This is a genomic window from Nitrosococcus watsonii C-113, assembly GCF_000143085.1.
GTDB lineage: Bacteria > Pseudomonadota > Gammaproteobacteria > Nitrosococcales > Nitrosococcaceae > Nitrosococcus > Nitrosococcus watsonii.
On sequence record NC_014315.1, the window covers coordinates 3,071,458 to 3,186,800 of the forward strand.

116 protein-coding genes, 2 tRNA genes, 2 pseudogenes and 1 CRISPR repeat array (2 of these 121 only partly in view) are annotated in these 115,343 nt (G+C 50.7%); of the genes and pseudogenes, 37 read left to right on the plus strand and 83 right to left on the minus strand.

Annotated elements, in window-relative coordinates; translation table 11 throughout:
- A protein-coding gene (gene csy3 / locus NWAT_RS14010) for a type I-F CRISPR-associated protein Csy3 (RefSeq protein ID WP_013221694.1) crosses the window boundary here: on the plus strand, positions 1–104 show its final stretch. 961 nt of this gene lie to the left of the window's left edge; only the last 104 of its 1,065 coding nucleotides appear in the window; its start codon lies off the left edge, out of view; its stop codon occupies positions 102–104.
- 14 nt (positions 105–118) lie between these two features.
- Positions 119–724 carry a type I-F CRISPR-associated endoribonuclease Cas6/Csy4 gene (gene cas6f, locus NWAT_RS14015; protein ID WP_013221695.1) on the plus strand — a complete coding sequence of 202 codons (606 nt, stop codon included), beginning with the start codon at positions 119–121 and terminating at the stop codon, positions 722–724.
- A 130-nt stretch (positions 725–854) separates the two neighbouring features.
- Positions 855–1,303: a CRISPR direct-repeat array (repeat unit 29 nt; unit sequence GGTTCACCGCCGCACAGGCGGTTTAGAAA).
- Between the two features lie 57 nt (positions 1,304–1,360).
- Here cas6f and lpxD read toward each other — a convergent pair.
- Positions 1,361–2,404: a UDP-3-O-(3-hydroxymyristoyl)glucosamine N-acyltransferase gene (lpxD, locus tag NWAT_RS14020; RefSeq protein ID WP_013221696.1), complete on the minus strand. Its 1,044-nt coding sequence runs from the start codon at positions 2,402–2,404 to the stop codon at positions 1,361–1,363.
- A gap of 105 nt (positions 2,405–2,509) precedes the next feature.
- On the opposite strand from lpxD, the gene tnpA reads away from it, so the two are divergent.
- Complete coding sequence (gene tnpA / locus NWAT_RS16395) at positions 2,510–2,905, plus strand: IS200/IS605 family transposase (RefSeq protein WP_013221697.1); 396 nt, start codon at positions 2,510–2,512, stop codon at positions 2,903–2,905.
- Positions 2,906–4,027, plus strand: a complete 1,122-nt coding sequence (locus tag NWAT_RS14030) for an RNA-guided endonuclease InsQ/TnpB family protein (RefSeq protein WP_013221698.1) — start codon at positions 2,906–2,908, stop codon at positions 4,025–4,027.
- Between the two features lie 102 nt (positions 4,028–4,129).
- Here NWAT_RS14030 and hemJ read toward each other — a convergent pair whose 3' ends face one another.
- Positions 4,130–4,549 (minus strand): protoporphyrinogen oxidase HemJ, encoded by a 420-nt coding sequence (gene hemJ / locus NWAT_RS14035; protein ID WP_013221699.1) that lies wholly within the window; start codon positions 4,547–4,549, stop codon positions 4,130–4,132.
- 347 nt (positions 4,550–4,896) lie between these two features.
- Here hemJ and NWAT_RS14040 point away from each other — a divergent pair, with 347 nt between their 5' ends.
- From NWAT_RS14040 to NWAT_RS16400, 3 genes are read left to right on the plus strand one after another with little or no spacing between them, the layout of a single operon-like run.
- On the plus strand, positions 4,897–5,577 hold the full coding sequence (locus NWAT_RS14040; RefSeq protein ID WP_041350793.1) for an RNA-guided endonuclease TnpB family protein: 681 nt from the start codon (positions 4,897–4,899) through the stop codon (positions 5,575–5,577).
- Positions 5,574–5,708, plus strand: coding sequence for a hypothetical protein (locus NWAT_RS17840; protein WP_013221700.1), 135 nt, complete (start codon positions 5,574–5,576; stop codon positions 5,706–5,708). Before NWAT_RS14040 ends, NWAT_RS17840 begins: the two co-directional genes overlap by 4 nt.
- Positions 5,698–8,691: an EAL domain-containing protein gene (locus NWAT_RS16400; RefSeq protein WP_013221701.1), complete on the plus strand. Its 2,994-nt coding sequence runs from the start codon at positions 5,698–5,700 to the stop codon at positions 8,689–8,691. Before NWAT_RS17840 ends, NWAT_RS16400 begins: the two co-directional genes overlap by 11 nt.
- Before the next feature lie 53 nt (positions 8,692–8,744).
- On the opposite strand, the gene radA is transcribed toward NWAT_RS16400, so the two are convergent.
- The 9 genes from radA to nfi form a co-directional block, all read right to left on the minus strand.
- Positions 8,745–10,115: a DNA repair protein RadA gene (gene radA, locus NWAT_RS14055; RefSeq protein WP_013221702.1), complete on the minus strand. Its 1,371-nt coding sequence runs from the start codon at positions 10,113–10,115 to the stop codon at positions 8,745–8,747.
- A gap of 5 nt (positions 10,116–10,120) precedes the next feature.
- A complete protein-coding gene (gene alr / locus NWAT_RS14060) occupies positions 10,121–11,191 on the minus strand; it encodes an alanine racemase (protein ID WP_013221703.1) in 1,071 nt (356 codons plus the stop codon).
- 29 nt (positions 11,192–11,220) lie between these two features.
- Positions 11,221–12,642, minus strand: a complete 1,422-nt coding sequence (dnaB, locus tag NWAT_RS14065) for a replicative DNA helicase (RefSeq protein ID WP_013221704.1) — start codon at positions 12,640–12,642, stop codon at positions 11,221–11,223.
- A gap of 80 nt (positions 12,643–12,722) precedes the next feature.
- Positions 12,723–13,178 (minus strand): 50S ribosomal protein L9, encoded by a 456-nt coding sequence (rplI, locus tag NWAT_RS14070; RefSeq protein ID WP_013221705.1) that lies wholly within the window; start codon positions 13,176–13,178, stop codon positions 12,723–12,725.
- A gap of 80 nt (positions 13,179–13,258) precedes the next feature.
- Complete coding sequence (gene rpsR / locus NWAT_RS14075; RefSeq protein ID WP_002813110.1) at positions 13,259–13,483, minus strand: 30S ribosomal protein S18; 225 nt, start codon at positions 13,481–13,483, stop codon at positions 13,259–13,261.
- Positions 13,484–13,615: 132 nt separating this feature from the next.
- Positions 13,616–14,086, minus strand: a complete 471-nt coding sequence (gene rpsF / locus NWAT_RS14080; protein WP_013221706.1) for a 30S ribosomal protein S6 — start codon at positions 14,084–14,086, stop codon at positions 13,616–13,618.
- 112 nt (positions 14,087–14,198) lie between these two features.
- A complete protein-coding gene (rlmB, locus tag NWAT_RS14085) occupies positions 14,199–15,053 on the minus strand; it encodes a 23S rRNA (guanosine(2251)-2'-O)-methyltransferase RlmB (protein ID WP_013221707.1) in 855 nt (284 codons plus the stop codon).
- 25 nt (positions 15,054–15,078) lie between these two features.
- Positions 15,079–17,031 (minus strand): alpha-amylase family glycosyl hydrolase, encoded by a 1,953-nt coding sequence (locus NWAT_RS14090; RefSeq protein ID WP_013221708.1) that lies wholly within the window; start codon positions 17,029–17,031, stop codon positions 15,079–15,081.
- A gap of 191 nt (positions 17,032–17,222) precedes the next feature.
- Positions 17,223–17,897 (minus strand): deoxyribonuclease V, encoded by a 675-nt coding sequence (nfi, locus tag NWAT_RS14095; RefSeq protein ID WP_013221709.1) that lies wholly within the window; start codon positions 17,895–17,897, stop codon positions 17,223–17,225.
- Positions 17,898–17,989: 92 nt separating this feature from the next.
- On the opposite strand from nfi, the gene NWAT_RS14100 reads away from it, so the two are divergent.
- Together NWAT_RS14100 and NWAT_RS14105 are read left to right on the plus strand one after the other, a co-directional pair.
- Positions 17,990–18,247, plus strand: a complete 258-nt coding sequence (locus NWAT_RS14100; protein ID WP_013221710.1) for a glutaredoxin family protein — start codon at positions 17,990–17,992, stop codon at positions 18,245–18,247.
- A gap of 56 nt (positions 18,248–18,303) precedes the next feature.
- Complete coding sequence (locus tag NWAT_RS14105) at positions 18,304–18,552, plus strand: hypothetical protein (RefSeq protein WP_013221711.1); 249 nt, start codon at positions 18,304–18,306, stop codon at positions 18,550–18,552.
- Positions 18,553–18,665: 113 nt separating this feature from the next.
- On the opposite strand, the gene NWAT_RS14110 is transcribed toward NWAT_RS14105, so the two are convergent.
- The 7 genes from NWAT_RS14110 to NWAT_RS14140 all read right to left on the minus strand — a co-directional run bounded on the left by NWAT_RS14110 (position 18,666) and on the right by NWAT_RS14140 (position 27,932).
- Positions 18,666–18,956, minus strand: coding sequence for a PilZ domain-containing protein (locus tag NWAT_RS14110; protein ID WP_013221712.1), 291 nt, complete (start codon positions 18,954–18,956; stop codon positions 18,666–18,668).
- Positions 18,957–19,165: 209 nt separating this feature from the next.
- On the minus strand, positions 19,166–19,759 hold the full coding sequence (locus tag NWAT_RS14115) for a CDP-alcohol phosphatidyltransferase family protein (protein ID WP_013221713.1): 594 nt from the start codon (positions 19,757–19,759) through the stop codon (positions 19,166–19,168).
- Positions 19,760–19,922: 163 nt separating this feature from the next.
- Positions 19,923–21,386, minus strand: coding sequence for a 4-hydroxy-3-polyprenylbenzoate decarboxylase (gene ubiD, locus NWAT_RS14120; protein ID WP_013221714.1), 1,464 nt, complete (start codon positions 21,384–21,386; stop codon positions 19,923–19,925).
- Positions 21,387–21,469: 83 nt separating this feature from the next.
- Complete coding sequence (locus NWAT_RS14125; RefSeq protein ID WP_013221715.1) at positions 21,470–22,951, minus strand: tetratricopeptide repeat protein; 1,482 nt, start codon at positions 22,949–22,951, stop codon at positions 21,470–21,472.
- A gap of 36 nt (positions 22,952–22,987) precedes the next feature.
- Positions 22,988–23,752: an exodeoxyribonuclease III gene (gene xth, locus NWAT_RS14130; RefSeq protein WP_013221716.1), complete on the minus strand. Its 765-nt coding sequence runs from the start codon at positions 23,750–23,752 to the stop codon at positions 22,988–22,990.
- Between the two features lie 9 nt (positions 23,753–23,761).
- Positions 23,762–25,801 (minus strand): oligopeptidase A, encoded by a 2,040-nt coding sequence (gene prlC, locus NWAT_RS14135; protein ID WP_013221717.1) that lies wholly within the window; start codon positions 25,799–25,801, stop codon positions 23,762–23,764.
- Positions 25,802–25,877: 76 nt separating this feature from the next.
- Complete coding sequence (locus NWAT_RS14140) at positions 25,878–27,932, minus strand: PAS domain S-box protein (protein ID WP_013221718.1); 2,055 nt, start codon at positions 27,930–27,932, stop codon at positions 25,878–25,880.
- 690 nt (positions 27,933–28,622) lie between these two features.
- Here NWAT_RS14140 and NWAT_RS14145 point away from each other — a divergent pair.
- The 4 genes from NWAT_RS14145 to cueR all read left to right on the plus strand — a co-directional run bounded on the left by NWAT_RS14145 (position 28,623) and on the right by cueR (position 33,390).
- A complete protein-coding gene (locus NWAT_RS14145) occupies positions 28,623–29,927 on the plus strand; it encodes a SpoIIE family protein phosphatase (protein WP_013221719.1) in 1,305 nt (434 codons plus the stop codon).
- A gap of 344 nt (positions 29,928–30,271) precedes the next feature.
- A complete protein-coding gene (locus tag NWAT_RS14150) occupies positions 30,272–32,725 on the plus strand; it encodes a heavy metal translocating P-type ATPase (RefSeq protein WP_013221720.1) in 2,454 nt (817 codons plus the stop codon).
- A gap of 32 nt (positions 32,726–32,757) precedes the next feature.
- On the plus strand, positions 32,758–32,964 hold the full coding sequence (locus tag NWAT_RS14155; protein WP_013221721.1) for a heavy-metal-associated domain-containing protein: 207 nt from the start codon (positions 32,758–32,760) through the stop codon (positions 32,962–32,964).
- Positions 32,965–32,988: 24 nt separating this feature from the next.
- Positions 32,989–33,390 carry a Cu(I)-responsive transcriptional regulator gene (gene cueR / locus NWAT_RS14160; protein ID WP_013221722.1) on the plus strand — a complete coding sequence of 134 codons (402 nt, stop codon included), beginning with the start codon at positions 32,989–32,991 and terminating at the stop codon, positions 33,388–33,390.
- A gap of 392 nt (positions 33,391–33,782) precedes the next feature.
- Here cueR and NWAT_RS14165 read toward each other — a convergent pair whose 3' ends face one another.
- The 4 genes from NWAT_RS14165 to NWAT_RS14180 form a co-directional block, all read right to left on the minus strand.
- Positions 33,783–35,912, minus strand: coding sequence for an amylo-alpha-1,6-glucosidase (locus NWAT_RS14165; RefSeq protein ID WP_013221723.1), 2,130 nt, complete (start codon positions 35,910–35,912; stop codon positions 33,783–33,785).
- 542 nt (positions 35,913–36,454) lie between these two features.
- Entirely contained in the window at positions 36,455–38,116 is a 1,662-nt protein-coding gene (gene groL, locus NWAT_RS14170; RefSeq protein ID WP_013221724.1) for a chaperonin GroEL, read from the minus strand.
- A 67-nt stretch (positions 38,117–38,183) separates the two neighbouring features.
- Entirely contained in the window at positions 38,184–38,474 is a 291-nt protein-coding gene (gene groES, locus NWAT_RS14175; RefSeq protein ID WP_011331096.1) for a co-chaperone GroES, read from the minus strand.
- Positions 38,475–38,729: 255 nt separating this feature from the next.
- A complete protein-coding gene (locus tag NWAT_RS14180; protein ID WP_013221725.1) occupies positions 38,730–39,194 on the minus strand; it encodes an FxsA family protein in 465 nt (154 codons plus the stop codon).
- A 126-nt stretch (positions 39,195–39,320) separates the two neighbouring features.
- Here NWAT_RS14180 and NWAT_RS14185 point away from each other — a divergent pair.
- A tRNA-Phe gene (locus tag NWAT_RS14185) sits at positions 39,321–39,396 on the plus strand.
- A 378-nt stretch (positions 39,397–39,774) separates the two neighbouring features.
- Here the strand turns inward: NWAT_RS14185 and NWAT_RS14190 are convergent.
- Both NWAT_RS14190 and NWAT_RS14195 read right to left on the minus strand, forming a co-directional pair.
- The gene (locus NWAT_RS14190; RefSeq protein WP_198342163.1) at positions 39,775–40,050 is read right to left on the minus strand and encodes a type II toxin-antitoxin system RelE family toxin; all 276 of its coding nucleotides are present in this window, start codon (positions 40,048–40,050) and stop codon (positions 39,775–39,777) included.
- Entirely contained in the window at positions 40,034–40,246 is a 213-nt protein-coding gene (locus NWAT_RS14195) for a hypothetical protein (RefSeq protein WP_013221727.1), read from the minus strand. The genes NWAT_RS14190 and NWAT_RS14195 overlap by 17 nt, the downstream gene beginning before the upstream one ends.
- Positions 40,247–40,582: 336 nt before the next feature.
- Between NWAT_RS14195 and NWAT_RS14200 the strand changes: the two genes are divergently transcribed.
- Positions 40,583–40,975 (plus strand): DUF1523 family protein, encoded by a 393-nt coding sequence (locus tag NWAT_RS14200; protein ID WP_013221728.1) that lies wholly within the window; start codon positions 40,583–40,585, stop codon positions 40,973–40,975.
- A 58-nt stretch (positions 40,976–41,033) separates the two neighbouring features.
- Here the strand turns inward: NWAT_RS14200 and NWAT_RS14205 are convergent, their stop codons facing one another.
- From NWAT_RS14205 to NWAT_RS14230, 8 genes are all read right to left on the minus strand, one after another.
- On the minus strand, positions 41,034–41,681 hold the full coding sequence (locus NWAT_RS14205; protein WP_013221729.1) for a class I SAM-dependent methyltransferase: 648 nt from the start codon (positions 41,679–41,681) through the stop codon (positions 41,034–41,036).
- A 41-nt stretch (positions 41,682–41,722) separates the two neighbouring features.
- Entirely contained in the window at positions 41,723–42,172 is a 450-nt protein-coding gene (locus tag NWAT_RS17670; protein WP_232420150.1) for a restriction endonuclease, read from the minus strand.
- Positions 42,118–44,715: a DEAD/DEAH box helicase family protein gene (locus NWAT_RS14210; RefSeq protein WP_232420151.1), complete on the minus strand. Its 2,598-nt coding sequence runs from the start codon at positions 44,713–44,715 to the stop codon at positions 42,118–42,120. The genes NWAT_RS17670 and NWAT_RS14210 overlap by 55 nt, the downstream gene beginning before the upstream one ends.
- Positions 44,712–45,647, minus strand: a complete 936-nt coding sequence (locus tag NWAT_RS14215) for an Abi family protein (RefSeq protein ID WP_013221730.1) — start codon at positions 45,645–45,647, stop codon at positions 44,712–44,714. Before NWAT_RS14215 ends, NWAT_RS14210 begins: the two co-directional genes overlap by 4 nt.
- Entirely contained in the window at positions 45,640–45,813 is a 174-nt protein-coding gene (locus NWAT_RS17160) for a hypothetical protein (RefSeq protein ID WP_013221731.1), read from the minus strand. The genes NWAT_RS14215 and NWAT_RS17160 overlap by 8 nt, the downstream gene beginning before the upstream one ends.
- Positions 45,814–45,872: 59 nt before the next feature.
- Positions 45,873–47,813: a site-specific DNA-methyltransferase gene (locus NWAT_RS14220; RefSeq protein ID WP_013221732.1), complete on the minus strand. Its 1,941-nt coding sequence runs from the start codon at positions 47,811–47,813 to the stop codon at positions 45,873–45,875.
- An 82-nt stretch (positions 47,814–47,895) separates the two neighbouring features.
- Positions 47,896–48,288, minus strand: a complete 393-nt coding sequence (locus tag NWAT_RS14225) for a GxxExxY protein (RefSeq protein ID WP_013221733.1) — start codon at positions 48,286–48,288, stop codon at positions 47,896–47,898.
- 348 nt (positions 48,289–48,636) lie between these two features.
- Positions 48,637–49,680 carry a hemin-degrading factor gene (locus NWAT_RS14230; RefSeq protein WP_013221734.1) on the minus strand — a complete coding sequence of 348 codons (1,044 nt, stop codon included), beginning with the start codon at positions 49,678–49,680 and terminating at the stop codon, positions 48,637–48,639.
- Between the two features lie 232 nt (positions 49,681–49,912).
- Between NWAT_RS14230 and NWAT_RS14235 the strand changes: the two genes are divergently transcribed.
- Positions 49,913–50,557 carry a hypothetical protein gene (locus NWAT_RS14235; RefSeq protein WP_013221735.1) on the plus strand — a complete coding sequence of 215 codons (645 nt, stop codon included), beginning with the start codon at positions 49,913–49,915 and terminating at the stop codon, positions 50,555–50,557.
- 191 nt (positions 50,558–50,748) lie between these two features.
- On the opposite strand, the gene prmB is transcribed toward NWAT_RS14235, so the two are convergent.
- The 20 genes from prmB to NWAT_RS14330 form a co-directional block, all read right to left on the minus strand.
- The gene (gene prmB, locus NWAT_RS14240) at positions 50,749–51,660 is read right to left on the minus strand and encodes a 50S ribosomal protein L3 N(5)-glutamine methyltransferase (protein WP_013221736.1); all 912 of its coding nucleotides are present in this window, start codon (positions 51,658–51,660) and stop codon (positions 50,749–50,751) included.
- A 12-nt stretch (positions 51,661–51,672) separates the two neighbouring features.
- Complete coding sequence (gene leuC, locus NWAT_RS14245; protein WP_013221737.1) at positions 51,673–53,082, minus strand: 3-isopropylmalate dehydratase large subunit; 1,410 nt, start codon at positions 53,080–53,082, stop codon at positions 51,673–51,675.
- Positions 53,083–53,222: 140 nt separating this feature from the next.
- A complete protein-coding gene (locus tag NWAT_RS14250) occupies positions 53,223–56,384 on the minus strand; it encodes an efflux RND transporter permease subunit (RefSeq protein ID WP_013221738.1) in 3,162 nt (1,053 codons plus the stop codon).
- Positions 56,385–56,410: 26 nt separating this feature from the next.
- The gene (locus NWAT_RS14255) at positions 56,411–57,667 is read right to left on the minus strand and encodes an efflux RND transporter periplasmic adaptor subunit (protein WP_013221739.1); all 1,257 of its coding nucleotides are present in this window, start codon (positions 57,665–57,667) and stop codon (positions 56,411–56,413) included.
- Between the two features lie 479 nt (positions 57,668–58,146).
- Positions 58,147–59,256, minus strand: a complete 1,110-nt coding sequence (aroC, locus tag NWAT_RS14265) for a chorismate synthase (RefSeq protein ID WP_013221740.1) — start codon at positions 59,254–59,256, stop codon at positions 58,147–58,149.
- 202 nt (positions 59,257–59,458) lie between these two features.
- On the minus strand, positions 59,459–59,674 hold the full coding sequence (locus NWAT_RS17675; protein ID WP_013221741.1) for a BrnA antitoxin family protein: 216 nt from the start codon (positions 59,672–59,674) through the stop codon (positions 59,459–59,461).
- A complete protein-coding gene (locus tag NWAT_RS17900; protein WP_332309896.1) occupies positions 59,671–59,811 on the minus strand; it encodes a BrnT family toxin in 141 nt (46 codons plus the stop codon). Before NWAT_RS17900 ends, NWAT_RS17675 begins: the two co-directional genes overlap by 4 nt.
- Complete coding sequence (locus NWAT_RS17905; RefSeq protein WP_332309883.1) at positions 59,802–59,957, minus strand: BrnT family toxin; 156 nt, start codon at positions 59,955–59,957, stop codon at positions 59,802–59,804. The genes NWAT_RS17900 and NWAT_RS17905 overlap by 10 nt, the downstream gene beginning before the upstream one ends.
- Positions 59,958–60,055: 98 nt before the next feature.
- Complete coding sequence (locus NWAT_RS14275; RefSeq protein WP_013221742.1) at positions 60,056–60,832, minus strand: ceramidase domain-containing protein; 777 nt, start codon at positions 60,830–60,832, stop codon at positions 60,056–60,058.
- Entirely contained in the window at positions 60,822–62,120 is a 1,299-nt protein-coding gene (locus NWAT_RS14280; RefSeq protein WP_013221743.1) for a hypothetical protein, read from the minus strand. Before NWAT_RS14280 ends, NWAT_RS14275 begins: the two co-directional genes overlap by 11 nt.
- A gap of 250 nt (positions 62,121–62,370) precedes the next feature.
- Positions 62,371–62,586, minus strand: a complete 216-nt coding sequence (locus tag NWAT_RS14285; protein ID WP_013221744.1) for a DUF2283 domain-containing protein — start codon at positions 62,584–62,586, stop codon at positions 62,371–62,373.
- The gene (locus NWAT_RS14290) at positions 62,571–62,885 is read right to left on the minus strand and encodes a hypothetical protein (protein WP_013221745.1); all 315 of its coding nucleotides are present in this window, start codon (positions 62,883–62,885) and stop codon (positions 62,571–62,573) included. The genes NWAT_RS14285 and NWAT_RS14290 overlap by 16 nt, the downstream gene beginning before the upstream one ends.
- Positions 62,886–62,942: 57 nt before the next feature.
- Entirely contained in the window at positions 62,943–63,308 is a 366-nt protein-coding gene (locus NWAT_RS14295) for an MliC family protein (protein ID WP_013221746.1), read from the minus strand.
- A 107-nt stretch (positions 63,309–63,415) separates the two neighbouring features.
- The gene (locus NWAT_RS14300; protein WP_013221747.1) at positions 63,416–63,643 is read right to left on the minus strand and encodes a hypothetical protein; all 228 of its coding nucleotides are present in this window, start codon (positions 63,641–63,643) and stop codon (positions 63,416–63,418) included.
- Positions 63,644–63,645: 2 nt separating this feature from the next.
- Positions 63,646–63,933: a type II toxin-antitoxin system HigB family toxin gene (locus NWAT_RS14305; protein WP_013221748.1), complete on the minus strand. Its 288-nt coding sequence runs from the start codon at positions 63,931–63,933 to the stop codon at positions 63,646–63,648.
- Positions 63,934–64,094: 161 nt separating this feature from the next.
- Positions 64,095–65,312, minus strand: coding sequence for a linear amide C-N hydrolase (locus NWAT_RS14310; RefSeq protein WP_232420153.1), 1,218 nt, complete (start codon positions 65,310–65,312; stop codon positions 64,095–64,097).
- Between the two features lie 20 nt (positions 65,313–65,332).
- Positions 65,333–65,512 (minus strand): hypothetical protein, encoded by a 180-nt coding sequence (locus tag NWAT_RS16860; RefSeq protein ID WP_157679948.1) that lies wholly within the window; start codon positions 65,510–65,512, stop codon positions 65,333–65,335.
- A gap of 128 nt (positions 65,513–65,640) precedes the next feature.
- Positions 65,641–66,090, minus strand: coding sequence for a helix-turn-helix domain-containing protein (locus tag NWAT_RS14320; RefSeq protein WP_013221751.1), 450 nt, complete (start codon positions 66,088–66,090; stop codon positions 65,641–65,643).
- Positions 66,090–66,332: a type II toxin-antitoxin system HigB family toxin gene (locus tag NWAT_RS14325; RefSeq protein ID WP_232420284.1), complete on the minus strand. Its 243-nt coding sequence runs from the start codon at positions 66,330–66,332 to the stop codon at positions 66,090–66,092. Before NWAT_RS14325 ends, NWAT_RS14320 begins: the two co-directional genes overlap by 1 nt.
- 250 nt (positions 66,333–66,582) lie before the next feature.
- Complete coding sequence (locus NWAT_RS14330; protein WP_013221753.1) at positions 66,583–67,797, minus strand: hypothetical protein; 1,215 nt, start codon at positions 67,795–67,797, stop codon at positions 66,583–66,585.
- A 754-nt stretch (positions 67,798–68,551) separates the two neighbouring features.
- Here NWAT_RS14330 and NWAT_RS14335 point away from each other — a divergent pair.
- Both NWAT_RS14335 and NWAT_RS14340 read left to right on the plus strand, forming a co-directional pair.
- A complete protein-coding gene (locus tag NWAT_RS14335) occupies positions 68,552–69,019 on the plus strand; it encodes a pyrimidine dimer DNA glycosylase/endonuclease V (protein ID WP_013221754.1) in 468 nt (155 codons plus the stop codon).
- A 247-nt stretch (positions 69,020–69,266) separates the two neighbouring features.
- Positions 69,267–71,036, plus strand: coding sequence for an ABC transporter transmembrane domain-containing protein (locus NWAT_RS14340; protein ID WP_013221755.1), 1,770 nt, complete (start codon positions 69,267–69,269; stop codon positions 71,034–71,036).
- Between the two features lie 69 nt (positions 71,037–71,105).
- On the opposite strand, the gene NWAT_RS14345 is transcribed toward NWAT_RS14340, so the two are convergent.
- The 8 genes and pseudogenes from NWAT_RS14345 to NWAT_RS14375 all read right to left on the minus strand — a co-directional run bounded on the left by NWAT_RS14345 (position 71,106) and on the right by NWAT_RS14375 (position 78,466).
- On the minus strand, positions 71,106–72,074 hold the full coding sequence (locus NWAT_RS14345; RefSeq protein WP_013221756.1) for a universal stress protein: 969 nt from the start codon (positions 72,072–72,074) through the stop codon (positions 71,106–71,108).
- Between the two features lie 69 nt (positions 72,075–72,143).
- Entirely contained in the window at positions 72,144–73,850 is a 1,707-nt protein-coding gene (locus NWAT_RS14350) for a cation:proton antiporter (RefSeq protein ID WP_013221757.1), read from the minus strand.
- A 529-nt stretch (positions 73,851–74,379) separates the two neighbouring features.
- The gene (locus tag NWAT_RS14355; RefSeq protein ID WP_157679950.1) at positions 74,380–74,637 is read right to left on the minus strand and encodes a hypothetical protein; all 258 of its coding nucleotides are present in this window, start codon (positions 74,635–74,637) and stop codon (positions 74,380–74,382) included.
- Between the two features lie 60 nt (positions 74,638–74,697).
- Positions 74,698–75,090, minus strand: coding sequence for a nuclear transport factor 2 family protein (locus tag NWAT_RS14360; protein WP_013221759.1), 393 nt, complete (start codon positions 75,088–75,090; stop codon positions 74,698–74,700).
- 101 nt (positions 75,091–75,191) lie between these two features.
- Positions 75,192–75,524: a YnfA family protein gene (locus NWAT_RS14365; protein WP_013221760.1), complete on the minus strand. Its 333-nt coding sequence runs from the start codon at positions 75,522–75,524 to the stop codon at positions 75,192–75,194.
- Positions 75,525–75,655: 131 nt separating this feature from the next.
- Entirely contained in the window at positions 75,656–77,188 is a 1,533-nt protein-coding gene (locus NWAT_RS14370; protein WP_041351063.1) for a glutamate synthase-related protein, read from the minus strand.
- Positions 77,189–77,291: 103 nt separating this feature from the next.
- Positions 77,292–77,399: pseudogene (locus tag NWAT_RS16410) on the minus strand (hydrolase); the annotation flags it as partial.
- A gap of 377 nt (positions 77,400–77,776) precedes the next feature.
- Positions 77,777–78,466, minus strand: coding sequence for an SAM-dependent methyltransferase (locus tag NWAT_RS14375; RefSeq protein ID WP_232420155.1), 690 nt, complete (start codon positions 78,464–78,466; stop codon positions 77,777–77,779).
- Between the two features lie 466 nt (positions 78,467–78,932).
- Here NWAT_RS14375 and NWAT_RS14380 point away from each other — a divergent pair, with 466 nt between their 5' ends.
- Positions 78,933–79,265, plus strand: coding sequence for a DUF768 domain-containing protein (locus NWAT_RS14380; RefSeq protein ID WP_013221763.1), 333 nt, complete (start codon positions 78,933–78,935; stop codon positions 79,263–79,265).
- Positions 79,266–79,742: 477 nt separating this feature from the next.
- Here NWAT_RS14380 and NWAT_RS14385 read toward each other — a convergent pair whose 3' ends face one another.
- The 4 genes from NWAT_RS14385 to NWAT_RS14400 all read right to left on the minus strand — a co-directional run bounded on the left by NWAT_RS14385 (position 79,743) and on the right by NWAT_RS14400 (position 81,617).
- Positions 79,743–79,961, minus strand: coding sequence for a hypothetical protein (locus tag NWAT_RS14385; protein ID WP_013221764.1), 219 nt, complete (start codon positions 79,959–79,961; stop codon positions 79,743–79,745).
- 2 nt (positions 79,962–79,963) lie between these two features.
- A complete protein-coding gene (locus NWAT_RS14390; RefSeq protein ID WP_013221765.1) occupies positions 79,964–80,212 on the minus strand; it encodes a hypothetical protein in 249 nt (82 codons plus the stop codon).
- On the minus strand, positions 80,205–81,119 hold the full coding sequence (locus tag NWAT_RS14395) for a hypothetical protein (protein WP_013221766.1): 915 nt from the start codon (positions 81,117–81,119) through the stop codon (positions 80,205–80,207). Before NWAT_RS14395 ends, NWAT_RS14390 begins: the two co-directional genes overlap by 8 nt.
- Before the next feature lie 99 nt (positions 81,120–81,218).
- Positions 81,219–81,617, minus strand: a complete 399-nt coding sequence (locus NWAT_RS14400; protein ID WP_198342164.1) for a VOC family protein — start codon at positions 81,615–81,617, stop codon at positions 81,219–81,221.
- A gap of 43 nt (positions 81,618–81,660) precedes the next feature.
- Here NWAT_RS14400 and NWAT_RS17165 point away from each other — a divergent pair, with 43 nt between their 5' ends.
- On the plus strand, positions 81,661–81,972 hold the full coding sequence (locus tag NWAT_RS17165) for an IS630 transposase-related protein (RefSeq protein WP_013220071.1): 312 nt from the start codon (positions 81,661–81,663) through the stop codon (positions 81,970–81,972).
- Between the two features lie 13 nt (positions 81,973–81,985).
- Positions 81,986–82,519 carry a transposase gene (locus tag NWAT_RS14410; RefSeq protein ID WP_013219491.1) on the plus strand — a complete coding sequence of 178 codons (534 nt, stop codon included), beginning with the start codon at positions 81,986–81,988 and terminating at the stop codon, positions 82,517–82,519.
- Between the two features lie 169 nt (positions 82,520–82,688).
- On the opposite strand, the gene NWAT_RS14415 is transcribed toward NWAT_RS14410, so the two are convergent.
- The 11 genes from NWAT_RS14415 to gspE form a co-directional block, all read right to left on the minus strand.
- Entirely contained in the window at positions 82,689–83,738 is a 1,050-nt protein-coding gene (locus NWAT_RS14415; protein WP_049773025.1) for a reverse transcriptase domain-containing protein, read from the minus strand.
- On the minus strand, positions 83,735–84,055 hold the full coding sequence (locus NWAT_RS17170) for a hypothetical protein (protein WP_198342165.1): 321 nt from the start codon (positions 84,053–84,055) through the stop codon (positions 83,735–83,737). Before NWAT_RS17170 ends, NWAT_RS14415 begins: the two co-directional genes overlap by 4 nt.
- 284 nt (positions 84,056–84,339) lie before the next feature.
- The gene (locus NWAT_RS14420; protein ID WP_013221767.1) at positions 84,340–84,615 is read right to left on the minus strand and encodes a hypothetical protein; all 276 of its coding nucleotides are present in this window, start codon (positions 84,613–84,615) and stop codon (positions 84,340–84,342) included.
- Positions 84,612–84,890: a BrnT family toxin gene (locus tag NWAT_RS14425; RefSeq protein WP_013221768.1), complete on the minus strand. Its 279-nt coding sequence runs from the start codon at positions 84,888–84,890 to the stop codon at positions 84,612–84,614. The genes NWAT_RS14420 and NWAT_RS14425 overlap by 4 nt, the downstream gene beginning before the upstream one ends.
- Positions 84,891–85,041: 151 nt before the next feature.
- On the minus strand, positions 85,042–86,250 hold the full coding sequence (locus NWAT_RS14430; RefSeq protein WP_013221769.1) for a glycosyltransferase: 1,209 nt from the start codon (positions 86,248–86,250) through the stop codon (positions 85,042–85,044).
- 33 nt (positions 86,251–86,283) lie between these two features.
- Positions 86,284–87,510: a hypothetical protein gene (locus NWAT_RS14435; RefSeq protein ID WP_013221770.1), complete on the minus strand. Its 1,227-nt coding sequence runs from the start codon at positions 87,508–87,510 to the stop codon at positions 86,284–86,286.
- A gap of 79 nt (positions 87,511–87,589) precedes the next feature.
- Positions 87,590–88,039, minus strand: a complete 450-nt coding sequence (locus tag NWAT_RS14440; protein WP_013221771.1) for a type IV pilus modification PilV family protein — start codon at positions 88,037–88,039, stop codon at positions 87,590–87,592.
- Entirely contained in the window at positions 88,032–88,541 is a 510-nt protein-coding gene (locus tag NWAT_RS14445) for a GspH/FimT family protein (RefSeq protein ID WP_013221772.1), read from the minus strand. Before NWAT_RS14445 ends, NWAT_RS14440 begins: the two co-directional genes overlap by 8 nt.
- 73 nt (positions 88,542–88,614) lie before the next feature.
- Complete coding sequence (gene gspG, locus NWAT_RS14450; protein ID WP_013221773.1) at positions 88,615–89,049, minus strand: type II secretion system major pseudopilin GspG; 435 nt, start codon at positions 89,047–89,049, stop codon at positions 88,615–88,617.
- A 16-nt stretch (positions 89,050–89,065) separates the two neighbouring features.
- On the minus strand, positions 89,066–90,298 hold the full coding sequence (locus NWAT_RS14455) for a type II secretion system F family protein (protein ID WP_013221774.1): 1,233 nt from the start codon (positions 90,296–90,298) through the stop codon (positions 89,066–89,068).
- Between the two features lie 2 nt (positions 90,299–90,300).
- Positions 90,301–92,043 carry a type II secretion system ATPase GspE gene (gene gspE, locus NWAT_RS14460; RefSeq protein WP_013221775.1) on the minus strand — a complete coding sequence of 581 codons (1,743 nt, stop codon included), beginning with the start codon at positions 92,041–92,043 and terminating at the stop codon, positions 90,301–90,303.
- Positions 92,044–92,296: 253 nt separating this feature from the next.
- Between gspE and asd the strand changes: the two genes are divergently transcribed.
- Together asd and NWAT_RS14470 are read left to right on the plus strand one after the other, a co-directional pair.
- Positions 92,297–93,217 (plus strand): archaetidylserine decarboxylase, encoded by a 921-nt coding sequence (gene asd, locus NWAT_RS14465; RefSeq protein WP_013221776.1) that lies wholly within the window; start codon positions 92,297–92,299, stop codon positions 93,215–93,217.
- A gap of 137 nt (positions 93,218–93,354) precedes the next feature.
- Positions 93,355–94,944 (plus strand): multicopper oxidase family protein, encoded by a 1,590-nt coding sequence (locus tag NWAT_RS14470; RefSeq protein WP_013221777.1) that lies wholly within the window; start codon positions 93,355–93,357, stop codon positions 94,942–94,944.
- Between the two features lie 23 nt (positions 94,945–94,967).
- On the opposite strand, the gene rnr is transcribed toward NWAT_RS14470, so the two are convergent.
- Positions 94,968–97,136, minus strand: coding sequence for a ribonuclease R (rnr, locus tag NWAT_RS14475; RefSeq protein ID WP_013221778.1), 2,169 nt, complete (start codon positions 97,134–97,136; stop codon positions 94,968–94,970).
- Between the two features lie 83 nt (positions 97,137–97,219).
- Here rnr and NWAT_RS14480 point away from each other — a divergent pair.
- The 11 genes from NWAT_RS14480 to NWAT_RS14520 all read left to right on the plus strand — a co-directional run bounded on the left by NWAT_RS14480 (position 97,220) and on the right by NWAT_RS14520 (position 105,042).
- Positions 97,220–97,306 (plus strand) — tRNA-Leu (locus NWAT_RS14480).
- Positions 97,307–98,096: 790 nt separating this feature from the next.
- Positions 98,097–99,416 (plus strand): YncE family protein, encoded by a 1,320-nt coding sequence (locus tag NWAT_RS14485; protein ID WP_013221779.1) that lies wholly within the window; start codon positions 98,097–98,099, stop codon positions 99,414–99,416.
- Positions 99,417–99,536: 120 nt separating this feature from the next.
- Positions 99,537–100,127, plus strand: a complete 591-nt coding sequence (locus NWAT_RS14490; protein ID WP_013221780.1) for an SCO family protein — start codon at positions 99,537–99,539, stop codon at positions 100,125–100,127.
- The gene (locus NWAT_RS14495; protein WP_013221781.1) at positions 100,120–100,767 is read left to right on the plus strand and encodes a hypothetical protein; all 648 of its coding nucleotides are present in this window, start codon (positions 100,120–100,122) and stop codon (positions 100,765–100,767) included. The genes NWAT_RS14490 and NWAT_RS14495 overlap by 8 nt, the downstream gene beginning before the upstream one ends.
- A 213-nt stretch (positions 100,768–100,980) precedes the next feature.
- Positions 100,981–101,175: a type I restriction-modification system subunit M N-terminal domain-containing protein gene (locus NWAT_RS17845; protein ID WP_269724258.1), complete on the plus strand. Its 195-nt coding sequence runs from the start codon at positions 100,981–100,983 to the stop codon at positions 101,173–101,175.
- A gap of 28 nt (positions 101,176–101,203) precedes the next feature.
- On the plus strand, positions 101,204–102,145 hold the full coding sequence (locus tag NWAT_RS17850) for a class I SAM-dependent DNA methyltransferase (RefSeq protein WP_269724259.1): 942 nt from the start codon (positions 101,204–101,206) through the stop codon (positions 102,143–102,145).
- A 38-nt stretch (positions 102,146–102,183) separates the two neighbouring features.
- The gene (locus NWAT_RS17855; protein ID WP_269724260.1) at positions 102,184–102,711 is read left to right on the plus strand and encodes an N-6 DNA methylase; all 528 of its coding nucleotides are present in this window, start codon (positions 102,184–102,186) and stop codon (positions 102,709–102,711) included.
- Between the two features lie 114 nt (positions 102,712–102,825).
- The gene (locus NWAT_RS17175; protein WP_232420285.1) at positions 102,826–103,671 is read left to right on the plus strand and encodes a restriction endonuclease subunit S; all 846 of its coding nucleotides are present in this window, start codon (positions 102,826–102,828) and stop codon (positions 103,669–103,671) included.
- Positions 103,583–104,101 (plus strand): DUF3800 domain-containing protein, encoded by a 519-nt coding sequence (locus tag NWAT_RS14510; protein ID WP_083781465.1) that lies wholly within the window; start codon positions 103,583–103,585, stop codon positions 104,099–104,101. Before NWAT_RS17175 ends, NWAT_RS14510 begins: the two co-directional genes overlap by 89 nt.
- A 168-nt stretch (positions 104,102–104,269) precedes the next feature.
- Complete coding sequence (locus NWAT_RS14515; RefSeq protein ID WP_013221782.1) at positions 104,270–104,689, plus strand: nucleotidyltransferase substrate binding protein; 420 nt, start codon at positions 104,270–104,272, stop codon at positions 104,687–104,689.
- Positions 104,686–105,042 carry a nucleotidyltransferase domain-containing protein gene (locus NWAT_RS14520; protein WP_013221783.1) on the plus strand — a complete coding sequence of 119 codons (357 nt, stop codon included), beginning with the start codon at positions 104,686–104,688 and terminating at the stop codon, positions 105,040–105,042. Before NWAT_RS14515 ends, NWAT_RS14520 begins: the two co-directional genes overlap by 4 nt.
- 75 nt (positions 105,043–105,117) lie before the next feature.
- Here NWAT_RS14520 and NWAT_RS17680 read toward each other — a convergent pair whose 3' ends face one another.
- A complete protein-coding gene (locus NWAT_RS17680; protein ID WP_013221784.1) occupies positions 105,118–105,417 on the minus strand; it encodes an MbcA/ParS/Xre antitoxin family protein in 300 nt (99 codons plus the stop codon).
- On the opposite strand from NWAT_RS17680, the gene NWAT_RS14525 reads away from it, so the two are divergent.
- Entirely contained in the window at positions 105,355–106,635 is a 1,281-nt protein-coding gene (locus tag NWAT_RS14525) for an RNA-guided endonuclease InsQ/TnpB family protein (protein ID WP_041350797.1), read from the plus strand. The two genes, NWAT_RS17680 and NWAT_RS14525, sit on opposite strands and share 63 nt — an antisense overlap.
- A gap of 72 nt (positions 106,636–106,707) precedes the next feature.
- Here the strand turns inward: NWAT_RS14525 and NWAT_RS17860 are convergent, their stop codons facing one another.
- Positions 106,708–106,839, minus strand: coding sequence for a hypothetical protein (locus tag NWAT_RS17860; RefSeq protein ID WP_269724261.1), 132 nt, complete (start codon positions 106,837–106,839; stop codon positions 106,708–106,710).
- Between the two features lie 147 nt (positions 106,840–106,986).
- Here NWAT_RS17860 and NWAT_RS14530 point away from each other — a divergent pair, with 147 nt between their 5' ends.
- Positions 106,987–110,046: a type I restriction endonuclease subunit R gene (locus NWAT_RS14530; protein ID WP_013221786.1), complete on the plus strand. Its 3,060-nt coding sequence runs from the start codon at positions 106,987–106,989 to the stop codon at positions 110,044–110,046.
- Positions 110,046–110,759, plus strand: a complete 714-nt coding sequence (locus NWAT_RS14535; RefSeq protein WP_013221787.1) for a M48 family metallopeptidase — start codon at positions 110,046–110,048, stop codon at positions 110,757–110,759. The genes NWAT_RS14530 and NWAT_RS14535 overlap by 1 nt, the downstream gene beginning before the upstream one ends.
- 73 nt (positions 110,760–110,832) lie before the next feature.
- Here the strand turns inward: NWAT_RS14535 and NWAT_RS14540 are convergent, their stop codons facing one another.
- The 5 genes and pseudogenes from NWAT_RS14540 to NWAT_RS14555 all read right to left on the minus strand — a co-directional run.
- Complete coding sequence (locus NWAT_RS14540) at positions 110,833–111,261, minus strand: hypothetical protein (protein ID WP_013221788.1); 429 nt, start codon at positions 111,259–111,261, stop codon at positions 110,833–110,835.
- A 14-nt stretch (positions 111,262–111,275) separates the two neighbouring features.
- Complete coding sequence (locus NWAT_RS14545; RefSeq protein ID WP_013221789.1) at positions 111,276–112,748, minus strand: hypothetical protein; 1,473 nt, start codon at positions 112,746–112,748, stop codon at positions 111,276–111,278.
- 94 nt (positions 112,749–112,842) lie between these two features.
- Positions 112,843–113,069 (minus strand): annotated as a pseudogene (locus NWAT_RS18140) (hypothetical protein); the annotation flags it as partial.
- Between the two features lie 323 nt (positions 113,070–113,392).
- Positions 113,393–113,782: a DUF779 domain-containing protein gene (locus NWAT_RS14550; protein WP_013221790.1), complete on the minus strand. Its 390-nt coding sequence runs from the start codon at positions 113,780–113,782 to the stop codon at positions 113,393–113,395.
- Between the two features lie 81 nt (positions 113,783–113,863).
- On the minus strand, positions 113,864–115,343 hold the 3' portion of the coding sequence (locus NWAT_RS14555; protein WP_013221791.1) for an aldehyde dehydrogenase family protein. The gene runs 80 nt beyond the window's last position; the window shows 1,480 of its 1,560 coding nt (coding positions 81–1,560); its start codon lies beyond the right edge, outside the window; it ends in the stop codon at positions 113,864–113,866.

A 115,343-nucleotide genomic window follows, 5' to 3' on the forward strand; every position in this document is an offset into this window, starting at 1 on the left:
TCGAGTGTGCTCCAGATGCCAAAGCCATACCGGGACATGCTCATTATTTTATGGCCGTGTTGATACGCGGGGGAGTGTTTAGCGGAGAGAAAAAAGCTAAGTAGAGGAAATATTACCCATGTTTTCAGATTATTTTGAAATCCAATCAATAGGACTGCCTGAAGACACGCATTTTATTCTAAGCAAGCTTTTTACCCGGATACATGGCGTGCTGAAATCCGAGTCGTTAAATATTGGCCTTGGATTTCCTGAGCTTAGCCGACATTCCCCTGGAAGCATTGTGCGGTGTTTTGGGGTATCTCGGGAATTGGAACAGTTGCAGCGCAATAACGGTATCACTCATCTTGAAGGGCGCGGAATGATTGCAATCAAACCAATAGCAACCGTGCCTCCCGATGCGATTGCAATTGCTTATCGACGCGATCGTAGCGCAGAGAAAGATTTAGCAGGGTTTAGGCAGCGGCAGATGCGCCGCCGAGTCCGGCGCGCCGAACATGCCCAAAACCAGCCGGAAACGAGCTTGAGAATAGAGGCAAAGAGCAGGCTGCAAGATAACGAGAAGGCGGAACGGCCACCTTATTTACTATTAGAACGGGAGGGCCGACGGCTGCCTATTCATATTAATACGGCAAGCCTTCAGATTAATACGAATATTTGTCAGTTCAGTAGCTATGGATTAGCCAGGAAGGTTGAAGATAAATATTCGGCCGTACCCATGTTCTGACCTTACTTTATTTTATGGAACAAAAAATCCAATAATAACAAATAATTAAATGAATTTTAAAAAAGGAAGGTTGTAGGCTAATATTCGACACAAGACTTTATCATTGCTACAGTTTTTAGCTTTAATTTACTGTTCACCGCCGCACAGGCGGTTTAGAAATTTGGGCGAGATGTTGTGGGCCGGTTGCCAAGGTTCACCGCCGCACAGGCGGTTTAGAAAAGTAAGCAGAAGTCGAACGGGTCATTGCACTGGTTCACCGCCGCACAGGCGGTTTAGAAACCTATCTTGACGTTAGAGAGTATGTCTGGACGGTTCACCGCCGCACAGGCGGTTTAGAAAACGATGGGCAGGTTACAAGCAATGCGGTTAAAGTTCACCGCCGCACAGGCAGCTTAGAAAAGTATGTTTAATTAACTGCTTTTACATTAGATGTTCACTGCCGCACAGGCAGCTTAGAAACTTAGGACAGCAGCGAATGGACGCAAAACAGAGTTCACTGCCGCACAGGCAGCTTAGAAACATCAGTTGCCGGAGTTATTTCATGTATTTCTGTTCACCGCCGCACAGGCGGTTTAGAAATAGATTTCTTTCCGTTGCAGCCATTTTACGGAGTTCACTGCCGCACAGGCAGTAAAGTTAACAGCTTTCGGCTTGCTCCAGCGTCGTGAGTCGCTGCTCCAACTCACGGACCTTTTTGCGCAAATCCGAAAGCCGGTTTAGCTCCGCCAGCGCCCTGCGGTTTTCCATCATAGGCTGGACGGGGCTACCAGTCATAATGGCCTTGGGTGGCACATCTTTAGCCACCCCGGATTGAGCAGTTATCACAGCCCCATCACCAATCCGAATATGACCCACTAACCCTACCTGGCCCGCCAGGGTCACCCAATTACCAATTTTGCTACTCCCGGAAATACCCACCTGGCTAACAATAATGCTGTGCTCGCCGATCTCTACATTATGGCCAACTTGAACCAGGTTATCGATTTTGGTGCCCCGACCGATTCGGGTCGGTCCCAACGCCCCCCGGTCAATGGCGGTATTGCACTGTACCTCTACATCATCGGCAATCTCCACCCATCCCACTTGAGGCACCTTAAAATAGCCGTGAGGAGGGTCCGGCGCAAAGCCAAAACCATCGCCGCCAATAATCACGCCAGAGTGAAGAATAACCCGGTGCCCAATCCTCACCCGCTCCAGCAGGGTAACGCGCGGATGGAGCAAGCAATGCTCACCGAGAATCGTCTTAGCGCCCACATAACAAAAGGGAAACAAGACAGTATGAGCTTTGATAATTACTCCGTCTTCAATCACGCAATAGGCGCCAATACTACAGTTTTCCGCAATTTGTACGCCTTCCCCCACAATAGCCGTGGGATGTACGCCTGGCGCCGGGCGGTAAGAGCGATTGAACCATCGAGTTACCACCCGCGCAAAATCACGGTAAGGGTTGTCTGAAATAAGCAGGCAACGGTCCGGGAATTGTTCCCGATGATCGGCCCCTACTATGAAAGCTCCCGCCTTTGATAACCGAGCCTGGGCCGCATACTTACGATTAGTATAAAAGCTTAAGTCACTCGCCTGGGCCTGATCGAGGGGCGCAATCCCCTGGATGAGGGTGTCTTCATCGCCCTCAATAGCACAACCCAAAAACTGGGCAATCTCCGAAAGACGAATTTCCATAAATTAATTGAGCGCGGGGAGTGCCTGCTTTAGCTGGCAGCGGAAGCGCTCACCTCCTCTAGTTAAGTTATTAAAGTAAGTTTCTAGCGAATCCATAATAGCCAGATGAGTAGATATGCCAAAAATGCCGGGGCGGTTTTTAGTCTTAAATTGCATCTTGTGTGGTGCCCCAAATATCGCCGCGGGGTTCTTGTGGGTGAGATTGCCGAACGCCTTTGTGCCTTGCTCCACAAGAAGGCAGATGAGCTGGAAATGACGCTTCATGCTTTGGAAGTTATGCCGGATCATGTCCACCTGTTCGTTGAGTTTGATCCTCGTTGGGGCGTGGCCGAAATCGTTAACAGGTTCAAGGGCTTCACGAGTAAGGAATTGCGAAAAGAATTCCCTATCCTCCGATCCAGGCTCCCCACGCTTTGGAGCCGAAGCTACTACGCCGTCACGGTCGGCCACGTATCCGAAAGCACTGTTCGCGCTTACATCGAAAACCAGAAAGGCAAATAGATGATCAAGGCATTCAAATACCGTCTTTATCCGAATGCCCATCAGGCGCGCGAACTGGAGATTGCGCTTGAAACGCACAGGCGGCTTTACAACGCCCGCCTTGAACAGCGAAAGGCGGCTTACGAGTTGGAGAAAAAGTCGGTCAAATACGCCGAGCAATCTTCGTGGTTCAAGCACGAGCGATCTACGAATCCCTACTTTGCGCGTCTTAACTTCTCCTCCGCTCAGGCCACCATGCGCCGCCTGGATAAAGCCTTCCAAGCGTTCTTCCGGCGCATTAAGGCAGGTGAAAAGCCCGGTTATCCACGCTTCAAGGCCCGTGGCCGATTCGATAGCTGGACCTATCCGGCGCACGGTGACGGCGCCCGGCTGCTCCATGACCAATTGCGCTTTCAGCATGTGGGCCTGGTCAAAGTACGCCAGCATCGTCCTGTGGAAGGCGCGGTCAAAATCGTGCAGGTTAAAAACGAAGCCGGGAGGTGGTTTGTCATCGCCAGTTGCGATATCGGCGATGGGCCAGCCCCCCGCGCCGAGGATACCTCGGTCGGCCTGGATGTTGGGTTGGAATATTTTCTGTCCACCGATCAAGGCGAGCGCGTCAATAATCCGCGCTACCAAAAAGAAGCATTGCGCCGATTGAGGATTGCTGGACGCGCGGTTTCGCGTAAGAGAAAGGGTGGCCGGAACCGAGCTAAAGCGGTTGCTAGATTGCGCGCGATACAGGCGCGCGTAGCCAACAAAAGACGGGACCACCACCACAAAGTAGCCCGCGATTTGGTGAGTCGATACGCCTTCATCGCGGCGGAGAGCCTGACTGTGCGCAATAGGGTCAGGAACCGTCGGTTGAGCCGGTCGATTTCGGATGCTGGCTGGCGCCAGTTTCTGAACATACTCCGCGCCAAGGCTGAAAGCGCCGGGTCGGTGTTGGTTGAAGTTCCTCCGCAGGGCATCTCGCAAGCGTGCTCCGGCTGCGGCGCGGTGGTACGTAAAGCGCTGTCCGTGCGTACGCATAAATGCCCGGCATGCAGCTTGCGCCTGCAAAGAGATGTCAACGCGGCCAGAAATATCTTGGCCCGTGGCCAGGCCCGGTTGGAGTCTGTGCGGCTTAACGTGGCGCAATAGCGCGTGCGTGCCGCAAGAAGCCGTCTGCTTTAGCTGACGGTGCATCACACCTTCTTCCCGCTCGATTGTCTTATTTTTTTGTTTTATAAGCACGCGCTATCTTTAAAAAGGCTTTACTACCACTAGAATCACCGCACCAATCAGGATTAACACCGGAAACTCATTAAACCAGCGATAATACACATGACTGTGGCGGTTACGTTCCTCGCGAAAGGCGATCAACAGCCAGCCGCAATAAAGATGATAGGCAATCAAAAGCAGAACCAAGGAAAGTTTGACATGGAGCCACCCCGCCTCCATCCAAGCCGGCGTTAAATAAATCAGCCACACACCTAATCCCACCGCCAAAATAGCACTAGGGTGCATAATACCGCGATAAAGCTTGCGTTCCATGACTTTGAAACGCTCCCGCCCTGGCTTATCCTGGCACTGGGCGTGATAGACGAATAGCCGTGGCAAATAAAACAGGCCAGCGAACCAGGTCACCACAAAGATAATATGGAAGGCTTTGATCCAAAGCATGCTATTTTGATTACTCCAAGCTAAAAGTATTATTTATGAGCCCTAGCGCCTGCTAGATTAGCAAATCTTTAGCACAGCTCCTACTGTCATCAACTCTCAGAATCCGCTAAAAGCTGCAGCCAAGATTGTTTTTTATCTGCTATTTGTAACTACTGGGCGCCAAAAACGGCTAAGATAAGGGAAACAAAGCTAACCGATTGACCGAGCGTCTTGCTGGCATAGAAGGAATACAGGGATGTATGACGACCCCCTAGCGAGCGTGCGAAACGAAGTGGCGCATCGAGCGCGACCTGCCTGCAGCAGGCAGGGGGCAGCATTAAAATTTTGGCGGCGGCGATTTTCCGAAGATGAAAGCCTATCAATTAAGACTCTACCCCACACTCAAACAGCGGCGGCAGCTAGAGAAAGAATTTAGCGCCTGCCGGTATGTGTGGAATTGGGCGTTAGATAGACGCACCAGGGCCTACAAGGAAAAAGGAGAGTCCCTGAACGCCATTGCGCTTTCTCGGGAACTGACGGCGCTCAAATTAGCCAAAGCGGCCAGAGGTGGCCACAACCGTCGTAAGCAAAGGAGCCGCGTAGCTCGACTCCACCAAAGAATAGCCAGCAAGAGGGCGAACTTTCTGCACGGGCTGAGTACTTCGATCGTACGCGAAAACCAAGCCATAGCGATTGAGGACCTGAACGTGCGTGGCATGATGGCCAACGGAAAGCTAGCTCGATCAGTTGGGGACTGCGGTTGGTACGAGCTACGACGGCAGCTCACCTACAAAGCGAAGTGGTACGGACGGCAGTTGAATGTCGTCCCGAGGTTTCAGCGTACCACGGGCGTTTGTCCCGATTGCGGGACGGTAGGGGAAAAGCTGCCGCTGAGGGTGCGGTCCTGGACATGCGGGCATTGTGGAAGCGCGCATGACCGGGATATTGCCGCCGCCCGGGTGATTGATTTAATGGGCAATACCGCGAGGAGCGTGGGAATAGATGCCTGTGGACTGGCACACAAACCGGAGGAGGCTGTCACTCCATGACGAACTACCCAAGGGCCGGATCGAAGCAGGAAAAGCGCAGTGAGCGAGAGCGCAGGGATGCGCTCATGGGGCGATTAGCCCCGGTCGCGAACGTTAGCCGCCAACTCCAATTACAGAGAAATGGGGGGTAAACCCTTAACAAGAGCACAGGGAATCCGTTTTCTGGCAGTCGGCCTAGCTTATTTTCTGACTGCCTTGCTCGAAATTACGCTGACCAGCCAAGGCGATAATATCGCTGTGCTTTGGCCACCAAACGCCATCCTCATCGGCGTATTATTGCGGGCTAAGTCCTGCTATCGGCCAGTTTACTTCGGAATCTGCCTGCTAGCTGATCTAGTGGCAAGCAAAGTGATGGGCGAGGCGACCAGCATCGCACTAGGGTTTATGCTGGCCAATGGTTTAGCGGTTGCCGTGACAGTCGCTTTTATGCAGCGGCTAATACCCCTGCCGGTTACACTCCACGAACCCTGGCAATTACTGGCGTTGGTAGGTGCGGGCCTGCTTGGCACTGCTGTGGGCGCAGCTTTCATTGGCGTGACCTATGGTACATTTTACTGGGCCGCGTGGCCGACTTGGTGGCTTGCCGATGTGGTCAGTATCGCTCTCATCACACCGGTCCTGCTAAGCGCCTCCTGGCCGGTGGCGAAAACGCTACTGACGAAGCGCACTGCTGAAACGGCAGCGGCCTTGCTGATCGCTGCGGCGGTTACAGTCGGCGTGTTCCACAGTTCATCTTACGCCCTCGTGTACTTAACGGCCCCCGTGATGCTCTGGTTCAGCTTCCGTCTCGGGCTATTTGCGTGTGGGGTGCTGGGACTCGTTATCACTATCATTGTGGTTGCGCTCACGCTGCAAGGCGTGGGTCCCATCGCCAGTCAAGTCGGCGGCATTTCCCTAACCACCATTCAAACCCTGCAAATTTATCTAAGTCTAGTCATCCTGCCAGCGCTGATGATCAGCATCGAGCGTGAAAACCGGCTCCGTGCGGAGGCAGAGATAATACAAAGTCAGGCGCGCTATCGCTCTCTTTACCATGATACCCCAGCCATGCTGCACTCAATTGATCGTCAAGGACGGCTACTCAGTGTCAGCGCTTACTGGCTCACCATCATGGGCTATGAACGCGATGAGGTTATTGGGCGGCGCTCCACGGATTTTATGACCGATGCCTCGCGCCGCTATGCGATCGAGGTTGTACTACCGGCATTTATGCGTAGCGGCGTTTGCCGCGACATTCCTTACCAAATGGTAAAGAAAAATGGCGAAGTGTTTGATGTCCTGCTATCGGCCACAGCCGAGCACAACCCTGACGGCAGCGTGGCTCACTCGCTCACAGTCATGCACGATGTCACTGCCCGTAAACGAGCCGAGACCGCGCTGGTTGCCGAGAAAGAGCGGGCTCAGGTGACCCTGGAATCCATCGGTGACGGGGTGATTACCACTGATGCTAATGGTCGTATCAACTACCTTAATCCAATTGCCGAGGCGATGACCGGCTGGTTGCTGGCGGCTGCCCAGGACAAAGCATTACAGGAGGTATTTCAGATTATCAACGAGTCCACCTGCGAGCCAGCAGCTGATCCTCTCGCCCCTTGCTTGACCGGAAACCCCATCGTGAGATCGACCCACTCTACCGTACTTATCAATCGCCACGGCACTGAATATTCAATTGAAATCTCCGCTGCCCCTATTCGCGACAGCAACCGCCAGGTGTTGGGCGCGGTGCTGGTATTTCACGATGTTAGCGAGCAGCGCCGGTTGCAGCGGGAGATTGCCCATCAGGCGCAACATGATGCCCTCACGGGGTTAGTGAATCGCCGCGAGTTTGAGCAGCGTTTGCAAAGAGTGATCGAGGCCGCTCAGACGCAAAACAGCGAGCACGCCCTATGCTATCTTGACCTCGACCAGTTTAAAGTCGTCAATGACACCTGCGGGCATACCGCGGGTGATTCCCTGCTACAACAACTAGCGACGCTGTTCGAGAAAAATATCCGCCGACACGATACGCTGGCGCGGCTGGGAGGGGATGAATTTGGGCTGCTATTAGAACACTGTCCGTTGGACAGCGCGCTACGAATAGTCAATACCTTACGACAAACGGTTGAGGATTTCCGTTTTTGCTGGAATGGGCAATATTTTCGGATCGGCGTCAGTATTGGCCTGGTGCCCATCAACAGTGCTAATTCAAGCGTCGCCAGTGTCTTACGAGCGGCTGACAGCGCCTGTTACGTTGCTAAGGACAGCGGCCGTAATCGAATTCACATTTACCGCGAGCACGATGTAGATCTAGCCCGCCGCCACGGTGAAATGCAATGGGTGGCGCGTATTCAGCAGGCCTTGGAAGAGGATCGTTTTCAGTTGTATGCGCAACCGATAGTGCCGTTTAAGAAGCTGCCATCCGGTGGCATACACTGCGAATTGTTGCTACGGCTAGTAGAAAACGACGGTAAAATATCGCCGCCAGGCGCATTTATGCCTGCCGCCGAACGCTATAACCTGGCCGTTGCGATTGACCGCTGGGTCGTCAGCCAGGCATTACGCTGGCTGGCCACCCATCCGGCGCTGCTTGACCGGATCATGTTATGCACTATAAATCTGTCGGGACGCTCTATCGGTGATCGCTTTTTCCACGCTTACGTGCTGCGGCAATTTGACGATACCGGCCTGTCGGCTAAAAAAATCTGCTTCGAGATTACGGAAACAGCCGCCGTGGCTAATCTTGCTGACGCCACCCGATTCATGCAGGCGCTGAAAAAACGCGGCTGTCGTTTCTCTCTCGATGATTTTGGCAGTGGTCTGTCTTCATTTGCCTACCTTAAGGCCCTACCCGTTGATTTTCTCAAAATTGATGGCCTGTTTGTTAAAGACATTGTCCATGATCCCATTGATCTGGCTATGGTTCGTTCAATCAATGAAATCGGCCACCTGTTAGGGAAAAAAACCGTTGCTGAATACGTCGAAAACAACGCTATCTTGGATAAACTACGCAACCTCGGTATAGATTATGGACAAGGCTATGGTCTTGGTCGTCCACAGCCCTTGTCCGCACTGCTTAAAATAAACCCTAGGTCGGCTAATTCCATAAAAACGGGAGCGGATGCCCATTTCATATAATGCCGAACCGACTCATCCACGAGCCTGCCATTTACCCGTTCAAAACAAGAAGTTTATTCCTTAAGGGCCTCCAGCACTTCAGCGAGACGGGTCACCGGAACAATAGCAATATGCTCGATTGGCCGTCTCGGAGTATTTCCTCGAGGCAGAATCGCCTTTTTAAAACCATGTTTAGCGGCAGCAGCCAGGCGTTCTTCCCCCCCCGGCACTGGACGGATTTCTCCTGTCAACCCTACTTCTCCAAACAGCACTAATTCCTGATCTAACGGGCGATCCCGCAAGCTGGAAACAATGGCAGCGAGAACCGCCAGATCAGCGCCCGTTTCGTTTACCCGCACTCCCCCTACTACATTTATAAAAACATCCTGGGCCCCTGGCATGACTGCGCCATGGCGGTGAAGAATGGCGAGCAACATGGCTAACCGGTTGGGCTCCAGGCCCACCGTAACCCGCCGGGGATTGGCAAGATGGCTGTCATCCACCAGGGCCTGAACTTCTACCAGCAAAGGACGGCTCCCTTCCCGGATTACGGTGACGGCGCTCCCGGGAACCGCTTCTTTCCCTCGAGACAAAAAGATAGCAGAAGGATTGGTGACACCCCGTAGTCCTTGCTCGGTCATGGCAAAAACCCCCAGCTCATTCACCGCGCCAAAGCGATTCTTAGCTGCCCGCAACACCCGTAGCCGCTCGCCCCCATCGCCCTCGAAGTAAAGCACCGTATCCACCATATGTTCCAGGACTCGGGGGCCAGCCAAGGCGCCCTCCTTAGTCACGTGGCCCACAAGAATGACCCCGGTCCCGCTTTGCTTGGCAAAACGCAGCAATTGCCCGGCGCTTTCCCGCACTTGAGTCACCGTGCCTGGCGCTGATTGCAGCTGTTCCGTATATAAAGTCTGGATAGAGTCCACCACCATCACCTGGGGCCGTTCTTGCCGGGCAACAGCTAAGGCCCGTTCCACCAAGGTGTCCGCTAATAGCCGCACCGGCGCTGTTCCCAAACCCAGACGCTGGGCCCTGAGACTGATTTGCGCCAGGGATTCCTCTCCGGTTAAATACAACACTTTACCTTCCTGGAGCGCCCCCATGTTAGCCAGGGCCTGCAATAATAGAGTGGATTTACCAATCCCCGGCGCACCGCCAATCAGCACCACCGAACCTGTTACTAACCCTCCGCCTAAGACCCGATCCAATTCGGATAGACCCGTTGACAAGCGCACCTCACCGGTTACCTGCACCTCCGCCAAGGGCTGCACCGTGCTCAATGCACCGGCGTAGTGGGCATAACGTCCAGTCCGTTTCGGCAGCTCGACGCTTAGCTGCTCCTCCAGGCTATTCCAGGCGCCGCAGCCAGCACATTGGCCGGCCCAACGAACTGATTCAGCGCCGCACTGAGTGCATTGGTAAACAGTCTTAGGTTTTCCCACCCCGCTTACTCCATAGTTCGTGGCACCCGGGCGGTGACCTGGCATAGCAATTCATAGGGGATGGTCGTGGCATGGCGGGCTACCTCCTCTACCGGCAAATCGGGCCCCCAGGCAATCACTGGATCGCCTACCTTCGCTTCTGGCTGAGTACGCAGATCAAGGGTAATCATATCCATGGAAACCCGCCCCACCAGGGAAACCGGCCGGCCGTTCACTAACACTGGCGTCCCTGACCTAGCATGACGGGGATAACCATCACCGTAGCCAAGGGCCGCCACCCCAACCATCATCGCCTCGGGGCATACCCAAGTCGCCCCATAACCAATACTATCGCCAGGGCGCAGGTGATGGGTGGCGATAAGGCGGGTTTTCAGGGTCATAACGGATTTAAGCCCCACGGCAGCGCCGGTACCATGGGCAAAAGGGGACGCGCCATAAAGCATCAGGCCCGGACGTACCCAATCAAAATGGACGTGAGGGTAAATTATCACAGCCGCGGAATTAGCCATGCTGCGCAACAATCCCGGCGCTGCTATTTCTTCGAAAACTTGCAACTGAATAGGCGTCAGGGAGTCCTCACTTTCATCCGCGCTGGCAAGATGAGTCATCACTCCAACCACAGAGGCCACCGCCGGACAACCACGCAGGCGGGCAACTGCCTCGGCCGCTACCTCGGGGGAAAAACCGAGGCGGTGCATCCCGGTATCCGCCTTGAGCCAAACCGGTAGGGGGGAGATTATCGGAACCCGTTCTAGCAACTCTAATTGGGCAAATTCATGGACCACCAGGGTCAGGCGATGGGCGGCGGCAAGTTGCAACTGTTCCTTATCAGCAATACCACCCAGCAAAACGACGGGGCAACGATGACCGGCTTGGCGCAACGCCATAGCCTCCTCTAACCGTGCCACGGCAAAAGCATCGGCTGCGACCAACGCGCCAGCTACGCTTGTTAATCCATGGCCATAACCATCGGCCTTAACGACCGCCATGATTCGGCTGCGGGGTGCCAGTTCGCGGACTCGTTGCAGATTATGACGTAATGCGCTGGCATCAATAATAGCTTGAGGAAAATTCAAGGAAACCGCAAGCCCATGGATACTGCTTGTTAATTCATCTTATTACCCGCGGCCGGGAACCCAGAACCTGCTCCATAGGCATCCTGCACATAATTTTCAAAACGGGTATATTGGCCACGGAAAGTGAGGCGCACGGTTCCAATGGGACCATTACGCTGCTTGCCAACAATGATTTCCGCCGTTCCCCGATCAGGACTTTCTTCATTATAAACTTCATCGCGATAGATAAATACTATCACGTCCGCATCCTGCTCAATAGCACCGGATTCACGTAAATCCGACATTACCGGCCGCTTATTAGGCCGTTGTTCCAGGCTCCGGTTAAGCTGGGAGAGGGCCAGCACGGGAACTTTGAGCTCCTTGGCTACCGCCTTGAGATTACGTGAAATTTCAGAGATTTCAGTCGCCCGGTTTTCCCGATGTCCCGGCACCTGCATTAGCTGCAAATAATCAATGAGGATCAAACCCAGGCCATCTTGCTCCCGCATCAGCCGCCGAGCCCGCGCCCGCAGTTCGGTCGGGGAAAGAGCTGGCGTATCGTCAATAAAAAGCGGCGCCTCGGTCAATAGGCTGATCGCCGAGGTGAGGCGCGGCCAATCGTCATCCTCCAGGCGGCCTGTCCGGACGCGATGTTGATCAATATGTCCCAGAGAAGACATCATGCGCATGGCTAGCTGCTCTCCTGGCATTTCCATGCTAAATACCGCCACGGGAACCCGGCGCTTAATCGCCACATGCTCAGCAATATTCATGGCAAAGGTGGTTTTTCCCATGGAGGGCCTACCCGCGGCAATAATCAAATCCGATGGCTGAAGACCAGAAGTCAGCAGGTCGAAATCCGCAAAGCCAGAGGATAGTCCCGTAATGGGACTATCCTGCTCGAACAGGTGATCAATCCGATCCACCACCTTACCAAGCAGATTTTTTATGTTGACAAAACTCCGCTGGCCGCGGGCGCCTTGCTCGGCAATTTCAAAGACCCGCTTCTCGGCTTCATCTAACAATTCCCCGCTCTCTCGCCCTTCCGGCTGATAGGCACTGCCAGCAATATCAGTGCCCACCCGGATAAGCTGGCGCAACACCGAACGCTCCCGGACGACCTCGGCATAGGCCTTGATATTAGCGGCAGTAGGGGTATTGCGGGCCAGATTCGTGAGATAGGCTAAACCGCCTGTTTCTTCCAGTAACCGTTTATTTTTAAGCCACTCGGAGAGGGTCACCACATCGCAAGGCCGGGATTGTTCAAGCATCTCACCGATAGAAAGAAATAAGAGACGGTGGTCCTGGCGGTAGAAATCCTTCGAATCCAGAATGTCGGCGATCTGCTCCCACGCTTGATTATCGAGTAATAACCCTCCTAATACCGATTGCTCGGCCTCCATCGAATGGGGAGGAATTTTTAGCCCTTCGACGAATTGATCTTTCTTTTCCTGGTAGGCGAGTTCCGGCATCCTTCCCCTCCTGATGAGTTACCGCCAAGCCTCATACCCGGCAAACAGACCCGTTTCAGATGAGCACATGGAGAAAAAAGCTACCCCTCCTCTCCCGTCACCACTACCTTGATAGGAGCCTCTACCGTAGGATGTAAATGAATCGCTAGCTCATATTCGCCTACCTGGCGTAGCGCGCCTTCAGGCAGCCGCACTTCCTTTTTATTTACCTCTACCCCGGCGTTGGTTAAAGCCTCGGCAATATCGGCAACCCCCACCGATCCAAATAACTTGCCTTCGGTACCGACCTTGGCTGCAATGGTAACGCTGCCAAGATCCGCTAATGCTTGCTTACGCCGCTCTGCTACCGCAACCTTATCACCAGCAGCTTTTTCCAACTCGGCCTTCCGGGATTCAAAATAAGCCTCATTCTCCTTCGTCGCGCTCACCGCCCTTCCTTGGGGTATCAAGTAATTGCGGGCGTAACCGGATTTTACCGTTACCTTATCCCCAAGTTTGCCTAAATTCACCACCTGTTCCAGCAATATCACTTCCATTTTCTATCCTTCACTCTTTTCCACCGCGCCAAACTAGCCCTATTTTCCCGTATTCCATCATTAACTATTCCAAAATTGGATTAGTGGCGATCGCAATAAGGAAGTAATGCTAGGTAACGGGCCCGCTTGACCGCCCGGGATAATTGCCGCTGATATTTAGCCTTAGTACCAGTAATCCGGCTCGGTACGATTTTACCGGTTTCCGTAATATAGTCTTTAAGGGTAGCTAGATCTTTGTAATCAATCTCTTTCACTCCCTCGGCTGTAAAGCGGCAAAACTTTCTGCGTCGAAAAAAACGTGCCATGATTCCACCTTCAATGAATTGATTTCTTTCAACCCGGCCAACACGACCGGGCTATCCTCATTTATAAAAATGTACTGTCAGAAGCGACCGCAAAATCATTCCAATCTTAGCATTGGCTAGAAAACATCTGGTTTATTCTGAGTCCTCGCTCTGCTCATCCTCATCCGTGTTCTCTGTAGCTTCATCCTGATCCCTGTCAGAGTGTGCATCGCCATAACCACGGCCACTGGATTCACCCCGATCCCTGCCAGGACGCGTGCCGTCATAACTGCGGCCACTGGACTCCTCTCCTTTCGCCAAGGGCGAAGTCTCGGTGATAGCTTCCTCTCGCTGAATGACCATATCCCGTAACACTGCGTCATTGAACCGAAAAGCGCTAGTGAGTTCTTCAATCGCCCGAGGGGTACACTCAATATTCATCAATACATAGTGGGCCTTGTAAAGCTTTTGGATGGGATAGGCGAGCTGGCGCCGACCCCAATCTTCCAAACGATGAATCCGTCCTCCGTCAACCTCAATCATCTGGCGGTAGCGATCCATCATAGCAGAGAGCTGCTCACTCTGGTCTGGGTGAACTAAAAATACAACTTCATAATGCCGCATCGATTTGACTCCTTACGGTCTAGACAGCCATCCTATTTAAAGAATGGCAAGGAGGTTAGTAAAAGGGTGGAGAATTATACGCCAGCTACTTGCAGATCACAAAAATCGGGATCTAACCCCCCTCAAGAGGCGTTTTGCTCTTCAAACTAGGCGCCAACCCACGCTGGCGTTGCGCCTCAAAAAGGCACACTCCCGCTGCAACCGAAACATTGAGGCTACCTACCGCTCCTTGCATGGGAATTTGCACCAGGCAGTCACAATGCTCTTGAGTTAGACGCCGCAGGCCACGGTCTTCAGCGCCAAGCACTAACCCAAGGGGACCCTGAAGATCGGTCTCATAAAGAGTAGCATGAGTTCCACCGACTACGGCACCCACTAGCCAGAGTCCGCGCTCACGCAGCGCGCGCATTACCCGGGCCAGGTTAGTCACACGCACTAAGGGAACCCGTTCTGCCGCGCCGCTTGCCACTTTACGCGCCACAGCCGTTAAACCTGCCGCACGATCCTTAGGCACCACGACCCCATGGACCCCAGCAGCCTCCGCGGTACGCAAACAGGCCCCAAGATTATGGGGATCTTGAACGCCGTCCAGGAGCAACAATAAAGGTGGCGTCCCTAGTTGATCCAAAAAAGCTAATAAGCCTTCCTCCGTCAGCGCCGACTGCACGGAGCAACGGGCTACGACTCCTTGGTGACGCGCTCCAGGAACTAACTCATCAAGCTCCTCCCGCTTCACCGGTTGGGCCTTTAGACCCCGATCAAAAGCAAGCTTTGCCAACTTTTGAAGGGATTGATCCATCCGGGTTTGATCCAGCCATAGGGCCATGACTTGAAGGGCAGGCTGTTCCAGCGCCGCACGGACGGCATGTAACCCATACCGCAATCCACTACTCGAACGGCTATCATCCCTGGACTTCTCCAAACCCGGGGAAGGATGAAGGCGCTCAAATCTGCGTTTCCTGCTCACAACCGTTTATCCTAAAACTATTTGTTTATCTGCCAGGCCGGGCCAGCACCATAAAAGCGTAGGGCTCCAGGCTCAATTCACGGGTGGCAGTAACGGTTTTGCCTGCAAAAAGGTCCACCTCGGTTTTGCGCAACCCCAACATCCGTAGCCGCCGAGCTTCCAGATGCTGGGTGGAGTCGCTGAAATTAGCCAGTATCAGTACCGTGTATTCATCGTGGTTGCGGAAATAGCCAAACACATGATCATTACCCGTATCGACAATTTCCGTTTCAGCCCGGGTAAAGGCCATATTTTGCTGGCGGATTTGAATCAGCCGTAACAAACCTTGGTAGATTCGGCCAGGAACAGTTGTAAAATCCCAACGCTGTTCAGCCCGCGCCTCATCAAAGGGCAATCGGTGCAACCAGCGGGTATCGCCAATTTTAGCCAAATCTTTTTCGTAGTCATAATTATTTAAAACGCCAATTTCATCACCCAGATAAATGAGAGGTATGCCACCAATAGTCAAAATCACACCATGGAGCAACAAGATTTTGCGGATCGCATACTCGATCTCTGTTTCATCGTTATGATAAAGGCCCTTTTCCAAGCCTGCCAAAGAAGCGCAAGTGCCTGACACCCGGGCATCCCCAGTAGCCAAATTTTCCTGGAAAGGCATTCCCCGGGCGAAACTGCCTTCAAACCGTGCGGTATAAAACTGGCTAAGAAACTGGCGATGAGCCTGGGGATCGAGATCCAGAACACGTGCATCATCATCAGAAAAGGTCCACCCAATATCGTCGTGGCAACGAACATAATTCACCCAGGCGCAACCGGACGGGAGGGCAAAACGCCGCTGCAACCCATAACGCAGAAGACGGATGTCCCGGCTTGCCAAGGCGTCCCATAATAAGGCCATGAGCTGGGGATTATAGGAAAGCTGGCATTCCTCCTCGCTAATGTACTTTCTCACATCGTCTGGATGCACAATGGCCTCGGACTTAAATACCATAGCCGGCGCAGCGATACGCACCAAGGCATTGAAAGCCTGGATAATGATGTGCGCTTCAGGCAAATTTTGACAACTGGTACCTAGCTCCTTCCAGACAAAAGCCACTGCATCGAGACGCAGAATCTCCACACCCTGATTGGCAAGAAAAAGCATTTCTTCCAGCATCCGGTTGAAAACTACCGGATTTTCATAATTTAAGTCCCATTGGTAATTGTGGAAACTGGTCCAGATCCACTTGCGGATGCGATTACGGTAAGTAAACGATCCTGGATGTTCATCGGGAAAAATAGGATTGAGGCTACGCTCATAAGCATCTGGCAATTCCCGATCAGGGAACATGCGATAATACTCCTGATACTCTGGATCACCAGCCTGGGCCCGGCGGGCCCAGTCATGCTCATCGGCGGTATGATTAAATACAAAGTCCAGGCAGAGAGAAATACCTCGATAGCGCAGCTCATCGGCCAGCCGGGCCAGATCTTCCATCGTTCCCAGATTAGGGTTGACCTCACGATAGCTACTTACGGCATAACCCCCATCACTATCTCCTTCGGGCACCTTAAATACTGGCATGAGATGTAAATAATTAATCCCCAGCTCAGTTAAATAGGGAATACGCTCGCGCAGACCCACCAAATCGCCAGCAAACAGATCCGCATAGCACATAGCGCCCACCAAACGGTGGGATTGGTACCAATAGGGGTCGGCAGTCCGTAGCGCATCCAACGCCTTGAGTTCGGCGGGGCGCACCCACCACATTTCCGTGGCCGACGCCAGAATGCTTTCTAGGTGGAAGAAAAAGTCATATTGCCGACCATAGAGGCGGTATAGGCAACCAAACAGTCTTGGAAAATGGGTCTCCAAGCGCTGCACGTAACCCTGCCACTCGTCAGGATCGACCTGGGCCTTGAAACGCGCCTCCAGACGAGGCATCAGGCGCCTGAGTGAAGCAGTACTGTGCCGCTCTATCCAGCGGGCATCATTCATAATACGCCCACCCTCTTTTTAAGGGCTGCCCGCAGAAATCAAGGAAACAAAGCATAAACCGGAATAGAGTTTGGCTTTCCCTAGCATGGAACGTAGTTGTATACATAGCCACTTTAAATTTGATCTTAAGCTATTAAAAATAAAAATTTTACAAAAACAGGATCTTTAGAACGGAACAATACAAATCTCCCCTAGGCTCGTTTTTTTTTGGAACCGCTAGCAAGCTTATCGGCAAGACGCGTCGTCTCTGGAAGCCGATAACGCGTAGTACACGCCATTACATACTGGATGGCGGTAAGTAGGCTAATCCGGTGGCCTATCGAGATAAAAACAGGGCGGACTTTGAGGCGCGTGCGTAATACAGCGCCTATCGTCTCACCCTTATCGGCTAAGGGTGTCCAGCCGCCGCGCTCATCCGGTGCCGGCCCATGTTGGCCGGTCAAACGGGTTTTAGCCACGCCAATGCTCGGCAAGCCGGTAAGCACCCCGAGATGGCAAGCGATCCCAAAACGGCGCGGATGAGCGATTCCCTGACCATCGCAAAGCAGCAGATTTGGCGTCACGGTTAATTTCTCCAGCGCCGCCAATACCGTGGGACACTCCCGGAATGATAATAGTCCGGGAATATAAGGAAAGTGGGTGGGCCGCCGGGCAACGACCTGCTCAACCAAGCTCAAATCAGCAAGCTGGAGAACCACCACCGCAGCCCGGGTGATCTTGCCCTGCTCTTCAAATCCCACATCGACCCCGGCAACAAAACGAACTCGGCCCAAGCGATCTTCAGTAATCACTTGACCAGCAAGCCGTCGCTGCAACGCTACGGCCTCCTTAGGCGATAAATTCCAGGAATGGGTTCTCACTAACACGCCGATGCTATACTACCCATGATTTAAGAGCGAAATCCCTAAGAAACCAACCATTACTTTTGGCCACCAACCCTGACTCAGTTGCTTATCCAATGACTATGACTACTCATTCGACGAAACGACTTATTCTCTACCATACCGCAGGCTGCCATCTGTGCGAAGAGGCGCGCCGACTGCTGGCGCAACTTCCTGAAATTACCGCCGAGGAAGTAGATATCGGGGATGATCCTTTGCTAGCCGAGCGCTATGGAACCGAAATTCCCGTACTCCTGCAACCCGCTTCGGGACTCACTTTGAAGTGGCCTTTCACGCTTGAAACTATTCGCCAGTGGACTCCCGCTGGACAGTGATAACCCCGCCCTGCATGAAGAATATACTTTTCTGTACTTAGGAGGATTTTAGGAAGATGCCTGACTACATCCCCATAAATTGTAACTTTCATGACCGCCTTGAAGCACTTGCTACCCTCCGCAAGCAGTGCCAAATCGTTTACCAAACTGCTGACGGCAAAGTGATTGAAACGCTAGATACCATCGCCGATATTTATACAAAAAATAAGGAGGAATTTACAGTGCTAGGCTCAGGCGAAATTATCCGCCTGGACAGACTGCTCGAAGCCGATGGACAATCTTATCTAGAGATGGATGCTTCTTGAGAGCATTAAATTAAATGCCAGCTACTTTTGTCCCGTTGCACAACGGATCAATGGCCGAAGGTCACGGCAATCAAAAATGAGATATACCAGCCCTGCTAAAAGAGCTGCAAGCGCTAAACCTGCTGAAACATAAGTCCGAGCCCCTGCTGAGAACGGTGCACCACGATAGCGGATAGACGGTGTATTTTAATCAAAGAGTCAATCGGGAGCACGAAAACCAGCTTAATGATCCTATCCTCAGGAATTCGTAGCGCTCCAACTTCGATAAATGCGCCGGTTGCGCTAAGATTTTTCACGCGGCAGCATTGGGGTTCCTGTCCTAACCAGGATAAATAAACTTTAACCGCGCTCTGTCTTCTTGAATTTTGGCGGCGTTCCATTTTTTTGCTAGGAAAGCGTGACATTGCTCATTTACTCCCAGAATAATAATAGTTTGAGAGCAAGATAAACCCACCGAAAGAAAATTCCAAGGCTACAGCGGACGCCTTCAGTTTTTCAGCCTGCTTGCTCTTTATAACAAAATTTGAGCACGATTCATGCCATTCCGATTTTATTTACCTCACCTTGAGAAGGTGCCTCCATAGAATGTATTTTATACCCTATCCTTCCTAAATTACACCTTATCGGGCTGGGTAAAATATTGCCAACCAACCACAATAGCAATGATGGGCGTAATCAGGGCTGCCACCAACAATAATAGAGCTAAACCATCCAGCCAGGTTATCAACGGTAACAAATATAAAGTATCTTCAGGTTCAAAACCCGCAAAACCAGGCTGCTTTGTCGCTGCTTTCCCGGAACGTTGTTCAATTTCGTTACGAAAATGAAAAATAATAGCGATGGCAATTCCTGCGATCGCTCCCATAAACAATGCCCATCCTCCCAACAGGGAACTGCTGAGACCCCAGCCAATCCCTATAAAGAGACCAATAGTTGCAACCGCATCCGTTATAAGATCATAAAAATGGCCAGCACGGGACTGCTTGCCGCTCATTCGGGCTAGTTCACCATCGGTATGATCGAGAAAAGTCGATATAACCCACAACCAAGCGGCCAAATTGAGCCACTCCCCACTCCCAAAACACAGCGCCGCGCCAAGTCCTGTCACCAGCCGTAAGGTTGTCAGATAATTAGGTGTAACCCAAGTGTTACAAAGAGGCCGGACAAGTAAGGCCGCAAGGCGCGCATCCCACGGAGTATTGATCATTAAGAGATTAACCGGATTTTAAGATCGCTTTGTAAAAAAATGATAGCTATAGAGTGTTTTTTAAAGAGGAAAAATAACTAACAAACCAAGGGTAATACGATAGAATCAAGGCTGCTATATGTAGTTGCTATATTTTTCAGGTTTTTTTTAAAACCTTATTAATTCATAAACCTAACCGATCCCACATCTCATCAACCCGTTTTTTAACTGCATTATCCATGGTAATGGGCTGACCCCACTCACGCTGGGTTTCACCTTTCCATTTATGGGTAGCGTCAAAACCGATCTTGGAGCCAAGGCCCGAAACCGGCGAGGCGAAGTCTAGATAATCAATGGGCGTGTTTTCAATGATGACGCAATCCCGCGCTGGATCCATGCGAGTTGTCATAGCCCAAATGATATCCTTCCACTCCCTGGCGTTGATATCCTCATCCGTGACAATCACAAACTTAGTGTACATAAACTGGCGCAAGAAAGACCAAACACCGAACATCACCCGTTTCGCATGTCCAGGATATTGTTTCTTCATGGTTACCACGGCCAGCCGGTAGGAACAACCTTCGGGAGGCAAATAAAAATCGGCAATCTCCGGGAATTGCTTCTGCAAAATAGGGATAAAGACTTCATTGAGAGCTACCCCCAGGATCGCGGGCTCATCCGGAGGACGTCCCGTATAGGTACTATGGTAGATAGGGTGCCGCCGATGGGTAAGACGCTCAATAGTAAAGACGGGAAACCGCTCTACTTCATTATAATACCCGGTGTGGTCGCCAAAGGGACCCTCCTCGGCTTCATCACCAGGCTTCAAGCAGCCTTCCAGCACGATTTCGGCGCTAGCGGGAACCTGCAATTCGCTACCAAGGCAGCGGGTCAATTCGGTTTTTGACCCTCGTAACAATCCAGCAAAGGCATATTCCGATAAGGTATCAGGTACCGGAGTCACGGCGCCAAGAATAGTCGCCGGATCAGCACCTAGAGCAACCGCTATGGGAAAAGGCTCGCCAGGATAAGCTTGCTGCCAGGCTTGAAAATCTAGCGCCCCACCCCGGTGAGCGAGCCAGCGCATAATGACCCGGTTAGGTCCTAAAACTTGCTGGCGATAGATACCCATATTCTGCCGCTCTTTATAAGGCCCTTTAGTTACGACTAAACCCCAGGTAATCAAAGGGGCCACATCCCCGGGCCAGCAAGTCTGGATAGGAATCTGGCTTAGATCTACCTGGGAGCCTTCAAGAATGATCTCCTGGCAGGGGGCAGAGCGCACTATTTTTGGCGCCATATCCAGCACCTTTTTAAAAATGGGTAAAGCCCGCCAGGCTTCTTTCATACCCCGGGGCGGATCGGGCTCCTTAAGAAAGGCAAGGAGCTTACCTATTTCCCGCAGTGCGGCTACCGATTCCTCCCCCATGCCTTGGGCTACCCGCCGGGGAGTGCCAAACAAGTTGCCTAGCACAGGCATCGACGCCCCCTTGGGGCGCTCAAATAACAAAGCTGGACCTCCCGCCTGGAGCACCCGATCACAAATCTCGGTCATCTCCAAATAAGGGTCTACCTCCACCGTAATCCGCCTCAGCTCCCCTTCTGCTTCCAGCTTGGCAATAAAATCACGCAGATCTTTATATTTCATTGACGAAGTTTAACTGGGAATTTACAACGGATCACCACTCATAAAGATTTAAGAAGGCCGGCCTTGCGCTTGGCTCCTATGGCCTATCGTATATCTACTCCCAAGCAGTTTAAAATAGCATCCCGGCTTGGTGCTTCTAGTGCGATGAAAAACGCTAACAGCCACTCACGGTAAGGCATGAGACACTCATTTCGAGCAATAAAATATTTGCTCCCTGCAAAGGCCCATTCCAGCACAAAATTCCCAGGCTGATGAGCAATCGCCATGGATAATCGCTCGAATTTTTCTGAAACGACCATCTTTTGATTTAAACCTAGCAGCGCCGCAATCTCAAAAGCCTGCAAGGGGATCTTTATTTGAGGATCAAGATCAGGGTTGGCCAGCAATTCCGCAAAATGTTCAATGGCCTCGGCAAAACGACCAGTGGTAAAACACTGTTCCGCCAACTGGCTGCGGGCTTCCCCATCCTTGGGATGAGAATCGAACCACTGCCGACTAAGAACAAAAGCCTCTTCAAAAGCAAACAGCTTCTCATGATAAAGCATACTGGCTCCATAATAGGCTTCTGCATTATCAGGATAGATTTGGAGTAAGCGGACAAAACCCGTGGCTGCTTTGGACCAATCTTCGAGCGCGCACCAAATTTGAATTAAATGATACTGGGTTTGCTCCCAATGCCAAGGAAGCGCTTCAGGCGTCTGAACCTCCAGCGCCCCTTGGCAAGCTGCTATCGCTTTTTCCAATAACTGCCGCCCGGCTTCTCCTTCCGTCTGGATACCTTGTTCCCGCAACGCGATTCCCAGGTGGCTCTGGGTCCACGCCCAGTCCTGGGGTAAACGCCATCGGGTTTGCACCTCCAGCGCCCGCCGGTAAGCCTCTACTGACCCCTCTAGCAACCGGTGTCCGGCCTCCCCTCCTATCCGGACTCCCTGCTCCCGCAAAGTAGTCCCCAGGTGGCTCTGGGTCCACGCCCAGTCCTGGGGTAAATGCCATCGGGTTTGCACCTCCAGCGCCCGCCGGTAAGCCTCTACTGACCCCTCTAGTAACCGGTGTCCGGCCTCCCCTCCTATCCGGACTCCCTGCTCCCGCAAGGTAGTCCCCAGATATGCCTGGGTTCGGGCCCAGTCCTGGGGTAAATGCCATCGGGTTTGCACCTCCAGCGCCCGCCGGTAAGCCTCTACCGCAGCCGATAAACGATAATGCAGCGCCGCTCCTCCTTTAGCCCGAATGCCCAATTCATGGCAGGCTCTCCCCACCTGAACCATGATAACCGCCCATAAATGAGGGGTTATCTCTCTCAACACACATGCCAGGGCCTGCTCATAAGCAATTAAAGCTTCGTCAAAAGCGCCATTATTGCTGTGGGTATCGCCCGCGAGCCGAAAACTGCTCACGGTTTCTTCCGTGAGTTGCTCCAATTCCTTGCGTACTTTAGCGAGCTGCTTCGCTTTTCCTTCTGCCGCTTCCCGCAGCAGCTCACCCGCTCCGCTAAAGTTTTTTTGGCAAAGGCGATGCACCCATGTTTTCAGCTCCGCATCTAGTTCGCTTTGATTTTGGGCACTCACGGAAAGACAGTAATTAGAATGAGTTCGCTAGGTATGCTAAGCAAAAGTCGCGATGACGGGAGCATGATCAGAGGGGCGCGGCAAACGACGAGGTTCCTTATCAATAACACATCCCATACACTTAGATACTAAAGCTTTACTAATCAAAATAAGATCGATACGCAACCCCCTATTACGATGGAAAGCTCCTCCCCGATAATCCCACCAACTAAAGGACTGCGCTTGCTGCTCAAACAAACGAAAGCTATCCTGAAATCCTAGAGCAAGAATTTCTTGGAGCGCTTCTCGTTCCGGCGTGCTGCAAAGGATAGTCTCATGCCAAACTTCAGGATCGTAGACATCCTGGTCCGCTGGAGCCACATTAAAATCACCTAAGACAATGAGTTTGGGATACTCAACCAAAGCTTCCTGTAAATAATCTTTTATCCGTCCCAGCCAGTCCAGCTTATAGGCATATTTTTCTGATCCCACTTCGCTGCCATTGGGAACATAGAGATTCAGCACGTGAATATCATCCAACGTCACTCCCAGAATGCGCCGCTGGGAATCTACCAAGTTGGGGAGATCGGTCAAGATATCTTTGGGCTCTTGGCGGCAGAGGATAGCGACCCCATTATAGGTTTTTTGGCCTGAATAAACCGCATGATAGCCGATGTCCTTAAAGGCTTCCTGGGGAAAGTTCTCATCCACCAGCTTGGTTTCCTGAAGCGCCAGGGCATCAGGCTGATGGATTTCCAACCAATCCACCACTTGGGAGAAACGCACCCGTAAAGAATTGACATTCCAAGTCGCAATTTTCACCTTTAAAGCTCAGGCGGCAATACCACTGTGGCGGAGCAAGGCGTCGATGACAGGCTCTCGGCCCCGAAATTCGATAAATAACTCCAGGGGATCACGGCTGCCTCCCTGCTCTAAAATGCTGCTCATGAAGGCCCCACCCGCCTGCCGATCAAAAATACCTTCTTCCTCAAACCGGGAAAAGGCATCCGCCGACAAAACCTCAGCCCACTTATAGCTATAATAACCGGCGGCATAACCGCCAGCAAAAATATGACTGAAGCTGTGGGCGAAACGATTAAAGGGCGGCGGCTTGACAACGGCAACCTGCGCCCGCACCTCCTGCAGCATCTCATCAATCCGGGCGCCTTTTGCAGGGTCATATTCCAGATGTAGGCGAAAATCGAACAAGGCAAACTCAAGCTGGCGGACCATCATCATCCCCGAGAGAAAATTTTTGGCCGCTAACATACGCTCAAACAATTTCCCGGGGAGAGGCTCATCGGTTTCAACATGACGGGCAATGAGATCCAATGCTTCCCGCTGCCAACACCAGTTTTCCATGAACTGGCTAGGCAGTTCCACCGCATCCCAGAGCACACCGCCAATTCCAGCCACACTAGGATAATCCACCTTGGTAAGCAGGTGATGCAGCCCATGGCCAAATTCGTGGAACAAAGTGATCACTTCATTATGGGTGAACAGAGCGGGCTTATCGCCTACCGGTGGTGTCAAGTTACAGGTCAAATAGGCCACCGGAATTTGTAGTTGACTTCCCTGGCGCTTGCGAGATAGGCAATCGTCCATCCATGCCCCACCCCGCTTGTTGCTGCGGGCGTAAAGATCCAGGTAGAACCGTCCCCGCAACTCGCCGCTGTCATCGAAAATATCGAAAAAACGCACCTCGGGATGCCAGGTATCCACATCTTTGCGTTCCCGGATATCCAGGCCATAGAGATAATTGACGATGGTAAATAATCCTCCTAGCACCTGTTGGGCCGGGAAATAAGGCTTGAGTTCCTCCTGGGAAACGGCGTATTTGTGCTGCCGCAGCTTTTCTCCATAATAAGCCACATCCCAGACTTGGAGTTCATCGACACCATACTGTGCTTGGGCAAAGAATTGAATCTCGGCAAAGTCCCGCTCGGCCACTTTCTTGGAGCGTGCGGATAAATCATTAAGAAAATCCAGTACTTGCTGAGTATTTGCAGCCATTTTGGTGGCCAGTGATCGCTCGGCATAATTGGCAAAGCCAAGCAGTTGCGCTACCTCGTGGCGCAAAGCCAGGATTTCTTCCATGATTCGAGTATTATCCCAACGCCCCCCGTGGAGACCCTGATCCGAGGCGCGGGTAACGAAAGCAGTATATAGTTCCTCCCGCAGCTCCGGATCATCGGCGTAGGTCGTGACCGCAATATAGGAGGGTGCTTCCAAAGTCAGCAACCAGCCTTCCAGACCTGCCCGTTCCGCTGCCTGGCGTGCTTGGGTCCGCGCTCCCTCGGGTAATCCCGCCAGCGCCACCTCATCCGTAAGATGTTTACGCCAAGCTTGCGTCGCATCCAACAGATTTTCCTCGAATTTGGCGCTCAAACCAACTAACCGCTGCTGAATAGCTTTGAAGCGAGTCTTCTTTTCCGATGGCAAGATCACGCCTGATAGCCGGAAATCGCGTAGGGCATTGGCAATAATTTTTTGCTGGGGAATACTCAGGCTTGAATACTCAGCGCCTTCAGCAATTGTTTGAAAGGCCCGGTACAAGCCTTCGTTTTGCCTAAGCTCAGTAGTAAATTCGCTAAGCTTAGGCAAACAAGCATTATAAGCCCGCCGCAATTCATCGTTATTAACCACCGCGTTCATATGGGAAATGGGGGACCAAACGCGGTCAAGGCGCTCCTGCAGCTCTTCTAATGGCTGCACTAGATTATCCCAGGTGTAGGCGGCAGGGCGGGTAAGCAGTTGCTCGATCAAAGTCCGCCCCTCCGCTAGAACGCAGTCAATGGCGGACTCCGCATGGGCTGGCTGAATCTTTGAAAAGGGAGGTAGGCTCGCAAATTCAAGGAGTGGATTGCTCATCTTGATCCCAATTATAATCCAAAGCTAACATACTTCCTAAACTTTACCAGATAAAGGCTCTCGCAAGAACAATGACTTACAATACCTGCACCACCACCATAGTAGCATCGTCTTCAAAAGTTCTCCTATGGCGAAAAGCTTGCAGCCGTTCAATGATGGCCGCGATAATCTCCCGAGGCTCCGATCCCCTTTGATGATATTCATTAAGCAAGTCACAGAGGCGCTCAATTCCAAAAAAATCGCCTTTTTTATTCTCGGCTTCAGTGATGCCATCAGTGTAGAGAAAAAGCATATCTCCCCGTTGCAGGCTCACGGAGCACTCCTCGAAAACAACCTCTTTATTTACGCCAAGCACCAACCCATCCGCGTCCAGTTGCTTGCAGCGTTGCCCTTGTCGAAACAATAATGGTGGAAGATGGCCCGCATTAGCATAGGTCAATTGGCGTGTCACTGTATCGTAACGCAAATAACAGAGAGTGATGAAAAGATCGGATCGATCCAAATCTTCATAAAGTGTTTTATTAAGGCTAGATAGCGTCTCCGCCACCGTTCTATGTAAATGAAACTGCGCCTTTAGCGCGCTTCGCGCCTCGACCATCAACAATGCCGGTCCCACGGAATGCCCCGAGACATCCGCAATCACAATGTCAATGGTATTATCCCGCCACTGAAAATGATCAAAATAATCTCCGCCCACATGGGTGGCGGGGAGGCAATGGCCCATGATTTTTACCGTCGGCAATATCAGCGGGGCGGAAGGAAATAAGGATTCTTGGATTTGCTGGGCGATTCGCATTTCGTTTTGGGCTACTGCCAGCTTCACCCGTGCTTGCCGAATAGCCTCTTCCGTTTCTTTTTGCTGGGTAAGATCGCGCAGAAAACTGCTAAACATGTAACTGCCCCCTACATTTAAGGGCGAGACGGTCAGCTCAACCGGAAATTCATGCCCATCTCGATGCAGGGCGCTCAGTTCAATTCGATTACCCAAAATGGGTCCCTTGCCAGTATTTAAAAATCGCCGCAGCCCCTGCCGGTGAGCTTCCCGATGACGGGGAGGAATAATGGTATCGGCTAATGACGCTCCCAATACCTCCTCCCGCTCCCAACCAAAAATTTTTTCAGCCTGGGGATTCCAGTCGGTAATTAACTCGTCGGCATTCATCAGGATGACGGCATCCAAGGCATTCTCAATGATCAACCGGGTTTGGGCTTCACTCTCCCGCAAGGCCACCTCAACCCGCTTCCGCTCGGTGATATCTTCTTGAATCGCCAAAAAGTGGGTAGGATTACCCTTTTCATCACGAAGCGAGGTGATTGTCTCCAAGGCCCAATAAAGCTCGCCACTTTTTTTCCGATCCTGAATTTCATCCCGCCATTCACGACCCGCGCGAATGGTTTCCCATAATCGCCGGTATTGCTCAAGAGGAGTTTTTCCAGATTGTAGCAAACTCGGATTTTTACCGATCACTTCCTCGGCCTGGTAGCCAGTTAACCGCGTAAAAGAGGGATTCACATATTCGATGTTGCCCTTGAGGCTGGTGATCAGAATAGCATTGGGACTTTGCTCCAACGCACGGGAAAGCATAAATACCAGCTCGTCGGTCCGCCGGGTGGCAGTAATATCCCGATCAATACCACGCCATTTGAGCAAATGATTTTGCTCATCAAAGATAGGCGTTGCCATCGATTCGGTAAAAACAAGGTGGCCATCCTGGTGCTGGTAGCGGCGGATAAAACGCTGAACCCCCTCCCCTGTCTCAGCGCCTTGCTGCATTTTCGAGCGCAGCGCCTCCGCCTCCTCGGCAGGAGCGAATTCATAATAAAACCGCCCCATCAACGTCTGACAAGAATAGCCCAAAATGGCATTCACACTGGCACTACAATAAGTATAACGGCCCTCGGCATCTTGCTCCCAGATCCATTCCTTTGTCATGGCGGCGATCTGGTTAAAACGTTCTTCGCTTTCTTTAAGAGTTGCCTTGACGGCCTCCAGCTCAACCGCTTGCTGAGATAAGCGTTCTTTCAGATTAACGAATTGCCGGGGTAACGCTTGGTCAGCAAATTTTTCTTTAGCCAACTCGCGCTCTAACTCCAATTCGGCACGGATAGGATCAGTTTCTCGTTTACTCATTACCTATAGACACCGATCAAATTGCTCGGCCGGCGCGACTCAATAGCTACCATAACTCCCAATTTACCTATTTCCTTAAAGAATCCTCCACTAACGCACATTAGAGATCAATAGCCTTTCCATCCTCCGCCTACCCCCAAAAACTTTCCCTAACGGAGATGGCTTGTTCAAATAACGTTTTTGCTGTGCTTATATTCTAAAAAAGCGCACACTTACGTACCGCCTCTATCCTAATAGAAGAGAAACAAGTAGAACTCGTTTAAAGGATAACTCCTTAATAGGAATCTGAGCAAGCGAGAAAAGCAATCGCTCCCTGCTTAATTAAAATAAGAAATCAACGGGAAATCCCGGCGCTTCAGCAGGACTACGAACATCCCAGATGGCCGTATCTCCTAACTAAAAACAAGCTGCCCTGATAACCCCTCCCCCTAGAGCAGGAAGTCCTTTGAGTTTATCAAACCGCTAGACTAGAAGAAAGACGGTTTCGGCCAAACCAGAAACCCCGTCACTTTAAAGATAGGATCTATCCTGAAAATAGTCTATACAAAATATCATATATTATGATTTTTATATGCCGTTAGGCAGGAAGGCCTAATATTTTTCGCAGGAGAAAAAATGTATATGATTTTTTCTCCTGCGAAAAATATCTCGACGGCAAGGATGAAGTAGCGGTCCCTGGATATAGTATTGATGAACTTCAAAAATGGAGCTATTCCCGCCATTGTGAATATTTCTCTACCAGAGGGGAAATTAACCGATATTCGGGCTGCAGACTTACTGCGTTTGCTAGAGATTTCTCGACAACTCGCAATCATCACGGATCTACAAAAATTATTAACTACCATTGAGCACACGGCATTAAAAATTTTTGCCTGCGAACGAGCCACCGTATTTGTCTTTGACCATGAGACTAACGAATTATATAGCTACGTAACTTCCCGATCAGAAAAAATCCGCTTTTCAGCCAAACAAGGAATTGCAGGAGACTGTTTCCATAATAACCACATCATAAAAGTCTCCGATGCTTATAAAGATCCTCGATTCAACCCCGCTGTGGATGATGAAACTAAATTTAAAACGCAAAGTATACTTGCTTGTCCACTAACCACCCATGACCAAACTCCAATCGGGGTATTACAAGTACTGAATAAATACAGCGGAGAATTTAATCAATGGGATGAGATATTACTTAGAACTTTGAGCGCGCAATGCGGAGTAGCTCTGGAAAGGCAATTTCTTCTGGAACAATTCGTGGAAAAACAGCGTCTTCAGCATGATATAAATATTGCCCGGAAGATTCAACAACATCTTCTGCCTAAGCAGTCACCAGCAGTAGAGGGCTTTGATATTGCTGCTTGGAATCAGCCGGCAGAAGAAACGGGTGGTGATTTTTTTGATTATCAACCACTCATTGACGGCCGTTTGATGTTAACTATCGCCGATGTGACGGGACATGGTATTGGCCCTGCACTGGTTGCCGCGCAATGCCATGCACTGCAAAGAGCAGTTTTTTCTCTCCTGCCGGAGATTCAACAAGTTGCTACGCTCGTCAATCGTTTATTGTCGGAAGATATTCCAGATGACAGGTTTGTAACAGTATTTTTTGCTTTATTATCGCCCCGTGACCAAGAACTTGTTTTTACTTCCGCAGGACATGGGCCAATTTTATTATTTCAAGCAAAAAATAACCAAATACAGAAATTACCCACCCATGGACCGCCCATTGGGATACTTCCCACTATCATTTATGAAGGGCGGGATCGGGTACTCTTCAGACGAGGAGATATGCTTATTACCTTTACCGATGGTTTTTTTGAATGGGTGAATTCAGAGGGTAAACCCTTTGGAATAGAACGGATTTGCAAAATCGTCAAACACTACTCAACGCTTCCCGCAGCTGAAATTATCCAACAGATTTACCGTGAACTCCTCGCCTACACCCAAGGTGTTTCCCAGTCTGATGATCTTACAGCATTAATCATCAAAAAGAATTAAAATTAATCATCATTAATTTACCCTCTCTATATGAAGAGTTTTTCTGTATAAAACCCAAAACGGAAAGGCCCAAAGTAATAAATGCTGGTAAGAGAAGTATCCACGGGTAAAAAAACGGTTCATTCCTGAACCACATCGCGCTAATAAAAACTTGAGTTAGACCCTAAAAAACCATTTTGCAATAATTAGGATCACTATAGCGTATGGCCCCTTAGCTTGCTGCTAAGAATAAAGCATCCAGGTAACCATCCCCTTGACCTTCCAGTAACTGGAAGGTGGAGAGTCCAACTTATAGTTAGAATAGGCCCGGTACTGAACTTAGCTAAAAAGGGAGTGATAGGCTCATGTTAGAAATATCACGCTTAACCACGGATCAAGAATCTTCCCCCGCACCCCCCCTTAAGAAAGCGGCACAAACACTTGTCTTGCCCATCAAGGGCATGACCTGCGCTACTTGCTCAACGCGGCTAGAGCGAGTACTCAACAAAATCCTTGGGGTAGTAAAATCCCAGGTCAACCTAGCATCGGAACAAGCCAACATTACCTTTGACCCGCAACAAACCTCCCCCCAGCGGTTCTATCAAGCCATTACTCAGGCGGGCTTTAGCGTGCCCCTGGAAGGGATGGAATTCCATATTGGAGGCATGACCTGCGCCACCTGCTCAACCCGGCTGGAAAAGGTATTCTCTCGGCTAACCGGAGTCAGCGAAGTAACCGTTAACCTAGCGACAGAGCGAGCGCTGTTAAAGGCACCGGCAGGGATGCTGCCTCCCGCCGCTGTCATTGCGGCTGCTCAACGAGCTGGCTTTACCGCAACACCCTTGTCCAATCAGTCGGAAAAACGGAACCAGGATGAGACCGAGAAAATAGCCGAGGAACAACGGGAATGGAACCAGTTACTGCTTGCCATACTCCTTACCTTACCTTTAGCTTTGCCCATGTTGCTCATGCCCTTCGATATCCATGCCGACTTGCCCGCTGGGATTCAATTCCTACTGGCCACGCCAGTACAGTTTTGGGTCGGCCGCCGCTTTTATAAGGGCGCTTACCGATCATTGCGCGGTGGGAGCGCCAACATGGATGTGCTAGTTGTCCTCGGCACCTCCGCAGCCTGGGGACTCAGCACCTGGAATACGCTTGTGCCAGGTACGGGTAGCGATCTGTATTTTGAAGCCTCAGCCATGGTCATGACTCTGATTCTACTTGGTAAACGTCTCGAAGGAAGAGCAAAACGAAGCGCGGCTTCAGCGATCCGTGCTCTAATGGCGCTCCAACCCGGGATTGCCCGAATAGAGCGGGAAGGGAAAATACTCGAAGTTCCCATTGAGCAAGTCGCAAAAGGCAATAGTGTCCTAGTGCGGGCAGGAGAACGGGTACCTGTTGACGGCGTTATCCTGGAAGGCTACAGCCAATTGGATGAGTCTCTCATCACCGGTGAGAGCCTGCCAGTATCCCGGGGAGAAGGAGAGACCATTACCGGCGGCTCAATTAATGGGGGGGGGCTACTGCGCGTTCGCGCTACTACCGTGGGGGCTGAATCGACGCTGGCGCGTATCATCCGCCTGGTAGAAGATGCCCAAGCCAGTAAAGCGCCGGTGCAAAAATTAGTAGACCGGGTGGCCCATGTCTTTGTCCCGGTCGTGGTAGCTTTGGCCCTGCTAACCTTTGCTGGCTGGTGGTGGTTAGAGGGATCGACAGATACCGCATTTATAGCAGCCATCTCGGTACTCGTCATTGCCTGTCCCTGCGCCCTGGGCCTCGCTACACCTACCGCCTTGATGGTAGGAACAGGCGTTGCCGCTCGTTATGGTATTTTAATTCGGGATGCGGTGGCACTGGAGCGGGCCCAAAATACCAATACGGTCGTGTTTGATAAAACGGGAACACTTACCGAGGGCCAACCCACCCTTGTCGAGATACTTGCGGTAGGAGGTATTTCCGAGGAAACATTGCTGCAATGGGTAGCTTCTGCCCAACAGGGCAGTGAGCACTCCCTAGCCAAAGCGGTACTGGCTAAAGCGCAGGGACTTCCCTTGCATCCGCCTCGGGATTTCCACAGCCTTCCTGGACGAGGTCTCCGCGCTCAAGTCCAGGACCGGACTCTAATAATAGGTAATCTTCGTCTAATGCGGGAACACCAGGTGGACGTCACCTCTTTGTCGGTCCGCGCCCAAGGACTTGAGGAAAGCGGCCATACCCTCATGTGGGTGGCGGAAATCAACTCAGCAGCCCCATTGCTGGGCGTGCTAGCCGTCACTGATCCCATCAAAAAGACCGCGCCGCAAGCGATAGCTGCATTACGAGCGCAAGGCTTAACTACAATGATACTGAGCGGGGATAACCCGCGCGCCGCTCAGGCAGTGGCCGATAAAGTAGGTATCGACCAAGTAATTGCCGAAGTTTTACCTGAAGACAAGGCGGCACATATTCAGGCATTACGGACCAAAGGTTGCCATGTGGCGATGATTGGCGACGGGGTCAACGATGCTCCGGCCTTAGCTGCAGCGGATGTGGGGATGGCCATGGGCACCGGCACCGATGTGGCCATGGAAGCCGCCGGGATTACCCTTATGCGTGGCGAACCCACTTTGGTGGCGGCAGCCTTGTCTATTTCCCAGGCGACCTACCATAAGATTCGCCAAAATCTTTTCTGGGCTTTTATTTATAATGTCATCGCTATTCCTTTAGCGGCTTCAGGGATGCTAAGCCCAGTCATAGCAGGAGCAGCGATGGCCCTGTCCTCGGTAAGCGTCGTTTCGAATTCTTTACTATTGCGGCGCTGGCAACCAGAGAACTAATAAATTATTTCATCTTTTTAAGGAAAGTGACCATGGAAAAAACTTACAAAGTAGAAGGCATGACCTGCGGAGCCTGTGCCCAATCCGTAGAAAAAGCGATTAGTGGGGTAGCGCCTACCGCAACTGTCAAGGTCGATTTAGAAAACAACCAAGTGACCGTCACTGGAGTCGAGGACGATAACCTGGTCGCTCAAGCTGTGGAAGACGCTGGCTTTGATTACGAAGGGCCGGTCTTTTAAAAAGGATTAGGAATAAAAATCAAGATGAACATTGGTGAGACCGCAAAACGAGCTGGGCTACCGGCCAAAACTATCCGTTATTATGAAAGCATTGGTCTAGTTTACCCTCCGCGGCGAGGAAGTAACGGCTATCGGCGTTACGATCAAGAAACCGTTCATATCCTCCAGTTTATCAGGCGGGCTCGCGGACTTGGCTTCAGCGTCGAGGAGTGCCGCAATTTGCTCTCGCTGTACCGAGATAAAAACCGGGCTAGTGCTGAAGTTAAACGTCTCACCAAGCAACGGGTGGCTGACATCGATACCAAAATTGCCGAACTCACCGCTATGCGGACCACGCTTACTCAGCTTATCGAACGTTGCCAAGGCGGCCAGCGGCCTGATTGTCCCATTCTGGAAGGTCTATCCCAGCCTCAACCTAGATATTAAATAGAAGAAAAGCAATGACTCCCACTATAATAAGCGCGCATCCCTTATTGTAGACGATGCAGAAAGGGTATGAGTACCTCCTTTGGCGATGAAGCTTAGAGAGAGGCTTAAAGAAAATAACGGGTGGAGTCATCGCTTAGCGTTGAGAACGTAGGCGGCGGTTTGATAAATGCGCTGGATAGCATACGGTCTGTCCCCTCTAGTAGCTACGAGTTCGCATAAACCCAATGCTTTATAGCTTATCGAACTCCAATATCTCTCGATATGAGCGGAGCATAGAGTCAGCGCCAGCGGTAGGAGACGTATTGGAAATGTTTTTAAGCCAACCTCTACTTATGCCCTGCTGTACGCCGCATTAAAAGGAGCAGATTAATCCCCCGATGCCACCGTACTTATCCGTTAGCTTCTACTTGCAATTCACCCTCTATATGAGTTACTTCCCATCGCGTTTGCTCGCCTTCGCGCCAAAAGCGCAATGCCACCTTTGCATCCCTAACAGTTAGATTTGTAAGTTCAAGGTCAGGCAGCCAATCTGGCAAAGTAGGATACACTTTCAGACGCTGCCTTACAGCATCGGGTTCAAGGCCTAGAATGGCGTTAATAAATAAAAAAATCGCTCCCGAAGACCATCCCTGGGGAATGTTGGCATCTATATAAGGCACAGGAAAATTATTTGGACGACGCTCAATTCCCCCAAAAACCTCCGGCAGCCTACCGCCATCGAAGTACTTAGCAGCGGTAAAGATACCTTCTGCAATCTGATTAGCCTCTTGAAAGTATCCATACTTCTTCAGTCCATATGCAATCAATGAGTTATCAAACGGCCAAACACTGCCACGTTGATAGCTAATCGGGTTATAGCCTCTGTTCTTAGACGAGAGAGTACGTATGCCCCAGCCGCACCACATATCTGCTTGGAATAGCCGTTGCGCAATTTTATGTGCTCGTTCCTCAGGCACAATACCAGTCCATAGCAGTTGACCAGGATTCGAGGTAATAGTGCGAATTTGCTGCTTATGGCTATCTAACCCTAAGCAGTAAAATTCTTCTGACTCCATCCAAAAACGCTCATTAAACCGTTGATAAAGATCATTGGCTTTCTGGCGCAGTTGCGTTGCTCGCGCCTTTTCACCCCAACGCTCATAAAGCTCAGCCGCCTCTTTCCATGCCTTATAGACTTCGCCCTGGACTTCACACAATGCAATCGGAGGGTCAACTAGTTCACCATTTGGATAAATAATCGCCTTGCCCGAATCTTTCCATCCTTGATTGCGCGCTCCGCTTTGGGAACGGCTCAGATATTCCACAAATCCATCGCCATCAAAATCACCATAATTGTCAATCCAATCCAGCGCCTTCTTGAGTGAAGGCTGACACTCATCGAGCATACCGGCGTCAGCGTTCCAACTATAGGCTGCGGCAAGGGTGATAATCCAGAGGATGGTGGCATCCACCGTTCCATAGTAAGGCGTGTATGGGAGCACATGTAGTTGCGCCAACTCACCGCACCGGAGTTCATGGGGCATTTTCCCAGGCTGAGCATCCCGCCAATCATCTACTTTATTTGCCTGTAGCTGAGCCAGTCGCACAACAGTGGCACTGGCAAATTGGTGATAAACAGACAGGCTCTGTAAACTGACAATTAAAGAGTCGCGTCCGAATACAGTCATAAACCAAGGAATACCTCCTGCCGGCATCCATAATTGGTTACCTTTGTCCTCTACTTTAATCTGCAATGCCCCTATATCCATAAGAGCTTGTTGATAGCAAGCTACAACATCCGCGTTAGAGGATTGTATTCGCATTGCTTTTTCAATAAAAGCGTTCCGTTCCTTGCCAGCTTCAGTTGTATGGTCGAGAGAGTAAACTTCTGGCGGTTTGAATTCTTTACCATCCACTAAGGCAGTATAGTTAAGACCGAGATGCCAACTCTCTCCTGGCTCAAGGGCAATATCGAACACGAGGCGACCATTAGCATTATGAGGCGGCGAACTAGCATTATTCGTTGTAATGATTAGTCCCCGGTGGAACGATTCGCCGCTATGATATTGTACGGTGAGTTTGCCATCCTGCCATGTTGTTTCAATGTGGCCACGGATCAACAATTGTTTCGACTTGACTTGAAAGATATCAGCAAAATCGGAGCGAATAGACAGTACCATTTGAAACATGACCTGTTCTTCATGCCAGTTCGTAATATCAATGTCCTCGTGCATGCAATTGACTAAATCGCGCTGTTGACTAACTACTAAGCAGTTCTTAGGTAATATCCCCTTTAAAGTTTCTAATTCAGAATTAGTATATACGTAGAGTGCGCTATGATGAGTAATGTTACTAGATGCTAGTAGGAGGAGTCGGTGACGATTAAGTGTAAGCTCATAGTGAGAAATCAAGCGGGTATCTTGTACAAATAGACCTTCCGCCTGATTTTCATCAATTGCGCCATCGGCAGAAGTAACAAGGAAGGTAGATCCATCGTTAAGAATGATTCTACCAGGCTTGACCGTAATCTTTGCTAGCATAACCCACCTCGCTTTCTGCACGTTAAGGGCCCTTAGAGTATCGGGAGGCAACACTAGCGGGCCGAACCTTAGCTCTGCCGGCACGTTAGCAGGCAGCGCGAATATTCAAAAACCAATAACAAAGTATAGGAGATATAAACCTCTTTTTGTTAATCTAGCATGGGCTAAAAAGGAGGATTGAAGTATCGGAGACGGGATGGTGAGTTATGGAAGAAATAAGCGGATAAGATGGCGCTCGTAAAGACTCAAAGAGCCACATACTTTTTACGACTCTGGTACTGTAGCTCAAGAGGAGGGGAGGTTGAAAAAATGAGCCGGATTAAACCAGTAGTGATCAAGTTCCGTAGGTATTTTAAAGATTTAATATGTAAGAAACGCGACGTATATTCGCTAATTATGGCTGCTTATAATTAATTCATAGCTCTGGCTACTTCCCACGCCCTATCCACTCGGGTAATGGATGTAGCGAAAGGAATAAAGGCCCCCGCTTGCATAGCGGGGGCCTTTATTTTTAAACGGTCAATAGGTAAGGATGGGGCTCTTTACATCATGCCCATATCACCCATACCGCCCATACCGCCCATACCGCCCATACCAGGCGCACCGCCAGGAGCGCCCTCCTCGTCCTTTGGCGCCTCGGCAATCATCGCCTCGGTGGTGATCATCAGACCCGCCACACTAGCGGCATTTTGCAGAGCTGTCCGGCTAACCTTGGTGGGGTCCAGGATTCCCATGGCAATCATGTCGCCAAACTCGCCGGTGGCGGCATTGTAACCGTAGTTACCCTCGCCTCCCTTGATCTGGTTAACGATGACAGAAGCCTCTTCCCCAGAATTGTTCACGATTTGGCGCAGAGGTTCTTCCATGGCGCGACGGGCAATATTAATGCCCACATCTTGATCATGATTTGCGCCTTTAAGATCCTTGATGCCCAGCAGAGCCCGAATCAGCGCCACCCCACCACCAGGAACTACGCCTTCTTCCACCGCCGCACGGGTAGCGTGCAGGGCGTCTTCCACACGGGCTTTTTTCTCTTTCATCTCCATTTCGGTCGCAGCGCCCACCTTAATGACGGCCACACCACCTGCCAATTTAGCAACCCGCTCCTGGAGTTTCTCTTTATCGTAATCAGAAGTCGCTTCCTCAATCTGTATCCGGACCTGCTCGACCCGGGCTTTAATATCATCAGCGCTACCCGCACCATCTACAATGGTGGTATTTTCCTTGTTAACACTGATTTTCTTAGCCCGGCCCAAATCATCTAGGGTCACTTTATCCAAAGAAAGACCCACTTCCTCGGAAATCACTGTGCCGCCGGTCAACACGGCAATATCTTCCAGCATGGCCTTACGGCGATCCCCAAAGCCTGGCGCCTTGACCGCGCATACTTTAACGATACCGCGGATGGTATTGACCACTAGGGTTGCCAGCGCTTCGCCCTCCACATCCTCGGAAATCACCAGTAACGGCTTACCTGCCTTGGCTACGCTTTCCAACACCGGTAGCAAGTCGCGGATATTAGAGATCTTTTTATCATGGATGAGGATATAGGGATCATCCAGTTCCGCCGCCATGGACTGCTGGTCGGTGATGAAATAGGGCGAGAGATAACCCCGATCAAACTGCATTCCTTCCACAACTTCCAGCTCATTTTCCAAGCCAGAACCTTCCTCGACCGTAATTACCCCTTCCTTACCTACCTTATCCATGGCCTCGGCAATGATTTTACCGACGGACTCTTCCGCATTGGCGGAAATCGTCCCTACCTGGCCGATGGCCTTGCTATCCTCGCAAGGCTTGGAGAGCTTTTTCAGCTCTTCAACCGCAGCCGCCACTGCCTTGTCGATGCCCCGTTTAAGGTCCATGGGGTTCATGCCAGCGGCCACCGCCTTCATGCCCTCGCGCAATATGCCCTGGGCCAGTACGGTTGCCGTGGTGGTCCCATCACCGGCTACATCGGAAGTTTGAGAAGCCACTTCCTTGACCATCTGCGCGCCCATGTTCTCGAACTTATCCCTAAGTTCAATTTCTTTAGCGACGCTAACGCCGTCCTTGGTAATGGTGGGCGCGCCAAAGCTCTTCTCCAGCACCACATTCCGCCCCCTGGGACCCAAGGTCACACGTACCGCATCGGCTAAAATATTGACGCCATGAATCATGCGATGGCGCGCATCTTCGCTAAATCTTACATCCTTAGCTGCCATATTGTTTCAATCCTCTGTTGCTAATTTCGTGATTACTTCAAGCTTTCGTTGCGTTGCCAGCCCGGTCTTAACCTTCGAGCACCGCCATGATATCGTCTTCACGCATCACCAGCAGTTCTTCGCTCTCGACCTTCACATCAGTGCCAGAATATTTGCCAAAAAGCACCTTATCCCCTACTTTCACGTCAAGGGCGCGCACTTCTCCACTTTCAAGAATTTTGCCATTGCCAACGGCAACGACTTCACCACGAATCGGCTTCTCAGCCGCTGTATCTGGAATCACAATACCGCCAGAGGAAGTTTTCTCTTCCTCCATACGACGGACGATAACGCGATCATGAAGTGGACGAATCTTCATTAACTTCTCCTCGTTACTTTATAAAGTTAAATTAAGGAAATACACGAACGCTTGTTATGGGGACGAGCACTCCAAGTTTCAAGAGCATTATTAAAAAATATTAGCACTCTCATATAACGAGTGCTAATGATAGCAATATCACAACACGAGTCAACAGAAAAAACGCGAAAGAACTCGCCTAGCAGGAGGCGCAAGGCACTGACGAACAGGGATTAAAGTTCGCAGAGAGGAGGTTAGCGGAGGAAAGTCAAGTTCTTATTCGTCTTCCCGTTTAGCTTGGCCGTCAATAATACGAGGACGCTGGCGATGGTCAGAATCTTCCGGCCCCTGGCCCTGGCGGTATAGGGTGACTTCAACGCCATCGCGTTGCAGGGCGCGCCTTGCAACCCATAACAGAAAGGCCCGGCGGACAGGAGGAATAAGCCCCAAGAATCCTAAGGTATCAGTAAAAAAACCAGGGGTCAGTAAAAACATGCCGCAGACCAGCAACAATGCTCCTTCCAGCATCTCTAGCGCCGGCACTTGGCCACGGGCTATACTGGCCTGAACTCGGCTTACGGTAGAAAATCCTTGCTGGCGCAATAAAGCCGCCCCCACCACCGCCGTGACTATGCATAAGAACACGGTCCAGCCAGCACCCACGGCACTGCCAACACGGATCAGCAGGTAGATCTCAATTAGAGGAAAGGTAAGGAGAAAAACAAAAAGTAAGCGAAACATTTAGTAACCGATATTATCAGTAGTTGATTTCAAGTATACGCGACCTAGCTTGCGATGTCGCCTTGACTTATGGCTGCTAAATCGTTTTAATGGCGACCAAACAATTTAAGTATAGCCGGTTTTCAAGGCCAGGTAGCTCAGTCGGTAGAGCAGGGGACTGAAAATCCCCGTGTCGGCAGTTCGATTCTGTCCCTGGCCACCAAATAAAACAATAGCTTAATTAAACATAGTATCCCTAAAATTAATTTTTTGTCTGTATAATCCTGCTGTAATTAAGTCCAAAAATTGAGCTTAGGGCACCCCTTTTAGTCACTTTTCTAGTTTATCCATCGCACTCTGGATGTGCTCGCTATTGGCATGAGCATAGCGCTCTACCATCGACAGCGTTTTGCGACCGCTAATCCGTTTGATAGCCATCAGATCGACACCCGCTTGCGCTAAACATCCTTAGGCAAGGTTTAAGTTTATCAGGAGCAAGAATATTCATGATTGCAAATCGCCGATAGGGCGAACCGTATTTTCTTAATAAGTAAATCTAAATCAGCATAAATTTAGTTTGACGAAGAGTCATCATGGGTGCTCAAGGAAAAACCTTATAAATATCTTTCCGATGCGCAATACGCTGGCAAAGGATCGTGTGAGCTTGCTTATTCACTGTAATCCCGATCCGATAAGGACCCACGCGAATTTTGTACTTATTTGGATAGCCCATCATTTTTTCAAGGTATCCCCATTCGAAAGGGTGGGTGGACTTCAGTGCTTGAAAAACAATTCTCTCTACCCGTTGTTGAACAGGGTTTGGTAAGGAGGCGAGTTCTTTTAAGAAACGCTTGGTGTATTCAACCCTCCACATCATTGGCCTTTAATAATTCATAATATTCCCTAGCCGCATCCCCCGAGAGTCGTTCATCGTGTTCCGTTTCATCCATTAGCTTCGCTAATCCAAAATTCTCCATGATTTGCTCGATCCGCTGAAACTCATCAAAGGGAATTTGAACGGCCACCGGTTGCTGATTTTCATCTACCAAGATTTTTTTGTGGATTTCGAGCATATTGAGATCTCCGTTAAAGGTGATTAATGAACAATATAGCTTATATCCGTAGCCTATGATCGTCGCTTATGCCATCAGGATGGTGATAATTTCTCCTGGATGCCGGAAGACACTATACAGATCTGTGTCGTTGCTCATGGCATCACCCTACTATGCGGGCGACAACTTGACAGTGCCGGCGCATGGGCGCCAGTAAGATTAAGCCGCTACCAATAAAGGGCGTGTAGCTAGGGATAGGGGCACTTAAACTGTTAGATTAAATCTCTTCAATATGGTATTTTCCAAACAAGCGTTTTTTAGCTTAAATTGACTACTGCTACCAGCAAAGGATTTCGTGTGAACGCATTCAAAAAAACCGCCGCTGCTATTGTCAGCATACTGATATTAGGCGCGCTCGTGGCACTCATCAGCTATCAATGGCCCAGGACGGCAACCTTTAAAATTGTAGATACCGAAGTCAAGCGCATCGATGGCGGGGATCAGTACCGTATCACAGCCATTCGCCAAGAAGATGACAAACGGATGGTGTTCCGCAACGAAGACGCCTGGTATCGGTTTAAATTTGATAGCGCCGACATCCAGGGCGATGCCGCCCTTGCGGAAAAGAATGATTTTATGGTGGAAATGACCTATTATGGCTGGCGTAGCAATCTCCTGTCATGGTTCTGGAATGTGAGCGATCTTGATGTTCTGCGAGAAAAAGCGCCAACCCCAGTGCCCCAAAAATAGGAGGAGAGATCCGCGCTCTCCTCTAAGCCGTGGAACCATTAATTAGCCTCCTTACCTATCATTTTCTGGCCTCCCAAAATGTCAGTAGGCTGAACCACCGCCCTACCGCCTGCACCTGACGAAAACCCGCCGCGCGCAGGTAATTCGGAATTTCCCCGCGAATATGGGCAACGAGGGCAGGCATGAATAATTGGGGCCATACTCCCAGCCACCATAGGGGGTGACCCGGTCGGTCAAAATCCACCGCCAGCAGCCGTCCACCGGGCTTGAGCACGCGATGGATTTCCCCTAATCCCTGCCGTTTCAATTCCGCCGGCAAATGGTGCAGCATTAAGCTGGACAGCACCCCATCAAAATGCCCGCTCTCAAAAGGAAGGCGCTCCACAACGCCCAGCTTGAACTCCGCTTGACTGTGGGCGCGGGCCGCCTTTTTCCTGGCCAAGGCAATCATGGGAATAGAAGGATCAATGCCTATCGCCCTCCCCGAGGAGCTGATCTTCTCCGCCGCCCATTGCGTCAACACGCCGGTCCCGCACCCTACATCCAGAATTTGCTCGCCGGGGCTTAAGTGGGCATGGCGTAAAGTCTCCCGCCGGAATTTCTTCCTCAAACCAACTAAAGCACACTCCAAATCATAAATGGGCGCCTGCCACTTGAGCACGGCTCCCTGGGTTTTAGGGGCCACTTCCCGGCTTGAATCCCCCATAGCATTATCCCTCTCCATGCTGCAAACGCTGTACCTATTTCCTATTCCACGTATCCCATCATCCCTGCGACGTTCGTCGCCTTGATGTATTGGGCCGACTCTTCCGCATCTCTGAAAATTTCCTCAAAATGGCGTTCTCCGCACTTGATTTTCGCCCCTTCAAGGTGGCGCAAATCGTCCCACCATATGCTACCTTTTGTTTCGACGACGAAGTAGAGCTTTTCCTCACCACCATCTTCCACAACAACAGCCCAATCGGGGTTATAGGAACCGAGCGGCGTTGGCACCTTAAACCATGGGGGCAGCTTGGCGTAGACCTTCACCTGTTCGTTCTTTTCCAAGTCCTCAGCGAATGACTTCTCTACGCTACCCGAATCATAGACGACATGGGTATAAACAGACTTTTGCACTTCCAGTGTATTCTTCAGATAGCCTTTCAGCTCTTCCTGCTCAAAAAGCGCCTGGGCATAGAAGTGATCGCCTCGGCGCAATAGTCGATGAATTGCTGCGGGTTGCGCAGGAAGTCTTGTAGACTGCGGCTCTGCCTGAGTATCTGGACAATGCTCTTTCGGGTGAGCTGGGTCTTGTCCTGCAAGTCGGTAATGATGTCGGGCAATTCGATATCATTCTCGTGGATTGTCGTGTAGCCGGATGCACTGGTTTCCTGAACCCCTACGCCACCTTTGCCGATTGCGATATCGGCCTTTCGGAATTGAGCACGAGTCTTGGTAATCGGCGGACAGTTCCTGATTGCAACAGCACAATCGTTCAGGAGTTTGAGGTTGTCGAACTCTACGCGGTAAGTCGTCTTGTACTTGATCCGTTCCCAAAGTAGGCGGAAGTCATCGGACTCAAGAACCGCTTCCCGCGTTCGAATTATCTTCCGGTCATCGGCGTTCTTGATATCCAGCTTGCCTGCCAGCTTGCGCAGAACCCCCTGAATGTCCGAAGCAATAATGTCCGCCTGTTCCTCTCCGTGATCCTTGACAAGCTCCTGCTTGATGCCTTCCGGCAGTTCAAAGTTACCGTCTTTCAATACTGCGCGGAGACTGTCCTGCACCTTGCCCTTGGCATCCACAAATTGCTGATCCTTGAGAAACTGCCAAATCTTCTCTGACTGCTCTACACCCAAGGGCGCAACCTCACCTTGATCGTTAAGGGTTTGGATGGTTGCGAATTGGTGCGGCTCAACAATGCCAAAGCGAATACCCGTGTCCTGCTCGATCTCTTTTTGCAGGTTCTCGGCAAACTTCTCGTAGTTCTCCGTCGCAATCACAGTCAGCGTATTGACGTCGTTACCGCGAAGTCTTTCACCGCTCTGGTTGACGCAGAGACGCAGACCACGGCCAAGTGTCTGGCGGCGTTCCCTCTCGCTGCCCATGTCACGAAGCGTGCAAATCTGGAATACGTTCGGATTGTCCCAACCTTCCTTCAGGGCAGAGTGAGAGAAGATGAACTTCAGCTTGGTATCGAAGCTCAGCAGCTTCTCCTTCTCCTTCTCCTTCTCCTTCATAATCAGATTGTACGCTCGCTCGGCATTGTCGCGGTTTGCCTGATTATTCTCGGCGGTCTCTACGGATCGACCCTTCTTGTCGATGGAGAAATAGCCGTTGTGAACTTCGTCCGCCTCAGCCTCCAGATCAATCTCCTTGAACAGGCTTTGGTACTCCGCTGACTTGGCCAGCTTACGGTATTCTTCCTCAAACATCCGAGCGTACTTGCCCTTCACTGCGTTACCGTCTTCGTCGTACTGGCGGTAGTGCTCGACGCTATCAATAAAGAACAGACTCAGCACCTTGATCGGCTTCTTGTTCGCAGCGAACATCAGCTCCTTATCGAAGTGCTCTTTGATTGTGCGCCGGATCATCAAACGCTTGATCTGGTCGGAATCAACACCACCAATGGCATCGCCCGGCCTCAGTAGTTGATCGAACCCGTCACCTTTCACTTCGATGGATTCGTTGTCTTTGCCGCAGGTAATGGTGCCGATCTGCATATTCTCGTAGATGGATCGACCTGTGATTTGCTCCAGATCGTCGCCGTCCTCTACAGTTAGGAACTCTCGCCGGACATTCTTTCCACGCTGTACGTCCACTTCGACCCTGGCCGTGATTGATCCTTTCCGACTATGGGTAGAGTCCAACCGGATATAGGGCTTGTTGTGGCCACTGTCGATCTGGAGCGAGGCCACCTCAATCTGCTTAACCAGGCCGCGCTCATAAGCATCTACGGCATCCAAACGGAATGTCATGTGATGCTTGTCAACATGGGTAGCGGAATAACGCAGGGTACACAGCGGATTCATCGCTGTGAGCGCTGCTTTCCCAGCCCCTTTCAAGCCGCCGTCAACGCTTTGCGGCTCATCGACGATAATGATCGGGTTTGTGGCGCGAACGAGGTCAATCGGCTTCTCACCGCCTGTGTTCTCGTTCTCCTTATAGAGATTGTTGACATCCTTCTTGTTGATCGCGCCGACCGTCGTGACCATGATCTGGATATTGCTACTGGTCGCAAAGTTACGAACCTGTCCGAGCTTTGAAGAATCGTAGAGAAAGTATTCGTAGCCCTTGGCCTTTGGGTACAAGCCCTCAAAATGCTCCTGCGTGATTTGTAGCGTTTTGTATGTACCTTCTTTGATTGCAACGGACGGCACGACAATTACAAATTTGGTGAAACCGTAGTTCTTGTTTAACTCGAAGATCGTGCGCAAATACACATACGTTTTGCCCGTTCCGGTCTCCATTTCAACGGTAAAGTCACCACTGGCCAGCTTCTTGGTAGGTCGCAGGCCATTCTGGAGCTGCACCTTGCGCAAGTTCTCTTCAATTTCCTCATCCACCAACACCAGCCTGTTGCCGATACCGAGTGAGGTATCAACTTGCCCTGGACCGGTTTCAATCCAATCTACCGTTACATTCTTAGGCGATATCACAGTGAATTCGGAACGGGAGATTTCCTGCCCCTTAAACAGACTAACAACCGAGTCTATCGCGGCTTTTTGGTAATCTAGATCGTCTTCGAAATGGAGCTTCATGGAGCTTCATCCTGCTTGTCGAACTGATCGCCCCATACTGGGTGCTGTTTCCAGTTGTCAGGCATTCCCATTGCCGCACACCATCGGGCATTGAGGGCAATAGGTACAATTAATTCATTACATTGCCGAGTCCAGCTATGGGTATTATTTATTGTTTTAAGCAGGAACTTCAGCATTAACAGGATATAAAAAACCCTGTCATTTCTAGGGGTGATTGGTGGATTCCACTCGGGTGCTTTTGACTTCTCTGGGCGAATAGAAAGCTCTCTATTCCATAAACGGCTATGGTGAGCACACACATTGCGGATATACGTCAATGTATGGAGCCAGTCTCCCAGGCGCTTATGGTGAATGCCTAGCTGATCGGAGATCACTTTTTTGTCCTTGTGATTGAGTCCTCTGTAGCAAAGCGAAAGACTCCCTAGGGTCATGATTTCGGTCGTCATCCAAATGGGCAAAGTTGGGAATTCGGTATATTTATTCTTATAGTGAGTAATAAACGCATCGTTGGAACGCTGCGCCTCCTTCTCCAGCTTTGCCAACCACTCTTCATGCCTAAACCCAGTATGAAAATTCCCAGGATCAGCGTGGCCAAATGCTCCATAGGTATGGCCGATATGATATGTGATTAATGTTCGTAGATGGACTTCTATACGCTCAATGGCAGCCATAACCAGCAATCGAAGTTCCCGATCAAATTCATACAGCGCCACTACATCTTCAAAACGTGTACCTTCGATAAATTCACTGCTGATATTTCCCCGCCCATCCCTCACGCGAAATGGATGCCAATAGGCGCTTAGGCGGTAATAGCTAATAGCGCTTAGCTGCGATAACGCATACGCTGAGTTATTAATGACCAGCCCTCGTTCTCGCATCAACGCCAGCTGATCGTTAAAGGTAAGGGCAGGTTTCTGGTAGGTCTCAGGCATTGAGCACCTCCAGATGGCGGGCATAAAAAAGCCACCAAGGTTGCGCATTGTTAAGAGGCGTGGCGGCTGTGTTAAGTAAATTATAGACGAAACCAGCAGACAAGTCCAGATAACCGGTCGGCTGACGATCTACCCTTATGATTTTTAAAAAATTCTTAAAAACCATTCAAAACTGCATCGATTCAGAGAGCACCGCTACTTTCGGAGCATTCTGTGGCCGCATGCTTACAAGCTGCGCACATGGTTTATGCCATTCTGCTCCAGAATGGCGGCCATGTTGGTTTTTGAAACATCATCGCTAAAGGCACTGTCTCGGAAGAAAATGTGGGTATCCGAACTAGGCGCAAGCTCCCGATGCCATTCGACGATGCCTTGACTGATCACTTCGACTTGATCTTTGGTGATCGACTCATCAAGACAAGCAAACAGGACGCCGTAGCCGATGCTGTAGATTGTCTTGCCATTTAGGTCTCGGGATTCAATAGGAACAGCGAGATCAACACCTCGTTTTAGTAACAATTCGTAGAGGACATCCTGTTCAGTTCGATCTTGAACGAGGAGTTCCTGATGCGTAAACAAGCTTTCCTCGATGTCGGAATGGTCAGGATTCCATACATTGATATTAGATTTTCCGAGTTTGAAAAACTTCACTCCAAGATCACCAGAAAATTCAGGGGAGTTATCTCTGATACTTTTTGCCGCTAAACGTATTCGCTCGATGGCAAGCTTAGAAATAGCTCTAAATCCCGCCTTAAACGCTTCACTACCTTCATCTATTAGCTCAGGCAGCTGTACGCTAATGAATCGGCGGCTTCCATTATCTTTACTGTTCTCAGCCATCATGGCATGAGCAGAACTACCAGATCCCGAAAAAAAATCTAGCACAATCATATCTTTGTCTTGACATATGGCGATCGCATCGCCAATAACATCGAGCGATTTTGGAGACTGGAAGAGTTTAGATTTTGTACCGAATAGGTCATTAAAAGCTTTTTGTCCTTTCTCGGTATGATGCCTTTTTTCTGACCAAATCGACTTAAGCTGTTTAGTGGGGAGTTCGCCATCATCAGAAGCATAGCCTTTCCTATATATTTTCCATCTTGAACTAACTTTTTTGGCAACAAGCTCAGAAAGCTGCTTTCTAGCCTTCTCCTTCCCCCATGTCCAGCACCCCTCAAACCCATCATCCCAAACTGGCAGCACGGCGGTGGAGCTTCTGAAGTCTTCTAGCTCAATGCAGCCTTCCTCATCAACATAGAACGGATAGTAAAGATTCGGCCTGTTGAACTTCCCGAACTCTCGATGTGTGTTACGAAGTTCGAGCTCGCGGTACACACCGCGTTCATCCTGAAATGGATAATCCTTCGCAATTTCATCTTTGGATTTGGGAGCGTTAAGCTGGCCTTTATCGAGTACGCTTTTCGTATAAATTAGTAAGTATTCATGACAGGATGCCAAATACTTATCTTGAGATCGCCCCTTTGGGTTACAAAGTACAATAACTTTTCCAGCGAAACACTCTTCACCGAAAATATCATTACACAACAACTTAAGGTTAGCGATTTCATTATCATCTATAGAAATGAAAATAACGCCATCATGTGTCAGCAAATTTCTGGCCAGTTTCAGTCTCGGCAGCATCATATTCAGCCAATTTGTATGCTTGCGACCAGTTGACTCGGAGTTAGAGGAAAGCTTCATTCCCTCATCATCAACTTGCCCTGTGTACTTGAGGTAGGTATCCAGATTTTCCTGAAACTTATCGGGATAAATAAATTCTTTTCCGGTGTTATACGGCGGGTCGATATAGATCATCTTGACCTTGTTGGCGTAGCTCTTCTGAAGCAGCTTGAGGACTTCCAGATTGTCGCCCTCAATAAACAGATTCTTGGTCGTATCCCAATCTACACTTTCTTCTGGACAAGGCAGCAACGTCCCTGTGGATGGTGTAAGTGCGATCTGGCGAGCCTTTTTCTTACCATGCCAATTGAGGCCATACTTTTCTTCACCTTCGTCCAACACCTTGGCATCATCGAGCAGTTGACGAAGCACATCAAAATTGACACCGCTCTCTCTGAAAGCCTCGGGGAACAGCTCTTTTAATCGTTCAATATTCTCTGAAACGATATCGGCGCTTTCGCCTTCTTCTGGTTGTATTTTTTTCATATTTTTCTCTTTAACCACGGAACACACGGAATACACTGAAAAAACATGTTATCCCTTCCGTGTTATCTGTGTATTCCGTGGTTTACATAACAATTCGTTCAATTTCAACTTTGGGATAGTGCCCAAAATTTACCAGCAACCCTAAACGCATGCCAGTTGCTTTTAGGTAATTATGAAGCTGCGCCCTGTGCTCGCCAGCGATGCATTTCACCGCTTTAATTTCAACAATAATTTTCCCATAGCAAACAAAATCCGGTTGATAGGCTTGATCCAGCGCTTGACCTTTATATTGAATCTGTAAATTGGCCTGAGCAACGAAAGGGACCGCTTTCAACCTGAATTCTCTGCCCAAACATTCCTGATACACCGCTTCCAGAAAGCCGCAGCCCATTTCCCTATAGACTTCGAATATAGCACCACGGATAGTATAACTTTCTTTCTCGTAAATAATTTCTTTCCGTGTCTTCAGTGTAATTCCGTGGTTCCATCAAAGCCCTTCCTTAACCTCGGCTATTCTGTCGTTAATTTCTTTTACCTTGGTATTCAGCGACCTGTTTGAAGGTCATGATTCCCTTGTTCACTACTTTATCTTTACCACACCTAAGCGATCGGCGAGAAAATAAGGGAAAAGTGGAGAAACGACGACCACAAAACTCTTTAAGCCCTGGTCGAAGCTTATCCGGCCATCCCTCCAATGATAAAGCTAAAGAAATGCCATCTATTAAAGAAGCCGAATTAAATGAGGTAGATAAGAAACTATTGTGGGGACGGCAGTTTTTAAATCGTTACGCCACACGATAAAATCACCCCTGGTGTGAATGTCTCATACCGCATGCAGTAAACCCTCTGCCGGGATTGATTCGCTCTCCAACGCCGCCAATAAGCGCTGCCAAATGGCATCTTCCCCCTGCTCCGGTAGGGACGGGCTGAATATCCGCAGCACATTCTCTCCCGTCCAATTATACAACTCCAGGCAGGCCGGTGTATCCTTACCCTCTGACTTACGCACCAACCAAGCACTGGCAATTCCCGTCCTTTGTACGTAAAGGGTAAAATCGGTATCCAGGGCCGTAAGCCAGAGTCCGGTAGACTCCACCTGTTTGATGGTTCCCTCGTGAATTTGCATTGCACCCCCATTATCCACCTGGAATATTACAGGCAGCTCGGTTTCCCATAATACTTCCATAAAGGCTCGCAAATCGGTTAAGGTCACAGGGGTAGCAAGGTCGCGTCCCGCCAGCCGCAAGCCTTGAATCCGGCTCACTCCAAAAGATCTAAAAAGCGCGGGTAGATCTCGGAGATCTTGAAGTTCTCGCCATGCCTCCCGAAGCCAAGTGACATCAATCGCTTCATCGGCGCGGGGGAGCAGTCGCGGCACGGGCGCCACTGCTTGGCGGGGTCTCTGATCAGCGCTGCGATAACAGTTCACTAGGTTTTCATAAGCCTTCCGGTCGCTCTCGGTCGTGAGATGAATCTTATGTACGCTGGCGCCATCCCGATCAAAAAACTGCAAGCTATGACGGACCCCATCGTCCCATAGTTCTCGGGCGGCAAAGCCATAGTGCCAGTGATTGAGAAACAAGCGCAGATCGATACCCCCTCCTTGTATCCGCCCCAGGGAATCAAATAATCTAATGGCCTGATACTGGCCGGTCTGCTCGTGTACCGCATGGCGGTTACCTGTCACGGCCCTCACTTTGCCTAACTGGGGTAATTCCTTAAGGAGATCCCGCAGGCCACATAAACGAGTGACCATGTCCCCACAAGAAGCCGCCAGCGTCTCAGCTTCACTAACTTTCCTAGGAATAATGCTTTGCAAGCAAGCCTTGGACTTTGCTTGATCATGCGGCCATTGCGTCCTCAGCATCTCAGGCTTACCTCCCTTTAGAGAATTATTGTCATATAAATATGATAATCATTCTCATTTGAGAGATCAATAAATATCTATTAAGTTAAAATAATGATAACGATTTGCATTTATTCTCAAATTGACTAGGATCCCTAAGTAAGCGGTAAAATAAAGGCCAAAATGTTGCAGTAGGCCCACTGCGCGCACAAGAAAAGGCCAGCAATCTAAATTCAATCGAAGGAATACTACCATGCGCTTTTTCGTTAATGGGGAACAACGCCGCAATACTTTGTTAAATACCATTATCCTGCTATTTCTGGGCTATATTGCCCTGCTCTGGGTAAGCAATGGATTAATGTATTTTCACAAGATGGGACTAACGCCCAGCTCCGTCACAAACTATTACCTGGGCTCGGAAGCCGACTTCACCCAACCCATTAGCTACCAAAGCCTGCTGGAAGTTTCCCACTTCCATCTTTTTTCCATGGGTATTCTGGTGCTTACCCTGGCCCATCTTATGCTGTTTACGGAGCTGTCCACCACGCTCAAGGTCTGGCTATCCGGCCTGACTTTCTTTGCGGCAGTCGCCAACGAAGCTGGGGGCTGGCTGGTGCGCTTTGTCCATCCGGCATTCGCTTATTTCAAAATTGGTACTTTTTTGCTATTAGAAGCCAGCCTGGCTGCTCTGCTCATCTTCGTGAGCGCCTCACTCCTCCAAGCAAGACGCCGTTCCCGCGCCAGCCAGCCTGCTCCAAAACGGAGAGAGGATTATGCGCCCCAGATGCAAATGTCTGCCCAGCATGAAAATAACCAAGCGGGCAGATCCGCCTTTGATAGCCATGCTGGTAGTCCCCCGCTACATGGAGCCTCTCGCCCATTCATAAAGGAAAATTAAGAGTGCTCGGAAAATATAGTGGTAACCCGTCCTCAGAACGACAATAAGCTCACCGGCAGAGGTTTTGAGAAGAGAGGGTGGAAAGCTGGAGGGGCAAATCATACCACAAAAGCGTAAATCAAATCTTTTTCAAGGAGAAAAGCAGGTTTGGGGAATCCCTCTTCCCTCACTCTATACCACCCCTAATTTATTCATAAATACTCGAGCTGCTCCCGCGTTAACAGAAAAACGCCCTGGCCACCCCGCTCAAATTCCAGCCATAAAAAAGGTACCTGGGGCAGGCGTTCGGTTAGAGCCGCTTCACTATGGCCCACCTCAACGACAAGAATTCCTTTTTCATTGAGATGCTCGGGAGCTTGCTGCAAAATTTGCAGGACAATGCTTAACCCCTCCTCCTCGGTTTCCAGAGCCTGCCGGGGTTCATGATGGTACTCCCTCGCCAAGGCGGCCAGTTCCGCCTGACCTACATAAGGGGGATTACTGACAATGAGATCATAGCGCCGCCCCCCAAGTTTCTGGAAAAGAGAGGAAGAGAAGGCATGGACCTGGGCTTCAAGACCATGGCGCTCGATATTCATGCGCGCTACCGCTAGCGCTTCTTCACTGATATCAGTGGCATCTACTTGCGCTTCGGGGAAGGCATGGGCGGTGGCAATAGCGATACAACCACTGCCCGTGCACAGATCAAGCAGGGTGTGTACGCTTTCGAGAGTAACAAAAGGCGCGAAGCGTTGAGCAATGAGTTCAGCCAGGGGCGAGCGGGGAATTAAAACCCGCTCATCCACATAAAAGCTCAGTCCGGCAAACCAGGCTTCGCGGGTAAGATAAGGGACCGGAATCCGCTCTCGAATCCGACGCTCCAGCAAGGCCAATACCTTATGTTTTTCTACTTCAGTCAGGTGGGCGCCAAAAAGCTCCGGCGGCAGATCCCGAGGGGGTAGATGAAGGGTATGAAGAATCAAGGCGGTGGCTTCGTCAATGGCATTGTCGGTACCATGGCCAAAAAAAAGCCCCGCCTCGTTAAAGCGGCTAGCGCCCCAGCGGATAAAATCCCGTAAGGTATGTAATTGATCCACTAGCGGCTGCTCCCGCGGGGCGCTCACTAACTTTCCTTCTTAATGCTTAAGAGTCGAGACATCCATAAAATGGCCGGCAATAGCCGCCGCCGCGGCCATGGCGGGGCTCACCAGATGGGTCCGTCCCCCTTGCCCTTGACGGCCTTCAAAATTACGGTTGGAGGTGGAAGCGCATCGCTCCCCAGGTTCTAGGCGGTCGGCATTCATCGCTAAGCACATGGAGCAGCCTGGCTCCCGCCATTCAAAGCCCGCTTCTTTAAAAATCTGATCCAAACCCTCGGTTTCAGCCTGGCGTTTCACCAGCCCGGAACCGGGAACCACCAGCGCCTGCTTAATATTGCTGGCCACCTTATGGCCCGACACCACCTTGGCGGCTTCCCGCAGGTCCTCAATCCGCGCATTGGTGCAGGAGCCAATAAAGATGATATCGGGCCGAATCTCACTGATAGGGGTATTGGCGGTAAGTCCCATATATTCCAGCGCCCTTTCCATGCCGCCCCGCTTGGTGGGATCGGATTCTTGCCGGGGATCAGGCACCCGGCCATCAATGGACGCCACCATCTCGGGGGAAGTGCCCCAACTTACTTGGGGTTTAAGCACGGCGGCATCAATGGTGATTACCCGATCAAACGAAGCATCCGGATCGCTCTGCAGCATCCGCCAAGCATTAACGGCCTGCTCCCAGCTATGAGGAGAGGGGGCGAAAGGCCGACCCTTAAGATAATCAATAGTCGTCTCATCTACCGCCACCAAACCTGCCCGGGCCCCAGCCTCGATAGCCATATTGCAGAGCGTCATGCGCCCTTCCATGGAAAGAGCGCGAATGGTTTCGCCGGCAAATTCAATGGTGTAACCGGTACCACCAGCGGTGCCAATCTGGGCAATAATAGCCAGAATGAGATCCTTGCTATACACGCCGGAGGGCAGCTCGCCGCTAACCTGGATCAACATATTTTTCGATTTTTTCTGGAGCAGGCATTGGGTAGCCAGCACATGCTCCACTTCGGAAGTACCAATGCCAAAGGCAAGGGCGCCAAAGGCGCCATGGGTGGCAGTATGGGAGTCACCACAAACCACCGTCATACCCGGCAAGGTGGCCCCCTGTTCCGGGCCAACGATGTGAACGATACCCTGACGGGGATCATCCATTCTGAATTCAGTCAGGCCCAGTTCCTGACAATTCTGGTCCAACGCTTCCACTTGAATGCGGGAAATGGGGTCTTGAATGCCCTGGCTACGATCGGTAGTCGGCACATTATGATCCGGTACCGCCAAATTGGCCCCTTTCCGCCAGGGCTTGCGGCCGGCAAGGCGTAGTCCCTCAAAAGCTTGCGGAGAGGTGACCTCATGAACCAGATGCCGATCGATATAGAGCAATGCGGTACCGCCTGGATTAGTACGCACTACGTGAGAATCCCAAAGTTTGTCATACAGAGTTTTTCCAGCCATTGTTACTTTTTCACCTCTCTAAATCCGGTCGCCGGCTGCTGGAATCCAGCACCGGCATTATATCGATTCAATTTTACCCATTTTCCCCAGCTTGCACCTCTTTAACAGCGATAGTGCGGCCCTCCCGGAGAGGAAAGCGTTTATTTGGGAATACCTGATATATGGTGGACAGGGGCTTGCGTGGCACCTTCACCAGCTTCAAGCTCTGGGGCAATATCCTCTTCCGGGGGTGGTTTAAACCAGAGCAAGGTACGCTCATAAATGGAGAGCAAGGCGGGAATGACCAATAGCACCAGCACGGTAGAAAACATCAAACCAAAGGAAATGGAAACCGCCATGGGGATCAAAAACTGGGCCTGGAAGGAGTGCTCAAAGAGTAAAGGCGTCAAACCAGCAATGGTGGTCAAGGAAGTGAGCAGTACGGCCCGCAGACGTTGGCAGGCTGCTTCTATCAGGGCGGTATCATAGGGCTGGCCCTGTTCCCGGAGCTGCTTGTAAAAGGTGACTAAAATAATAGAATCATTGACTACGATACCCGAGAGGCCAAAGAAACCAAACAGGGATAAAATCGTGAGATCGATCCCCATGACATAGTGGCCCAAAATAGCCCCAATCAAACCGAAGGGAATGGCAGCCATGACCACTAAAGGCCAACCGTAGGAAGAAAACACTCCAGTCAGAATTAAGTAGATCATGGCCAGCGCCAACAACAGCCCATGCTGCATATCGCCGAGGGTATCCCGCTGTTCCTCGGCCCGGCCCTCGAACAGGGTTTGAATCCCATAGCGGGCGCGAAGCTCCGGCAAAAAGCTGTGTTCTAGTCCAGCGAGAATGCGGTTGCTATTGTTGACCCCCCGATCCACATCGCCGGAAACATGAACCGCTAACCTGCCCTGGGTATGGCGCAGGACATCAAATCCCCGCCGGGACTCTAGATCGACGACCGTATCCAAGGGCGCGATACCGCCATTGGGAAGCTGGATAGCCAGGTGGGTGAGACTGGCCAGACGATAGCGTTCATGGTCGGGCAGGAGTACCCGCACCTCAATCTCATCTCCCCCATCCTGAAATATCTGCACCAAGCGGCCTTCATAGGCCGCCCGGAGCTGCCTGCCCACGGCCTCTACCGTAAGCTCCAGGGATTGGCCTTCTGGAGTTAAACGGTAAATGAGCTGCTCTTGGCCGTAAGGCAGATCGTCTTCCACCGCGGAAACGCCGGGAATCTTTCTTAATGCCTCCGCCAATTCTACCGCCGCCCCTTTCAAGGCCCGTTCATTTTCCCCTACTAAGACAATATCTAAATCCTGGCCGGGCGGTCCCATCTGCCGTTCTGAGAGCGTAAAACTTTCAATACCAGGAGGCAGTTTGATCCGCTCTTGCCAGGCTTGCATAAAAGCTTGATTCCGCACCTCGCGCCGGTCAGGGGAAACGAACTCCACGGTAATCGAGCCAAAACGATCCCCGTTACGGGCAGCGCGCCCCCCAGCGGTGGTCGCCGAACCCAGCTTTACAATAGACGCCGCAATCAAGTCTTGCTTAAAAGCCGCCTCCGTGTCATAGAGCGTCCGTTCCAGCTCCATAATAAAAGCCGCAACCCTCCGAGGCGGGGTGCCAGGCGCAAAACTGGCATTAGCATAAATGACTTTACCTTCGGGGGAGGGAAAGAAGGTAAAATTGATGCGTCCCCCAAGCAGCAGGCCCAATACTACCACCAGCAGCCCCAAGGTTGCGCTCACCGTGATCCACCGGTTTTGAATCGCAAACACCGCCAGGGACCGAAAAACCCGCTCCCGAAAACGGTCAAAAGCTTGATTCAGCCACAAGCGGATCTTGCCTTCCCGGCCAATTTTCATTTTCTCGAAGCTATATCGCAGGTGGCCAGGCAGTACGAGAAAACTTTCAACCAAAGAAGCCAGAATGACGCAGATCACCACCAGGGGAATATCGAACAGAATATTACCGGTCACATCGCCTATAAGCATCAAGGGGAGAAAAGCGGCAACGGTGGTCAAAGAGGAAGCAAGAACCGGCAGGAGCATACGGCGAGCGCCACCTTCGGCCGCCGCCAATGGGGACAACCCCTGCTGATGCTGGGCGAGGGCATCTTCACCCACCACAATGGCATCATCAACGATGATTCCAAGCGCCATGATCAAGGCAAACAGGCTGATCATGTTGATGCTACCATTCGCAGCCCAGAGAACCGCCAGGGTCGCCAGGAAAGAGACGGGAATTCCGATAGCCACCCAGATGGCGACCCGGCCGCTGAGAAATAGAAAAAGGATACCGACCACCAGGACTAAGCCGCCGCCGCCATTTTTGAGCAGCAACCCGATGCGTTCCTTCACTAGCTCCCAGGATTGATCAAAAAGATGCAGCTTGATGCCTTCCGGTAAAGTGGGACGTACGGCTTGCAACCATTGGGTTAAAATCTCGGCGCCTTGGAGCGAGTCTCCCGATTCGGTACGCTTCAGTTGCAACTCTACCGCTGGTTTTCCTTGATAAAGTAACCGGGTCTCTCCATCCCGATCCCGGCGCTCAATCGTGGCCACATCGCCCAAGCGAATCAAGCGGCCATCGCTCTGCGCTGTTAGCGGTATATCGGCAAACGCCCGACTGTCGCGCCGCTGGTCCAGGCTACGGAGCTGGCGAGCCACATCGTTGCGGCCAATGGTGCCCGCCGGCAGATCTCGGCTGATGTCCGCCACCCGGTTAGCCACCTGTCCCAGGGACATTTCCAGCTCTCGCAGATTCCCCACGGGTATCTGGATAGCGATCTCTTGCTGGGGAAGGCCAACGATATCAACTTTAGCGATTCCCCGATTAAGCAAGTCCCTTTCAAACTTATGCACCAATCGCCGTAATTCCTGGGGATTCTCAGGGCCTGTGACCAACACCCGGGCAATATTTTCATAGCGCGACACCAAGCGGATTTCAGGGGTTTCCGAATCAAGGGGAAGCTCCCGGATTTGGCCTATTCGCTCTTTGACCTTATCCAAAGCAATCCCCATATCGGTGCCTTCATAGTATTCCAAGGTCAGGGTCGCCAGGCCATAAGCCGAAGTTGAATCAAGTTTTTTAAGATCATCCAAGGCCCGAAGCTCTTCCTCAAGGCGCTCGGTGATAGAGCGGGCAACGTCTTCGGCACTGGCGCCACGCCAAACCACACTTACGGTGATAATATCCAGAGCAAAATTGGGGAAAAACTGCCGGTTAAGCTGAGAAAGCGCCCAGGTTCCAGAGAGGATCATGATCACCATCAGCAGGTTGGCGGCCACCCGATGCCGAACAAACAAGCCCATCAACCCCTCTGGGGACGGCGGAGTACTCACGAGTCTGCGACGACCTCTACCCGCAACCCTTCCATGGCATTGGGAAGCTGGGTGGTGATAACTTGATCATTTTCTCCCAGTTGCGGGCTTTTCACGAGCACCTGAATTTGCCCCTCCTTATCTGGATACTCGCCAATTCGCTCCACTGCAACGGCCTGCATCCGTCCTCCCACCAGCTTATAAACCCGATCCAGACCGTAGATGGCTTCAAAGGGCAGCATCACTACGTCTTCTGCTAGCGGTAGTTGTAATCGCAACTCGACAAAATTGCCAAGGGGCAAGGCAGCATGTTCTGGCTTCTTTAGCTTAAGCAACGCATCAACGCCGCCGCTGCCTCTCTCCACCCGCCCTGCCAGCCGATCAAGGGAAAAGAGCAACGCGCTTCCATCCACCTTGGCAGCAGCCCGTAGTGGTACATTTTGCGCTAATGCCTTACGGATTTGACCAGCATAGCTAGAAGGAATTTGCGCCCGGACCTCCAAAGCATCGGTATCATAAATTTCAAGTAATTCATCACCGGACTGCACCCGGTCCCCCGCAGCGATGGCAACCGATGCAATCCGGCCCGTATAGGGAGATGTAATTCGAGTCCGTTCCAGATCTAGCTTGGCCTGATCCAACAGCGCCTGAGCCCGAAGTTGCCGGGCTTTGAGTTGCGCCAAGCGGGCCTGGTGATCATCAATCGCAAGCAGGCGGTTATTAAGCTCCAAGGCTTGCCGTCCGGCAGCCTGCTGTGCTTCATCCAGGACTGACCGGGGGGTGAGCTTGCGCTGCTCTAGGATTTCGGCCCGCTCTACCGCCCGGCGGCTTAAGGCCAATAAGGATTTCTCGTGCTTTAACGCTTTTAAATCATGAGTATGCCGAACTTTCTCGCTTGCAATAAACGCTTCAATCTCTTTTAAATCTGCTTGACGCTGCATCCACTCCAGCTTGACTTCCTGCTCATCGAGCTGAACCAGCAATTGACCACGGCGAACGAGATCCCCCTCTTCTACCTTAACCTCCTGAACATCCGCCGTGATGGCAGCCCGAAGCTTGCTCGAACGGGGAGTTTCAATACGGCCATATAGGGGAAGCATGGGTCGTCTTGGACGGGGATCGACTTGTGTGACCGCCACCCGCCACACGGTTTCTTTCTTGCTCACCGCAGGTTTGGTCGGCCTGCTTTGAAACAAGCCCGCAAAGATGGCCACGGCAACAAGTAGAATAATGAAAGGGGATGCTATTTTTACAACCTTACCTCTGGCTGGCATAAAACTTCCTTAACTCTCTCTCTGGATACCAGGAGCTACTAGAACCTTACTCCACAGAAAATAAATCCTGTCACTGTTTCAGCAAGTTAAAGGACATTATCGTATGAAGGAGTTTCTTACCGGATTTCTTGGTAAGAAGTCTTTGTGCTGCTGGTTAGACCGCCCGCGGGCAGCAGAGTTTTTCTCTCTTAAGCGGCTGGAAGCAAGCTGGCTCAGGCTGCCCGTTTGCTACTGCGCCTGGGAAGCTTTTTGCTAGTCTTAGAAATGTTAGGGAGTTGCGGCTCCTTGGAAAAAAGCAGGATTAAAAGCGCCAGAGGACCAAAAAAGAATCCCAATCCCGCCCAGAAGACCGGTTCGCGGCCTTTTTTTCGCGCCACGAAGTAAAGGATAATGGCAAAGGAAAAATAAAAAAGAAAAAGATATATCATAGTTGCTCTAATCTCTCATAGTAGAATTTTACCAGCCCTATAGGACTAGCGTTAACCGCCACCACCGGGATAAGCGGGAATGGACGGCAAACTCGGCTGAACGTCCATATTTTGGGCGCGGTGGCGCAACAGATGGTCCATCAGCACCAAGGCAGCCATGGCTTCGGCAATAGGCGTTGCCCGAATGCCAACGCAAGGATCATGGCGGCCCGTAGTAATGACTTCCGCCGCCTCGCCCCGGCTGTTAATGGTACGCTCGGGTAAACGGAGACTGGAAGTAGGTTTCAGGGCAATACTGGCAAGAATATCCTGCCCCGTGGAAATCCCCCCCAGGACGCCGCCCGCATGGTTACTGAGGAAACCTTCCGGGGTAAGAGGGTCACGATGGCTAGTACCCTTTTGGGTCACCGCGGCGAAACCGGCACCGATTTCCACGCCCTTAACGGCGTTAATGCTCATAAGGGCATGGGCCAAATCCGCATCGAGACGATCAAAGACTGGCTCGCCCAAACCGGGAGGGACTCCGGTAACCACCACGTTAATCCGGGCGCCAATGGAATCACCTTCTTTCCGGAGGGCATCCATATAGGCTTCAAGTTCGGGTATTTTATCCGGGTCCGGGCAGAAAAAAGGATTTTTCTCTACCGTTTCCCAGTCAAATCGTTCAGCCCGAATGGGGCCAAGCTGAGCCAGATACCCTCGAATTTTTACGCCATGCCGCTCGGCCAAGTATTTCTTGGCAATAGCGCCCGCAGCTACCCGCATGGCCGTCTCCCGGGCCGAGGAACGCCCCCCTCCCCGGTAATCCCGCAGGCCATATTTTTGCAAATAAGTATAGTCTGCATGGCCGGGCCGGATTTGCTCCTTGATTTTATCGTAATCCCGGGAGCGTTGATCGACATTTTCAATGAATAAACCGATGGGAGTGCCGGTAGTTTTTCCCTCGAACACCCCGGAGAGGATCTGGACCTGATCCGGTTCCCGGCGCTGGGTAGTATGACGGGACTTACCGGGCCGGCGCCGATCCAGGTCAATTTGAATATCCGCTTCGCACAGGACCAAACCTGGCGGGCAACCATCCACAATACAGCCCAAGGCCGGCCCGTGGCTTTCGCCAAAGGTGGTTACGGTAAAAAACTTGCCAAGAGTATTGCCAGACATGGCGGTTATTGTAAGTCCATTAGACGCTGAGGGCTAGGTGCGAGGGTGAGACTCCCCACCCGCGCAAACGAGGGTTGACGCGGATTTTGCTCAAATCCCAAATATACCTTGGAATATAAAGGGCGCAACCGCTTTAGCTCAGTTGCCGCCAGAGGAGCGCCAACGACATAGGCAGTCAACTGCAGCGACCTGTTGGGTGCCCTTATTTCCAGGAAAGGTCGGGCTTCCGACCAGCAGCCATGCAATCTCGAAGATACAGATTGATTAAGCTTTGATACGGAATGCCCGTTTCTTTGGACATGTCTTTAAAATACGTAATGACATCATCCCGCATACGAATCGTGACCTGACGTTTGAGTTTCGCAGCGTAGGGATTTTTTCGAGACCTCATTTTCGAAAAATCATACTCTTTTCTCATGGCATTGGACCTTCATAGTACGCGCGCTCGTTCGAGGTTGCTTTACGAGCCGAGATAAGCCGAATAGATTGTCCTTGAGCGCGCTCGCAGTGACATACGACAAGAACGCGTGAGTGGTCGCTTAGTCCTAGCAGGATAAAACGCTCCCAGACCCCGAGTGATCCTCATCAAAAAACTGGCGCGCGTATTCATCATAGAATACAGATTTCGCCTCTTCGAACGAGACCCCGTGCTTATTAACGTTAGAGTGCGCCTTAGCGATGTCCCATTCGAATTCAATCATACATACATTGTATGCCGAACCACCAATAGGTCAATATGGCGCCCAATGACCAAGCTCAGCGGCCGAAGGCTGCGAGGGAAACCCATATACGCGCCTTGTTAGGCAGGTAGTGCGTCATGCTTTCCGTTCCATTTTATCACCAGCACGGCCATGGTTAGGCAGCCAGCAGAGGCAAGCAAATGCTTCAGCGTATGGCCGCTCACAGTTGCGCCAAGCAGTTGGAAGATTTCAGCATCGTAATACTCGACTACTTTCGCCAATACATAGCAACCAAGGGCAATCAGGAGAAGCCCATTCTGCTCAAAACGCGACCGGTATAGGGTGAGCAGCATTGCAATCATTGTAAGGGGCATGAACTGAACCCAGGCATAGAATCTCAGATCATCCATGAAATGCCAGTAAACCACTGAACACGCCCCTATCAAAACGGCGGGATAAAGAAGTCTTTGAACGAGGCGCCGATCAAGGTACTCGCCGAGGAGCGCGACAAACAAGCTCATGAAACCCACCGTCATCGGGAGTCTGTCCCATACCAGCGTGTCGTTGTCAGGTGCCCAGTGATAATACGCAGACCCGACACCGACCAACGATACAGCCATGAAAAACATCAACCAAGCAGGCAGGATGGCCCTGGGCAAGCGGCCTAGCGATACACGCACGCCAAGGATGCCTATCAAGACGAAGGGCAGATTCGATATAACATCGAAGAAATTAGGAATGCCTAAAAGTGACCGGCGATCAGCAAAGGCATGGTACGCCAGATCCTGCGGGATTGGAGCAACCCAAAACATCAACGCCATGGTGCCGAAGAAAAATCCAAGAAGGACGGCCAGGCGCCAACCGGTTGCGCCAACGCTCAAAGAATTAGTTTCCATGGGGCCCGTAAATCTGCCTAACGCTTGAAGTAACCGGCGCGAAAAAGCGCAGCATTTTTGGGGTCGGCTGTAGCGCCTTGTTGAGCGCTTTTCTGACCTTCACCAGTTGCTCCAAAATGGAGGTTTGCCTTGCGGTACACGGTAAGGCCTCTGTTACATAACCCGTCTCTAATCTCCTTGATTCTGAATGGGCTGCAGTCCTTCCGGGTGGAGAGCCATGCACAATTTCATTTCTCAATTGGGAAATCTTAATCAACTGTTTTCTTTCTTCTTCGGATAAGAAGGCGAGGGATCCACTTTTTATTAGTCTATATATCGACGCACTAGTTTTCCTTCCGGACTGATTGATGTGACCAACACCGGGAAATCGCTCATTTAAAAACCATTCAATTGCGGTAACCAAGCCAACAAGTGCAAGCTCTGGTTCTTTCTGCGCTAATAGCTTTTTCATCGCCATCAATTGGGTGAGAACCTGATCTCCTTTGTTGTACGATGCTTCAAGGAGGCTTTGTACTCTTCTTCTATTCACTTTGGATTGTGGAAACTGACTCTCACTTGCAATAAAGCCTGCTTGGACAGGTAATGGTACAGAACCACAAGCAACGCGGCCTGGCGCAATCATGATGAAATAGCCATATAGTTCTTCATGTCTTGGGATTTCTTCAAGATTTCCGATGGAGTAAGCGCTGACGAAATTCTGGAGAGAGTGCGATACTTCCGTGGAAAGGCGCCGCGCGACTTCGCCCTGAAATGCTGCTGCACTCAACGGAGTGTACTCGCGCGCATTGGGCGGCAAACTTCCTGACGGCAGTCGCATCCATCCCAACGATTTCCCAATTACGCCATCATTTAGTCCTTTAGGTGTAAGACGACGAATATACTCATCATACAATTTCGCACGCACATTCCATAGACTAATGACAGCGATAACTTGTGTTCCTACACTCTGAGCGATTGTTGTTCGACCTTTAAAAGTTTCGCCATGTTTGTGGCGCGCTAAGAACTTCCCAGAAAGATCGATTTCAAATGTTACTGGCTCACAATGAAAGTCAACAACAACACCTTCTCTCCAGCCCCTGACTTTGAAAGGTGATGAATCGACGTTTATTGGAAAAGGGAGCTGGCAGAAACATGCGACTGCTGTGGAGCCGTAGTGCTCAAGATATTCAGCCCATCTGCACAATAGATCTTCAGATGCCGCTCCAATCTCAATGAGATGAGATAAGAACGACGACCGTTGGCCCGGCTCAGCTGGATTCATCGCTTCAATGTCGTTCCAGTTCCACATCCTCTTTCCTCGCCCAATGCTAAAGCTCAGTTACCGCCGCGACAGTGGTGGTCAACTGCAGCGCCTTGCTGGGGTGCGAATTCAGTTGAAACATAACCCATTGCCTCGGGCACGGCAAGATTGCACTATCATATGCAGTTTTTCTTCCTGGAAAAGTGCCGATTCATTTTGCATCACAGCGAAATATGCGCCCTAACGACTAGGCATGAGGGGCCACGACTGAAAGGAGCGGTCCCACTCCATGCCCTTGTTAGGCACTTTGTCTTTTAAGGGTAACCGATAAAGGTTGTTTTCCTTTTAAAGCACTCACCTTCAACACAGAAAAACCAATAATATTGCCTTGTTCATCGACTTTCTCCATGATCGCATCGTTTTCTGTTTCCTTAAAATAACCTTTCTTATGCTCAAAGATAACTTCGAGATAATCTCCCTCTTCATCAAACCAAATAGTTACATCCTTTTCCATAGAATCTCACCTCGTTTCACTCTGTCAGTGAAGTAAGCTGTGATGATGAAGTGATCGCTTTCTAAGCTCTTCACCACGATACATAGATATTTCTCTGTCACCGGAGTGGAATGATAAAATTTATAAAAGAGTTCAGCCAACGAATCTGTCCTAGAGCGCACAACTTTATCAGGACTAGCGAGTGTTTCGCCTACGCGTCGAATTTGCCCTTTCATCTCTGGATGAGCAGATTCCAGATGCTGCCGCCTTTCATCAGTTAACCGGATGCTCCTTTTATTAAAATCCTCTAGTACAGCCATATTATCAATCGCTCATAGTGCCTAACGCCTGAGCTCACGGGCGCGTGCAGCGAATTGTTATGGTGCATCTGCGACCTGCGCACATTGTTGGATTGCTTCGCCCGAGGTGCCACCTTCCAAGTGACGAAACAGCGTGCCTGATGCGCCTTCTCCGCTGCCTTTTGTCCACCATTCCAGACGCTTGCCTACATAGCGTGCTCCGCTCCCCGAGACCGCAATTTCCATTTGGAGTCGGTGGTCGTCGTATTCCACGACGGCTGTACTGTCTGTGGGATATGAAACCATGATTGTCTTCCCACTTTCACACTGGTACTTGAAGGACAAGTCTGCATCGCTAGACTGCTCCGTGGACGCGGTGCCATCAGTCGATGGTTGCCCGCAAGCGGACAGGAAGACAATAAGAACAATAGACACTAAACGCATGGTATTTCTAACCTCCTTAAATTGCGGCATAACGGCCAAGCTCGCCAGGGCCGCGTTAGCGGCCTCCGGTGCAGCGCAGAGTTAGGCATCTACTGCTGTGACAGTGGCTACTTGGCGAGTTCAGGAACATGCTCTTCCTCATAACGTTCGATTAGCACCCCCACAATCTCCATCAGCGAAGCTAGCGGGTGCGCCTCGTCTTCTCCGACTTCATCGATCAAACTGTCAAGGAATGAAACCAGCCGCTCGTACTCTTCCTCCGTGTGCGGTACGTAGATCATTCTGGCCATCGGTGGCCAAGCATTGAGTGCCTTGTCAACTTCGATAGTTTGCATACCTACTCCTTCCACTTTCCCTGATTGTACTCCGCGTGTGTAAGCACCGCCCGGATGTAGAGCTTGCGACGATTGTAATGAATGGCTGCGATCAAGCGCACTTTGTTTCTGCCAATGTTGAAGACGGTCAGCATCCCGACCTGATCGGCGGAAGGAAAATGCTCACGCAGCTCCGCAAAGGAGCTAAAATTGTGCCGCTTTACCGCTTTGTACCAATAAGCTAATGCCGATCGAGTCTCCGGGTACTTGCCGACGAACATATTAAGGCGTTTGCGTGTAATGATGTGCATGTCCGATGTTAACGCCTCTTGCCCTGACAGAACAACTTCAGAGGAGCCGCCTAACGCCGGGAATCAGCAGCGCGCCGTCAGGCGCGTCCGCTACATTGACTTGTTGGGCAATCACTGCTCCAACATGGATTGGAGTGAGTAAAAAAGGGGGATGGATACCCTCAAAATGGTGCTTTCTCAGCCCTGTGAAACCTATCCGTGACATTCCCACTCAGGCCGGTATTGTCCGGATTCAGCACCATTACCGATGCACCTGGATTCAGATCAAACTTCATAAGATCTGCCCAGATCACATTCGGTGCAGTCGTCAATTCAAAATAGTAACGCTTGATGTTGAGATCGATCACTGTACGGTACTCAGTATTATAAATACCAAAGCTCTGGTAGGGCGCACCAAATGGCACCGATACATTGCGCATAATGGATAGTATAGAAGCGACTTCCTCGCGTTCGTTCTTTGGCTTGGGTAACAGTGCCGAGAAATAAGACGCCCGCTGGAAACGATCCGTAGCACTGACATTACCGGGTAACGGGGTGTTACTGCTTGGATGAGCGAAATCAACCTCTTTTTTCATCTTCTGCAGCAACGCGAGTTGCTGGTCGTAGCTTGGATCGTTGGTCATGACCCGATATTGGCGGCCATGATGAATGACTAACTTGCCGTTAATGTACTCGAGGATAGCAGAATCACCCGTGGCATCTTCCAAGGCCAGGTGAACCGTGGCCTTATGTCCGTGCATCTCGACCATCACCGGCTGGATCTTCTTGAGTAAGGCCAATGCTTGAGCAACTGTCGCCGTATTGTCCAGTGCATACTGCCCCCATAGACCAGTCTGTACACCCGGCTTGCTGGGATCGCGTGGCCCAAAATCCGTACTTTTGAGGTACAGCATGTGAATTGCCAGCCCGGCTTCATTAAAGCCGTCAGCGGTGCCAATGCCGTAAACCGGGACCACCATACTGGCATATTTGGATGTCCACTTGGCTGGGTTCACCTTGACCGCAGTCTCCGTGCCAAGGAGGCCCCCATCCCGTTTCATTCCACGTGGAAATACCACGATCTCCGGCTGGGTAGACTCCGGCCAGTCCATCGTCCTTCCCACCACGACGTTCAGCCCGCTGTCGTTCCAAAGAACACGCGTACAGGCATCAGCAGCCTGCAAGAAGACAAATCCCACAACCACGAAAATAGCTGCACTTGCCACGGTTCGGTAAATCATCTGTCGCTTCATTGTATGCCCTCCTTTGGTGAGAAAACGATCGTTGATGACTTCGGCCGGCAGACAGCACCGGTCGTTTGAAGCCCAACGCTTGAGCTCAGGGGCCGGCAGCCCGCGTAACGGGTTGGCGGTCGGCTGCAGCAAATTGTTGGATCTCATATTTTCTGCCACGCTGATTGTTAAATATAGCGAATGCGATGCCACTGATTAATAAAGGTGCGAGAAATAGTGGCCTCTCGGACAAAGTGATGGGGCTCCCCCAAAGTGCTAAGCCACAAAAAACCATAGTAATTGAGCTGGCTAAAGATGCGCCTTTCCAAGCAGTGAATGCAGCCAAAGGCACTATTAAGAACCATCATAAAGACCGCAGGTGTGAATGGAGTATCACCATTAAGGCTATGAGAGCTGATATGCCAGTCGAGACCTAAGCGGTGATTCGGAGTACCCTTTTTTTTATATGCGGTCAAACGTCATCTACAGCGATTTGTTAGGTCCGCCCAAAAAACACCGCCGGGCTTACGCCGAAACGGCCTGATAGCTTGGCAATATGCTCTTTAGTAAGCGATCGCTGCCCAGACAAAATCATAGACACCAAAGACTTAGAGCCTATTTCTTCACGCAGCCCAGATGCTCCTAGCGCATGCTGCTCCATAAGCAATCTTAATGCTGAAACACCAGGATCAATACCTTCAGCCTTCTTGTGGAACCGAACTAACTTGTCCTGTTTTGATTCATACTCCTCAACAGCGCCAGCCAGTATCTTGATGAGGTCATTCAACGGATCTAATCTAGAATCTTCTGCTTCGGTCATGAGTTCTTCAATCAGATCCAGCGTTTTCTGATAGTCACGCTTGTTGCGGATATGGATAAAGCGATGGGCTGTTTGGGAAAAATGAGAAAAACTATCAGCCACTTCCCGATATTCGGTAGCAAGCATTATAATTCTCCTTTGAGGTATCTTGAGTTCAACCTGTCGTATTCGGCATGCGTCACGATATGCTTCACGTAGACGCGTTGATGTACAAACTGAATTACAGCGATTAGGCGCAAATTATTGCCACCCATATCTATGACCCACCAACGCTTCTTGTACTTAAAGTTGTCCAATGATGGGAAAACCATTCTAAGCTCAGATGAGCTGGGAAAACTGCCCTGCCGTAAGACGTTGTACGTATCCATAATCGACTGTCGGTCATTCGGATATTTCTCAGCAGCCTCGCTAAAGGGTTTCTTAGATATGACGTGCACGCCAATCCCATAAGTTCACTATAAGTGAACACTAACACAGCCACCGACCATTGACAATATATGGCCATCGCGATGCGCGCCTAACGACTAGCGTAACCGGCCGGCTTTTGAGCGCCAGCGGAAAAGCCGGTCCGCATTGACGCTTTTGTTAGGTTTACGTGTCCCAAATTGAAGCGAATATCTATTCACGTTTTGCCTTAAACTTCGGTAGGTCGCGAGCCAGCTTCAGGTGTGCCTGCCCTGTTATTGTGAGATGCTTTGTTCCCCTTTTTACAAGGGCAAAAGCTTCCGGACTGTAGCAGATTACCCTCAGTTCCAAATCAGTGCGCTTGCTGCTCATGTAAAGAAGCATATTAGCTCGTTCTTCGGGGCCAAGTTCCCGTCCGATCATTAGGACATAGCCTACAGCGAAAGTGAATTTCTGGGGCCGCCCATCTGTTGCCCTGTTATGATAGGATTCATAGTCGAGAGGATCGGACAGTACAAAAAGAGGAAACTTAACGTTGGATCGACCGACTCTTATTCCATCAACGGCAAGTTCAATCGTCGTCGACAAATCATCCTCTATTATTAAAACCGCATGCAGCAACTTGGGCTCCGACCAATCAATAAGCCGATCGCAATCGACGCGCCCCCAGACTCCTTGAAGTCCAGAGACAAAAAAACTTGGCATCAGCCTGGCATTTAGCGACATGCTGATTCGCATTTCGCTACCCTCATACCGGGAGTCAAATAGGTAATTGACGTCTTGAACAGCATTCGATTCCTGCTCGGGAATTACCACAAGCGCATAAATCTCAAACTCAACGACAGACCTAAGCAGCTGGCGACCTGCAGCCAGTGTTGCTTCGCTGATCTGAACAAGCAAATTTGCTAGGGGCTGCGTGTTCATGGGATTCAGTGTCATCAACGCCGCAAAATCCTCGGGGATCCTGCTCGCGTAATGTGCCCCGCCGGCCTTGTTCGCATACCATTCGATGATTTTTCTAGGGGTATAACGAGCACCCTTAAACAAAATGAGATCTTGGTCGAGAAACTCGTTCAGGAGTATCGCTTTCTGTGCAGGAAACTGGCGCTCTAACGAGACGGGGAAGCCAGTTACATGTAATATGAGATCTGCACGAAGCTCCTCCGGGAAAGCTGGATCCTCTACTCCGGGCATGGAGTAGATCATTAAACCCTTTCCAAACTTATCGGCGACATCAAGTAATAGCGGAACTTCTCCCTTTCTGCGTTCAGCAACCAGGGAACGCAGCTGGCCAGATAACACCATCAGGTAGCGACCTTCTCCTTCTCGAACTTTTTGGATAGATTCCGCGATTAGTTGCAAGCCCTGCAAAAGCTCTACGGTTCGGACCGCAAAAGGCTTTCCCAATTCTCTATAGGGTCGACGCATGATTTCTCTTGAAAATTAACTCTATAATAGGCACCCTAAAGCTATAGAATTCATTATTAATATAATTATACAACTTTAGATTCAATAATTTATTCATTATTCTTACAAAATAGGTACCCCAAATCTAAAGATAATGACGTCCTCATCTCCCCAAGCTCCAAAATCACTCGCTCAAGTGCGGTATAAGATCCGTCTAAAACACCTACAACATTCGCATGGGATAATTTTATGTGGGCTGGATTAAACGCTTTATTCTCTTTACACGGTAAATTGGAGATGGATGTCCAAGAAGCCGAAGGGTTTTTAACTCATTTAGAGAACCTCTGATCATTCTCCGCAATATTTCGCCCGTTACGAATTGATACCATAAATTTTTCGTGCATCCGGGGAATGCTGCACCACATCGGCCATTTTCTGGTCATTTCGGCCTACTTGCAAGTACACTACGTCTGTACCTGCCGCAACAGACATGCCGCTTCATTGCCCAGTTTTCAGCATCCGCGCTAGACTGATCAGCCGATGGCCGCCATCCTGTGGATTGGGGTAGTACGGCGTCAGCTCTTTGGCTAAGGCCCGCCGGAGGTTATCTGCTCCATCTCCTCCAGAAAACGTTCCTTGCGAGTCTTTTTGCTATGCTTATCGAATCCGCCGCTGAAGCTTTTCTGGCGCATAGGCTTGTTCTGGCCTGATAATTACGGGCATTATTTTATGGTGAAAAAATTAATCGGACCATCCTTAAATTAAGCGGGGTATTATGCGGCTTTGGTCATTGCACCCTCAATATCTTGATGCTAAAGGCTTGGTTGCCCTATGGCGAGAGGCACTGCTGGCACAAGCTGTTTTGGCAGGTTTAACTCGTGGCTATAAGCATCATCCACAGCTTGTTCGTTTTAAAGAAACTGGGCAGCCCAGAAATTATATCGCCTCTTACTTGCAGGCCGTACTTGTTGAGGCTTTCCGTCGCGGCTATCGCTTCAATGGAGGAAAAATCAATCAACCTGGCTCTGCTGGAGCGCTGCTAGTCACGAAGGGCCAGCTAAATTATGAGTGGACACACTTAAAGAATAAACTCCAATTCCGCGATCCCTCTTGGCTATTCCAGTTTCAAGGCGTTACGATACCTAAACCGCACCCGTTGTTCCAAATAGTGGCTGGTCCGGTTGCGAGGTGGGAAGCTATCTCTGCCCAACAGAGCACTCAATCTGGCCGCCTTAACCGCTAGGGCAGTTAAGGTTCCTTCCGCTACCTTTTTACTTAAAAACTGAAACCACAAAAAAGTCCCTGCGGCATAAGGGACTATTATTTATGGAGAGCATGTGTCCGTCAGATTAAGCCTAGGGTTTTATGATTTTTAAAGGTCAGCAAATACAGCGACTAAAATTATGGTGTTCTCTCAGCCTGCCATTCTGTGTTAGGTATGCCACAGAAAGTTTATCAATTTTCTTTTTTATGACTTAAATTTTTTAGTAATGACCAATAAACAATCTTCAATTCGTCCTCGTTGGCAAACCATGAAAATGGCGGCAATATTTATTGCTCCTTACAAATGGCAGGTATTTTACAGTCTAATCGCTCTGGTGTTCACGGCGGCAATCACGCTTTCCATTGGGCAAGGTATCCGCTTGTTAATTGATCGCGGTTTTGCAACCCACTCAACGGATGTATTAACCCAATACGTTTCCATATTTTTTTTATTAGTTATTGCCCTTGCGATAGGTACATTCACACGCTATTACTGGGTGACATGGCTAGGCGAGCGGGTTATCGCCGACATTCGCCGTAGAGTATTTGACCACCTTATCGATTTACATCCTGGTTTTTTTGAAAAAAACCGCAGCCTGGAAATTCAATCACGATTAACGGCCGATATGACATTGCTCCAATCAGTGATTGGATCATCGGTATCATTCGCCTTGCGTAATTTTATCATGATGGTCGGTGGCATTATTTGGCTGTTTATCACCAATGCAAAATTAACCGCCATTGTCATGATCTGTGTGCCACTGGTAGTCATACCCATTTTGATATTCGGGCGGCGGGTACGCAAGTTATCCCGTCAAAGTCAAGAGAAAATTGCCATTGTGGGCGCATATATTGGCGAGATACTTGGGCAAATAAAAACAGTACAAGCCTACAACCATCAGGAAATAGATAAAAAAAATTTCCATTATCACGTTGAAGAGGCTTTTACCGTCGCTAAGAACCGAATCATACAACGCGCGCTACTGGTCACGCTGGTCATTATTTTAGTATTAGGCGCTGTCGGTTTAATGCTATTAATTGGTGGCATGGATGTCATTGACGGAAAGATTAGTGGTGGCGAGCTTGCCGCTTTTGTTTTTTACAGCGTCATCGTGGGTTCAGCCGTCGCTTCTATTTCCGAAGTTATCGGCGAACTGCAGCGTGCGGCTGGTGCTGCTGAACGCACTATAAACTTACTGGCTACGCCCAACGAAATACGGTCTCCAGCTAAACCCCAAACACTACCGCCGGTCTCCGGTAATATTGAAATTGAACATTTAAACTTTGCTTATCCTTCACGTCCAGATGTCCGTGTAATTAATGAGCTATCACTCACTATCAAAGCGGGGGAAACCCTAGCATTGGTGGGTCCATCAGGCGCGGGTAAATCCACCTTGTTTGATTTATTATTGCGTTTCTTCGATACGTACACGGGTTCTATCAAACTAGAGGGTGTCGATATTCGGCAACTCAATATCTCCAAGCTGAGGCAATGCTTTGCGCTGGTATCGCAAAATCCGGCTTTATTTCATGGCAGCATCATAGATAATCTCCGTTATGCTCGACCTGATGCGCTCGATACTGAAGTTGAAGCCGCGGCAAAAGCGGCCCATGCCCATGAATTCATTTGTGAACTGCCGCAAGGTTATCATACGCAACTAGGAGATGCTGGATTAGGACTATCAGGCGGTCAAAAACAACGGCTTGCCATTGCGCGGGCAATACTGGCGAATGCCCCTATTTTATTATTGGACGAAGCCACTAGCGCGCTGGATTCGCAAAGTGAATTCTGGGTTCAGCAAGCACTGGAAAAATTAATGGTTAACCGCACCACACTGGTCATTGCCCATCGGCTATCAACGGTAAAAACAGCCAATAGGATTGCCGTCCTCGATCAAGGACGCTTGGAAGCTTTAGGTTCCCATGCGGAATTAATGAAGTGCAGCGAACTATATTCAGAGCTAGCAACTTTGCAGTTTCAACATGGCTTCCATTAAAGATAATCTTGTCTTGATACGTGCTTAAATGGAAACTTCTTGTTGGAAAAGCCAGGCTTCTGGCCCTTGCTATCCAGTTAACTTTACCGGTGAAACAAAGCCGGGCGGTTTAACCGCTAATACGGAACATTGCAACTGCTCGAGAATGGCTTCAGCGGTATTCCCAATAAGCAAACCTGCGATACCCGTCCGGGCGACTGTACCCATCACCACCAAATCAGCATGTAGTTGCTTTGCTATGTCGGGTATAACAGCAGCGGCAGCCCCTCGACGCATATGAAATTCAGGGGAGAGATAGTCGCTAGTGTCTTTGCCGACACGCTCTATTAGCTGTTGCCGCAGGCGATTATAGGCGCTTTCATGACTTGAACGCACGCCTTCGACATAGGTCATGCTTGCCTTCTGCGGATCGTCGGCCCATGTGCGTAACATCGCCTCCGCCGGGGCATCCCAGATATGAACCACATGCAGCGCAGCAAAGTCTGAAAACGCGAGAGAACCGGATAAGTCAAGTATCTTCCGGTTGAGGTCCTGCTCTATTGCATCTGGCATATCCGGATTGAAATCAACGGCGGCGAGTATATGCTCGTATTTCGATTTTTCCTCCGCCCGTGTTAACCATACCGGGCAGGGACAATTGCGTAGTAACTGCATGTCGTCACTGCCAAATAACCGTTCGATAAAGCCTGGATTCTCAGCCGGTTTAATCAGCAGATCATAGTCGTTGCGTAAAACGGCCCGAATAACTTCGAGAAATGTTCTCCCCACCAGTACGTCCAGCCGAATACGGAGATGCTTCTGGTAAGGTTTGATCAACGCTTCGAGTTTTTTACGGCGCTCGTCCACCGTGGCGGTTTGCAGTTCATTGAATATCGAACCCCTACGCAGTATACCGACACCCGCCATGATAACCGGCGCCACATCTATGACAGTCAAATCCGCCTGATTGTTTTCCGCCAACGACACGGCTCGCATAATCGAAGCATCTTGAGCCACGGCGCCTTCGGATACGTAAAGAATATTTTTGAATAAGTTCATCCTAGTGGACCTCTCTATTCTGATAGAACCGGTGTTATATTCGGTGATATCTGTAACCGATAAAGCATCTTACGGTTCGCTTGTCTCATCTTCTAAAACGGGCCGGTAGCCTCGATCTCTCACGCCTTGAACCATCTCGTCGATCTCATCGGATGCTACATTGAGCATCTGCATCGCGGTGACACTAAGACGTAGACTCGACTCAATCGCTTCTGGATAAGCGTGAGCAGCACCGGCAGCAAGCAGGCGTGTACTGGTTTCCAGATCCCGTGCCCGTACAATCACCGGCACCTGTGGGCAGGTTCTATTTATATACGACAGCACACCTAATGCAGTGTCGGGATTGTCAACGGCAACCACGACCAGGGAAGCCCTTTCTACATGAATGGAAGACAGTAATCCTGGATCAGCAATATCACCGAACCAGACCGCATGTCCATCCGCTCGCCCTTGGACTACCCGCTTCGGATCAGTATCAAAAGCCACAAAGGGAACGCCGCATGAGTGCAATAAAATGGCGATGGTGTGGCCCACGCGCCCATAGCTGCCAATCACCACTTGTTGTTCCGGCGCCTCCTGTAATTCCGCTGTATCATGGGTTATTGCCCGAGGCGTTTTGACTAACCAATTCACTATAGTGCTATTGAAACGGATCAGCAGAGCGCCAGCAATCATCGATAGAAGCACGGAAGTGATGGCAATTTGCCCCAGCTCCATGGCAACCACACCGGAATCGAGTGCGATAGCGATAAGAGCAAGTCCAAATTCACCACCCACACTCAGCATCAGTCCGGTTCGCCACGCCACACGGATATCGATCCCCGTCCCACGCACCATGGCGGCAACAATCAGCGTCTTACTCGTTACAATAAGCAACGCGCCCAGCAGAGTCCAGTGCCATATGGGGAGTATCGCCGCCGGGTTGAAACGCATGCCAATGCCGATAAAAAACAGGCCCAATAGTACATCCCGAAAGGGACGGATGCTTGACTCTACCTGGTGACGAAACTCTGTTTCGCCCAGTATCATCCCAGCAAGAAACCCACCAAATGCCAGCGACAAACCCAGGCTATTGGTGATCCAGGCGGCGAACAAAGCAATTAATAGTACAGCCAAGGTAAAAATTTCAACTGATCTGCGCTCGGAAACCACATGAAACAAGGGCCCCAGCAACCAGCGTCCGACAAAAAAGACAAGCGCGAAGGCAAACACGGCCTTTGTAAGGGCCAGGCCCAGCGTTCCCGCTAGCACATCCGCTGTGACCGGCATACCCAGCACAGGAATGACTACGAGAAATGGAACGGCTGTAACGTCCTGAAAAACCGACATTGCAAGCCCGAGTCGGCCATGCTGAGTATTTTCCTCGCCCTGCTCAGTGAGCAGACTGGCAATGATGATAGTGGAAGATTGGGCGAAAACAGCGCCAAACACGAATGCGGCGGCAACCGGAAATCCTGCAAGCCACGCTATCAACCCGACCACCAAAGTAGTAAAGGCTACCTGCCCGGTACCCAGTCCGAGAACCTGGTGTCGCAATGCGTGTATTTGGGGCAGAGAGAAATTAAGTCCTATGGTGAATAACAAAAAAACAACTCCAAATTCGGCCAGCGCTTCCAGCTCCGGCATTGAAACTACCGGTCCGATCGTGTGCGGCCCAAGCACTATTCCTACCAACAGGTATCCCAAACTGGTCGGGATATGAAAGCGCTGAAAAACAACCACGACAGTGATCGCCGTAGCCAAAAGCAGGATAATCTGGATGAGATATTCCATCATAATATTTTTGTTTCATCGGGAAGACCTAATATCCCATTCAGCGGCGCACGTAGCCCATCCACTTGGATGAATTATTAGCCACTGAGACGCCGGAACTAACTATCATCGTCACGGGATAAAAGCGTGTGATTCTATAGGCGACGAGAAGATCTCCTATAATCCATCCGCAAGTCGCAACTACAATATATCAGATAAGACCTGGACCTTATTGAAATCACTGGTGTTTTATCCGCTGGCATGATCAGCGCGTTTGGAAAGATTATTGGGAGTTGGATTAACGGGCCTGATTACGAGTGGCTGATGATTGCCGTCATTCCGCCCCGTAAAAACCACATCGTTCAGCGTGAGTATGATAAAGATTTATACAAATGATGGCATCTGCTGGAAAACGCTTTCCTCCATCTCAAGCGCTGACCTGGAGTTATTATCACGCGATGCGCCAGAAACACCCATTCCTTGCTACCATAAGAAGCAGCCGCATCCCTCTTTAGGTCAATATATCTCCTGACTTCACCATTTAGCTCGAATTTCAACGCACAAAGGCAACGGCCCAACCAAAAATCCCGAGAATTGACAGCCAAAAAAGTATAACTGACAGGCGTGAACGCCACTGGCTGCGAATAGTAATGCCGAGCAAAGTCGCTGCAAATAGCAAAGCAGGCAGACCCAAAAACAGGCCAACCATGAATTCGCCGCCGCCAGCAGAAACTGAGCTGAAGCCGAGAACGACCAAGAGCATCGGCAATTGAAGCCAAAGCGAGATGAGTAAGAGGGTAATGCCCGACAAAGTTATGAGCCAGGCAGATCTATTTTGCGGAAGAAAAGGCATGAGTAACTAACGTCTGAGTTAAGCCTGCAATGGACGTTGATGGACAACCGTGTCTGTGTATTGATGAAACGAGACCACTTTTCCATCCTTAAACTTCCAGACGTGGGCAAACGGGGCTTTGAAGCTTTTACCCGTAGCCTTGTAGGAGCCGCTGTACTGGCCGAGCACTACGACGGTGGAACCGTCTGCCACAAACTCGCCAGGCACTGCAGCAAAACCATCCCACTCCTCGCCGAGCTTCATAAAGACATTCTCTAAGATTGCATCCGGCCCGATAAAGACGCCACCATAAGGCCCGCCCTCAGCCTCAGTCCAATGCATGTCTGGAGAAAATACTGCCAAAACTGCAGGGATGTCACCACCAGCAAATGCCTTGTACAAGCTACGTATAACATCTAAATTGTTGCTCATAAGAAGCTCCAGTTGAGAACGAAACCTAACGCTAAAATAAGCGGTGTGCGTAAGCACGTCCAGTGGATGTCTCAAAAGGACGGAGCATACTTAATTGGCTGCTATGTGGCGCGAGGTGCGAACATAATAATTGCCATACCCAAAAGCGCCACCGCAGATCCCACTAAATCCCATGTGGTTGGCCGAATTCCATTGACTACCCATAACCACAGGATCGCCATGACAATATAAACTCCACCATAGGCTGCATAGACCCTGCCCGCTGCGGTTAGATGCAGCGACAGCAACCATACGAAAGCCCCCAAACTCAAAGCGCAGGGTACCAAAAGCCAGATTGTTTTGCCTTCCCGAAACCAAAGATATGCTAAGTAGCAGCCGACAATCTCCGCTAATGCAGTGATGAGAAACAAGCCAACAGTCTTCAGCTCAGGCAAAAGAATCGACTCCTTGTCGATAACATATAACGACTAAACTAACCAGCGCCGCTTTTAGTAGCGTCCGATCTGGGCATTGTCTTCGGTACTAGAAAAATGAACCACACCCCATTCGTAAAACTCTCCATATGTTAATCGGCTGCGAGGCCAGCATACCGAATACCAGCAAGGTCCGCCATGGACTTCTTCCATGAGGTGATATCATCCGTCTTAAAGTCGCTCAGCCTGGTGTGGCCACATGCTCGGGCCATGACCTTCATGAGCTCGGTTGACGAGCGAAAGAATCGAGCGAGACGTTCCGCAGCCACATCGACATCGAGCCGCGCGCGTAGCTCTTCTTTCTGTGTAGCAATGCCCGTTGGGCAATTATTGGTATGGCATATTCGAGCACCCACGCAACCAATAGCTTGAATTGCGCTATTGGCTACCGCAATGCCGTCTGCTCCCAAGCACAGCGCTTTGATGAAATCATCCGGTGTACGCAATCCACCCGTAATGATCAAGGTGACATCCTCACGGCCCGTAGCTTGCAAATGCCGACGAGCACGCGCGAGCGCCGGTATCGTAGGAACAGCTATGTTGTCACGAAACAAAAGTGGGGCTGCACCCGTACCGCCGCCTCTTCCGTCCAAGATAATGTAATCAGCAGAAGCTTCCAGGGCAAAATCGATGTCTTTTTCGATGTGCTGGGCCGACATCTTGAAACCGATTGGAATCCCACCAGATACCTCACGCACATAGTCAGCAAATTCCTTGAAATCATGGGGTACCTTGAGATCCGGAAAAATGGAGGGAGACACCGCGTCTTTCCCGACGGGTATACCGCGTACTGAGGCAATCTCCTCGCTGACCTTGACTCCCGGCAGATGCCCACCGGTTCCGGTTTTTGCGGCCTGGCCGGCCTTGAAATGAAACGCTTGAATACGTGTCAACAGCGACTCGCTATAGCCAAACTTAGCTGATGCGAGCTCAAACATATAACGTGAATTAGCTTGTTGTTCTGCAGGCAGCATACCGCCCTCGCCAGAAGCGATACCGGTTCCAGCCAACTCCGCACCACGCGCCAACGCAGTTTTGGCTTCTTCCGATAGGGCGCCGAAACTCATATCTGAGACGAAAAGGGGTAGATCAAGATGCAAGGGCCTTTTTGCATGGGGGCCGATGATAAGCCCTGCATCAACGGGAGCATCCTCTTGCATAGGCGTACGGGCAAGCTGTGCTGTAAGAATTTGTATATCCCCCCAGTCCGGCAGATGGGAGCGCGGCACACCCATCGCATCCATTTTACCTTGCGGCCCATAGTATTTTAGACCGTGTTTAGCCAATGAATGAATAAACTCTACCGTTGGTTCTTCTGGCGTATTGACTGGAGCCGGAGATTCCGCTTTGGGTCTCCTATCGGGTATTGCCAGCTCCGTTACATCCGGCGGCAAAGTTTTATGCGTCCCATCACAATAGGGAGCATTGCCTGTTTGTTTGCACATGCACAGCCATTCACTGGTCCCTTCCTCAACTGTGAACGCAACCGGTTTGATACCGGTCCCAACATGGGAGCCATCACAAAACGGTTGTTGCTTCGATCTCCCACAAGCACACCAATAGTATTCGCCCGGTTCCGAATTCACCTGTTTCGGAACACGAGCCGCTATCTTTGCTTTCGCCATTATCTCCACCTGTACGTCTTGAATACTTTTCCGTATGATACCAGCCATAAGCGGACCGCCTCTAGCGGCTCCGTTTGATGGTATTGTTAACAGACTACCGCTTAAAATACTTGCCAAATGCCGCAGTCGCCAGAACGTTGTTCTTAAATTCACTCGGTGAAAAGTCCTGGACTAACGAAATAAGTCCAGCTTGGTGATCCACCAACAGCAAAGCAGCGTCGTCCTTGGAAAGTCGATTTTATTTGAATGATGAAGCCATAGTTGAATCCCCCTAGTTGTGAGATCCGGGCCAGATCTCGAGTAATGCCCAACCCTCTAGCAATGAAGGGACGTATGATTTGGACTTTTCTTGAGCAAACCGAAGTTCTTTCTTGACAGCCTTTGTGCTAGTTCCGGAAGATTTTCAAAGCATCTCCCAATCCGTGAAGTTATTTTATCCATTGATAGCTATTTTAAGTTCCCCTTTACCTTTTCAGGCATCGCTTCCTCAACTAGGAAGTAAAGCCTACCAGCATTCGCATCGGTCTCGATCTGCTTGCTCCCTTCCTTCCAAATTTTTTCAGACAACCATTTCCTAGTGTTTTTATTTCATTTTGAATTCACTCTAGTTGTGCCATTTTCGACTTTTCTGATCTTCAGCATCTGATTCCCTCCCCGCTGGAATTCATAGGGCACTCTGACCTGCATCACCTCGTACCCCTCAGCCCGAAAATGCTCCACCACCGGTTCTACATGGGGAGAGGGTGTGGCACCTAGTTGGAGCAGCGGGAATATCCTTGTTTCTCCGCACACGCGGCACAACTCTGAGATAGTATCGATGTGGAACTTGCCATCTAAGTGGTCACTATAGAGAAACAAGAAGTGCGAGGACAGGGCGAGGCCGAAACTGCCGTCAGCGAAATTCAAGTCTGGAGCGGAGCCCCGAAGGTATCTCCCATCAGCCCTGCCTTGTGGGTAATCCGAAAGAAAGTCCTGCATCGCCGCCATTCGGACTTTTCCCAGTTCATTAACGGAGCGGATAGGGTCCCAAACGAACTCATCTTCGTTCTGACGTATTTGCTCCATGACGATATCAAACGTCTCGTCTACTCGCCGACTGATCTCATCCGCGCCGAATGCGTAGAGAGGATCCACAGAGACAACCGTGCCCCCACGCCTTGTCAATTCCGCGTTGAAGCTGGCTGGATCGTCACCACACCCAAGAATCGGTCTGGTGAGATCCTCTTCCGAAAGTGCAAACATTCCCACGTATTCTTGAAACGTACGGCCCCAAGGCATAATCTCCTTCAGTTTAAATGCCATCCCTTATTTTATTCATTAACACTTCTCCGGAAGAAGGCGGCTAACGCCGGAATTCAGCGTTGCGCGTAGCACATCCACTGTAGCGACTTGTTAGTGCTTCTTCTGCTGTGCACGTACTCATCGGACAGTTACCTAATCATTTAAGGTGTTCGGCGACATCGTAGAGGGTAGTAATAGCCTTGGTCATGGCACGTTCTTACAGCTTCCGAGTAAGGCGCAAGGCCGTCTTGATATCACTGGCCTGTGAATGCTTGTCACCTCCAGCTAGTAAAATAATGACCTTTTTGACTTGCTTTTTGTAGTACGCCCAATAGCCGGATCTGTAATCAATCCGCAACACCTTCCACCTACAAGCTTAACATCTCTATATCGAGCGACTATTGAAGCCTTCAATGGTATGTAGTAACATTTTTATTTACACCGAAATATCGGGTGGATCACAATGGCCCGGGAAACCGGCCCCGAATACGATGCAGAAGATAGGTGGGCAGTTATGAGCAAGCGCTTCCTGAGGTGGGCTGAGACTTGGATCGAGGAAAACATCCCTCCCGGCGCCAATACCGACATCGAGAGCCACAAAGCGCGGGCAAAGCGGCTGATGGAGAAAATGTTTGCCGAGGCGGCCGCAGCGAACTTCTCAGACTTCGAGACCGAGGAGGAGTGGGAGCGCATAGCGCCCCAGGTTCTGGCCGCGGTCTCGGACGAGACCGATTTCGACTACGATGCCTTTACGCTCAAGTATCTACTGGCTCAGGAAACTGAAGACGGCGACTGAGACCCGCCATCCAACTCACTCACACCGGCTCACCAACGTACTTAAGTATGGCCCATAGAAAACTTGAATCAATGGGGATCTGACCCCATTTTTTCAACTGGCAAGGTAGCTCGTCCTATTTTTGTGCATAACGCCTTGCATCAGGGGCGCATTTGTAGCGAAGGCGAAGCGAAAGAGGCACGGCCGGGCCGGAACATCCTTGAGCACTTGTTATGCTATTTGCTGTCCTTCAAAGAGAAGCCGAGAAGATAACGTGTCACGTTCCACTACAAGTCTAATGCCCAGTCAAGTCGCGATCTAGTAGATTGATGATATTCCAAGAAGATCCATCCCCCTTCAACTAAACGACGAATAACATTTCGTTCTTTCCTGCTAAATTTTCGCCTTGTTATCCTGAAACATAACGCTTATCTTAACCGGCCGACTTTGGAGCGTTAGCGGAAAAGCCGGCCCGAATCGAAGCTTGTTGTTATGCAATTACTGATGCGCCACTGGACGAAGTTCGTAGATACGGCCATATCGAGAGGCCGCATCCAAGTTGCCTTGCCGAAGTGTATCTCGTACAGCGTCCAGTTTGTATGCATCCTCGACGCTCAAATAGGGGGACCATTCCGTTTCGTCCTCAATCAGCGTCACTGCTACCTCCACCACATATTTTCCTTCATGCACGTACTTCGTCTTCATACGCCGTGTCATAATCACCGCCTCTTCGTGAATGCTTTGTTCCATCGCTCAGGGTCTGGCCTATAAGCAGTGACCAAGACCACAGGCTTGTCATAGCCCCTCGGGATTCTCCATACAACATAAATAATGAATTCGCTCACCATACCCTCCGGTTCTGCCAACGCGGTGAACACTGCATAATGCCTTACATCACTGGCAGCGATAAGCAAAGCGAGGAACGAGCGTTGCTTATCGCTATCCAAGTGAATGTGACTGTTAGGCATTTTCTTTCATTTTTGAATTTATACTCCGGAGCCCCACTGCAAATGCCAAAGCAAGTAAGCCAGCCACAAGCACGGCTCCTGGGGAAGCTCCTAAATGCTCAAACCATTGGGTATAAAAATGAATACCACCAAAAGCAGCAACCGTATTCAAAACCCACCTGCGGCTACCCTTCCATGACCATATTGCAGTTGCCAATAAAGCTAGAGCCCAGAGAAAAGAAAAGACGGTATCTGATATAAGGACTTCTCTTGCCTCAGAACGCTCACCCCAAAGAGAACCCACCCAAAAACCGAAATTGACAAAGAATACTCCTGCTCTTGCCGATGCAATTGCAATCTTTTCATATTCAGCTGAAAGTTTCTTAGATAAGTGATAAAGGCCGATTGCTAACAGGCTAAATAGAATAACTGTAATAGTCGGCTCTTGAATTACCAGGAAGTAACTCGCATGAAAATAACCGGTTCTTGCCCCGATACTGGCAGATAACATTAATGTAGCGAGAACAGCCAACAAAGTGCTTCTGGCAAAGATTGCTGCCACAGTAAATATTGCTGTCACAGATAGAATGGATAAGAAACTGCCTTTGAATTCGGTTACGACTCCACCACCTGTCATCAGTGCTCCAACCAAGATACAAATATTGGAAAGAACCCTCCATTGCTCCCAGCCGCTACGCAGTAATGCCAAACCGGCGATAAGGATGAATAATCCAATTACAATTGCAGTTGTTGGTGCCGGAAGAAGGGCAAGAGAGGCCCCACTAACAGCAATAACGCTCAATCCAATCAATATATTAAAAGCCAGTGATCTCGTGGATTTCGCAGCTAGCTCACTAAGCTTGTTGTACTCAATCTGAGTAATCTCTCCTTCACTGAGTAATTGATCTAGATCTAACGTTACTTTCATCAGAAGTCCTTTTTATGCCTAACACCTGAGCTCACCTGCCGCTATGGAGCGCCAGCGGAATAGCAATCAGGTGGAGCGCCTTATTAGGTTGATTTACAGTCATTTTGGTAGATCCCGCATCGCTGCTTTCCACAGCGGCTCTTTCATTTCCAGATGCTGCTTCCACTCTTGCTTAAGCGTCTTGCGCCACTTGAGATAGGCGGGAATGGACGGGATCAGAGGTGTATGGGCAAGCTCGAAGTGTATTCCCGTAAACGGATCATCAAAAAACACTGCGTAGTAGCCGGGCGTGTAGGTAGGGTATTCTGTTGGCGCATCGGTAACATTGACATCGTTTGCCAACAGAAATTCTTGGTGGAAGCGGTCTACTTCACGACGATTTCTTGCCCATAGCGCAAGATGATGGATCCCCGGCTTTTTATCGGCATGTCGAACGATCTCGCCGCCTGCGGCAGGCTGAATACCGATGTAACTGTGAAAGAATGGGAACCGCGCCATGTATAGTTATTTCATTTAATTATGGGACATGTTATGCTTTAGCATGACTTATTCACTTGATTTGAGAGAGGCCGCGCTCTCGTACATAAAAAACGGCGGCAGTAAGGTTGAAGCATCCCGTCTTTTTGGTTTTTCCCGCTCTACTCTATACAGATGGCTTGATATGGAAGATTTAACCCCGAAAATTCATGGTTCGAGAGATCGCAAGATTGATAAAGAGGCTTTAAAGAAACATGTTAAGGACCATCCCGATATGTTCTTGCATGAGCGTGCTGAGATTTTTGGCGTTGCTGTGAGCGGAATGCACTATGCGCTCAAGCGCTTGGGCATCGTAAAAAAAAGAGCGCGGGTATAGCGAGCGCTGTACTATGAAAAGGCAGGAGTATTTGGAAAAGCTCCGCGCCGAGCATCGCATGAGGGGCTTTAAGAACCTGATTTACATTGATGAGACTGGCTTTGATGCGCCTTGCTATAGAGATATGGGCTGGGTAACAAAGGGGCAAAAAATTCTTGGTCTTGTGAGCGGAAAACGCAAGCGCAGAACCAATCTGATCATGGCGCAACGTCACAATGCATCGGGACGTCAGAAAAAATGGCTGGCTCCCATCCTTTTTGAAGGCTCATGTACAGCAGCTCTTGTGGAAACATGGATTGAGCGATGCCTGATGAAAAAGCTGGATGAACCCACCATCATCGTCATGGATAACGCCAGCTTCCACAAGCATAAACGTATTCAGAAGTTCGTGGCGCCGGCTTATCACATGGTCATACCATTGCCGCCTTACTCGCCAGACTTTAACCCCATAGAAAAAACATTCGGCGCCATGAAAAAAAGGAGAAAATCCATCCCTCAAAACACAACAATCGACCAACTTATATTGTCTTATAATTCAATGAAATGACTATAATAGATGGAACGATACCCCATATCGAGCGTCCAGAAACTCTTATATCCAAGCCATCCAAACATCTTGTCAAAGAAAGCAATCGACTCGTTGTAGTCGAGTACCGACAGCTCAACATGATTAATGCCCTTCCATCTCATTCGATACTCTCCCTTTCTGTAACCACCTAACGCCTAAGCTGAAGGACGTTTTGCCGTACGCCAGCGCGGTAAAATGTCCCGCTCAAGCGCTTTGTTATGTGCGACTGATGTGATTGATCGTGTTTCCACTTCTTAAATAGTTTCGACCTCGACTGAACTGCTCTGAAGATTGCCGACACCAGCCATCCATCAAGGAATCGTAATTGCTCTGTGTCATTAATTAGCGGGTAGAAGCTCATGATCCCTTTGAAGTGTATGCGCTTTGATCGACTATTGATGTAGTTCCGGAGCTGCTGGCTTGTCAGCCCGCCATATAGATAACGGCGAATTTGCAGCATTGCTGTAAGCAGCGCCGGGTCCTTCCCGTTAGCCGGAATGACGAGCCCACGGAGCTTCTTCCCTCTCAACGGTTGCAAGAGATTTCGATAGAGAAGATATGAAATCTGCTGCTGAATCTTCTGTACCGAAGATTTCTTAATGCTGACGGAATCCACTGAAATTGAATAGCCCAAGAAGTCAATGGAGATCTTTGTATTTGCTAGCTCTGCAGGCAATCCTGGACGTGTGAGAAGGCTGATTCCATCGGACTTCTTAGGGTTTATCTTGATGCCAGTTACGACCGAGAAATCGTTGATAATGGTAAAAGCATCGCAGATGCGCTGATAGCTCTGACTCCAAATCACCGTATCGTCCGCGTACCTAGCAAACTTGAGCCCCGTCCGTTCAAACTCCTGATCAAGCTGCCAGCAAACCAAGTTCGCCAAGAACAGAGAGATTGACGTACCCTGCGGAATCCCAACTTCACGTGACTTCAAGAATGCATCGATAACAGCGCGCTCTTTATCGCTGATGTAGAAGCCATTGCAGTCGAATTGCTTCCGAAGGTACTCATGAGAAATCGACCCAAAGAAGTCCGAAAAATCGAACTCAGCAATGAATGTTCTAGCATCGCGCGACACATCAAGCCAGATGTCCTGGATCGCGAAATGCACGTTCCGGTCGCTTTGGTAAGCGTAGGAGAACGAGCTAAACCTATGTTTATTCTTCTCAAGAAGCCGCTCGTAAAAAATCTTCAAACAGCCGCATCTGGAATTTGGTAGACGGAAACCTTTCGAACACCCCCGTCGCGCTTAGGAATTTCCGTGATATGCGGATCGTTCGGTATGTAGGAGTGATTTGCGAGTTTTTTTGTGATCGAGCGGGCAATGCTATTGCGTCGAGATTTGACGTAAAATGGGTTGAACTTGCGATCCAGCTTCCAGTAGTCCGGAACTTTGACGACCTTCGGTGGGGCATTAGATATGCGCTTCAGATTTCGAAGGTGTTCAACGTGGAGCGCATTATGATAAGCATGATAGCGCTGGATCAACTTATCTGCCTCCTCTGCAATCACACTCGCAAGGTGCTCTTCGAATCTTATCGCCATAACGACAAAAGGCCCGATCTAGGACCGGGCCTCCCACGGGCGCAACCGCGTAAAAGTAAGTTTCCAATTGGACGGGGCTTGAGGAGCCCATCCCCCGGGGCCTGTTCAGAGAACAGCCTAATGGGCGCCCGTTCGCCTCCTAGAGGCGTAGTCTGCATATTATCAAATGGCTCGGGTTAGGTACACATAACGCCTGAGCTCACCTGCCACTATGGAGCGCCTGCGGAATAGCGATCAGGTGCAGCGTATGGTTAGCCGCTGTTTTCACGTAGCCGACCCTCAACATACTTATGAAGGATACTAGCAATTAAAGTTTGGTATGGAATGCCTTCAGAAAGAGCTTTCTTCTGCAGGGCACGAAGATCCTTGGAAGAGAGCCGAATATTGATTCGAGCATCCTTCCTAAACATGGCTTCGGCGTATTCTTGATGCCGTTTCTGGATACTAGTGGCATCCTTAGAACGTTTTGCGTTGCCTGCCTCAAACGCCTCCAGAATTCCGCGTTCTTCTTTATCTAGCTTGCTCATTTATTACCACCTTGGTAGGGCTTGGTAGCTTTCCGGCTCGGAATAATTGTCTTCAAGAAAACCTCATCCTCCGACTCGACAAACGGAACGAGGTATACATATCCTTCAATAGCAATCACGTGAATCTGCTGGCCGTGGTAATGCTCCTGATTCGGGTGGTCAATTGTGTCGAGGATATCGCCGGCCATAATGTGGAATACCACATCTTCAAAAGAAACTCCTCTCTGAGCTTTCAGAAGGATGTTCTTTTCCGGATTCCAGGAGATTGGCTTCATATTGCTGATTGTAGTACATTGTGTGCAGTTTGTGCTTTGGCGGCTAACACCCAAGCTGAGTTGCCGCCGAAGCGGCTAAAGGCCGCGCAGAGAATCCGCGCAGCGTCTTTACAGACTTAAAATTAAGCTTGTAAAGACGCCTTGCGGTTGGTTATCCCTCTCTCAATTTCCGAAGTCCGGGCATCTTCTTTCTCACACGAAAATAAAGCGCGGCTGTTCTTTCCGCAATGCGATCGATTTGAAAATACTGACGGAAGCGCTGCTTCCCCGCCTTACCAAAGGATTCCCGTTTTTCAGGCGCGTGCAACAAATCCCCAAGGGCTTGGGTTAAGCTAGCCGGGTCTTGAGGGGGACACAATATTCCCGTTTCCCCATCGGCGACAACCCAACCCACGCCAGAGCCCTTTATCCTGCTGGCGACTATCAGCTTTGCAAACCTCATGGCTTCTAAAAGCGCGACTCCAAAGGCTTCGGTCCGCTCGATGGAAGGCAAGCACAAGATATCACAGGTTGCCAATAGCGCATTGCGCTGCGCCTCCGTGCAGCCACCCTGCAAGCTGACCCGCCCTTCCAAGGCTAACTTTGCAATCAGCATACGCAGTTTCCTTTCCCCTTCGCCAGCGCCAACCACTACCAAGCGGACTTCTGGCAGGGGCTGAATAGCATGCAGTAACACCTCATGCCCCTTGTAGTAGGTCAAACGACCCACGGTAAGCACCCGCAAGCGCGCCCCATCTCCCCACAGCCGATGGGCCGTTGTTTGCTCGGTTTCACTAGGTTCCGGCAAGCGGGACGGATCGAGGCCAAGGGGAATAATATGGCACTTGTCTCGCCAGAGCCTTAATGCCAGGCTACTGTCAAGATAGGGAGGCGAAGTGGCAATGATAGCCGAAGCATCTTTCAGAAGACGTTGCTCAAAGGGACGGTAAAAAGGATAGGCTAGCCTCAAAAGCCTATCATGGGGGGATGCGACCACATCAGCATGCCAATGGATAATCCAGGGCAGCCGCCGGGCCACTGGCACCACCATGGCCCAAAAAGCGGAGGTATTGGGAAGGTGCAGGTGCAAAAGGTCTGGTTTAAAATCCCGGATAGTTTTCTGCAACCAGAAAGGGAATTGGGGACTGACCGGGGCGTAGAGAACACGGTCATGGCAGGGGGCGCGATAAACGGGGAAGGGCCATTCGGCGGGATCGGAATAATGGGAACAGCGCCGTTGCCGAGGCGAGAGATGATCGTGAACCAACGCTGCCACCTCAATACCTTGCCGGGATAAAGCTACTAATAAGTCCCGCAGAAAATACTCCATCCCACCAGCGAAAGGTGGGAAAAATTTACCAATATGGAGAACCCGTAACATTAAGAATCGCTTTAAACTAAACGGGATGAACGCTTACCGTAGTTGATAAAGGACGCCCATGGCGGACTCGTGAATCCTTTTTACCGCCAGCTTTGTCCTTTCTCTTCCTCTTCCTCGCAGGAATCCCTTTTCCGGATCAAACATAAATTCAGGAGTCGGGCCAAGTATCAAAAGATAGTCACCTTTCTGGGCGTCGGCCTGGCGGGGCAGATGGGCGCCATCGTCATGGATATTGTAGGGCAGTAAATGATAACGCACCCGAAGACGGGTATAAGGATCTTCTGCTAAGGACTTTGCCGTCACCAGAAAAACACGTTGAGGAATAGGCCCCAAGTGGGCCTTGATTTCGGCGGCAAATTCAAACAGTTGCTTATCCTCCTCGGCAGCCCGGTGTTTTTCCGCCCACCCTTTGCCGCCATAGCGCTCATAGGTCGCTTGCAATTGCTGCCAAAGATCCGCTTGCCAATGAATATCAACTGCTAGCCATGCCAGCAAAAAAATCGTTCCTATTACGCGCCAATCCCAATATCGACGCTGAAAAACAAGCCCCATGGCATATAAGCATAAAGCAAGCCCGGCCCAGGCGGCTGCTCCTACCAGCGGTGGCACCAAAGCATTACCCTTTGTCACAAAATTAATGGAACGTTGACTCCAGCCTTGGAAAGTGCGCCAATCAGAACCTACCAGAGCCAGCAATGTCGTCGCCGAAAGCGGTTTAAAATCGAGTTCTTTAATAACTACTGGAGCAGGAAGTGTGTTGCGAAAACCAAGACCAAATTCAATGATAGCGCCCCGCCAGGCGGGGTGATGATCAAGCCGCATCAAAGTGCTTTCCTCCCCATCCCAGCGCAAAGGCAAGGAAACCACCTTTTCCGGGGCCGTTTCCCCGCGCCAAAAAAAGACTACTTCCATACCTGGCTGGAGTCCCTGTAACTGATATTCGAGAACAGGATATTGCGCTGCGGTCAGAGTCATTTTGCCTGATGAAATGATGGCCTGACCTCCGCTGGAAAGGGCCTGGAGCTCCAATGTTTTCCCCACGCTGGCGCCTTGCCCGGCAACCAATTGCAGGGTATCTCCGCGCCAAACTCTAGGCTGAACTTCAGGTAAGGTAAAACCTTGAAGATAATAGGCCAGAAAACCACCCACCAGCAGAACGCCGCTGAGAACCATCACCCCCAAGGCCGTGAATAGCATACGCCAGAAGGAAAAAGTAGGAGCCGTACTGGGTGAAGGCAAAGGTAAGAGCATCCCTTTCATTAAAAGCCCTCGCGCAAATATTACATTTAAGTATTTTTCTGGAAGACTGAAAGCGATGAGGCTGCTAGCACCACGCCATCTAGGGTAGCATTGATCCTAAACGTAAAGTTTCGAGAGCAACCTCTCGCACTTTACCCCCTCCTGTTTCCCAAAACACTTCTACTCTGACCCGATAAGGAAGGACAGAGAGATTCATCAGGTTATTATCAAAGCCTCCTCCCTGGCTTATTTGCCGTCTTTCTAGCTCTTCCAGTGCTTCCTGTGGTTCCTCATAGGGAAGGATGGTGGTACGCCAGCTATATTTCTGGTCGAATCTTCCCTCCTCAATGCCTTCTAAATAGGGCGCCTCCACCCCAATAGTCGCAAGCTTAGTCTCCGCAAGCGAAGCAGCATAGGTATAGTCTTCCGATAATGTGGTGGCTCGCATCCCGGTGGCAAAAATCTGGAGTAGCACTCCCAGCGCGACTCCCAGAATAGCGAAGGCTACTAATACTTCAAGTAAAGAAAATCCCCTCTGGCCCTTAATCAAGAATGGCCACCTGACCGGTCAGCCAATTAATATCAACCCCGTATTTGCTCTTGCCCTGGGCAACCGTAATACGACCACCGGTGGAAGTGCCATCGGGGAAGAAACGGATTTTGCCGATACGATCGCTATCCAATTCGGAACGGGCAGTAACGAGGGAGATTTCCAGATTATCCGGAATTGGATAGCGACGTTTTTTGCCGGTCATCATAAAATAGCGACGTTCCAAATCTACTACCAAAACGGCTTCCTGGTGGTGAGTAATGGCTTGGCTGCGAACGTATTTTAGGGCTGCCGCCAATTTCCGGGCGGTACTTTTCAACTCGGCGTTGGCGACGCCTCCTTGCAATAAAGGCGGCACCAAAGCCATTAATATCGCCGCAAGAGCCAAAACTACCAGCAATTCGAGCAGGGTAAATGCCCGCTGGGGCTGGTGCCACCCCCCTCTCGGGAAGACAATCCCCTCCCGCTGGAAGAGAAGGGCGGAAGACCTTTTCACCGCCATAGGGCTTGAACCATGGAGGCTTTTTTCCTAATCAAAATTTCTTTCCTTCCTTGGAAACATGATAGTCTGGCGGTTATTTCCAGCTAACGACATCCTGATCTTCACCCTCACCCCCTTCGGAATTGTCCGCACCCAGGGAATAAATATCGAAAGCACCATGCTCACCTGGCGAGCGGTAATGATACTCATATCCCCACGGATCTGCTGGCACCTGCTTTTTCTTTAAATAGGGGCCATTCCAACGGTTGGCTCCAGGGGGCGCTTCCACCAGCGCCTGGAGCCCCTCCTCGGTACTGGGATAACGTCCTACTTCCAACCGGTAGAGTTCAAGGGTAGCGGCTAAATCCTCAATTTGGAGGCGAGCCGAATCCGTCTTCGCGCCGCCTAAATATTTCATTACTTGGGGTCCAACGAGGCCCGCCAATAAACCCAGAATAACCAGCACCACCAATAACTCGATGAGGGTAAAACCAAAGCTACCGGTAGAGCCTACTTTCTTTAATTGCATCAAAATTTCCTCGTTTTTAAAACGCCAATTCATTAACACTTAAAATAGCAACCAGTATAGACATAATAATCCCGGCGATGACCACACCCAGGGTCAGGATCAAGACAGGTTCCAATAAGGCCAATAGCCGCTTAATTGTCGATTCCACTTCCAGATCATAGGCCTCGGCGACCTGACCGAGCATATCCTCTAATTGGCCTGTTTCCTCCCCCACCTTAATCATTTGCACCGCCATTTTGGGAAATAAGGCTGTCTCCAATAAGGGATCAGCCATTCCATGGCCTTGGCGCAGGGCGTCGGCGACCTCGCTCAGGGCTTCCGCCATTACCTGATTGCTCAAGGTATTCTTGATAATTGCCAGCGCTGAAAGCAAAGGCACTCCATTGAGCAACAAGCTATTCAAGGTGCGAGAGAGGCGCGCCACTTCCAACTTGGCGATCAAGTCGCCTACCAGAGGCAACCGCAGCAGCCAGCCATCCCAGCGATAGCGGCGTTCTGGAATCTGTAGCTGATAGCGCATAAACAATAAGATGGCCAGGAAACCCAGTAACAGCGCCCACCAATAATTTTGCAGAAGATTGCCCGCGGCAATCACGATCTGGGTAGCCACTGGCAAGGCTTTACCCGCGTCTTCAAATAGCTGCTGGAACTGGGGAACCACAAAGGTTAATAAAATAATGACGGAAAGACCGGCAACGCCCACCAAAATAGCAGGATAAATGAGGGCCGAAGTGACCGCGTTTCTCAAAGCTTTGGAGCGCTCCATGAAATCGGCGAGCCGCCCCAGGATCACATCCAAAGCGCCTCCTGCCTCGCCCGCACGGATCATACTGATGTAGAGGGGAGAAAAAGTTTCGGTCTGGGTTTCCATGGCTTCCGCCAGAGAAGACCCTCCCCTTACCTGCTCTTGAAGCTGGCTTAAAAGCTGCCTTACGGGTCCTTCTTCGGCAATCTCCATCAAAATACTAAAAGCCCTGTCCAAAGGGAGACCGGCCCGCAATAGGGTCGCCAGCTCTCCAGTCAGTACCGCCACTTCGTTCTGGCGAACCGCTTTCTTGCGTCCGAACAGGCGCTTTCCGGCCGACCGACGGGATCGGCCCCGGCCTCCGGCGGTGGCCTCTTCAATGCGAAGGGGAATATAGCCCTGGGAATGGAGCCACTCAACCACGCTGGCTTCATCATCCGCCCGGCGCTCCCCTTCCAGGATTTCTCCTGCTGACGTTGATGCTTTGTAATGGAAAGCAGCCATGATCAAGATTCCTGGCTAACTCGGATGACCTCTTCAATAGTAGTGAAGCCGGAGAGTGCCTTATGAAGACCGTCTTCATACATAATGCGCATGCCTTCTTTCTGAGCTTGCTTCTGAATCTCCCCCGCATCGGTGTGCTGGAGTACAAGACGGCGAATAGGATCGCTCATCACCAGAAATTCCATGATCGCCGCCCGTCCATGATAACCAATCCCGTTACAGTGCTCGCAGCCAACGGCACGATGCAACATCACGGGTTTTTCCTGGCTGAAGCGATGCAATTCTAGCTCCTCTATGAGTTCAGGCAGGGCCTCGTAAGGTTCACTGCAATGTTTACAGAGAGTGCGTACCAAGCGTTGGGCCAAAATACCATTAACGGTGGAGGTCAGCAGGTAATCCTCTATTCCCATATCCAATAAGCGGGTAACCCCACCAGCCGCATCATTGGTATGGAGAGTGGAGAGCACCACATGACCCGTCAGGGCCGATTGAACGGCGATGCCGGCGGTTTCCTTATCCCGCATTTCACCAATCATGATGACATCCGGATCTTGCCGCACGATAGACCGCAAAGCGCCGGCAAACGTAAGGCCAATCTGGGGTTTAACTTGTATCTGGTTGATCCCTTCAAGCTGATACTCCACCGGATCTTCCACCGTTACAATTTTTCGATCCGGCGTATTGAGTTTATGCAACGCGGTATAAAGGGTAGTGCTTTTACCACTGCCTGTGGGACCCGTGACGACAATAATCCCATGGGGTTGCTCCAATACTGACAAAAACCGCTCCAAGGTACTGCCCTGGAAGCCCAGGGAGTCGAAATCCAACACCACATTGCCTTTATCTAGCAGCCGAAGCACTACACTCTCACCATAAAGCGTGGGTACCGTCGAGACCCGCAAGTCCAGCTCCCGCCCCTGGATACGAAGCTGGATTCGCCCATCCTGGGGTAATCGCCGCTCAGCGATATTAAGCTTGGCCATAATCTTGAAGCGGGAAATCACGGCAGCAGTGGAACGCGCTGGAGGAGCCTCCACATCCCGCAACACGCCATCGATCCGGTAGCGGACTCGAAGACTGTTTTCAAAAGGCTCGATATGGATATCTGAAGCACGGGATTCCACCGCGCGCTGAATCAGCAGATTCACCAGGCGGACGACCGGGGCCTCGCTGGCCATATCCTTCAGATGCTGGACATCGGTCTCTCCATCTTCATCTGCCCCCAGATGCTCGACGAGCTGCCCCATGGCCGATTTTCCCCCGGCCTGGCGATCAAGGGCCGCTTCAATATCCGAAGGCAAACCAACCCGCAAGCTTACGGGCTTGCTGTAAGCGAGAGCGATAGCCTCCTGGACATAATCATCACTAGGATCGGCCATCGCCAGCACCACCGCCTCCTCTTCTTCCAGCACAGGCATGGCCCGGGATTCTTTGAGGAATCGCAATGAAACTTGACCGTTCAGATCGCTGCTATCATAATCGTTCGCTGCTAGCAGCGGCAGATCAAGCAAGGCGGAAAAGGCTTCTGCCATATCCCGCTCCGAAATTAACCCCAGCCTTATGAGCATCACGGAAAGCCGCAGCCCTTCCTCCTCCGCCAAACGCCAGGCATGGCGGAATTCACCTGCCCGCAGCTTGCCCCGCTCAATCAAATACTCGCCAAGCTTTTCCTCCAGGCTTGGGGGAACCGCCTTCTCTTCAGGAGCAGGGGTAATAGGAATAGTTTTGCCAAGTTGTTGCGCCACCAAAATAGAGTCCGTCCCTTACTTGTGCCGATGCCAAATAGCGAAGAAATACGATGTCTTTAAATATACTTCGGCGAAAAATCACAAAAGAATACTGCATTTCCCAATCAAGCACTCGATTTTATCATTTGCCGCCCTATAATCTATACCCCCTTCAGACCGATCCAACCGGCCAAGGTTTTCTTTAATGGATGCCATAATGTCGATATCTCTATAAAATAGCCCTTATTACCGAGGATTAAGGATCAAATTCATGGCTAACACGGTTCAGCACCGGCTCAGGGACTGGCTTCTCAGTCTCTATCAGCACTTACTCCCCCAACATACTCTGTCCCAGCTCATGTATCGCCTGACTAGGCATCGGATTGCCGGGCTAACGGGCCTCCAAATCCGCTTATTTGCCCGGATCTTTGGGGTCAACCTGAAAGAGGCGGAATCATCCTCCCCCAAAGATTACCCCCATTTTAACGCCTTCTTTACCCGCGCTCTCAGTAAAGGTGCGCGACCCATGGCAGACTCGGCAGATGCCGTCGTTTCTCCAGCGGACGGATGTATCAGCCAACTCGGCTCCCTCACCGATGACCGCCTGCTCCAAGCCAAAGGCTGGAGCTACAACCTAGTAGAGCTGCTTGGTGGCTCCGAAAGCCGAGCTGCCCCCTTCCGCGGCGGCCAATTTGCGACGCTTTACCTTTCCCCAAAGGACTACCATCGTATCCATATGCCCTTATCAGGGCATTTACGGGAAATGACCTACTTGCCAGGCCGATTATTTTCGGTTAGCCCGAAAACCGTCAATGGAATCCATAATCTCTTCGCCCGTAATGAACGGGTGGTCAACATTTTTGACACTGAAGCGGGTCCCCTGGCCATGGTGTTAGTGGGCGCCATTTTTGTCGGCAGTATCGAAACTGTATGGGCCGGCCAAATCACCCCGCCCTACCGGCATCAACCTTATCACCAGCTTTACGAAGGAGATAAAGGGATCTCCCTGACAAAAGGCCAGGAGATGGGACGCTTTAACATGGGCTCTACCGTTATTCTGATTTTTCCTCCCGACACGATCCACTGGCAGTCCGAGCTGCAAGCGGAAATGCCGGTACTCATGGGCCAGCCCCTGGGGCAACTTATCACCGCCGTCCGGGCAGAGATGGAAAAAAAACGGGCCAGCGCCTAAGAAAACGAGAATTATCCCTATAAAAAGCGGACCGCCAGCATTAAAAATCAGTAGGTTACAAAGAAATAACCTAAGAAAGCTATTTTTTGCCTTATCCTTAATTTAAGGAACAGCCACTTAGTCCCTCGGAGGCACTCATGAATTCTTTCATCGATATTAAACGGCGTAAATTTTTACAGTATGCAGGAATCGGGACTGCAACCATGGCCCTGGCCCCCAATTGGCTATGGGCGGGAGCCGGCCCCAAAAACAATGCCTACCTGTTCTCAAATCCCGATGTAGAAATCAGGATGACTGCCCAGGTCACGAAAACCTCCATCTTATCGGGTCCACCGACGGAAGTCTGGAAATTCTCGGCAACATTGCTCAAAGGCCCCCAGGGAACGGTGGAAGAAATTCCTGGCAGCTATCTAGGGCCAATCCTGCGCCTCCGGCAAGGGCAAAAAGTTCGTATTCACTTCCATAATAAGGTTCCCGGTCCCTGTGTCATCCACCAACATGGCCTTCACGTTCCGGAAAGATCAGATGGCCATCCCCGTTATGCCATCGATCAAGGGCAAACCTACAGCTATGATTTCCAGGTTCTCAACCGCGCTGGCACTTACTGGTACCATTCCCATACCCATCAATACACCGGACACCGGGTCTACTTTGGTCTCGCCGGTTTGCTGTTGGTTAGCGACCAGGAGGAACGGGCACTTAATCTGCCAAGCGGCGACTACGAAATTCCCCTGGTTATCCAGGATCGCCAGTTCGGCCAGCAGAATGAACTCCATTATACTCGCGGGATGCATGAGCGGATGGCCGGATTCCTTGGCAATCGCATCCTGGTCAATGGCTTCCCCGATTTCGAACTCCCGGTAGCCGCACGCGCCTACCGGCTGCGGATACTCAACGGCTCCAATTCCCGTATCTACAAACTTGCCTGGAGCGACGGCACCCCTGTGACCGTCATCGCCAGCGACGGAGGATTACTGGAGAAACCGGAACGCTATCCCTATGTGACCCTCGCTCCCGCCGAACGAATAGAACTCTGGGTAGATTTTGGCGGACGCAAGGTGGGCTCCGAAATAAAGCTGCAAAGTCTTCCCTTCTCCGGAACCATGCCCCGCATGGGTGGTGGCATGGGAGGAAGAGGCCACGGCAGGGGAAGACATGGCCATGGTGGTGACAGCGCCTTACCCAATGGCGCCGATTTTTCCATCATGAAAGTCCAGGTAGTACGTAAAGAGAATGAAAACCAAAAGTTACCAAGACGTCTATCCACCATTCGAAACTATCAGATGCAGGAAGCGGAAAACCCCGACCACCCCCGAACTATCCATCTCTCCATGCGGCCCCATTCACCGCGTCTCAATGGCCGCTCCTTTAGCATGACAGCCGTCGCCGAGGAAGAGGGCGTCAAACTTGATTCCTTACAACTTATAGAATTCGTCAACCGGGACCGGCGGGCCCGCGGCATGATGATGGCCCACCCCATGCACATTCATGGACAACCCTTTCAAATCTTAAGACGGGAAGTATTACCGGCATTCCAGCAAAGTTATACCACCCTCAGCAAGGGGTTTATCAACAGCGGGTGGCGAGATACAGTCCTGGTCATGCCGGGAGAAAAAGTGACCCTGTTGAAACCCTTCGAAGACTATGAGGGCCTGTTTTTATACCACTGCCATAACATGGAGCACGAAGACCTGGATATGATGCGCAACTTCCAGGTACGGGCCTAATAATAAGCAAGCCACGTTTTGCTTTAAGCTAATTCCAGATCGATCTTTTTTTCATCCAGATCGACCCGGACGACCATGACTCGAACTTTATCGGCCAAACGGTAAACTTGGCGCGTGTGCTCCCCCAGGAGACGGCGACCCGCAGGGTCGAAATGGAAATAATCGTTGCCCAGGGCCGTCACGTGGACCAGTCCTTCCACATAAATATCACTGAGTTCTACAAACAGGCCAAAAGATGTCACCCCGGTAATTAAGCCATCAAAGGACTCACCGACCTTGTCCTTCATATATTCACACTTGAGCCAGTCCTCGGCATCACGGGTCGCTTCATCGGCGCGGCGCTCGGTCATGGAACAATGCTCCCCCAGGGCCGTCATCTCATCCCGAGTATAAAGGAACATTTTTGCGGAACGTTGCTCTAGCACATGGCGAATAGCGCGATGCACCAGCAAATCAGGGTAGCGCCGTATGGGAGAAGTAAAGTGAGTATAGACAGGCAGGGACAACCCAAAATGCCCATGGTTATCGGGACTGTAAATCGCCTGCTTAAAGGTGCGCAATATCACCGTCTGGATAAGATGGGCATCCGGACGCTCCTGGACAGAGCGTAAAAAGCGGGCAAAATCCTTGGCTCCGGGAGACTCGCCCCCCTGCAGCGCCAGTCCTAATTCAGCCAGGAATCGGTGTAGATCGACCAACTTATCGTCCGCCGGTTGTTCGTGAACGCGATAAAGGGTGGGCACCTTATGCTGCGTTAGGAATCGAGCCGCGGCTACATTGGCCAAGATCATGAATTCCTCGATCAGACGATGGGCGTCATTACGCACCAAGGGCTGAATATCCTTAATCTTTTGGGCTTCATCGAAAATGATTTGGGTCTCCCCCATTTCAAAATCAATAGCGCCCCGCCGAACCCGGGCTTTATGCAACACCTGATAAAGACTGTACATGGCCTCAAGCCCTGGAAGCACCGCCTCATAACGCTTTTGCAGCTTGCGATCACGATCCTCGAGCAAGGCCGCAGCCTGGTGGTAAGTCAATCGGGCCGCTGACCGTATTATCCCGGAATGAAAGCGAAAACTATTTAACCCCCCCCGCGGACCGATCACCATTTCACAGACCAAACACAGTCGATCCACCTTTGGATTGAGGGAGCACAAACCATTAGACAGCGCTTCCGGCAGCATGGGAATTACTCGGCTGGGAAAGTACACCGAGTTGCCCCGTTTTTCGGCCTCGCTATCCAGGGCGGAATAAGGCTGTACATACCAGGAGACATCCGCAATCGCCACCCACAAGCGCCAACCCTGACCGTGGCGCTCCGCATAAACCGCATCATCAAAATCCTGGGCATCTTCCCCATCAATGGTCACCAGAGGCAGATCCCGCAAATCTAACCGTCCCGCTTTTGCTTTTTTAGGCACCGTGGTTTTGAAAACCTTGGCCTCGGTCAGCACTTCTTCCGGCCAAACATGGGGTAGTTCATGGATTTGAAGCGCAATATCCATCTCCATCCCTGGCGCCATGCGATCGCCGAGCACCTCCATGATTCTGCCAATGGGCTGGCGCTTGACGGTAGGCTGCTCCGTGATCTCGGCAACGACAATTTGATTATCCTGGGCACCCTCCTGATGCTCCAACGGAATTAGAATATCTTGGCTGAGACGTTGGTTGCTGGGCACTAAAAAACCCAATGTATCCTCGGCGACAAAGCGGCCCACAACCCGGTGATTATTCCGCTCTAACACTTCAATCACGGCCCCCTCGCGGCGCCCACGCCGGTCAATCCCGGTAACCTGGGCAACCGCCCTATCCCCATGCAGGACAGCACGCATCTGCCGGGCGGAAAGATAAAGATCCTCTCCCCCCTCATCAGGCACCAGAAAACCGTAGCCATCCTTGTGACCGATGATCCGCCCCCGCACTAGATCCATTTTGTGGACCAGGCCATAGGCGCGGCGGCGGTTGCGCATGAGCTGGCCATCCCGTTCCATGGCCCGCAGGCGGCGGCGGAAAGCCTCCCGCACCTCCTCGTCGCTATCAAGCTTTAGGGTTTTTATCAGCTCCTTGCGAGTCATGGGCCTACCCCGCCGTTCTAAACATTGCATGATATATTCCCGGCTCGGGATAGGTTGCCCGTATTTCTGGGTTTCACGGGCAAAGTAGGGGTCCTTTTTTTTCCAATCGCTCATTGACAAGTAATTTTTGGGTCGGTAAAGTTTGCGTTTGCTTAAAAGCACCTATTATATCTATCTAAGCACCCCTATTGATACAAGCCGAGGTGGCGGAATTGGTAGACGCGCATGGTTCAGGTCCATGTGGGGGAAACCCTGTGGAGGTTCAAGTCCTCTCCTCGGCACCACTTGTTAGGGATAATAATAAAATCAGTGTGCTAACAGCTCAAACGCACAGGTAATTTAGCTGGGCTCAACTGTAACATACTCTACCGGCACATTCCCATTATCCATCCCCTTCACTGTCCAAGGCTTCTCATGGGCAAGCAGAAATTTTTTCCGCCGAACTTTCAAATCTAACCCTACCCAAATTTTCCTTACCTGGCCTTAGACCCTGTACAATCCATAGCTTGCAACGGGTAAACCCAGTCTTTAATAGCTCCAGATTATGTCCCCCTAGCTCCCCGCCGATATAACCCAGGTTAACGTTATCCCCGTACAAACACCAATAAGAGTTAGGGCAGTTTTACACTACCTAACCGCCTCCGCAAAATGACAAGCAGTGTACGCTGGCAATCTGCCAATGATTGTCCTGGATACAAAACAACCTCCCCCGTAGTTACTGCACCTATGAAACCCATCAATAAGCTAATCCACCACACTGCCACACTGTGATCTTTCCTCTAGCAAACTTATTGCCCTTCTCAAGAGCAGCGTGGGCATCTCCAAATAAAAAAATAACGAAATTACTGCCAGTCGTTTGCCAATATCTTTAGCGATCATCTCATTTGTGTGGTTGTTGATATATCAAGAATTGTCGCGCTAGTGGATTTATTATCCACACGCCAAACTGAGAAGTATTCCTCACAATAAAAAACGATAAAAAAATAAGATATTGAACTGAAAGTCCATAAAAAATTCCAGGTTGGAATACTTCCAGAAGATTAAGAAATAAATAACGAATGAGGGAACTTTTTAATGAATAAATATGCCTCTTATTTACTATTGGCATTTATATGTTTACTGACTCTGCCTTTAAGCCAAGCTAAAGCGGAGGAGCAGCAAGGTATTTATAATCAATATCTACAGCCTGTGGTAACCGCCATTGATTATCACACGCGTATGATATACCTCCTTAATTACGAAAAGGACAAAATAATCACGGTAGATCCATTTTTTATAGAAGGTTGGCCAGGCGATGTTCCCCTGCAACATACCATGATATTACCGGAGGGAGATAGATTTTACGTCACTACCGATAATACCGACGAGCACTCCGCCTATATCGTTGCCTTAAAGGTAAACGATATTAACTGGGATAATGGCACAGCAGACGTCATACTGGATTCAGTATTGACAGTAGATGTTCCCAACACTCCGTCAGAATTTCCCTTTGTAGAATCCATCAACAATAGCCAAGCGATTCCTAACTGGATAGTTTCTCCGTCAACTCAAATTCACGGACCCACATTATTACCCTATTCAAGTTTTGCCTACTTTACTGAATTGACGGGGGACAAGGTACGCGTCGTTAATTATAAAACCAATGAATTTGCTGATGTCGATCCCATCAGCATTCCCGGATATACGGAACAGACTCATGGCGTCATGTTCAACAAGTCGGGAACCCTGGGGTTGGGAACAGGCTATTTTTTTGATAATAGCGTAATCGATTTATATAAAACCAATAGGGAAACCGGGCAATTGGAGGCCGTGAAGCAAATCATGCTGGGTAATGGGAAAAAGCATGCGGCTTTTTCTCATTATATTTTTTGGCTGGATGAACGCTACGCCCTCACCGCCTCAATGCAACTTGGAAAAACCTCTTTAACACCGCCAACCACACGTAAGATCATCCCACCGAGCGTATGGCTGATTGACGCCTGGGAGGGAACCGCCACTAGAATTATCAAGCATACCAAACGTGTTAATGGACGTGGCATCTTCCGCTCTGCCTCTGACATTGCCGTTGTTGGCAACAAGCTCTATATCGCCGAGGAAGATTCCATTGACCATACCTTTGGTGATGATGGCTATGTTTCCGTCTTCGATATCAGTAACCGCTACCGGCCACGGTTTATAAAAAGATTTAAGCCAGGCGTGGAATTTCCCCAGGGATTTGCTGTTGCCCACACCCTGAATCCAACGCCAGACAACCGCTATTTATTGGTAGGTAGCTGGGTTTCAGGATATATCATTAAAATTGATACCTTGACGGACACAGTCGTGAAGGTGTTCGGTCCTGGTGACGGCCTCGTTATGCCGCATGGTTTGTATGCCGCGGGTGGTATTCGCTGATTATTGATAGTCCATTGCTAAATACGCCGCCAACCGGCCCGACTTTAAAATACAGGGGCCGGTTGGATGCAGCAGCAACGTATAGCCACAAAAATTAACTAAAGGAATCATAACGTAGAAATGAGAAATCGTGCTTTATATAGTCTCGCTACAGGCATGATGCTACTGCTGCTTACCCCCACTAAGTTAATAGCTTCAACCATCGTCTTGAAACATACTGCGCCTTTGCAAAAAGAAGCGATAGCCCACTTAAACCAAGGAAGTAAAAGCGATAGCGGGCAATGGAGGCTGGTCGTTTTTGGCTTTACCAACTGTAGCGATGTCTGTCCCATATCGCTTGCCAATCTTTCCATGCTAATGGGAGCCGCAGCAAAAGAAAATATTAAACTGGCGGGAACTTTTGTAACCATCGATCCCGATAGGGACACCAATGCAGTACTAGCCGAGTATACTGATAAATTTAATGCCGATATTGCCTATCTACGCCTAACAGGCGAAGACCTGGAACGCCTTAAAAGCACCTTCGGCGTGGAAAGCGTTTTCTATACCAAGAATGCGGGCAACAGAATTCACTATCAGGTCGATCACAGTAGCACCGGTTTTCTCATCGATCCCGAAGGAAGAATTAGAGTTCTGTTTGATGCGGTGGAAGATGCCGTCGATATTGCTAACATGATCCACGAGCAAGGAGCACTATTTAACCATGAGTAAAAACATAGCGTTAACAGTGTTTTTTATGCTGGCAGGGATCGCTCCTGTCTTTGCCATGAGCAATTACGATGATCCTCGTATTTTACCCTCTTTCAAAGATAAAGCCCTGCCATCAGAACTTGATATATTGCGCGTTAAAACCAAGATCTCGGCAGATAATCAACTGATATTTGAAGTCAAAACAAGGGGAGAACGCACTAACGGGGAAAACGGGGATTATTTTTTGTTACAACTCAAGAATGGACAATCTTATACCCTGCTGATCCCTATCAATCAAACAAAGGGGAACAAAATTTTAGCGTATAAAGAGACCTTCCAGCCTCAACTTAACCCAGCATCTTCACCACCCGTAAAGTTAAAGAAATTGAGTCTAACGGCAGGCTTCAAGGCAAGATATATCACGAATGGAATCGAATACCTCATGCCGATGGATTTACTCCATATCAGCCATGACTTTAGCTATGATGCCTATACTGTCCACGGGAACAGGCAGGGAGATACCTTAAGCATTGATAATGTCTACGATCAAGCAGGAAAGGGACGCAAAGAAAAGAAGCGCTTTTCCGCCATTACCTTGCTTAACAAACTCTGCACGACACGTAAGTTAATTTTAGCCGATAAGATCATTCCATCCGAATAAATCAGACGCCACCGCTAAACATCCAGAGGGATTTTTACCTCTCTAGGTGGAATGCACAGTACTTGGCTCAGATTTAAACCACCCGCCACGTTGCCCACCTGCCCTCCTGCCCTCCTGCCGGTACACTCGAAGCCATCTTTCTACCGCGAGGAAGCAAGCGGCTATTTAACCGCCCGCCTTCGCGGCCATTGCAGTACAGGAAATCCATTCTAAATGAGCCATAATATTACTCAGCAACAGATGGAATCCTTCCTGTGGGAAGCCGCCGATATTCTGCGCGGTAACATGGACGCCTCCGAGTACAAGGATTACCTCTTCGGCATGATGTTTCTCAAGCGCCTGTCCGACGCCTTTGAGGAAGCCCAGGAAGGGGTTATCCAGTACTACCTGGGCAAAAGGCAAAATTGACACGCCGAGGCTCGGGATCTGGCCAACGATGAGGACGAATACGACAAGACCTTCTATAATCCCGCCCATCGCCCGCTGGGGTGCCCTGAAAGACCTGAAACACGATATCGGCGCCGAACTGAACAAGGCCACGGAAGCCATTGAAGAAGACAACGCCTCATTGGAAGGGGTGCTAATCTCCATCGACTTCAATATCAAAAACAAGCTCTCGGACAAGAAATTGCGGGATTTGCTCCGTCACTTCAACCGCCATCGGCTTCGCAATGAAGACTTCGAGCGCCCCGATTTGCTGGGCACCGCCTACGAATACCTGATAAAAATGTTTGCCGACAGCGCCGGCAAGAAGGGCGGCGAATTTTACACCCCTTCCGAGGTGGTGCGGCTGCTGGTGGCCCTGCTCAAGCCCCAGGCCGGGATGCGTATTTACGACCCCACCGCCGGGTCCGGCGGGATGCTGGTGCAGACCCGCAACTATCTGGCCCACCACGGGGAAAATCCGGCCAACCTATCCCTGTTCGGTCAGGAGATGAACCTGAACACCTGGGCCATCTGCAAGATGAATATGTTCTTGCACGGAGTCTACAGCGCCGATACCCGTAAAGGGGATACCCTGCGGGAACCCCAGCATACCCAGAGCGGTGAACTGATGACCTGCGACCGGGTCATCGCCAATCCCCCCTTTTCCCTGATAAAGTGGGGCAAACAGGAAGCGGACCAGGACGCCTACGGGCGTTTCCCCTACGGCATCCCGCCCAAGGACGCCGGGGATTTAGCCTTTGTTCAGCACATGATCGCCAGCCTGAACGCCGAAGGCATGATGGGGGTGGTCATGCCCCACGGGGTGCTGTTCCGGGGCGCCAGCGAAAAAGCCATCCGCCGGGGCATCCTGAAGGATGATCTACTGGAAGCGGTGATCGGCTTGCCCGCCGCTTTGTTCTACGGCACCGGCATCCCCGCGCCTGTTTGCTGATCCTCAACAAAAACAAACCGGCGTAACGCACAGGCAAGGTGTTGTTCATCAACGGCGAGCTGGAATTTCAGGAAGGCAAGAACCAGAATAAACTGCGTCCGCAGGATATGGACAAGATCGTTCGGACTTTTGATGACTACAGGGAGATCAAGCGGTATTCCAAGGTGGTCAGTTTGGCGGAGATTGCCGGGAACGATGATAACCTGAATATTCGCCGCTACGCGGACACCTCGCCGCCCCCGGAAATCTTCGATGTCCGCGCCATTCTCCACGGCGGTATTCCCGTGCGGGAAGTGGAAAGCGAGTATATCCGGGAAGAAATACTGGAAGACTTTGATGCGGCCAAGGTCTTGGTGAGGTGGGATGAGGGCTACTTTGAATTCAAACCTGAAATCGAGTCCAAGGAAGCCATTCCGGAAACGGTCGGGGAAGTTGACGCCAAAGTGATCCAACAACTGGAACGCTGGTGGGACAAGTACCGGGTGTCCCTGCATGAACTGGATGCCCAGGTAGCGGCAGCGGAAAGCGTGATGAAAGGCTATCTGAAGGAGTTGGGGTATGAATGATGCGGTTCCGGAGGGGTGGGAAATAAAGACAATAGGCGACATCGGTGATGTGATCACCGCGGGTCAACTCCAAGCACCAAGGACGTAAGTTTTTGGGATGGTAGTGTACCGTTCATTTCGCCAGCTGATTTTGATGGTCGTGTGTATGTTGAAAAGACTGTTCGAACGGTGACTAAAAAGGGTGCGTCGAAAGGACGTTTATTGCCCAAAGATTCAATACTGGTTACGTGCATCGGATCGCTCGGCGGTATAGCCATGTCCAAGCAAATTTCGATCACTAATCAGCAAATAAATGCAGTTGTTACAAGAAAGAATCAATACAGTCGTTTTCACTTCTATAACGTATTGTTCAATATTCATGAGCTAGCAAAAAGTGCTGGAACTACAACGCTGGCAATAATAAATAAAAGTGCTTTCTCACAGATAAGCTTACTTTCCCCCCTCCCCGAACAACAAAAAATCGCCGCCATCCTGTCTTCCGTCGATGAGGTGATTGAAAAAACACGCGCCCAGATCGACAAGCTGAAAGACCTGAAAACTGCCATGATGCAGGAACTGTTGACCAAGGGGATTGGGCACAGAGAATTCAAGGATTCGCCGGTGGGAAGGATTCCGGCTGGGTGGGATGTTATGCAGATGGACTCGGTGACAAAAGTTATCGATTCCCTACATCAAACACCCAAGTTTTCCTCTGAAGGGCTGCCTATGATTCGGGTGAGCGACATTAAGTCCGGAAAGGTAAATACAGAAAAAGCTTTTAAGGTAAATGAAGAAGTATTTAAGCAGTTCACTAAGAATCACAAGCCGAGAAAAGGCGACTTACTTATGAGTCGTGTTGGTAGCTATGGAGTGTGCTGCCACTTAGATCGTGATGTCGATCTTTGTCTTGGTCAAAATACAGTGGCTACTGACAGAGTTGATCAGCAACGTCAACTTTGTATTGGTAAGCTGTGTAATTGAGAAGCGTCGGTTACGAAACCGATACCAAAATCCTGACAATCCTTATCACTTGGCCTTAGCTCTTGGGCTGGAGCGCATCTATCGATTCCTGCAAGAGAAGGAACAAGATAACAGGTTGACCCATATCATTGTGGAGCGGTGCGGCAAAAAAGAGGATGACGAACTGGAGCTGGAATTTCGTCGGGTCTGCGATGGCGCTAATTGGTTTAAGCGGGTGCTGCCGTTTGATATCTGCTTTGCGGATAAAAAGACCAACTCCGCCGGTTTGCAGTTAGCCGATCTAGTGGCACGCCCGGTGGGGATGAGTGTATTGCGCCCGAAGCAGGACAATCGTGCTTTTGAGGCGCTAAGACCGAAATTCTATTGCCGGAGCGGGAGAAATAACGTGGGTCGTCACTTCGAAGGGTGGGGGCTGAAGAAGTTTCCGTGAGCAAATCGCTTGATTTAAAAAGCGAAAAGCCCCGATGAAACTCACCGAGGCTTGGACGCCGACCGGGAATCCCCCAGTCCACTTTACAAACAGTATGGGGTCTGCTCCCTGTAAGGTCAAGCCTGTGGAATATAAAAATATTATGATAGCGCTTTCAGGAGAAACACCATGACTGCGGATATTCGCTGGCAACAGCGCTACGCTAACTACCGCCGGGCGCTGGCCCACCTGAACAACGCCGTGGCCTTGAGCCGCGAACGACCCCTATCGGAGCTAGAGCAACAGGGCCTGATCCAAAGCTTCGAGTTCACCCATGAACTGGCCTGGAACTGCCTCAAGGATTATCTACAGTATCAGGGAACGCAGAATCTCATGGGTTCCCGGGATGCCACCCGCAAAGCGTTCTCGGTGGGCCTCATTGGGCAGGGAGAGGTATGGATGGACATGATCGCCAGCCGCAACCGGACCTCTCACACCTACAATCGGGCCACGGCCCAGGCCATTGTGGAAGCGGTGATCGGACGCTATCAGCCCCAGTTTGTACTACTGGATCAGCGCCTCGCCGAGTTGAAGGCCGCTGGGCAATGACCGGCGACGGCCTCACCGGGCAACAGCGGCAAAATATTTGCCAGGTGCTGGCGCGGTTCCCGGCGGTCCGCGGCGCACGATTGTACGGCTCCCGTGCCTTGGGCCGCTACCGCCCCGGCTCGGATATCGACCTGACGCTGGAGGGTGATATCGATCTGACCACCCTGAATCGGATCAGCATGGCGCTGGACGATTTGCTGCTGCCCTATGAAATCGATTTGTCCGTATTCGGGCAAATCGACAGTCCGGAACTTCGCGACCATATTCAGCGTGTCGGCCGCTTGTTTTATCAAAAAAGCGAACCCTCTAAAAATCTGGAAAGCCCAAACCGGGCAGGCAAAATAAGCGGGTAAAACATCCTGTTTCAGAACGAAGATGGCTTGAAACCTGTGTTTTAGTCTATTAGGTCGGGGTGATGCAGGGCTTGCTCACCCCCGCCAAGCATCCAGATGGCGACGTACCCGCGCCAGATCAATGATGGAACCTCCCAGCATGGCGTCCAAGGCGCTGGCGTTGCCGAAATCGCGGTTAGGTTTAGCGATCCAGGCATCAGCCCGCTGTTTGTTAGGGAACAGAGTCATCGAAGGAGCACGGGGAAGTGCGACGACCCCCCACCCGAGTTGCGAAGTGAAACGGCGCACGAGGCGCGAGGGCCATGCAAAGTAATGTTTGCGGCGGGCAAAATTCGCGGTATAATTGAGGGCGCGGCTAGACAGTGTTGGAAGCACTACCTAGCCACTTGCCACAGACCCAATAGATTGAGTATTGAGGCTATGACCGAGCGTGATTCTACCACTATTCAGCGGTCCTATAAATTCCGCTTCTACCCCACGAGCGTTCAGCGCCAGCAACTTGCTATGGAGTTGGGTCATGCCCGCTGGGTGTGGAACACCTGTTTAGCCTGGCGTGGCCGTCAATACAGACTGCATGACAAGCACGTTGGCGGTGTTGATTTTAGTCGTCAGCTCACGTTCCTCAAAGGGTTAGGGCCTTACGCGTGGCTCAAGGAGGCTAGCGCCACCTGCCTGATCCAAAAGCTCAGGGACCAGGACACCGCCTTCAGAAATTTCTTTGCAGGGCGAGCGAAGTATCCCCGATTTAAAAAAAGAACTCATACCCAAAGCATCCGCTATCAACTCGACCAGCGCCAGGTAGCGGGAAGGTATCGAGCGGGGGAGTTTCTTAAACTCCCCAAGCTCGGGGCGCTCAAGCTCATGTGGTCCCGCAGGCCCCAGGGCGTGCCCAAGATGGTGACGGTCACCCAGGACGGTGCGGGTCGCTATTTTGTCTCCTTTATGTGCGAGGAAACCCTTCAATCCCTGCCGCGAAAGCCAAACGGTATCGGTGTTGATTTGGGTATAAGCGATGTGGTGGTGACCTCCGAGGGCTGGAAGTCGGGCAACCCGCGGCACCTCAAAACCCATGCCCGGCAACTCAGAAAAGCCCAGCGCAGGCTATCCCGCAAGCGTAAGGGCAGTGTTCGCTGGCACCATCAGCGTATTCGGGTCGCCAAGGCCCACGCCAGGGTGAGCAATACCCGTCAGGATTGGCTGCACAAGCTCACCACGACGCTGATTCGCCAGGCCGGCTTGATCGCCCTGGAAACGCTCAACGTCAGGGGCATGATGGCCAACCGGTGCATCGCCAAAGCCTTGGGCGATGTGGGGATGCACGAACTCAAGCGGCAACTGGCCTATAAAGCCCAGTGGTATGGCCGGGAGTTGGTGCAAGTAGACCGCTGGGCGCCCACCAGTAAAACGTGTTCTGAGTGTGGCGCGGTGCAAAAAGCCATGCCGCTCAAAGTGCGGCAGTGGACCTGCCCGGACTGCCAAACAGCCCATGACCGCGACATCAACGCGGCTAAAAATATTTTAAGGTTAACTACCGGCGGGAGGCCGGAAAGTCATGCGCGTGGAGGCGTACACCCACTGGAGGTGGTCGCATGACCACCAAAGGACGCCTACGAAACGCGAATTGCAGCAAGGCGAGTGAGCTTGTCGGGAACAAGCGAACGAAACTTAGCCGCAAACTCCAAGCTGTTGGTTATTAAGCCCCCAGTCAGCGGTGATTTTAAAGAAGCCTTTTAAGGCCACGCAACCCGTGAAGCTAGAGTCCTGATTGAGTTTTTTATGGAGGTCAACTTTCATCATGAAGCGCCTTTTCCATAACCTATTTTTAAACTTGAAATATATAGTAAAAATAGAAAATTGGCGCGCTATACCGATAGCATGGTGGTCCTACCGGCAGGCTTTATATCCACGCGTACAATGGCGGAAAATTTCGGGAGAAGATTAGGCGTGTTTCAGGACGAACTCGATAAAGTAGAAACCCCCGCCATTGCCCAGTTGCAACGGCTAGGCTGGCGCTATGTCCGTGGCGTTGAACTGTCACCGGAGGCTGCGGGCGCGGAACGAGCCTACTACCGGGACGTGGTGTTGGTTGGCCGTCTGGAAGGGGCTATCCGGCGCATCAACCCTTGGCTCAGTGAGGAAAACCTGCGTAAGGTAGCGCGGGAAATCACCCACCCCAACCATGTGGGTTTGATGGAATACAACCATGCCATTTACCAGATGTTGGTCAATTACCTGTCTATCGAACAGGACTTGGGCAAGGGACGCAAGGGGCAGACGGTCAAAATTATTGATTTTGAAAATCCCGGCAACAATGAATTCTTGTGCGTTAACCAGTTCAAGGTTGAGGGGCTCAATCAGAATATCATTCCCGATATCGTCTGCTTTGTGAATGGTTTGCCGTTGGCAGTGATGGAATGCAAATCCCCTTACGTGGCGGATGCCATTGGCGAAGGTATTAAGCAACTTCGCCGCTATGCCAACCTGCGCTATCCGGAAACCGATGAAGGGGCGCAAAAGCTGTTCTGGTACAACCAGCTAATGATCAGCACCTGCCGGGATCAAGCCAAGGTGGGCACCATCAGTTCCAGTGTCCAGCATTACGGGGAATGGAAAGACGCCTACCCTTTTACCGATGGGGACATCCGTGCACATCCCTTCAGCCCCGGTGGCAAATACGAGGTACGGGAAATGGCGTCACCGCTCTGGTATGCCGGTGAGTTTGAACAGGCCAGCCCCGTCACGCCGCAACAGCGCCTGCTGGCGGGTATGTTAGATCCCGGCAACTTTCTCGACCTGCTCCAAAACTTCACCATCTTCGAAGCCGTTGAGGGTCGCCTGGTCAAGAAGGTGGCCCGCTATCAGCAATACCGCGCCGTGAACAAGGTCATCAAACGCCTTAAAAGCGGCACGGATCGTAAAGAGAAGTCTGGGGTGGTGTGGCATACCCAGGGGTCGGGCAAGTCCCTGACCATGGTGATGCTGGCGGTGAAGATGCGCCGTGATCCGGCGTTACAGCAATACAAGCTGGTGTTCGTTACCGACCGTACCCAACTGGATACCCAGTTGTCCAATACCTTTCGCGGTGCCCAGAACGAAACGGTCTACAACGCGGGCTCCGTGGCGGAGTTGAAAACCCTGTTGAGCCGCGATTCGTCCGATATCGTCACCGCCACGGTGCAGAAATTCCAGGACGCGGAAGCGGCAGGTGGCTTCAACGACCTGAACCCCAGCGGCAAGATCATTGTGCTGGCGGACGAGGCCCACCGGACCCAGTTTGGCGGCTTGGCTATGACTATCAATGCCGCCTTGCCCAAGGCCCCCAAGATTGGTTTTACCGGTACACCGCTATTGAAGACCCAGAAAATGGATCAAGCCTTCGGGGGCTATATTGACCAGTACAAGATCAACGAAGCCGTGGAAGACGGCGCCACAGTGCGCATCATCTACGAAGGTCGGCAGGTGCAAAGCGATGTGGCGGGTGATTCACTGGATGCCCTGTTTGAAGCATACTTCCAAGGGTGCAGTGATGAAGAAAAACGGGCAATCAAACAAAAATATGGGGTAGAACGGGCGGTGCGGGAAGCCCCGGCACGGATTCGCTGGGTCTGTATTGATCTGCTGAAACACTACCGTGAACACATCCAGCCCAACGGTTTCAAGGCCATGATTGTGGTGGGCAGTCGCCATGCCGCCACGGTATTCAAGCAAACCCTGGATGAGCTGGGCGCGCCGCCGTCGGAGGTGATTATTTCCGGCAAACACAATGACCCGGCAACCCTTGCCCAGTACACAGACCGGGTCCACCAGAAGCAGGCGATTCAAAACTTTACTAAGCCCCTGGGGGAAGACCCCACCGCCTTTCTCATCGTCAAGGACATGCTGCTCACCGGCTTCGATGCGCCGATAGCGCAGGTCATGTACATGGATCGCGGCCTGAAAGATCACGCGCTGATGCAAGCCATTGCCCGGGTGAACCGTACCTGCAAGGGGAAGCAGGCGGGGTTTATCGTGGATTACCATGGCTTGTCTGATGACCTGACCGAAGCCCTCAAGCAGTTCAGCAGCGAAGATGTGCAAGGCACCTACCATACGCTGAAGGACGAAATACCCAAGCTGAAAGCTGCTCATACCCGTGTGGCCGCCATCTTTGCCAGGGTGAAAGGCGCGAATGTGGATGATTATGTGCTGCGCCTGAAGGATGAAGACATCCGCCAGCAATTTGAACGGGGCTTCAAACGCTTCGCCAAGCAAATGGACGTGATACTGCCGGATGTGGCTGCCAAGCCCTATGTGCCGGACCTGAAGTTCTGGGGCAAGGTACAGAACGCCGCTCGTAACCGCTACCGCGACCCTGGTTTGAATATTCTCGACGCCGGTGAAAAGGTGCGCAAGCTGGTGGAAGAGCACATCATCAGCACCGGCGTAGACCCCAAGATACCGCCAGTTGATCTGATGGCGGCAAATTTCAGGGAATCGGTAGAGCAGATCAAGTCGCCGGAATCCCGTGCCTCTGAAATTGAAAGCGCCATCAAGCATCATCTTATCGTTAACCTTGAGGAAGACCCCGAGTTCTATAAGTCGCTGAGTCTGCGTCTACGGGAGATCATCGAGAAAACCAATGGCAAATGGGAGCAGCAATTGGAATTGCTCCTTCAGATGGTCGATAACATTGAAACCGAACATAAGCAGGCGGCGGATGATGTTGGTCTCACCAAAACGGAATTCGCTTTCTATCATATTCTCATGGCTGAGGTCACCCGGCATGGTGGTGATGGATTAGTCGGCGATGAAGTTCATGAGGATATCAAAGCAACCAGCCAGTTCCTGGTGAAGACCTTTGATGAGGCAACCCAGATCGTTGATTTCTTCCACAAGCCCGATGAAGTGAAGCGGATGAAAAAGGAAATCAAGCGGGCGATACTGGATTGTTCCTACGCTGATAAAGCGCTTGTGACCGTTGTGCAAGAGCGCTTTATGGACTTGGCTAAGCGAAAGTTCGGATAATGGCGGTACCCAAATCCGAATACCGCGATGGCAATGGCTTTATCGCTGAAGTCATACGCACCGATCGGCGAAAAACCGCTGATATACGGGTAGAAGATGGCGCGGTGTCGGTGCTTATCCCAGCCACTCTGCCGATAGAGCGCGTGGATGCGCTGCTGAAGGCGAAGCGACAATGGATCAAGGAAAAAATCGTCCTGCACCAGCAAGCCCGGCCAGTCAGCCAGAAGCAGTTCGTATCCGGTGAAGCCTTCTCCTATCTGGGACGCAACTACCGGCTGAAGGTTGAAAAAGGCGCATTCCGGTCAGTTAAACTATTAAATGGTCGACTGCTGGTTACCGACCCCGAAGGTAAAGACCAGCCCCAGATGATCCGCCATGCCCTGGTTCGGTGGTACAGGCGACAAGCAGACCAGAAGCTGAAGGAAAAAGTGAAACGCTTTGCCCCGGTAGTCGGAGTACAACCCGCCGGGATGGACATCAAGACTTTCAAGTCACGTTGGGGCAGTTGCACCGCAAAAGGACGGCTGGAGTTCAATTGGCGAATCATGATGGCGCCGAATCGCTGTGTGGATTATGTAGTGGTTCATGAACTGTGCCACCTGATCCGCCATGACCATTCGCCGGAATTCTGGCAGGCAATAGCGCGGATAATGCCGGACTATCGCCAGTGCCGGGAGTGGCTGCGGGAGAATGCCTTGCAATTGAGGGTTTGATGGATGGGCGGATTCAACGCAGCATCGATCTGCCTATCCAGCCTAGCAGCCGGCCAAAACTAGGGCGTGCAACCTAGGATAAAGAACCTATGGGCCAGCACGAAAATAGTTCCAACCGCTTCTTGCCTTCAAGAGCCTCTTCCTTGATTTTCTGGCCTTCTCCTTCTTTACCTTCATCCTCGCCCCTAAATGTTGAGTGCGCCCGGTAGATAACCCGTCCCTCTTCATCAAAATGCGTTTCTTCTACAATAAAAGAGGTAAGGACCTTTGCCTCGGCAAGCTCGCGCCAGTTCAACTTTATAATCTTGGCGCTCCCCAGCAACTGCTGACCCTCTTTAAGAGTGTTTGCCTTGGCTTCGGCATGGGAGGGAAAAGAAGGAAAATTTTCATAACGATAAGTAATAACCAGTTCAGGAAATTCAACGCCAGAGGAAGCGCAATCATTTGCCCAGGCGCCTACCGTACTGAGGAATAGCAAGCAAAATAAAACTGATTTTCCCATGAGACCCCTCAGAATCAAGCCGCAACATCCTTGAAATCATGTTCCAGAATCGCTTCGGCGCGTTGGCATAGCTCGCGGGCATAATCGGTCCAGATTCCCTGGCCCCAATAGCGGTAGCAGCTAGTCTGAATCATCAAAAGATAATAAAGGGCGTTGCGATAGCGATATTCTGAGGTAGCAATGCCTGCGCGCCCCAGCACCCTTTCCGAGAACAAAGCACTGACCCTTTCCATGGGGCCGAGTACGTTTTCATAGCCCTGGACCCAGGAAATATTATTAGTCCAACTGCCCCCCTCCATGTTAAATTGAGGGTCGTTATGTTGCAGTTCCTCAATAAGCTTTTCCAGCTTTTCTGGTCCCGCGCCTGCTTCAAAATTATCCCAGATTTTCTTCTGCTGCACTGGCTGTAGCGCTGGAAAATCGGCTTCCTTGAAGCCCAAGGTTTCCAGATATTCCAAGTATTCGCTGACATTCACCGCCGGCGTGGGAGAGCCCGTTGCCTCGCGCATAACTTCCATGAATTTACCTGGAAACTCATTCATCATCACCCCGCCATTCTCGCCATCGCCAATCTGGGTGACCAGAGGCGGAATAGCTTGGCCCTTCAACTCCTGGCGGCCCAAGCCTTGGGCCTCATAATAAGGCTGCATCTGGGCTACTAGCTTGGTGTCCGAGCCCTGAGTCTTGATGATGGCAATGATGCTGGCGCTCTCTCCCTTGGAGTTTGTCGCCACCAGCCGATGGGGAATGTGGGGCTGCCGCGAGTGCCCGCCCTCCTCGGGCTGCTCCACCGAATGCTCCTGCACCAACACCCACTGATAGTTGTTCTCTTTAAGAGTCTTGACAAACTCGTAAAAAACATCGGGATGATTGGGCAAAGCCATCTCCGCTGGCGAAAACCCCTTCACCCGGCTTAGGGCCTCCAGGCCAAAAATAGCCGCAAAATGGTGACGCCAAGCCTGAACATGCAGGCGATAATCCTGGGCCGGCGTGGAAGGAGCAACCGCATGGCTCCAGGTATTGCCTAGCCACTCCACGCAGCGCCGATAATGAGGATCGATGGTGACCCGTTTAAGCGCATCAAAAACGTCATCTAGCCCCATATCCCGCAAGCCATGGAGCAAACACCCGGAATAATCCAGCATGACCCGGGGATTTTTACCCTCATCCACCAATTGGGGTACAAGTTCACCGATACGCTTATAGCACCAATGAAATACCGGCGCATTGTGATTATCCCCAATATGCTGATTATCCATCATATATTTAAGGTTACTGATAATCGCCGCCGTGTGGAGATCTTCTCCGCCTGCGGGAATCAGCGGCTGTTGCATGTGCAAGGCAATGGCAAAGGCGCTCTGGATATTGCCAAAATCAATGCCGCTTTGGGGCAGATAAACTGATCCTTGGGCATGGGTTTTGGCAATGAGATCTTCAGAGCCACAGATATTGGGCAGTCCATCGACATATTCCGGTAAATCACTCATCTTTGTTGACCTCTTCGGTACCGTAGTATTCACAACACGGGAAACTTCTACTCCCTTTAGCCAAAGTCTAGCAAAGATTGTCCCTTTCTATTGCTTATGCTTTAAGATCCGACGAATCTTCTTGCTCCATGGGCTCTTGAGGTGTTTCCTTCTCTTCCCTCTGGTCGCGAGCAATCAGTAAATACAACGCCGGCGCCACGAACAGGGTGAACAAGGTCCCAAACCACTGGCAACCACTAGTCCGGTATCGAAGCGGCTCACCGCGCCGGGATCACTCGCCATCAACAGGGCAATCATGGCTACTATCATATTAAGCCTTGTTTGGTGCAAAGCAAATTACAAATACCACATCCTAAATATCTGGCATGAGGGACATCGAAAAATGAGCGGCTGAACAACTACCGTGATTGGTTGAATGCCCATGCAGGAGCAGAACGCCTAAAAGAAATCAGGGAAAGTATTAATAAAGGGCTAGCGCTTGGAAGCAAGCGGTTTACATTACCCATAGAAGCATTGACCCATCAGCGTGTCACGGCAAGAAAACCGGGAAGACCAAGACAGAGAAGTATTGGTGAAGCATCCTTATTACTCTGACTCTAAAGCCCCCCATATTTTGCATGAATGTGGAAGTTGCGAGGTGATTATCAAACAGAAAGTGGGTCTTGTTTTTCCAGGGCTTGTAGCTCCTCTTCGGTAAACATGCGCGATTTGATAATAAAGCGAATGCCCATCGGTATTTCAATGGAAAAGCTGGAGCCTCGCCCAGATTTTACATCAAGCGTAAGCTGGGTGTGTTTCCAGTATTCAAACTGATCGCGCGCCATATAGAAAGGGCAGCCATAGACTTCGCCCAGTTTAATGTCGGAACCGCCTACCTTAAAATCACCATCTTCATAACACATGGGTGAGGAACCGTCACAGCAGCCACCGCTTTGATGGAACATAAGGTCGCCATGTTTTTCCCGCAGTTGGTCGATCACTTCTTTGGCCTCTTCGGTAACCGTTACGCGTTTTACTTGGGTTGATTGTGCCATCGTCTTAGTATCAGCTTCTAATAAGGCGCCGGCCCGGCAAGAGATGCCCGGCCGGAGCTTTTTGAGTTAATGTTTTAGCGTTTAGAAGAAGCCCTGTGCTTTCTTATCGTAAGAGACGAGCATGTTTTTCGTCTGTCGATAATGATCGAGCATCATCTTGTGATTTTCCCGGCCAAAGCCGGATTTTTTATATCCGCCGAAGGCCGCATGTGCAGGATAGTGATGATAGCAATTTACCCACACACGGCCTGCTTTAATAGCCCGAGGAATGCGGTACAACTGGTGTGCATCGCGTGTCCATACGCCCGCTCCCAGTCCATAAAGCGTTTCGTTGGAAATACCGATAGCATCGGCTTCATCCTTGAAGGTTGTCAGAGAGGCTACCGGACCGAAAATCTCTTCCTGGAACACGCGCATTTTATTGTGTCCCTTAAAGATCGTCGGTTCAATATAGTAGCCGCCGGAAGTGCCATTGGAGCCTACATTTGCTTTTTGACCTCCGGTCAGGACTTGCGCGCCTTCTTCCCGGCCGATCTCCAGGTAGTTGAGAATTTTCTCAAATTGATCATTGGAGGCTTGTGCACCAACCATGGTTTCGGAGTTTAGCGGATTGCCTACCTTTATTTTTTTAACCCTTTCCACAACCTGGTCAATAAATGCATCGGCAATCGACTCCTGCACGAGTATACGGGAAGGAGAGGTACAAACTTCTCCCTGGTTAAGGGCAAACATAGCGGCCCCCTCCAGTGCCTTGTCGAAGAAATCGTCGTCAGCATTCATCACGCTTTCGAAAAATACATTCGGACTTTTGCCGCCCAGCTCAAGCGTAACAGGTATCAGATTTTCGGAAGCATACTGCATAATGAGTCGCCCAGTTGTAGTTTCGCCGGTAAACGCAACTTTAGCAATCCGGGGCGAAGAAGCCAGCGGTTTGCCCGCCTCGGAGCCAAATCCGTTAACTACATTCAATACGCCGTCGGGCACTACCTCTTTGATCAGATCGGCCAAAATAATGATGCTGGTCGGTGTCTGTTCAGCAGCTTTTATCACCGTACAGTTACCTGCAGCTAGGGCAGGGGCCATTTTCCAGGCGGCCATCAGCAGTGGGAAATTCCACGGTATAATTTGTCCCACCACGCCCAGGGGCTCAGGCAAATTTATGCTTACGGTGTCCTTATCCAGCTCGGAGATGCCGCCTTCTTCGGCGCGGATGACGCCGGCAAAATAGCGGAAGTGATCTACCGCCAGCGGAAGGTCGGCATTTAAGGTTTCACGAATGGGCTTACCGTTTTCGACGGTTTCTACACGCGCCAGATATTCGAGATTTTCTTCGATAATATCTGCAATATCGAGCAGTACCTTACTTCGCTCGGCGGCAGAAGCTTGGTTCCAGTCTTTTGCTGCCTTGTGGGCGGCATCAAGCGCAAGCTCAATATCTTTTGCGTTAGAACGTGCTACCTTGGTAAACGGCTTGCCGTCCATCGGCGCAATATCATCAAAATATTCACCATCGACAGGCGCTACAAATTTGCCGCCGATGAAATTATCGTAATGATCTTTG

Bases quoted from the DNA above. Each gene is read 5' to 3' on its own strand.
- cas6f (WP_013221695.1), top strand. From the start codon at position 119: ATGTTTTCAGATTATTTTGAAATCCAATCAATAGGACTGCCTGAAGAC.
- lpxD (WP_013221696.1), bottom strand. From the start codon at position 2,404: ATGGAAATTCGTCTTTCGGAGATTGCCCAGTTTTTGGGTTGTGCTATT.
- tnpA (WP_013221697.1), top strand. From the start codon at position 2,510: ATGAGTAGATATGCCAAAAATGCCGGGGCGGTTTTTAGTCTTAAATTG.
- NWAT_RS14030 (WP_013221698.1), top strand. From the start codon at position 2,906: ATGATCAAGGCATTCAAATACCGTCTTTATCCGAATGCCCATCAGGCG.
- hemJ (WP_013221699.1), bottom strand. From the start codon at position 4,549: ATGCTTTGGATCAAAGCCTTCCATATTATCTTTGTGGTGACCTGGTTC.
- NWAT_RS14040 (WP_041350793.1), top strand. From the start codon at position 4,897: ATGAAAGCCTATCAATTAAGACTCTACCCCACACTCAAACAGCGGCGG.
- NWAT_RS17840 (WP_013221700.1), top strand. From the start codon at position 5,574: ATGACGAACTACCCAAGGGCCGGATCGAAGCAGGAAAAGCGCAGTGAG.
- NWAT_RS16400 (WP_013221701.1), top strand. From the start codon at position 5,698: ATGGGGGGTAAACCCTTAACAAGAGCACAGGGAATCCGTTTTCTGGCA.
- dnaB (WP_013221704.1), bottom strand. From the start codon at position 12,642: ATGCCGGAACTCGCCTACCAGGAAAAGAAAGATCAATTCGTCGAAGGG.
- rplI (WP_013221705.1), bottom strand. From the start codon at position 13,178: ATGGAAGTGATATTGCTGGAACAGGTGGTGAATTTAGGCAAACTTGGG.
- rpsR (WP_002813110.1), bottom strand. From the start codon at position 13,483: ATGGCACGTTTTTTTCGACGCAGAAAGTTTTGCCGCTTTACAGCCGAG.
- rpsF (WP_013221706.1), bottom strand. From the start codon at position 14,086: ATGCGGCATTATGAAGTTGTATTTTTAGTTCACCCAGACCAGAGTGAG.
- NWAT_RS14090 (WP_013221708.1), bottom strand. From the start codon at position 17,031: ATGAATGATGCCCGCTGGATAGAGCGGCACAGTACTGCTTCACTCAGG.
- NWAT_RS14100 (WP_013221710.1), top strand. From the start codon at position 17,990: ATGACTATGACTACTCATTCGACGAAACGACTTATTCTCTACCATACC.
- NWAT_RS14105 (WP_013221711.1), top strand. From the start codon at position 18,304: ATGCCTGACTACATCCCCATAAATTGTAACTTTCATGACCGCCTTGAA.
- NWAT_RS14110 (WP_013221712.1), bottom strand. From the start codon at position 18,956: ATGTCACGCTTTCCTAGCAAAAAAATGGAACGCCGCCAAAATTCAAGA.
- NWAT_RS14115 (WP_013221713.1), bottom strand. From the start codon at position 19,759: ATGATCAATACTCCGTGGGATGCGCGCCTTGCGGCCTTACTTGTCCGG.
- ubiD (WP_013221714.1), bottom strand. From the start codon at position 21,386: ATGAAATATAAAGATCTGCGTGATTTTATTGCCAAGCTGGAAGCAGAA.
- prlC (WP_013221717.1), bottom strand. From the start codon at position 25,801: ATGAGCAATCCACTCCTTGAATTTGCGAGCCTACCTCCCTTTTCAAAG.
- NWAT_RS14140 (WP_013221718.1), bottom strand. From the start codon at position 27,932: ATGAGTAAACGAGAAACTGATCCTATCCGTGCCGAATTGGAGTTAGAG.
- NWAT_RS14145 (WP_013221719.1), top strand. From the start codon at position 28,623: ATGAACTTCAAAAATGGAGCTATTCCCGCCATTGTGAATATTTCTCTA.
- NWAT_RS14150 (WP_013221720.1), top strand. From the start codon at position 30,272: ATGTTAGAAATATCACGCTTAACCACGGATCAAGAATCTTCCCCCGCA.
- NWAT_RS14155 (WP_013221721.1), top strand. From the start codon at position 32,758: ATGGAAAAAACTTACAAAGTAGAAGGCATGACCTGCGGAGCCTGTGCC.
- cueR (WP_013221722.1), top strand. From the start codon at position 32,989: ATGAACATTGGTGAGACCGCAAAACGAGCTGGGCTACCGGCCAAAACT.
- NWAT_RS14165 (WP_013221723.1), bottom strand. From the start codon at position 35,912: ATGCTAGCAAAGATTACGGTCAAGCCTGGTAGAATCATTCTTAACGAT.
- groL (WP_013221724.1), bottom strand. From the start codon at position 38,116: ATGGCAGCTAAGGATGTAAGATTTAGCGAAGATGCGCGCCATCGCATG.
- groES (WP_011331096.1), bottom strand. From the start codon at position 38,474: ATGAAGATTCGTCCACTTCATGATCGCGTTATCGTCCGTCGTATGGAG.
- NWAT_RS14180 (WP_013221725.1), bottom strand. From the start codon at position 39,194: ATGTTTCGCTTACTTTTTGTTTTTCTCCTTACCTTTCCTCTAATTGAG.
- NWAT_RS14190 (WP_198342163.1), bottom strand. From the start codon at position 40,050: ATGATGTGGAGGGTTGAATACACCAAGCGTTTCTTAAAAGAACTCGCC.
- NWAT_RS14195 (WP_013221727.1), bottom strand. From the start codon at position 40,246: ATGCTCGAAATCCACAAAAAAATCTTGGTAGATGAAAATCAGCAACCG.
- NWAT_RS14205 (WP_013221729.1), bottom strand. From the start codon at position 41,681: ATGGGGGATTCAAGCCGGGAAGTGGCCCCTAAAACCCAGGGAGCCGTG.
- NWAT_RS14210 (WP_232420151.1), bottom strand. From the start codon at position 44,715: ATGAAGCTCCATTTCGAAGACGATCTAGATTACCAAAAAGCCGCGATA.
- NWAT_RS14215 (WP_013221730.1), bottom strand. From the start codon at position 45,647: ATGCCTGAGACCTACCAGAAACCTGCCCTTACCTTTAACGATCAGCTG.
- NWAT_RS17160 (WP_013221731.1), bottom strand. From the start codon at position 45,813: ATGGTTTTTAAGAATTTTTTAAAAATCATAAGGGTAGATCGTCAGCCG.
- NWAT_RS14220 (WP_013221732.1), bottom strand. From the start codon at position 47,813: ATGAAAAAAATACAACCAGAAGAAGGCGAAAGCGCCGATATCGTTTCA.
- NWAT_RS14230 (WP_013221734.1), bottom strand. From the start codon at position 49,680: ATGCTGAGGACGCAATGGCCGCATGATCAAGCAAAGTCCAAGGCTTGC.
- NWAT_RS14235 (WP_013221735.1), top strand. From the start codon at position 49,913: ATGCGCTTTTTCGTTAATGGGGAACAACGCCGCAATACTTTGTTAAAT.
- leuC (WP_013221737.1), bottom strand. From the start codon at position 53,082: ATGGCTGGAAAAACTCTGTATGACAAACTTTGGGATTCTCACGTAGTG.
- NWAT_RS14250 (WP_013221738.1), bottom strand. From the start codon at position 56,384: ATGGGCTTGTTTGTTCGGCATCGGGTGGCCGCCAACCTGCTGATGGTG.
- NWAT_RS14255 (WP_013221739.1), bottom strand. From the start codon at position 57,667: ATGCCAGCCAGAGGTAAGGTTGTAAAAATAGCATCCCCTTTCATTATT.
- aroC (WP_013221740.1), bottom strand. From the start codon at position 59,256: ATGTCTGGCAATACTCTTGGCAAGTTTTTTACCGTAACCACCTTTGGC.
- NWAT_RS17675 (WP_013221741.1), bottom strand. From the start codon at position 59,674: ATGAGAAAAGAGTATGATTTTTCGAAAATGAGGTCTCGAAAAAATCCC.
- NWAT_RS17905 (WP_332309883.1), bottom strand. From the start codon at position 59,957: ATGATTGAATTCGAATGGGACATCGCTAAGGCGCACTCTAACGTTAAT.
- NWAT_RS14275 (WP_013221742.1), bottom strand. From the start codon at position 60,832: ATGGAAACTAATTCTTTGAGCGTTGGCGCAACCGGTTGGCGCCTGGCC.
- NWAT_RS14280 (WP_013221743.1), bottom strand. From the start codon at position 62,120: ATGTGGAACTGGAACGACATTGAAGCGATGAATCCAGCTGAGCCGGGC.
- NWAT_RS14285 (WP_013221744.1), bottom strand. From the start codon at position 62,586: ATGGAAAAGGATGTAACTATTTGGTTTGATGAAGAGGGAGATTATCTC.
- NWAT_RS14290 (WP_013221745.1), bottom strand. From the start codon at position 62,885: ATGGCTGTACTAGAGGATTTTAATAAAAGGAGCATCCGGTTAACTGAT.
- NWAT_RS14295 (WP_013221746.1), bottom strand. From the start codon at position 63,308: ATGCGTTTAGTGTCTATTGTTCTTATTGTCTTCCTGTCCGCTTGCGGG.
- NWAT_RS14300 (WP_013221747.1), bottom strand. From the start codon at position 63,643: ATGCAAACTATCGAAGTTGACAAGGCACTCAATGCTTGGCCACCGATG.
- NWAT_RS14305 (WP_013221748.1), bottom strand. From the start codon at position 63,933: ATGCACATCATTACACGCAAACGCCTTAATATGTTCGTCGGCAAGTAC.
- NWAT_RS14310 (WP_232420153.1), bottom strand. From the start codon at position 65,312: ATGAGATCCAACAATTTGCTGCAGCCGACCGCCAACCCGTTACGCGGG.
- NWAT_RS16860 (WP_157679948.1), bottom strand. From the start codon at position 65,512: ATGATGGTTCTTAATAGTGCCTTTGGCTGCATTCACTGCTTGGAAAGG.
- NWAT_RS14320 (WP_013221751.1), bottom strand. From the start codon at position 66,090: ATGCTTGCTACCGAATATCGGGAAGTGGCTGATAGTTTTTCTCATTTT.
- NWAT_RS14325 (WP_232420284.1), bottom strand. From the start codon at position 66,332: ATGGATACGTACAACGTCTTACGGCAGGGCAGTTTTCCCAGCTCATCT.
- NWAT_RS14330 (WP_013221753.1), bottom strand. From the start codon at position 67,797: ATGCGTCGACCCTATAGAGAATTGGGAAAGCCTTTTGCGGTCCGAACC.
- NWAT_RS14335 (WP_013221754.1), top strand. From the start codon at position 68,552: ATGCGGCTTTGGTCATTGCACCCTCAATATCTTGATGCTAAAGGCTTG.
- NWAT_RS14340 (WP_013221755.1), top strand. From the start codon at position 69,267: ATGACCAATAAACAATCTTCAATTCGTCCTCGTTGGCAAACCATGAAA.
- NWAT_RS14345 (WP_013221756.1), bottom strand. From the start codon at position 72,074: ATGAACTTATTCAAAAATATTCTTTACGTATCCGAAGGCGCCGTGGCT.
- NWAT_RS14350 (WP_013221757.1), bottom strand. From the start codon at position 73,850: ATGATGGAATATCTCATCCAGATTATCCTGCTTTTGGCTACGGCGATC.
- NWAT_RS14360 (WP_013221759.1), bottom strand. From the start codon at position 75,090: ATGAGCAACAATTTAGATGTTATACGTAGCTTGTACAAGGCATTTGCT.
- NWAT_RS14370 (WP_041351063.1), bottom strand. From the start codon at position 77,188: ATGGCGAAAGCAAAGATAGCGGCTCGTGTTCCGAAACAGGTGAATTCG.
- NWAT_RS14375 (WP_232420155.1), bottom strand. From the start codon at position 78,466: ATGCCTTGGGGCCGTACGTTTCAAGAATACGTGGGAATGTTTGCACTT.
- NWAT_RS14380 (WP_013221763.1), top strand. From the start codon at position 78,933: ATGGCCCGGGAAACCGGCCCCGAATACGATGCAGAAGATAGGTGGGCA.
- NWAT_RS14385 (WP_013221764.1), bottom strand. From the start codon at position 79,961: ATGACACGGCGTATGAAGACGAAGTACGTGCATGAAGGAAAATATGTG.
- NWAT_RS14390 (WP_013221765.1), bottom strand. From the start codon at position 80,212: ATGCCTAACAGTCACATTCACTTGGATAGCGATAAGCAACGCTCGTTC.
- NWAT_RS14395 (WP_013221766.1), bottom strand. From the start codon at position 81,119: ATGAAAGTAACGTTAGATCTAGATCAATTACTCAGTGAAGGAGAGATT.
- NWAT_RS14400 (WP_198342164.1), bottom strand. From the start codon at position 81,617: ATGGCGCGGTTCCCATTCTTTCACAGTTACATCGGTATTCAGCCTGCC.
- NWAT_RS17165 (WP_013220071.1), top strand. From the start codon at position 81,661: ATGACTTATTCACTTGATTTGAGAGAGGCCGCGCTCTCGTACATAAAA.
- NWAT_RS14410 (WP_013219491.1), top strand. From the start codon at position 81,986: ATGAAAAGGCAGGAGTATTTGGAAAAGCTCCGCGCCGAGCATCGCATG.
- NWAT_RS14420 (WP_013221767.1), bottom strand. From the start codon at position 84,615: ATGAGCAAGCTAGATAAAGAAGAACGCGGAATTCTGGAGGCGTTTGAG.
- NWAT_RS14425 (WP_013221768.1), bottom strand. From the start codon at position 84,890: ATGAAGCCAATCTCCTGGAATCCGGAAAAGAACATCCTTCTGAAAGCT.
- NWAT_RS14430 (WP_013221769.1), bottom strand. From the start codon at position 86,250: ATGTTACGGGTTCTCCATATTGGTAAATTTTTCCCACCTTTCGCTGGT.
- NWAT_RS14435 (WP_013221770.1), bottom strand. From the start codon at position 87,510: ATGAAAGGGATGCTCTTACCTTTGCCTTCACCCAGTACGGCTCCTACT.
- NWAT_RS14445 (WP_013221772.1), bottom strand. From the start codon at position 88,541: ATGGCGGTGAAAAGGTCTTCCGCCCTTCTCTTCCAGCGGGAGGGGATT.
- gspG (WP_013221773.1), bottom strand. From the start codon at position 89,049: ATGCAATTAAAGAAAGTAGGCTCTACCGGTAGCTTTGGTTTTACCCTC.
- NWAT_RS14455 (WP_013221774.1), bottom strand. From the start codon at position 90,298: ATGGCTGCTTTCCATTACAAAGCATCAACGTCAGCAGGAGAAATCCTG.
- asd (WP_013221776.1), top strand. From the start codon at position 92,297: ATGGCTAACACGGTTCAGCACCGGCTCAGGGACTGGCTTCTCAGTCTC.
- NWAT_RS14470 (WP_013221777.1), top strand. From the start codon at position 93,355: ATGAATTCTTTCATCGATATTAAACGGCGTAAATTTTTACAGTATGCA.
- rnr (WP_013221778.1), bottom strand. From the start codon at position 97,136: ATGAGCGATTGGAAAAAAAAGGACCCCTACTTTGCCCGTGAAACCCAG.
- NWAT_RS14485 (WP_013221779.1), top strand. From the start codon at position 98,097: ATGAATAAATATGCCTCTTATTTACTATTGGCATTTATATGTTTACTG.
- NWAT_RS14490 (WP_013221780.1), top strand. From the start codon at position 99,537: ATGAGAAATCGTGCTTTATATAGTCTCGCTACAGGCATGATGCTACTG.
- NWAT_RS14495 (WP_013221781.1), top strand. From the start codon at position 100,120: ATGAGTAAAAACATAGCGTTAACAGTGTTTTTTATGCTGGCAGGGATC.
- NWAT_RS17845 (WP_269724258.1), top strand. From the start codon at position 100,981: ATGAGCCATAATATTACTCAGCAACAGATGGAATCCTTCCTGTGGGAA.
- NWAT_RS17850 (WP_269724259.1), top strand. From the start codon at position 101,204: ATGAGGACGAATACGACAAGACCTTCTATAATCCCGCCCATCGCCCGC.
- NWAT_RS14510 (WP_083781465.1), top strand. From the start codon at position 103,583: ATGTCGATCTTTGTCTTGGTCAAAATACAGTGGCTACTGACAGAGTTG.
- NWAT_RS14515 (WP_013221782.1), top strand. From the start codon at position 104,270: ATGACTGCGGATATTCGCTGGCAACAGCGCTACGCTAACTACCGCCGG.
- NWAT_RS14520 (WP_013221783.1), top strand. From the start codon at position 104,686: ATGACCGGCGACGGCCTCACCGGGCAACAGCGGCAAAATATTTGCCAG.
- NWAT_RS14525 (WP_041350797.1), top strand. From the start codon at position 105,355: ATGTTTGCGGCGGGCAAAATTCGCGGTATAATTGAGGGCGCGGCTAGA.
- NWAT_RS17860 (WP_269724261.1), bottom strand. From the start codon at position 106,839: ATGATGAAAGTTGACCTCCATAAAAAACTCAATCAGGACTCTAGCTTC.
- NWAT_RS14535 (WP_013221787.1), top strand. From the start codon at position 110,046: ATGGCGGTACCCAAATCCGAATACCGCGATGGCAATGGCTTTATCGCT.
- NWAT_RS14540 (WP_013221788.1), bottom strand. From the start codon at position 111,261: ATGGGAAAATCAGTTTTATTTTGCTTGCTATTCCTCAGTACGGTAGGC.
- NWAT_RS14545 (WP_013221789.1), bottom strand. From the start codon at position 112,748: ATGAGTGATTTACCGGAATATGTCGATGGACTGCCCAATATCTGTGGC.
- NWAT_RS14550 (WP_013221790.1), bottom strand. From the start codon at position 113,782: ATGGCACAATCAACCCAAGTAAAACGCGTAACGGTTACCGAAGAGGCC.